Origin of the sequence: Thermopolyspora flexuosa, assembly GCF_006716785.1 — a bacterium.
GTDB lineage: Bacteria > Actinomycetota > Actinomycetes > Streptosporangiales > Streptosporangiaceae > Thermopolyspora > Thermopolyspora flexuosa.
On record NZ_VFPQ01000001.1, the window covers coordinates 3,100,343 to 3,215,685 of the forward strand.

Genomic DNA, 115,343 nt, shown 5'->3' on the forward strand with positions numbered 1-115,343 from the left:
CCGCTCGCGAATCTCACCACCGAGCAGGCGGAGGGGACACGTAAGCAGATCACCCGGGTGTTGCGTGAGATCTCCGGGGGATGCCGGAACGCAACGCTTCCCGTGTACAAGCAGGAGCTGAACGAACTCCTCTCACAGGTCGTCCCCGACGATACCGTCCGCGGTCTCGTGGTGGATCGCCTGATCCGCCGTGCCCACCTGGAGCCGCTCCGCCGCAAGCTGTCCGAGCTCTTCTACCACACGCCACACCTGGGCGCGATGGGCGCCGATGCCGCTGAGACGATCGCCGACGCGCTGGGCGGTTTCAAGCGATGGGAGGCGATGCCCGCCAGCCCGCTCGGCCGTCTGTTCTTCGCTTTCAAGGAGCGTTTCGACGCGGAGAAGCCGTCCGAAGCGGCGCTGTCGGTGGCCGCATTCGGTGGCGATCCGCACGGATATGTCCGATACCTCGGCGAGCTGACCGCGCGCGGCCACGCAGGTGTGCCCCGTTCCGTGCTCGGGCTCTCGGCCACAAGCCACTTCCCCCGTGCCCCGCACCATCACGTGTTCGGCGAGCCGACCTGGATCGTTCCGGACACCGACGACCGGGGCGTCACGATCCACGATGCCCGCGTCTTCGCCGACGACGCCGCGATCCGGATCTCCGGGGTTCAGGGTCGGCAGCGGGAGCTGAAGCTCTTCGACCTTGGCGAGCACCTGTACCGGCTCAAGCTCGCCCACCATCTAGGTGAGCTGGCCCGCCGACGTAACGAACGCGGCACACCCGGCCGGGACCGCATCCTTGTCGCCACGACCTCGTACACGAGTGTGTTACCCCTGGCCCAGGGCATGGTGCGCGGCGGTGCGGAGGAGAAACGCCTCTGCCTGCTCGCCCGGGAGGAGGAGAAGCCCGAGCTGGACCGTGGGGGCTGGCACGTACTGGCCTCGGACCAGGTGGAGCGCTTCCCCGCGACCGGAGCGGACATCCTGATCGCCCCGCTCGCCGTGGTGGAGCGCGGCGCCAATATTCTCGACGGAGAGATCTCGGCGCTCGGCGCCATCTACGTCGTGGTACGTCCGGTCCCCCTCATCGACGAACCCGCGGAGCTGCTCGCCCACATCAGCCACCGGCTGTGGCGCGAGACCTGGCAAGGGGCGACCCCGCCGAGGCGGCTCGACGAACGCATGAAAGCCGCTGGCAAGCACTTCGACGACATCGTTCGCTCGGCCCAGTACTTCCGCTCCCTGCCCGAATGGGTCCGGCTCGGCATCGTCGCCGAGATCATCGTCAGCCTGATCCAGCTCGTCGGACGCGCTCGGCGTGGTGGAACCCCGGGCGAGCTGTACCTGGTGGACGATGCCTTTTTCGACAACCGTGGCCAGTCGGATCTGCCGCGGTTAATCCTGCAGCTGCGCGACAAGTGGGACTCCGCCGGACAGCTTGAACGACTGCGCGAACTCTACGGCCCCACACTCGAGTCCTTTTTCATCTTCGCCACGCGGATGAGCCGCGTCATGTCAGGAGACGACGACCATGATGATCACTAGCGCGTTCCGTATTCCCCAGGACCTATACGGCACGGTCTCCGTCTATCCGCTCACGACGCAGATCATGACCGCCTTCGATCGGATCGCCGCGAAGTGGCGAGGACGCACCGGCAACGAGCACGCCACAGCACCGTACGCCTCGCTTGCGAACGCGCTTACCGCTGTCACAGCGCAACCCGTCATCATCCTTCCGAGACCGCGGAAGCGCACCGACCCGTACTGGCTCATCACCACCGACCCCATTGATCCCGAGACGCTCCACATGGCCACCCGGAGCTGGGAACGGCTCGCCGGCGGCCATGACACTCTGGGGCCCCTGATCGCCGAGCTCCGGCCGCGCACGATGAAGCTTGCCGACGACGTACAGCGTTCCGCCGGGCGCGTCTCGGCCGCCAACTGGGTCTACAAGGTAATGGCCTGGAACCTGGCCGCGACCTTCGCGAGCAGCCCCGTTGACTTCGACGGGCACCTGGTGACCTTCCGGCTCGACACCAAGGGAAACATGATCGCCTGGGATGACCCCATCCGCGACACCAGCCGCGATAGGGCCGCCGAAGGACTCATCAAGATCTCTTTCGAGATCGTCACGATCCCCGGGGAAAGTGAACTGGTGGCCATCCCCACCATCAGTTTCACCCGGCTGGTTAGCAACCTGCGCATGGTGAAGTGGGCGTGGATCGACCATGGGCGCCCCACGCTGCTACGTCTCCCGATTGCGCGGAAGGCCACGGACACCGGCTGGAGAAGTGTCTTCGCCGATTTCAGCGGCACCGTGGTCGAGGAGTGTGGGCTCTCTCCCCTGCCGTGGGGCGAGAACGTCCTGGTCGACGAGCCCGACCGGGTACGAGCCTCGCGAAGCGTCAACTGGAGCCACCGGTTGGGCGTCGGGGTCGGAGCCCGGTCCTATCGACGGTTCCTCGAACACGTGACCGCCATTTCGGGCGCCGAGCCGATCGCGTACGACGAGACGAAGATCAGGGTCCAAAGAGAGGTCGACACCGAACCCCTGTCATCGTTGGACGCCTCCGCACTGGCGGCCGGATACGACCGGATCCGGATCGTCCACCTCTCCGCTTCCTCCGCGAGCCGGGAGCGGGTACGGCTGGCGCTGCGCGCGTACCAGGCGGTGGAGGCTCCCGAGCTACCCGTAGCGACCGGTGTCGAGCATCCGGTCACCGATCGCGTCGGCTTCGTCGCCTACGACCTACCCGAGCTTCTTGCCCATGGTGACGTCGACCGCACGGCACTGCCTGTGGCCGCTCCCCTGCTCAAGGCCGACCCGTGTGCCCTCGTCCTCGCCATCGTAGACACCGAGTACAAGCCGGGGGATTCCATTACCGGCGACGCCAAGCCCGTACTACGCAGGATGCTGGCCCAACTCGGCGTGCCCAGCCAGTTCCTGAAGATTACGCCGGGCACTGACGGGCCGACCGACCCGGAGACGGAGGACTATCCCGCCAATGTCGCCGTGCGAGACCTCCTACGCGCAGCCGGCCTGACCGACGACCGACTGGCCCGGGCCGTGCGGATGTCCCCGTACCCGCTGGAGCGCGAGGTGTGGCTGGTCGGCCTACACGTACGTGTGCAGAACACCAAAGCAAACGGCCGCGCCAGGCACGATCGCCCGCTCCTGGTCACGACTCTGGTGGGGGTGCGCGCCCGCCCGTCCGGGCCCTGGGAGTTGTGCATGTACGTCCGGGGCCGCGGCTGGGTACCGCATGCCGAAGGCCTCACCGCCTTTCACCGCGACTCCATCGGTGATCGGATCGAGGAGCGGAAGGCGGCCTACGCCCGGCTGCGCGCCTACGTCGATAGCGCGCTCGCCGAACTCCCAGGCGATCTTCCGGTGGTGGTCATGGTCGATGCCGATGAGACCCGCCGCGTCTGGAGCGGTCTGAGCAATGGCCAGCTGCGCGAGGGAGTACTACCCGGCGACGGTCTGGCGCGGTCCGAGCGCGTCGCCGTGGTAAGGGTCGGCACGGGCGACAAGGCCGTGCCCCGCCCGATCCACTTCATCGACGGTCGTCCATCCCGTGATCCCGGCAAGCCCGGTAGCCCGCGCAAGCGCGTGTACCGGGGTGCCGACAGTTGGCTGCTCGGTTACTCCTCGCGGGTGTTCAACCAAGGCAGCAAAGGTCGGGTCGGCTCCGACTACACACGCTTCACGCTGCCCAGTGAACGGGCCAGAGAGCAGCGCGCCCCCTGGCACGCGTTCACCGCGACCGAGTTCGTTGTCGTGCGACCGGGGCCGTTCACCGACGAGGAGGTTGTGGCGCTCTCGGCGCGGTTGTGTGCCCAGCCGCTGTCGTGGGATGCCCACACACGGCGTCCCCTGCCGTTGCACCTCGCCGTAACCGCCGACCAGGACCACCCCGCCTACCGGAGCGAGGACCTCGACGGCGACGAGGAGTGATCCCAGCCTCACGCCGGTCTAGTGATACACGAGGGGCGCGGCCTTGAGGCCGAGGTGGAGGAGGAGGCGTTGCTCGCCGTCGGCGAGGTCGAGGCCGGTGAGGTGCTCGGCGCGGCCGAGGCGGTAGTAGAGGGTCTGGCGGTGGACGCCGAGGGCCTCGGCGGTCTCGCCGGCGTGGCCGCCGTGGTCGAGGTAGGTCTCGACGGTGCGGGCGAGCTCGCCGGACAGGCCGAGGGCGGGGGCGGCGAGCTCGAGCAGGTCGGTGCGGGGCAGGCGGGACAGGACGCGGTAGACGCCGAGGTCGGGCCAGGACGCGACCGGGCCGTGGCGGTCCACGGCCTCGGCGACGCGCAGGGCGTGCAGGGCCTCGCGCCAGCTCTGCCAGGCGTCGGCGATGTCGTCGCGGGGGCCGCCGATGCCGGCGGCCGTGCCGTACATGGCCTGGACCTTGCGGGCGACGTCGCGGGCCTGGGTGGCGGGGGCGAGCAGCGCGGTGAGCGGGTCGCCGGGGTCGGCGAGCACGCCGCGGGGCAGCGACCACAGCGAGGCCACCGCGTCCGGGGACGCGCGTACCGCGATCGCGCAGACCGGGGCCGGCACGTCCACCTCGAGGCCGGCCTCGGCGCGGACGTCGGGGTCGACGGAGAACAGGGCGCGCAGCGCGGCGCCCGCCTTCTGGCGGCTGCGGACCTCCTGGGCGAGGGCGGCCGCGGCCCGGCGGACGAGGGGCGCGGCGGCCGCGAGGCGGTCGTCGGTGATCGCGCCGGAGTCGAGCAGCCACAGGTAGCCGTAGGTGACGCCGCGGTACCGGAGCGGCACGCAGATCCGGGCGAGCACGCCGAGGCGCTGGTCGGCCGGGATGCGTACCGGCGCGGTCGCGGTGGCGATGCCGAAGCCCTCGAAGTAGGCGCGCACCCGGTCGCTGGCGCGGCGGCGCAGGATCGACTCCTCGCGCACCCGGTCGATGGCGCCGCTCTGCGCGCAGTAGGCGACGAGCCGGAAGGCCCGGTCCTCGATCGTCGCCGCGCCGCCGAGGACCTCCGCGATCTCGTCGACGATGCTCTGAAGGTCCACCCCGCCATTGTCCGTCATGTCGGAAAGTGCCCTCATACAGGTGTATGAAGGTGGCTTGACCGACCCGTTGCGGTTGTCCATAGGCCGCGCCGACCTGCCCTATCTAGCGTGGGGGCATGCTCGGTACGGTGCTCACGGCGGCGGCGCAGAGCCCGCTCGCCCGGCGTGTGGTGTCGGAGTTCCCGCTCACCAGGCGGGTCGTCGACCGGTTCGTGGCCGGGGAGGACGTGGCGGCCGCGCGGGCCACGGTGGAACGGCTCGCGGCGGACGGCTTCGCGGTCACGGTCGACCATCTCGGCGAGCACGTGCGCGACGCGGCGGTCGCCGCGGCCACGGTCAAGGCGTACCTGGCGCTGCTCGGCGAGCTGCGCGCGCTCGGCCTCGGCGACCGTGCCGAGGTGTCGGTGAAGCTGTCCGCGCTGGGGCAGGCGCTCGGCCCGGACGGCGAGCGGATCGCGCTCGACCACGCCCGGCAGATCTGCGCGGCGGCACGCGAGGCGGGCGTGCAGGTCACCCTCGACATGGAGGACCACACCACCACCGACTCCACGCTGGCGATCCTGCGCGAGCTGCGCGCCGACTTCCCCGGCACCGGGGTCGCGCTGCAGGCCTGCCTGCGCCGTACCGAGGCCGACTGCCGTGACCTGGCGGGCCCCGGCTCGCGGGTACGGCTCGTCAAGGGCGCCTACGCCGAGCCCGCCTCGGTCGCCTACCGGGACAAGCACCAGGTCGACCTGGCGTACGTGCGGTGTCTGCGGGTGCTCATGGCGGGCAGCGGGTATCCCATGGTGGCCACGCACGACGACCGCCTCATCACCATCGCCGAGTCGCTCGCCGCGCGGCACGGGCGCGGCCGGGACGGCTACGAGTTCCAGATGCTCTACGGGGTACGGCCCGGCAGGCAGCGGGAACTGGCCGCGTCGGGGCGGACGGTGCGGATCTACGTCCCGTACGGCACCGACTGGTACGGGTACTTCATGCGGCGGCTCGCCGAGCGGCCCGCGAACGTCGCCTTCTTCCTGCGCTCGCTCGCCTCCTGAGGCGACGGGAGTCCGGGACAGATCGCGGAGGGGAGTCATCGAGATGGACGCCATCAGCAACGTTCCCGAGCCGGTCAACGAGCCGGTGCTCGGCTACGCGCCGGCGAGCCCGGAGCGCGCCGCGCTGGAGAAGCGGATCAAGGAGCTGTCGGGGGCCGCCCTCGAGCTGACCATGACGGTGGGCGGCGAGCGGCGCATGGCCGGCGGCGAGCCGATCGACGTGGTGCAGCCGCACAACCACGCCGCGGTGCTGGGCCGTACCGCGGAGGCGACCGGCGACGACGTGCGGGCGGCGATCGACGCCGCGCTCGCCGCGGCCCCGGCCTGGCGGGCGCTGTCGTTCGACGACCGGGCGGCGATCTTCCTGCGGGCGGCCGAGCTGCTCGCCGGGCCGTGGCGGGCGACGCTCAACGCGGCCACCATCCTCGGCCAGTCGAAGTCGGTCTACCAAGCGGAGATCGACGCGGCCTGCGAGCTGATCGACTTCTTCCGGTTCAACGTGGCGTTCGCGCGGCGGCTGCTCGCCGAGCAGCCGATCTCGGCGCCCGGGGTGTGGAACCGCATGGAGTACCGGCCGCTGGAGGGCTTCGTCCTGGCGATCACGCCGTTCAACTTCACCTCGATCGCCGCGAACCTGCCGACCGCCCCGGCGCTGCTCGGCAACGTCGTGGTGTGGAAGCCGTCGCCGACCCAGCAGTTCGCCGCCGAGTTCACCATGCGGCTGCTGGAGGAGGCCGGGCTGCCGCCCGGCGTGATCAACATGGTGACCGGGCGCGGGCAGGCGATCTCCGAGGTGGCGCTCGCCCACCCCGAGCTCGCCGGCATCCACTTCACCGGCTCCACCGCGACCTTCCAGCACCTGTGGGCCACGGTGGGCGCGAACATCAGCCGGTACCGCGGCTACCCGCGGCTGGTCGGCGAGACCGGCGGCAAGGACTTCGTGGTGGCCCACCCGTCGGCCGACCCGGCGGTGCTCTCCACGGCGCTGATCCGGGGCGCGTTCGAGTACCAAGGCCAGAAGTGCTCGGCCGCCTCCCGCGCGTACCTGCCGCGGTCGCTGTGGTCGCGGATGCGGGACGACTTCGTCGCCACCGCCGAGTCGCTCACCGTGGGGGACGTCGCCACCGACCTGTCGTGCTTCATGGGGGCGGTGATCGACGAGCGGGCCTTCGCCAAGTGCAGGGCGGCGATCGACCGGGCCCGCGCGGTGGACTCGATCACCGTGCTCACCGGGTCGTACGACGACTCGGCCGGGTACTTCGTGCGGCCCACGGTGCTGGAGTGCACCGACCCCACGGACGAGGTGTTCGTCAAGGAGTACTTCGGGCCGATCCTCGCCGTGTACGTCTACGACGACGACCGGTTCGAGCAGGTGCTCGACCAGATGGAGGGCGTGGCGCCGTACGCGCTCACCGGGTCGATCATCGCGACCGACCGGCAGGCGATCGCGCTCGCCACCGAGCGGCTGCGGTTCGCCGCGGGCAACTTCTACGTCAACGACAAGCCGACCGGGGCGATCGTGGGCCAGCAGCCGTTCGGCGGGGCCCGCGCCTCGGGCACGAACGACAAGGCCGGGTCGATCCTCAACCTGCTCCGCTGGGTGAACGCCCGGGCGATCAAGGAGACGTTCGTCCCGCCGACCGACCACCGCTACCCGCACATGGGGTGAGGCCGCGCGGCTACTCGGCGACGCCGCGGTAGGCGTGCACCCGCTCCACGTGCAGCCGGACGAGGAGCTCGCCGGGTACGGCGTTGCGCATGCCGTACTCGGCGGCGCGCTCCCGGCCCATGTAGCGGGCCGCGATGCGGGACGCCCAGGCGCGCAGGTCGTCCAGGTCGGCCGACAGCGTCGTGGTGCCCTCGAGCAGCACGAACGAGTACGGCGGGGACTGGTCGTCGACGCACAGCGCGGCCCGCGGGTCGCGGTGCAGGTGCCTGCCCTTCACGCTCGACTCGCCGGTCTGGAACACCACGTCGTCGCCGTCGAGGAGGAACCAGACCGGCGTGACGTGCGGGCTGCCGTCGGCGCGGGTCACGGCGAGCTTGCCGGTGCGGGTGCCGGTGAGCACGAAGTCCCGCCACTCTCTGTCAGTCATCGGCTCCACGGCGTAGACGCTAGCCGCCGGCGGCCCGCCGCGCCCGGCACCCACGCGCGGCGTGTCCCGCGTGTCCCGGGAGCCGGCCGGGGGCGTGCCGCTCCTGCAGCCGCGGCGGCACGCCCCCGGCACAGCGATCAGTGGCCGCGGAACGCCTCCTCCAGCCACCACGCCCCGCGCTCCCGGGTCACCTTCGCGTCGACCAGCATCGGGCGGTCGCGCGGGCCCGTGACCCAGTCGGCGACGGCGGCGAGGTCGGCGGGCTCGCGCACGGTCACCGCCTCGAACCCGAAGCCCCGGCCGACCGCGGCGAGGTCGGCGGGCGGGAACTCGACCAGGTCGAGCGGGTGGCCGTCCGGCCCGAAGTGGTGGATCTCCGCGCCGTAGGCCTCGTCGTCGTACACCACGACCAGCATCGGCAGGCCGAGCCGTACCACGGTCTCCAGCTCGGAGGCGGCCATGAACGCGCCGCCGTCGCCGAGCGCGGCCACCGGAAGCCGGTGCGGCTGGGCGAGCGCGGCGCCGATCGCCGTGGCGAGGCCGAGGCCGACCGACTGGAACGCCTGGGTGAAGCAGAAGGCGTTCTCGTCCGGGACCGACAGGAACATCGACGGGTAGCCCATGAAGTTGCCGGAGTCGACCGCCACCACCCGCTCGGCGGGGAGCAGGTCGTCGAGCCGGATGGTGAGCGTGCGCGGGTCGATGCGGCCGCCGCCGGTCTCGTCCCGGTACGGCTCGGCCCGCCAGCGGATCCGGGCGGCGATGCGGCGGCCGACCTCGAGGGTGCGGTAGCGGCCGCCGGCGGGGGCGCCGAGGCGGTCGAGGGCGTCGGTGACCGCCCGCGCGACCGCGGCGACGTCGCCGGTGACGCCGAGGTCGACCGGCCGGTGCGCGCCGAGCGCCGCCGGGTCGTGGTCGACCTGGGCGACCTTCGCGCCCGGGCCGATGAGCCGGCCGTGCCGCATCGTCCACATGTTGAGCGCGCAGCCCCAGCCGACGATCAGGTCCGCGCCCGCGATCAGCTCGGCGGCGAGCGGCGAGGAGAACCCGCCGCTCACGTCGAGGTCCCATGGGCCGCCGCGGAACAGGCCCTTCGCCACGGCCGAGGTGGCGAGCAGCGCCCCGGCGCGCTCGCCGAGCGCCTCCAGCTCGTGCCGGGCGCCGCGGGCGCCGCGCCCGGCGACGAACACCGGGCGTTCGGCGGCGGCGAGCAGCCCGGCGAGCGCCTCCACCCCGGCCGGGTCCGGCTCGGCCGGGACGGGATCGGGCACCTCGGGCGTGCGGAACGTTCCGGGCAGCGCGCTCTCCTGCACCGGCAGCGGCAGGTTGAGCAGCACGGTCCGGCCGTCGCGGGCCGCCCGCCAGGCGCGGGCCACGTCGTCGAGCGCGGTCTCCGGGGAGCGCACCCGCTCGGCGGCCGCCCCGACCGCGGCGGCGAGCGCGTCCTGGTCGACGCGGAAGTTGGAGGTGGGCGAGGTCGCCTCCCCGGCGAGCACGAGCAGCGGGGTACGGCTCTTGGCCGCCTCGGCGAGCCCGGTGAGCGCGTTGGTGAGGCCCGGCCCCTGGTGCACGCTCACCACGCCGACCGTGCCGGTCAGCCGCGCGTAGGCGTCCGCCATGGTGATCGCGCCGCCCTCGTGCCGGGCGGCCACGTACGGCACGCCGTGCCGTACCAGGGCGTTGGTCACGTGGAAGTTGCCGCTGCCGACCACGCCGAAGGCGCGCGGCCCACCCGGCCCGGCCTTCGCCAGCTCGGCGACGGCCCGGCCCACCGCCTCGGCGACGTTCACCGCTCCACCAGGGCGATCACGCGGGCCGGGCTGCCGGAGCCGCCGAGGATCGGCAGCGGGCCGGCGATCACGACCGCGCCGGTGGGCGGCAGCCGGTCGAGGTTGCGCAGCTGGGTGAGGCCGTACTTGCCCGCGCCGAGCAGGTAGGCGTGGCAGGGGAAGGCCGGGTCGAAGCCGCCCGCGGCGCCCGCGTCGGTGCCGACCGTCTCCACGCCGATGCCCGCGATCGGGGTCTGCTCGGCGAGCCAGCGGGCGCACTCCACCGAGACGCCCGGGGTGTGGCCCTCGTTGAGGAACTCCTCCTCCGAGTCGCCGCGGGCGGCCCAGCCGGTGCGGTAGAGCAGCCAGCCGCCCTCCGGCAGCGGGCCGTGCCGCTCCTGCCAGGCGGTGACGTGCTCGACCTGGAGCAGGAAGTCGGGGTCGGCGGCGGCCTCGGCGGTGAAGTCGAGCACCACGGCCGGGGCGATCAGCCGGGAGACCGGCACCTGGGCGACGTCCTCGCCGTCCTTGCCGGTGATCCAGTGGATCGGCGCGTCGAAGTGGGTGCCGGTGTGCTCGCCGGTGGTGATGTTGTTCCAGTACCAGGCCGGGCCGCGGTCGTCGTACCGGCTGATCTCCTCCAGGCGGAACGGCACCGTGTTGCCGAACGGCTCCGGCAGCTTGAGGATCGGCGTCGTCTCCGACAGCGGCGCGGTGAGGTCGATCACCTCGATCGAGCCGTTGCCGATGCCCTCGAGCAGGCTGCGCAACACCGACATCGTCGCCTCCCAGGCGGTTATCCGGTCCGGGGCAGAACCCGGCATATCTGATGAGGAATGTCCAGATCCTCCTATATCGATAAGGATCATCGCCACCCCGGGTGCTTGCCGATGCCGGGAAGCGGAAAAGGGTCTCCACGAGGGGTGTCGTAACGGCACCGACGCAAGGACGGGGATCGCATCGTGAAGAAGCTCATCAACGACGCCGAGTCCGTGGTCGCCGACGCCCTGGCCGGGATGGCGGCGGCACACCCGTCGCTCCGCGTCGACGTGCGGAACCGCATCGTGCTGCGCGCCTCCGGCCCGCGCCCCGGCAAGGTCGCCGTGGTCTCCGGCGGCGGCTCCGGCCACGAGCCGCTGCACGCCGGATACGTCGGGTACGGCATGCTGGACGCGGCCTGTCCCGGGGAGATCTTCACCTCCCCGGTGCCCGACCAGATGCTCGAGGCGGGCCAGCGCATGCACGGCGGGGCCGGGGTGCTCTTCGTGGTGAAGAACTACACCGGCGACGTGCTCAACTTCGAGATGGCCGCCGAGGCGCTCGCCGAGGAGGGCATCGAGGTGGCGAGCGTGCTCGTCAACGACGACGTGGCGGTGCAGGACTCGGTGTACACCGCCGGGCGGCGCGGCACCGGGGCCACCGTGCTCGTCGAGAAGATCACCGGCGCGCTCGCCGAGACCGGCGCCCCGCTCGCCGAGATCGCGCTCACCGGCGAGGAGGTGAACGCCCGCAGCCGCTCCTTCGGCATCGCGCTCACCCCATGCGTCACCCCTGCGGCCGGCGAGCCGACGTTCGAGCTCGGCCCGAACGAGGTGGAGCTCGGCATCGGCATCCACGGGGAGCCGGGCCGTACCCGCACCGCGCTCGAGCCCGCCCGGGAGCTGGTGCGCATCGCGATGGACGCGATCAACGACGACCTGCCGCTCAGCGGCGACGTGCTCGTCATGGTCAACGGCATGGGCGGCACCCCGCTGATCGAGCTGTACGTGGTCTTCGCCGAGGTCGCCGCGTACCTGCGCCGCAAGGGGGCGAACGTCACCCGGCGGCTCGTGGGGAACTACATCACGAGCCTCGACATGCAGGGGTTCTCGGTGACCGTCTGCCGGCTGGACGAGCGGCTCACCCTCCTGTGGGACGCCCCGGTCGAGACCCCGGCGCTGCGGTGGGGCCGGTAGGCGAGGGACGGCGGACGGACGGCGGAAGGAGACAGCGGTGGACACTCGGTTCTTCGCCGCGTGGCTGGAGGAGTGCGCCAGGGTCGTGCACGAGCAGCGGGAGTACCTCACCCGGCTCGACGCGGCGATCGGCGACGCCGACCACGGCAACAACCTCGACCGCGGCTTCACCGGGATCCGCCAGGCCCTCGCCGAGAACGCGCCGAAGACCCCCGGCTCGCTGCTCGCCCTCGCGGGCACCACGCTGGTCCGCAAGGTCGGCGGAGCGTCCGGCCCGCTGTACGGCAGCGCCCTGCGGCAGATGGGCAAGGCGCTGGGCGACGCCGAGACGGTCGGCCTTGCGGAGCTGACCGGGGCGCTCGAGACCGGCCTGCAGACGGTGCGCCGGCTCGGCGGCGCCGAGGTCGGGGACAAGACCATGGTGGACGCGCTCGCCCCGGCCTGCGTCGCGCTGCGGCGGGCGGTGGAGGAGGGGGTCAAGCCGCAGGAGGCGCTGAGCCGCGCCGCGGACGCGGCCGACAAGGGGGCGAAGGACACCGTCTCGATGCAGGCGCGCAAGGGCCGGGCGAGCTATCTCGGGCCGCGCAGCATCGGTCACCAGGACCCGGGCGCCACCTCGACCGCGCTCATCCTCGCCGCGCTGCGCGACGTCGCGGTCTCCTGGGCGGAGCCCGGGGCGGCGGGGCCGTGAACCGGGCGGGCCCGCACGCCGCGCGCGCGGAAGGCGCGAACGGTCCGATCGGGAACGTGGGTGGGAGCCTGAATGGTGGGAATCGTGGTGGTCTCGCACAGTCCGGCGCTCGCCCGTGAGGTGGCCGCCCTGACCCGTGTCCTCGCCCCGGTCCCGGCGCCCATCGCTCCGGCGGGCGGGGCCGCGGACGGCTCGGCCGGCGCCGACATCGACCGGGTGCGCGACGCGGTCCGCTCGGTCGACCAGGGGGACGGCGTCGTCCTCCTAGCCGACCTCGGCAGCTCGGTGCTCACCGCGAGACTGCTGGTGGAGGAGCTCGGCGACCCCTCCGTGGTGCTCGCCGACGCGCCCCTGGTGGAGGGCGCGGTCGCCGCCTCGGTCATGGCGGGGGCCGGTGCCCCGCTCGCCGAGGTGCTCGCCGCCGCGGAAGGGGCCCGGGCCGGCAAGCTCTGACGGCCGCACGGCACCGATCCCGGGCGCGGCGCGCACCGGGAGTGCGGCCTGACGACGCGACGTGCTCAGCCGTGCAGGTAGCCGACGAGGTGGGCGTTCTCGGTCTCCAGCTCCTCGATCGCGCTCTTCACCACGTCGCCGATGCTCACGATCCCGGCGAGCCGACCGTTCTTCACCACCGGGATGTGCCGGATCCGGTGGTTGGTCATGGTACGGCGCAGCTCGTCGACGTTGGCGTCGGGACCGCAGGTGCGCACCTCGGTCGTCATGATCGACGAGACCGGGGCGTCGAGGATCTCCGCGCCCCGCTCGTGGAGCTTGCGGACGATGTCCCGCTCGGAGACGATGCCCGCGATGGTGGCGCCGTCGTCGGAGACGACCACGGCGCCGATGTTGAGGCCGGCGAGCACCGCCAGCAGCTCGCGCACGGTGGCGGACGGCCGGACCGTCGCCACGCTGGTTCCCTTGCGCTGGAGGATCGTGCCGATGAGCAAGCGCCACCACCTTTCGCACGGGCCGGCCGGACCGCCGGTGCGGACCCGTGCGCACCGCGCACGCCCGGGCACGGCGAAGGACCGTGTTACCCAGGCAACAGCTCGTCATCCGCGCTCGTCAAGGGCGATATCGGAGGTAACGGTAAAGAAACCGCGGCAGTAGGTCCCCCGGGGACGTGACCTCGGCCACGCCACCGGCACCGGCCGGGGATAGATTCACCTCATGACCGACGACGTCGAACCGCGCTGGCTCACCGGGGCCGAGCAACGGGCGTGGCGCGCCATCCTCGCCGCTCACAAACTCCTGGACCACCGGCTCGACCGTGAGCTGCACGAGTTCGGGCTCTCCCTCAACGACTACGAGATCCTCGTCCACCTCTCCGAGAGCCCCGAGCGCCGGATGCGGATGAGCGACCTGGCCGCCGCCACGATCCAGTCCCGCAGCCGGCTGTCCCACCAGATCTCCCGGATGGAGGCGGCGGGCCTGGTCGCGCGGGAGACCTGCCAGCACGACCGGCGGGGCACCTTCGCGGTGCTCACCGAGCACGGCTGGGCGACGATGCAGCGGGTCGCCCCCCACCACGTGGCGGGGGTGCGCCGCCACTTCCTCGACATGCTCAGCCCGGAGGACCTGGAGACGCTGGAGAAGGCGTACGCGCCGGTCATCGCCCACCTGCAGCGGATCCGCGCGGAGGAGGGCGACCGGTAGCGGGTGGCCGCCCGGAACCGGCGGCCCCCGCCCCGCGGTCAGCGGTGCTTGGCCGCCGGAGGCGCGCCGCGGCGCTCGCGGATCCGCATGCTGATGACGATCGGCGAGCCATCGAAGCCGTACGTCTCGCGGATGCGGCGCTCGATGAACCGGCGGTAGGTCTCCTCCAGGAAGCCGGTGGTGAACAGGATGAACCGCGGCGGCTCGACGTCGGCCTGCGTGGCGAAGAGGATCTTGGGCTGCTTGCCGCCGCGCACCGGCGGGGGCGTGGCCGCGACCAGCTCGCCGAGGAACTGGTTGAGCTTCGCCGTCGGCACCCGGTTCGACCAGGACTCGAGCGCGCGCTCGATCGCCGGGACGAGCTTCTCCACGTTGCGCCCGGTCTTGGCGGAGATGTTCACCCGCAGCGCCCAGGGGGTGCGGGTCATCCGCCGCTTGATCTCCCGCTCCAGGTCGTAGCGGCGCTCCTCGTCGAGCAGGTCCCACTTGTTGAACGCGATCACCATCGCCCGGCCCGCGTCCGCGACCATGCTCATGATCCGCAGGTCCTGCTCGCTGAGCGGCTGCGAGGCGTCGATCAGCACGACCGCGACCTCGGCCCGCTCCAGGGCGGCCTTGGTGCGCATGGTCGCGTAGAAGTCGGCGCCCTTCAGCTCCCGCTCGCGCCGCCGGATGCCCGCGGTGTCGATGAACCGCCAGGTCTTGCCGCCGAGCTCGATCAGCTCGTCCACCGGGTCCCGGGTGGTGCCCGCCATCGGGTCGACGAGCACCCGCTCCTCCCCGGCGAGCCGGTTGAGCAGCGACGACTTGCCCACGTTCGGCTTGCCGACGAGCGCGATCCGGCGCGGCCCGCGGTCGCCGCCGAACTGCTCGGGCGGCGCCTCGGGCAGCAGGTCGAGCACGGTGTCGAGCAGGTCGCCGCTGCCCCGGCCGTGCAGCGCCGACACCGGGCGGGGCTCGCCCAGGCCGAGCGACCACAGCACCGAGGACTCCAGCTCGAGCTGCGGGTTGTCCGCCTTGTTCGCGGCGAGGATGACCGGCTTGCCGGTACGGCGCAGCACCGCGCCGACCGCCTCGTCGGCGTCGGTGACCCCGACCGTGGCGTCCACCACGAACACGATCACGTCGGCGAGCTCGGCCGCGACCTGCGCCTGCTCGGCGATGCGCAGCCCCATGCCGGTCGCGTCGGGGTCCCACCCGCCGGTGTCGACCAGGGTGAACCGGCGTCCCCGCCAGGACGCCTCGTAGGTGACCCGGTCGCGGGTGACGCCGGGCACGTCCTCCACCACCGCCTCGCGGCGGCCGATGATCCGGTTGACCAGCGTGGACTTGCCGACGTTCGGGCGGCCCACGATCGCGACGACCGGCAGCGGACCGGCGGCGCCACCGCCTCCGCCCTGGTCCCGGTCGCCCTGCTCCAGGTCGGCGAACTCGGCCGCGATCAGGCCCTCGTCGCCATCGTAGTCCCCCGTCACGACGTTCTCTCCTTCGTCAGGCGCAGCACCTCGGCGATCACCTCGTCGAGGGTGAGCCCTGTGGTGTCCAGTTCGACGGCGTCGTCCGCCTTGGCCAGCGGGTTGACCGGCCGCGTCGAGTCGAGCTGATCCCGCCGGGCCATCGCCTCCCGCTGCGCCTCGAGGGTGGTGCCGGTCAGCTCCGCGGTACGGCGCCGCGCGCGCTCCTCGGCGCTCGCGGTGAGGAAGATCTTGACGGTGGCGTCCGGGGCGACCACCGTGCCGATGTCGCGGCCCTCGATCACGATGCCCGCGCCGTCCCGGCACGCCTCGTCCATGATCTCCCGCTGCCGGGCGACGAGGCGCCGCCGTACCTCGGGCACCGCGCTCACCGCGGACACCGCGCCCGTGACCTCGGGGCCGCGGATCGGCCCGGCCACGTCCACGCCGTCGACGGCGATCGCAGGCGCGTCCGGGTCGGTGCCGACCACGAGCTCGGGCTCGCCGGCACGGGCGGCGACCGCCGCCGCGTCGCCGACGTCCACGCCCTCGCGCAGCATCCACCAGGTGATCGCGCGGTACATCGCGCCCGTGTCGAGATAGCGCAGGCCGAGCTCGCGGGCGACCCCGCGGGACACGCTCGACTTGCCCGACCCCGAAGGACCGTCAATGGCGACGACCAGACCGGCCACGCTGTCTCCATTCCGTTCGAGTTGCCGCCCACGAGGTTACCGGGATCGGGCACCCGCCCGCGCACGCGCGGGCGGGCCTGTGGATATCCGTCAGGCGTCGGGGATCCAGCTCCCGTGGAAGCCGAGCGGGATGCGCGCGGGCAGGTGCACCACGGCGACCGGCTCGCCGGTGAAGTCCTGCGCGGAGAGGATGAGCAGGTCGGCCGCGCCACGCTCCGGGTCGTTCACGAACGCGAGCACGTAGCCGTCGTCCTCGGCGGCCGCGCCCTCGGCGGGGACGAACACCGGCTCGCCCGCGTAGGCGTCCCGGTGCAGGGTGCGGGCCTGCACGGTGCCGGTGCGCAGGTCGTGCTTGAGCAGCGCGTTGCCGAACGCCGCGTCGTCCAGGTCGTTGAGGTCGACGTAGCCGTCGCCGAGCCGCTCGGTGAGCTCGCCGGTGACCACGGCGTAGCCGTACCGGTACGGCCGGCCGACCCGGCGCTCGTCGACGCGGGGGAACTCCTGCGGCCGGTCGTCGAGCCGGGTCACCGTCACCGTGCCCGCCGCCGGGTCGATCGTCCACCGGTCGAGCGCGGGCAGGCCCCCGGCGAGCCGGCCGCCGTCGAACAGGCGGGGGTAGACGACGAGGTCGATCACCACCCGGTCGCCGTCGTCGTAGGCGTTGAGCGTGTGGAACACCCAGCACGGCTCGATCTCGAACCAGCGCACGTCCGCCGCGCCGCCGTCGCGCGGCAGCAGCCCGACGCGGGCGGGCCGCCCGTCGGTCCAGGAGTACGGGATGTCGGCCCCCTGCCGGGCGAGCTCCATGTCGAACGTGACCGGCAGGTCGTAGACGACCACGTACCGCTCGGTGAGCGCGCAGTCGTGCACCATCGGCTGGTCGGGGATCGGGATGTCGACGGTGCGGGTGACGAGCCCGTCCCGGCCGATTCGCACGTACTGGACGTGCGCCCGGCCCCAGTAGTAGGCGATCGCGTGCAGCTCCCCGGTGGCCGGGTCGAGCTTGGGGTGGGCGACGTACCCGCCGGGCAGCGTGCCGCCGAAGTCGCACACGCCGAGCGTGTCGAGCTCGTACCCCAGCTCGTACGGCCGCGGCCCGGACTCGACGAGCGCGAGCGTGCGCCCGGCGTGGCCGATCACGTGGGTGTTGGCGGCGAAGTCCATGCCGGCGTGCACCGGGCCGCCGGGCCACGGCTCGCCCAGCCGCTCGGCCACCCGTGCCGAGCGCACCCACCGGTTGCGGTACCACTCGGCCCGGCCGTCGCGCAGCCGTACCCCGTGCACCATGCCGTCGCCGGCGAACAGGTGCAGCCGGGGGTCGTCGAGGTTCATCGGGTTCGGCCCGTTGCGCAGGTAGCGGCCGTTGAGCTCGGCCGGGATGCGGCCGGTCACCGGCAGGTCGAAGGCGGTGATCTCCTCGGTGACCGGGGTGAAGCCGCCGCGGAAGGCGGGGTGCTCGCCGACGCGGGACTCGGTGAGGGACATGTGGGGCACCTCCTGACGGTGGCGGTTCCGGCGGCGCAGGGCCCGCCGCCGGGCGTGCGCCCGCGGACCGCTCAGCGGCCGGTCCGCAGGCCGTCGAGCAGGGTCGCCAGCAGCAGGCGGAACCGGTCGGCCGCCTGCGCGGGGTCCACCATCCGGGCCAGCTCCAGGCTCACCGCGCCGTGCAGCGCCATCCACAGCGCGTCGGCGACCGCGGCCGGATCCCCGTCGCGGAGGACCCCGGCCCGCATGCAGGCGGCCACGGCCCGCACCGCGTAGGCGAGCGTGGACTTGCTGTAGCTCACCGCCTCGCTGCTTGGCTCGAAGCCGGGGACTGCGTCCTGGAACATGACCCGGTAATACTCCGGCTCGGCGAGCGCGTACTCCCGGTACGCCCAGCCGAGCGCCTCCAGATATGCGGCCGGTTCCAGGTCCTCGGGCACCCGGGCGAGGTGCCGCCCCAGCCGGGCGAACCCCTCCAGCCAGAGCGCCTCGACGAGCCCGTCCTTGCCGCCGAACATCGTGTAGATGACCTTGGTCGAGCACCCCACCTCGGCGGCGATCCGCCGTACCGTGAGCGAGCCCGCCCCCTCGGCCACGAGCAGCCGCGTGGCGGTGTCGAGGATCGCCGTCCGCACCGCGCCCTGCCCTGCCTGCCGGGCCCGCTCGTACGCGCTCACCGTCATGGTTAGGGTAACACCGTTTCTTATCGGTAACGCTGTTACCGCATTTGTACGGCAAAGCCGGTCACCCGTCAAGACCCGCGACGGATGACCGGCTCGCGAAACCCTGGGGTACGGCTCAGCCGGGCACGTCCCAGCCCTGGGCGCGCAGCGCCGCGGCGAGCACCCCGGCGGCCTCGGGCTGGACGGAGAGCTCGGCCATGCCCAGCGGCAGGCCGGGGGCGTGCTCCAGGCGCACGTCCTCGATGTTGACGCCGACCTCCTCGGCGACCTGGAAGAGCCGGGCGAGCTCGCCGGGGCGGTCGCCGATGACGACCTGCACGACCGCGTACGCGCGGGCGGGGCCGCCGTGCTTGCCGGGGATGCGGCCGCGGCCGGTGACGCCGCGCCGCAGCAGGTCGGTGACCTCGGCCATCGCCGGCTCCCCCGCTCTCGCGGTACGGCGCAGCGCCGCCGCGGCGGCGGCCAGGTCGGCGGCGATCGCCTCGAGCACCGCGGCGACCGGCAGCGCGTTGCCGGAGAGGATGCCGGTCCACAGGTCCGGGTCCCCGGCGGCGATGCGGGTGACGTCCCGCACCCCCTGCCCGGCGAGGCTGAGCGCGGTCTCCGAGGCGCCCGCGAGGCGGGCCGCGACGGCCGCCGCGGTCACGTGCGGGGCGTGCGAGACGATCGCGACCGCCTCGTCGTGCTCGGCCGCGCCGACCCGCACCGGCTCGGCGCCGCACAGCTTGATCAGCGACAGCACGGCCTCCACCGCGTCGGGCGAGGTCTGCTCGGTGGGGCAGTACGCCCACGGGCGGCCGAGGAACAGGTCGGCGCGGGCGGCCGCCGGGCCGGAGCGCTCGCTGCCCGCGAGCGGGTGCCCGGCGAGGTAGCTCGACAGGTCGCAGCCGATGGCGGCGGCGCGCTCCAGCGGCAGCGCCTTCACGCTCGCCACGTCGGTGTAGCAGCGGGCCGCGCCCTCCCGCTGCAGCCGCAGCAGCTCGTCGGCGACGTACGGCGGGGGCACCGCGACCACCGCGAGGTCGACGGGCGCGATCTCGTCCCGCCCGCCCGGCGGCGGCCACTCCCGGCCGGCGCCCAGCTCCCGGGCGAGCCGTACCGCCCGGTCGTCACGGTCGGCGAGGTACACCTCCAGGCCGTGCTCGCGCAGCGCGAGCGCGACCGAGGTGCCGATCAGCCCGGTCCCGACGACGAGAACGCTCGAGATGCTCACCGGCGCCCCGTCCCGCAGGTGGTCGCGCAGGGCCGCCATGACGTGCTCACGTGCGGATCCACTGGTGGCTCACCGCGCCTACTGGGCGATGTCCAGCCGCAGCGCGACCGCGCCCCGCAGGTAGACGTGCTGGATCTGCTGCCGAGGCTTGTCGGTCTCCACATGGGCCATGAGCCGGACCACGCGCGGCAGCGCACCCGGGACGTCGATCTCGGTGGCACAGATCAGCGGCACGTCGTGGAAGCCGAGCTTGCGCGCGGCGAGCGCCGGGAACTCCGCGTTGAGGTCCGGGGTGGCTGTGAAGATGACGCTGATCACGTCGTCGGTGGTGAGCTCGTTGCGCGCCATCACCTCGGTCACCAGCTCGGTGACTCCGGCCAGGATCGCCTCACGCTCGTTGGCGTCGACCTGGATGGCTCCGCGGATCGCCCGCACCCCCATGATGTTCCCTTCGTACATGCCCTCGCGGGGCGGCCGGCCCGGCCGCCCCGGGAAAACGGCGGACTACAAACCGACGGCGGCGTACAGTTCACCTATTTCGGTCACCGTCAGGGAACGGATCGTACCCGGCTTCAGCCGTCCCAGCCTCACCGGCCCGAACTCGATGCGGGCCAGGTCGATGACCCGGTGGCCGACCTCCTCCATCATCCGCCGCACGATGTGCTTACGGCCCTCGTGCAGCGTGATCTCCACGAGCGCGAGGTCGCCGTGCACCTGGACCACCCTGAACTGGTCGGCCCTGGCGATGCCGTCCTCGAGCTCGACGCCCTGCAGGAGCCACCGGACCACCTTGCGCGGCACCGGGCCGGGCACCTTCGCCAGGTACTTCTTCCGCACCCCGTAGCGGGGGTGGGTGAGCCGGTGGGCGAGCTCGCCGTCGTTGGTGAGCAGGATCAGGCCCTCGGTCTCGGTGTCGAGGCGGCCCACGTGGAACAGCCGGTACGGCAGGTCGGCGACGTAGTCGGCGATCGTCGGCCGGCCCAGCGGGTCGGACATCGTGCTGATCACGCCGATCGGCTTGTTGAACGCGTAGTAGGCCAGCTCGGTGTTGGTCGGGATGCGCTTGCCGTCGACGTGGATCACCTGGCGGGCGGGGTCGACCCGGGCGCCGAAGCGGCGCACCACCTGGCCGTCGACGGTGACCCGGCCCTCGCCGATCAGCTGCTCGCAGGCGCGGCGGCTCGCCACGCCGGCCGCGGCGAGCACCTTCTGCAGCCGCACGCCGCCGGGCACCTCGGTGGTGTCCCGCTCCTCGGGCCGGTCCTCGGGGAAGTCATCGTCGTCGTCCGGCAGGTCGAGCTCGACCTCGATGTCGCGGCCGCGGTCCCGGTCCCGGTCGGCGGAGCGGCCGAACCGGGCACGCACGGTCGCCGGCCGGGCCGGGCGCGGCGCGCCGCCGCGCTCCCGGGAGCCGCCGCCGACCGTGGTCACCGCGTCGTCGCCGAAGCGGCCGCGGCGCCGGTCCGCGCCGCGGTCCCCGCGGGCCCGCGGGCCCCGGTCCCGCTCGTTCCGGTCGCCGCCGTACGGCCGCCGCGCGCGGTCGTCCGCCGCGGTCTCGCGGTCGCGGGAGCGGCCGTACCGGGCGCGCAGGCCGGTCGCGGGGCGGCCGGTCTCCCGGCCGCGGGCCTCCTCCCCGCGCGTGCGGCCCGTGCGCGCGTCGCCCCGGACGCCGCCCGGGCCGCCGCGGGTGCCGCGGCCGTCTGCTGTGCGGCGCGGGTCGCCGCCACGGCCGGTGCCGTGGCCTCGGGCGCGCCCGTCACCGCGTCCATCACCGGACGGGGTGCCACGCCTCTTGCTCACTGTCTCTGCTCCTCAAGGCTTTCGATGTCGTCGGGGAGGAACGGGGCGAGCTCGGGAAGCTCGTCCAGGCTGCGCAGGCCCAGCCGTTCCAGGAAGTAGTTGGTGGTGCGGTACAGCACGGCCCCGGTCTCCGGGTCGGTCCCGGCCTCCTCGACCAGGCCGCGCGCGACCAGCGTGCGCATCACGCCGTCGCTGTTCACCCCGCGGATCGCGGCCACCCGGGCCCGGCTCACGGGCTGGCGGTAGGCGACGACCGCGAGGGTCTCGAGCGCCGCCTGGGTGAGCCGTGCCGTACGGCCGTCCCGGACGAAACGTTCGACGTAGGGGGCGCATTCGGCCCGCGTGTAGAACCGCCAGCCGCCGGCGACCTCTCTGAGGTCGAAACCCCGGCCGGCCGCGGTGTATTCCGCCGACAGCTCGCGCAGCAGCGCGTCCACCTCGCCGGTGGGGCGCTCCAGCACCTGGGCGAGGGTCACCGTGTCCACCGGCTCGTCCACGACCATGAGGATCGCCTCGAGCGCGGCCCGCAGGCTCGGCTCGGGCCGCTCCACGGGGTCCGGAGCGCCGCCGGCGTCGGCCTCGCGGGCCGTGTCCGGTACGGCGTCGCCGGTCCGGCCGTCCGTGGCATCGGGCGCGCCGGCGCCCGGGGCGGGATCCGGATCAGTCATCGGTGGTCTCTCCGCCTTCCGCAACGGGGGTTCGCTCGCCGCCGGCGGGGCCCTCGTCGTAGTCGTCGGTCACCGCCACCTCGCCGTCGTCGCCGCCGGTCCAGATCACGTGCAGCTCCCCGAGCGGTTCGAGCTGTTCGAAGGCGACGGCCGCCTCACGGTACAGCTCCAGCACCGCGAGGAAGCGTGCGACGACCTCGTGGATGCCCGCGCAGTCGGAGATGAGGGCGCGGAAGGTGGCCTTGCGCACCCGCCTGAGCCGTTCCACCAGGATAGCCGCCTGCTCGCGGACGCTCGCCCGCGGTTGATAAATGTGCTCGGTGGAGACGGTGGGCGGCTTCTTCGGCGTGAACGCCCGCGCGGCGATCCGGGCGAGGCCCTCCGGGCCGACGCCGAGCACGAGCTCGGGCAGCAGCCCGGCGAAGTGCGGCTCCATCGGCACCTGCCGGGGATACCGCAGCGCCTCCTCGGCCATGCGGACGGCGAACACCTTGGCGACCTCCTTGTACGCCCGGTACTGCAGCAGCCGGGCGAACAGCAGGTCGCGGGCCTCGAGCAGGGCGAGGTCCTCCTCGTCCTCCACCTCGCCGCTCGGCAGCAGCCGCGCCGCCTTGAGGTCGAGCAGGGTGGCGGCGACGAGCAGGAAGTGGCTCGCCTGGTCCAGGTCCCAGTCCGGCCCGCGGGAGCGGATGTACGCGATGAACTCGTCGGTGACCTGGTGGAGGGAGACCTCGGTGATGTCGAGCTTGTGCTTGGAGATCAGGCTCAGCAGCAGGTCGAACGGCCCCTCGAAGACCTCCAGGTGAACCTGGAAACCCTCGGCCGTCTCCCGTGTGGTCTCCTGCTGCGCGGTCACCGCACCATTCTCCCGCACATCGCCGCGCGGCGGCGCCGCTCGCCGCGCGCGGCCACGGCGGTCACTCCCGCTTGGGCCAGCGGGCGAGCAGCTCCCGGGCGAGCTCGCGGTAGGCGGCCGCGCCCAGCGACGCCGGGTCGAACTGGGTGATCGGCTCGCCGGCGAGCGTGGCGTCCGGGAACCGCACGGTGCGGTTGATCACGGTGTGGAAGACCTTGTCGCCGAACCCCTGCATGATCGTCTGCAGCACCTCACGCGCGTGCAGCGTGCGCGGGTCGTACATGGTGGCGAGGAGGCCGTCGATCTCGAGGTTCTTGTTGAGCCGCTCCTTGACCTTGTTGATCGACTCCATCAGCAGCGCCACGCCGCGCAGCGCGAAGAACTCGCACTCCAGCGGGATGATCACGCTGTGCGCCGCGGTGAGCGCGTTGACCGTGAGCAGGCCGAGCGACGGCTGGCAGTCGATCAGGCAGATGTCGTAGTGCGGGATGAGCGGCTCCAGGGCCCGGGCCAGCGCGTACTCGCGGGCGACCTCGTTGACCAGCCGGATCTCCGCTCCGGAGAGGAAGATGTTGCTGGGCAACAGGTCCATGTTCTCCACGCTGGTCTGGAGCAGGACGTTGTCGGTGGTGACGTCCGCCTCCTCCATGATGAGGTCGTAGACCGTCACCTCCAGCGGGCGGGGGTCGATGCCCAGCCCCACCGACAGGGCGCCCTGCGGGTCGAAGTCGACCAGCAGCACCTTCTGCCCGACCTCGGCGAGCGCCGCGCCGAGGTTGATGGTGGTCGTCGTCTTGCCGACGCCGCCCTTCTGGTTGACCATGGCGACCACCCGGGCCGGGCCGTGGGTGGTCGGCGGCACCGGCTCCGGGAAGACCGGACGCGGCCGCCCCGTGGGCCCGAGCACCTGCCCGGAGGCGTCAGCCCAGGTTCCCTCGGGAGTGGCCCCCAGGGGAGTTTCGTGGGTCGTCGTCGTTGTCACCAGATGAACCTCCCTGACAGCCCCGAAACGGACCGTCCGGACGGACACTATGGGGTCAGCATGTATGCGGCAAGGCGACTCGCCCGGTAACGCCAAAGTTCGGTCCGGCGGGCGACGGCTCCGCGGCGCTCGAGAGCGTGAACGTCCCGGAACTAGTCGACCGAGACCAAAGTGTAGACCTGTGCCGTGCTTACCGAGGCGAGGCCGAGGAGTTCCCGGACAACTCTGACATCCGCGCCGCCGTCGATGAGCCGGGCGGCGAACGAGTGCCGCAGCATGTGCGGCGAGATGCCGCCGAGGCCGGCGCGCTCGGCCGCCGCCTGGAGCACCCCCCAGGCGCCCTGCCGGGTGAGCCGGCCGCCTCGGGCGTTGAGGAAGAGCGCGTGGGTGCCGCGGCCACGGCCGTGCGCGGCGATCGCCGGCCGCGCCCGGGTGAGGTAGGCGCGCAGGGCGTCGCGCGCGGACCGGCCGAGCGGCACCGCGCGGGTGCGGCCGCCCGCGCCGCGCAGCCGTACCCGCTCCACGCCGGTGGTGCGCCGCTCGCCCCCGTCCCCGGCGCCGTCGTCGCCGAGCTCCACGTCGTCGACGGCGAGCCCGACCACCTCGGAGATCCGCGCGCCGGTGCCGTACAGCACCTCGAGCAGCGCCCGGTTGCGCAGCGTGAGCGGCGCGTCCTCGGGGCCCAGCGCGGCGAGCAGCCGCTCGACCTCGCCCGCGCCGATCGCCCGCGGGGTACGGCGCGGCCGCCGCGGCGGTCGCACCCGCCCGGCCGGGTCGTGGGAGGCGAGCCCCTCGCGCACCGCGAACCGGTGCAGCCCGCGCACCGCCGACGCGGCCCGGGCCGCCGACCCGTCGCAGAGCGCGCGGTGCCGCTCGTCGCCCGCGCGCAGCGCGTCGAGGAACGCGGCCACGTCATCCTCGCTCACCTCGGCGAGGCTGCGCCGGCCCCGCTCCTCCAGGTACTCCAGGTAGCGCCGCAGGTCACGCCGGTAGGACGCGAGCGTGTTCGCGGCGAGGCCGCGTTCCGTGGCGAGATGGGTGAGGTACTCCGCCAGCACGGCGTCGGCGTCGGCGTGCGCGTCCAGGGCGTGACCTCCCGTCATGCCGATTCACCAGACTCGGGCCCCGGCACGGGGGACGCCCGGGGCGGGGGTGCGCCCCGCGCGTGCCGGCGCGCGGGGTCAGTCCTCCGGGGCGTCGGCGGGCCGCAGATCGGCGAAGCCGCCGGCCGAGGCAGCGTACGCGGCGAGGATACCCGCCACCGCCTGGGAATTGTGGATCTTTCCGGACAACGCCTTCGCGACGGCCTCCTCGAGCGGCACCCACACCACCGGCATGTCGATCTCCTCGTGCCGGCGCTCGTGCGCGAACTCCCCGTCGGGGATCGGCTCCACGTCCCGGGCGAGGAAGATGCGCATGCGCTCGTTCGCCATGCCGGGCGAGGTGAACAGGTCGACCAGGGTGTGCCAGGTGGCGGCGCGGTAGCCGGCCTCCTCGGCGAGCTCGCGCCGCGCGTTGTCGAGCAGCGACTCGCCCGCGACGTCGCGCAGCCCGGCCGGGATCTCCCACAGCAGCCGCCGTACCGGGTGGCGGTACTGCCGCAGCAGCAGCACCCGGCCCGCGTCGTCGAGCGCGACCACGGCGACCGAGCCGGGGTGCAGCACGTAGTCGCGCTCGGCGGGCTCGCCCTCGGGCATGGTCACGCTGTCGGTGCGGACCGAGATCACCCGGGCCTGGAACCGGTCCTTGGAGGCGACCACCTCCCAGGACTCGGGCACGTCGACGACGTCGTCCGGGGTGAGCTTCGGCGCGGAACCGGATCCGCGATCGCCGGGCCTGGCCGTCACCGCCCCTGCCCCGCCTTCACCGCGGCCTCGCGGCTCTGCGCGTACGCCAGGGCCGCGGTCACCAGCCCGCGGAACAGCGGGTGGGGACGGGTCGGCCGGGACCGGAACTCCGGATGGGCCTGGGTGCCGATGAAGAACGGGTGGATCTCCGGCGGCAGCTCGGCGTACTCGACGAGGCGGCCGTCCGGCGAGGTCCCGGAGAAGACCATGCCGACCTTCTCCAGCGTCTCCCGGTAGGCGTTGTTCACCTCGTAGCGGTGCCGGTGCCGCTCGGACACCTCGGCCTTGCCGTACAGCCGGCGGGCGAGGCTGCCCTCGGCGAGCTTGGCCGGGTAGAGGCCGAGCCGCATGGTGCCGCCCATGTCGCGCTGGCCGGCGACGACGTCCCGCTGGTCGGCCATGGTGGAGATGACCGGGTGCGGGGCGTCCGGGTCGAACTCGGTGCTGTTCGCGCCCTCGATGCCGGCGAGGTTGCGGGCCGCCTCGATCACCATGCACTGCATGCCGAGGCAGATGCCGAGCAGCGGGATGCCGTTCTCCCGGGCGTGCCGGACCGCGCCGACCTTGCCCTCGATGCCGCGCACCCCGAAGCCGCCGGGGATGAGCACGCCGTCGACGCCGTCGAGCTCGCGGGCCGCGCCCTCCGGGGTCTCGCAGTCGTCGCTCTTGACCCAGCGGATGTTCACCCGCGCGTCCACGGCGAACCCGCCCGCGCGCAGCGCCTCGGTGACCGACAGGTAGGCGTCGGGCAGGTCGATGTACTTGCCAACGAGCGCGATCGTCACCTCGTGGGCGGGCCGGTGCACCCGGCGCAGCAGGTCGTCCCACTCGGCCCAGTTCACGTCGCGGAACGGCAGGCCGAGGCGGCGCACCACGTAGGCGTCGAGGCCCTCGGCGTGCAGCACCTTGGGGATGTCGTAGATGCTCGCGGCGTCGACCGCGGAGACCACGGCCTCCTCGTCGACGTCGCACATGAGGCTGATCTTGCGCTTGAGGCTCTGCGGGATCGGGCGGTCCGAGCGGCACACGATCGCGTCGGGCTGGATGCCGATGCTGCGCAGCGCCGCGACCGAGTGCTGGGTGGGCTTGGTCTTCAGCTCCCCGCTCGGGCCGATGTACGGCAGCAGCGACACGTGGAGGAAGAACACGTTGTCGCGGCCCACCTCGTGGCGGACCTGCCGTACCGCCTCGAGGAACGGCAGCGACTCGATGTCCCCGACCGTGCCGCCGACCTCGGTGATGACCACGTCCACGTCGGGACCGGCCATCGCCCGGATGCGTTCCTTGATCTCGTTGGTGATGTGCGGGATCACCTGCACGGTGTCGCCCAGGTACTCCCCGCGCCGCTCCTTGGCGATCACGTTGGAGTACACCTGTCCGGTGGTGACGTTCGCCGACCCGTGCAGCTCGGTGTCGAGGAAGCGCTCGTAGTGGCCGATGTCGAGGTCGGTCTCGGCCCCGTCGTCGGTGACGAACACCTCCCCGTGCTGGAACGGGTTCATCGTGCCGGGGTCGACGTTGAGGTACGGGTCGAGCTTCTGCATCGTGACCCGCAGGCCGCGGAGCTTGAGCAGGCGGCCAAGGCTGGAGGCCGTCAGGCCCTTTCCGAGACTTGAGGCGACGCCGCCGGTGACGAACAGATGCTTGGTGTTTGCGGCGCTGCGCACATGGGCTCCCGTGGTCCGAAGTGTGGCGGCCGGTCTGACTGACTCAGCGCGCTGTCCACGGGCTCTCAGGATATCAAACCCCGCTCGCGAAGCGCCGGAACAGTAACCACGTATCCGACATACCGGACAGATTGGGTCATCTCGGGGCATGCGGCGGGCGGGAACGCCTGTGCGGGCGCGGGTTCCGGTGTCCGGCCGCCGGTGCCGCACGGGCGGAATCATGGTCTGGCGGGACCCAGCGTTCCCGACTTTACTGACCAAGCGGTAACTTTTCGCGATATGTCACTGCGTGCCGCTCTGCGCCGCGCCACCGGCCACCTGATCCACAAGGGGTGGGCCGCCGTCCGCGCGGCCGGGGCCATCAGCCCGGCCAACCCCGCCGGGTATCGCTTCCGCCGGCTCGGCGAGGGCGCCTGCATCGCCTTCCCGGTCGGTGCGATCTTCGGCGAGGAGTGGATCGAGATCGGCGACCACTCCCTCATCGGCGAGCGCGTCTCGCTGTCGGCCGGCATGACCCCGGGTCTCGACCTCGGCCCCGATCCGATCGTCCGGATCGGCGCGGGCTGCTCGATCGGGCGGGGCAGCCACATCGTCGGACACCAGTCGATCGAGATCGGCGACCACGTGTTCACCGGGCCGTACGTCTACATCACCGACCAGAACCACTCCTACGACGACCCCGAGCAGCCGATCGGCCGCCAGTGGCCGCGGAACAACCCGGTCTCCATCGGATCGGGCTCCTGGCTCGGCGCGGGCGCGATCATCCTGCCCGGCACCCGGATCGGCCGCCAGTCGGTGGTCGCGGGGGGCGCGGTCGTCCGCGGGCAGTTCCCCGACCACTGCGTGCTCGCGGGCGTCCCGGCCCGGGTGGTCCGCGTCTACACGCCGGGCGAGGGCTGGCACCGCCCCCCCGACAGGGCGTCCGGGCACCGGCCCGGCCTGGACGACCTCCCCCTTCCTCCCGGCGTCCTGGAGGAGCTCACCCGGCAGTGACCCCGGACGGCGGGCCCTTGTGATCGCACCCCGGTGTGCGGCCGCGCGCCCGGACACGGTGTGACCGAGCCCGCCGGATCGCGCCCGTAGCGGTCCGCCGCGGCAGGGCACCGCACCGGGCGAGATGACCGGGCGGCACTGTACGGCACCGCCGGGCGGTACGGCCCGGCGGTGCGGCCGTGACGCCGCCGCCGTGCCCGGCGAGCCCACACCGCGATCGCCCCTGCCCTGAGGCCGCGGCCGGAACGCCGGGATCGGACGCCGCGCCCGCCTCCGGAGGCCGCGGCGGCGCTCCCGCCGAGCGCCGCGGGCACCCGCGAGCGCGCGCCGTGCCCTGGGATCATCGCCGGGCGCCGCGACACGGTACCGCGACACGGCGCGGCGGCCGGCGCCGGAACCGGAGGCCGGGGCGGGCACCGGCCGGACACGAATCGGCCGCGATCCCCGCAATCCCGCACGCGGGGCGCCGGACACCGGCATCGTGGTCCCCACGGGCAAAACCGACCAGGAGGTGCGATGTTCGAGGCCCTGACCGGGCTCGGCCTGTCCACCGCGGCCGGCCTCAACGCCTACATTCCCGTGCTCGTCGTCGGCGTGCTCGCCCACTTCACCGACGCGATACGGCTGCCGCCCGAGTACGCCTGGCTGTCGAGCGGCTGGGCCCTGGGGGTCGTCGGGGTGCTGCTCCTCGCCGAGATCGTGCTCGACAAGGTGCCCGTGGTCGACCACGTCAACGACGTGATCCAGACCGCGGTGCGCCCGGCCGCGGGCGGCATGGTCTTCTCCGCCACCCAGGCGGCCGCCGAGCTGGACGGCTCGGCCTGGCTCGCCGAACGCCCGTGGCTCGGCTGGACCCTCGGCATCGTGGCCGCCCTCGCCGTGCACGCGCTCAAGGTCGCGGCGCGGCCGATCGTCAACGCCACCACCGGCGGGCTGGGCGCGCCCGTGGTGAGCACCGCCGAGGACGCCGGATCGCTCGGCATCAGCCTGCTCGCGATCTTCCTCCCGATCCTGATCCTGCTGGCCCTGGCGTTCTTCGCGGTCTTCGCCTGGTGGGCGATCCGGAAGATCCGCGCCCGCCGTGCCGCCCGCCGGGCGGCCGCCGCGGCCGCGTCCCCGGCCGAGGACCGGTCCTGACTCCCCGGGCCCGCCCCGCCGGCGGGCCCCTTCGCGGTCAGGACACCCCGGCTTCGCGGTCAGGACACCCCGGCCTCGCGCATGTCGCGCAGCTCCCGCTTGAGCTCCTTGATCTCGTCGCGCAGCCGGGCGGCGAGCTCGAACTGCAGGTCGGCCGCGGCCTGGTGCATCTGCTCGGTGAGATCCTTGATCAGCGACTCGAGCTGGGCGCGCGGCATCTCCCCCGCGATCGCCTTCGCGTGCCGGCCCGCCGCGGGCAGCCGTCCCGCCGCGCCCGGCACCGGGGCCTTGCCGCGGCTCTGCGTGCGGCCGCCGCCGAGCAGCCGCTCGGTGTCCGCGTCCTCGCGGGCGAGCTGGTCGAGGATGTCGGCGATGCGCTTGCGCAGCGGCTTGGGGTCGATGCCGTGCTCCTTGTTGTAGGCGATCTGCTTGGCGCGGCGCCGGTTGGTCTCGTCGATCGCCCGCTGCATCGCCGGGGTGATCGTGTCGGCGTACATGTGCACCTGGCCGGAGACGTGCCGGGCCGCGCGGCCGATCGTCTGGATGAGCGAGGTCTCCGAGCGCAGGAAGCCCTCCTTGTCCGCGTCGAGGATGCTCACCAGCGACACCTCGGGCAGGTCGAGGCCCTCCCGCAGCAGGTTGATGCCGACGAGCACGTCGTACTCGCCCATGCGCAGCTCGCGCAGCAGCTCCACCCGGCGCAGCGTGTCCACCTCGCTGTGCAGGTAGCGCACCCGGATGCCGAGCTCGAGCAGGTAGTCGGTGAGGTCCTCGGCCATCTTCTTGGTGAGCGTGGTGACGAGCACCCGCTCGTCCCGCTCGGCCCGCACCCGGATCTCGTGCACCAGGTCGTCGATCTGGCCCTTGGTCGGCTTCACCACGATCTCCGGGTCGACGAGCCCGGTGGGCCGGATCACCTGCTCGACCACGTCGCCGCCGACCCGCCCCAGCTCGTACGGCCCCGGGGTGGCCGACAGGTAGACCGTCTGGCCGATGCGCTCGAGGAACTCCTCCCACTTCAGCGGCCGGTTGTCGAGCGCGCTCGGCAGCCGGAAGCCGTGCTCGACGAGGGTGCGCTTGCGCGAGGCGTCGCCCTCGTACATCGCGCCGATCTGCGGCACGGTCTGGTGCGACTCGTCGATCACCAGGAGGAAGTCCTCGGGGAAGAAGTCGAGCAGCGTGTTCGGCGGGCTGCCGGGCGGGCGGCCGTCGATGTGCCGCGAGTAGTTCTCGATGCCCGCGCAGGTGCCGACCTGCCGCATCATCTCGATGTCGTAGGTGGTGCGCATGCGCAGCCGCTGCGCCTCGAGCAGCTTGCCCTGCCGTTCCAGCTCGGCGAGCCGCTCGGCGAGCTCGGCCTCGATGTCGCGGATCGCCCGCTCCATGCGCTCCGGGCTCGCCACGTAGTGCGAGGCCGGGAAGATGTAGATCTCCTCGTCCTCGCCGAGCACCTCGCCGGTGAGCGGGTGGAGCGTGACCAGCCGCTCGATCTCGTCGCCGAACATCTCGATGCGGACGGCGAGCTCCTCGTACTGCGGGATCACCTCGATCGTGTCGCCGCGCACCCGGAAGGTGCCCCGGGTGAACGACACGTCGTTGCGCGTGTACTGCATCTCGACCAGCCGCCGCAGCAGCGAGTCCCGCTCGATCTCCTCGCCGACGCGGAGCGCGAGCATCTGGTCGACGTACTCCTGCGGGGTGCCCAGGCCGTAGATGCACGAGACGGAGGCGACCACGACGACGTCGCGGCGGGTGAGCAGCGCGGTGGTGGCCGAGTGGCGCAGCCGGTCCACCTCGTCGTTGATCGACGAGTCCTTCTCGATGTAGGTGTCGGTCTGCGGGACGTACGCCTCCGGCTGGTAGTAGTCGTAGTAGGAGACGAAGTACTCCACCGCGTTGTGCGGGAGCATCTGCCGCAGCTCGTTCGCGAACTGCGCGGCGAGCGTCTTGTTCGGCTGCATCACCAGCACCGGGCGCTGCAGCCGCTCGATCAGCCAGGCGATCGTCGCGGTCTTGCCCGTGCCCGTGGCGCCGAGCAGCACGACGTCCTTCTCGCCCGCCTTGATGCGCCGCTCCAGCTCGTCGATCGCCGCCGGCTGGTCGCCGGACGGGGTCATGTCGGTGACGACCTGGAACGGCCGCACCTTCCGCTGCACATCGGTTACCGGCCTCACGTCTTTCAACCTACGCGCTCCGGCCGACAGTTCGTCCCCGGCACCGCCGCGCAGGCCCGCCCCGCGCCGGTCCGGTCCCGGCCCGCAAGCGCGGTGCGACCGAATTGTGAGCACCGGCCGGTACGGTACCAACCCCCTGACCGACGAAGTGAGGAAGCGATGACATCACCGCGACAGGGAGTCGCGCGCCGGGCCGCGGCCGCCGCCCAGCAGGTGGCGCAGGCGGTCGCCCAGGGCGCCGACCCCCGCCAGGCCGTGCTCGAGGCGGCCACCGGGCAGGCCGGGGGCGACGGCGGCGGCGCCGAGCCCGCGTTCCGGCTCGACCCCGGCGACTTCGCCGCGGCCCGCCAGCACGGGCTGTCGGCGGGCACCATGATCGAGGCGCGCACCGCGCCGCTCGGCGAGGCCGGGGAGGTGATCAACCGCGGGTACCAGACGCAGGGACCCGGCGGTGAGCCGATCCACGTCATCTCCCCCGTGGTCATCCCCAAGGGCGGGACGGCCCGCATCGTCCTGCCGCTCACCGTGCTCGCCGGCCTCGGCGTGGTCGGCCTGGCCGGGATCGGGCTGCCGGACGCGGTGCGCGTGCTGTTCGGCCCGCAGTACTGGGCCGTGCTCGTGCTCGCGGCCGCGTTCCTGTGGTGGCGGCGCAGCGTGGTGACGGTGCCCGACGGCTGCAAGGCGCTGATCACCCAGTTCGGCAAGCTCGTGCAGGTCGCCGAGCCGGGCCGGGTGACGCTGTTCAACCCGTGGAAGCGGGTCGCGTACATCGTCAACACCACCCGCGAGTTCCCGTTCAACGCCCCGATCCGGGAGGCCCCCACCCAGCAGGGCGTCAAGGCCTCGGTCGACCTGTTCCTGCAGTTCCGCATCGAGGACCCGGCCGAGTTCATCTTCGTGCTCGGCTCGGTGAGCGGTTTCCAGGCGAAGCTGCAGAACGCGGTGAGCGAGGTGACCCGCAGCCTCATCTACGCCCAGCGCGCCGAGGACATCTACGACCTGGTGGGCGAGAGCACCCAGGGCATGCTCGACAGCCTCAACCAGCAGTTCCTGCCCGCGGTACGGCTCACCGACGTGAACATCACCCACGCCGAGCCGTCCAGCCGCGAGTACCGCATGGACCTCGCCGCGCCCGAGATGATCCGGGTGGCGAAGGAGGCGTACACCTACGAGTACGAGCTGCAGCTCCGCAAGGAGCAGAACGAGGGTGACCTGAGCAAGGAGCTCGCCGGGCTGCAGGAGACGCTCTCGGCGATCCAGGCCGACATCGCCGGATACCAGGCGCAGATGGACACCGCGCTGGAGCGCGAGTCGAACAAGGCGAAGGCGCTCGCCGCCCAGCGCATGGTGGAGGCGGAGAGCACGGCGAAGGCGAACGCGGCGCTGCTCGAGGCGCAGGCGCTCGACATCCGGGCGCTGAGCGCGGCCGCCGCGCCGGAGATCCTCAACTACCGCTTCCAGCAGGACGTGCTCGACCGGCTGGAGAGCGTCGCCTCCCGGCTGCCGCAGGTGGTGCAGGTCGGCGACGAGGGCACGGTGAACTTCCTGGCGATCGCCCAGGAGCTGATCGGCGGCGCCGAGGCGGCGCTGTTCTCCGAGGCCGAGGCCTCCGCGATCCGCGCCCGGCTGGACGAGATCTCCCGGCGGGTCGCCGAGCGCCAGGCCGAGGTGGACCGGCTGCTGCGCGGCGGCGACGACGAGCCGGCGCCCGCCGCGGTCGCCGCGGGTTTCCCTGACGGCACCACCGACGGCGGAGTCACGGGTACGGCGGGCACGGCGGCCGCCGGGAACGAGGAGCGGGCATGAGCAAGGAGTTCTCCAGGATCAAGGAGGCGCTGGCCGGCTGGTCGGAGATCCGGCAGCTGCTGCGCGGCGGCGAGCAGGGCCGGCTCGTCCCGGTCGTGATCCCCAAGGACCGGCGGGGCTTCGCCTGGGTGGCGCCGCTGCTGCTCGCCGTCTACCTCGCGGGCACCGCGGTGCTCGCCGACGGCGTGATCTCCGGGGCGGCCGCCGCCGGCGCGGTCGTGCTGCTGCTCGCCACCGGCGTGTGGCTGTGGCGCAGCGCGATCATCGAGATCGAGGAGGGCACCACCGGGATCCGCAGCCGGTGGGGCGCGATCGTCGGCACCCTCTCCCCCGGCCGCCACTACCTGTGGCTCCCCTGGGACCGGGTGGACGCGGTCGTCGACACCTCCACCGAGATCCCGTACACCGCGCCGGTCACCTCCTGCCCGACCGCCGAGGACGTGCCGCTGAAGGCGATCGAGTTCTTCCTCAAGTTCCGCATCGTCGACCCGGTGGCGTTCGTGCGGACCATCGGCGCGAGCAACTTCGACATGGTGCTGTCGAGCGCGGTGCAGGACGCGATCCGGCAGCGCGCCCGCCAGGTCACCACCGAGCGCGCCCACGACCTGCGCGGCTCCGACGTCGGCGACATGCAGGAGGCGCTCAACCGGCGGCTCGGCCGGTACGGCGTGCGCATCACCGGCGCGAACATCCCCGACGTGCAGCTCCCCGACCAGTACCAGCAGCACCTGGCCACCCGGGAGAAGGTGGCCAAGGAGATGGCGGCGTACGAGCGGGAGTGGGAGCTGACCCGCAGGCGGCGCATCGACACCCTGCTGATGGAGATCGAGCGGGCGAAGAAGACCCGCGACGCGCGCATCGTCGAGGTGAAGGCCGCGCACAACACCGCGCGCAAGGACGTGGCGCGCATGCTCGAGGAGCAGGAGACCGAGGCGCAGCGGGTGCGCTGGGAGATCGAGGCGCGCGGCCGGGCCCAGCTCACCGCCGCGGAGAACGAGGCGAAGGCGCTGCGCCGGCTCGCCGAGGCCTACCGGGACAACCGCGCGGTGCTCCAGTACGAACTCGCCCGGCGGCGGCTCGACGTGGGCGCCAAACTCGCCGAGGCCGCGCCGCAGCCGGTGGTGGTGCGCACCTCGGGCGGCGACACCTCGGCCCTGTCCACCCTGCTGCTCGCCCAGTACCTGCCCCGGCTCACCGAGGCCGGCCGTACCGCGCGGGCGCAGGTGAACGGGGAGCACGCGCCCGCCTCGGGATGACCGGGGTGATCCGTCCGGCACGACCAGGACCGCCCCGCGACCCCGCAGGTCGCGGGGCGCGGCGTGCCGGGCTCAGCGGCCCGCCGCCCGGGCCCGCAGCTCGTCCCAGACCTCGTCGACGCGGGCCTGCAGCTCCTCGAGCGTGCCCTCGTTGACGATCACGATGTCGGCCACCCGCAGCCGGTCCTCGCGGGTGGCCTGGGCGGCGATGCGGGCCTTGGCGTCGGCCTCGGACATGCCGCGCAGCCGGGTGAGCCGGTCGACGCGAATCTCGTCGGCCGCGTCCACCACGACCACCACCTCGTACTGCCCGGCCAGGTCGTTCTCCACGAGCAGCGGCACGTCGTAGACGACGATGGCGTCGTCCGGGGCGGCGTCCTGCAGCTCGGCGGCGCGGGCGGCGACGAGCGGGTGCACGATCGCGTTGAGCGCGGCGAGGCGCTCGGGGTCTGCGAAGACGATCGAGCCGAGCCGTGGCCGGTCGAGCGAGCCGTCCTCGCGCAGCACCTCGGGGCCGAACTCCTCGACCACGCGGGCGAGGCCGGGGGTGCCCGGCTCGACCACCTCACGGGCGATCCGGTCGGCGTCGATCACGATCGCGCCGTGCGCGGCGAGGCGCTTGGAGACCTCGCTCTTGCCCGAGCCGATGCCGCCGGTGAGCCCGACCTTCAGCGCCGCCATCGGCACCTCCACTCTCCTCGGGGCGCTCCGTCCGGGGGCGGTGCGCCACCGGTACGGCACTGCCGGCCGCCGGCGGCGGGCCCGCCGTGGCCGCACCGCTACCGGGGCGCGGGCGTGCGTTCCTTGCGCAGGTGCACGAGGGTGAGGTGGTCGTGCACGCGCTCCCGATGGGTCTCCCGGTAGCCGAGACGCCGGTACAGGCGCAGGTTGCCCTCCGACTGGTGGCCGGTGAACAGGGCGAACGCCTCGACCTCGGGCGGGGCCTCGGCCTCCAGCCGGGTCATCAGGGCGGTGCCGATGCCGCGGCGCTGCATGTCCGGGGCGACCACGAGGCGACCGACCAGCAGGGTGCGGTCCTGCGTCCGGCCGCGTACCGCGCCGACGACGCGGGTGCCGTCGAGCGCCTTGAGCACGAGCGCGGACTCGATCGCCGCGCGGAGCTGCGCCTCCGACTCGACCAGCGGGGCGATGAACGCGTCGCCGTAGAGCTGCGCCTCGGTGACGTAGGCGGCCCGCTGCACGGTGAGGATCTCGCCCGCGTCGGCGGGCTCCGCCCGGGTGATCTGGATCACCGGGCCACTGTACCGGGCGTGATCAACGGGCGGGAAGCCGGGTCCGGACGGCCGGTCCGGCCCCGCCCCATCCACCGGTCACGGGCCGAGCGTCGCGGGCTCGGCCCGTGACCGGGAGGGACGTCAGCTCTGGCCGCCGGAGAGCTTCTCGCGCAGCGCGGCGAGCGCCTCGTCGGAGGCGAGGGCACCACCCTGCGACTCGCCGGAGTAGGCCTGGGCCTCGGCCTCGGCGGCCTGGCGGCGGGCCTCCTCGATCTGCCGCTTGTGGGCCTCGTACCGGGCCTGGGCCTCGGCGTACTGCCGCTCCCACTCCTCACGCTGCTTCTCGTAGCCCGGGAGCCACTCGCCGGTCTCGGGGTCGAAGCCCTCGGGGTACTTGTAGTTGCCGTGCTCGTCGTACTCGGCCGCCATGCCGTACAGCGTGGGGTCGAACTCGATCTCCGAGCCGACGGCACCCTCGTTCGCCTGCTTCAGGGAGAGCGAGATGCGGCGGCGCTCCAGGTCGATGTCGATGATCTTGACGAAGATCTCGTCGCCGACCTGCACGACCTGCTCGGGGATCTCCACGTGGCGCTCGGCCAGCTCGGAGATGTGGACGAGGCCCTCGATGCCCTCCTCGACGCGGACGAACGCGCCGAACGGCACCAGCTTGGTGACCCGGCCGGGCACGACCTGCCCGATCTGGTGGGTCCGGGCGAACTGCTGCCACGGGTCCTCCTGGGTCGCCTTGAGCGAGAGCGACACGCGCTCGCGCTCCATGTCGACGTCGAGGACCTCGACCGTGACCTCCTGGCCGACCTCGACGACCTCGGAGGGGTGGTCGATGTGCTTCCAGGACAGCTCGGACACGTGCACCAGACCGTCCACGCCGCCCAGGTCGACGAACGCGCCGAAGTTGACGATCGACGAGACGACGCCCTTGCGGACCTGGCCCTTCTGCAGCGTGTTGAGGAAGGTCTGCCGGACCTCCGACTGGGTCTGCTCCAGCCAGGCGCGGCGGGACAGAACCACGTTGTTGCGGTTCTTGTCCAGCTCGATGATCTTCGCCTCGAGCTCACGGCCGACGTACGGCTGCAGGTCGCGGACCCGGCGCATCTCGACCAGCGACGCCGGCAGGAAGCCCCGCAGGCCGATGTCGAGGATGAGGCCGCCCTTGACGACCTCGATCACGGTGCCGGTGACGATGCCGTCCTCTTCCTTGATCTTCTCGATCGTGCCCCAGGCGCGCTCGTACTGGGCGCGCTTCTTGGACAGGATCAGACGGCCTTCCTTGTCCTCCTTCTGGAGGACGAGGGCCTCGATATGATCGCCGACCTCAACGACCTCGGCCGGGTCGACATCGTGCTTGATCGAGAGTTCACGCGAGGGGATGACGCCCTCGGTCTTGTAGCCGATGTCGAGCAAGACCTCGTCTCGATCGACCTTGACGACCGTGCCCTCGACGATGTCGCCGTCGTTGAAGTACTTGATGGTCTCGTCGATCGCGGCGAGGAAGGCCTCCTCGGAACCGATGTCGTTGACCGCTACCTGCGGGGTGTTCGAGGTGGCCTCGGTGCTGCTCGTCATGTGTGGAAGTGCTCCGAACGCGGACAGGATGTCGATGGTGGACGAATGCGCGGCGGACCCTTTTTCAGCCGAGGAAAGGGATCTTTTTTGACCCTGATCTATCGACGACCGAGCGCGAACCCGCTCCGTCCGAGGCACGCGCGAGCCCACAGCGCAGCGATCAGCATATGAGACGATCCCGCGCCGGGTCAATTCGAGCTCCGGCCTGGAGCCCACCACCGCTCTAGTAGGCCAGAATCCTCTTGGTCCGCTTTTGAGCGATATTACCCTGTAGCCTCTTCGGTATCGAGACGTGATCAGGATCGCCGTCGGACGTGTACCGCTTCGAGGGGTGCCTGTCGAGCCACTCCAGCCAGTACGCCGAGCACCATCTGCGACACTCGCCCCCCTTGCCGTTGGCCTGGATCCGCGGGATCTGCTGCGGCCGGAAGTCCTTGGAGTGCGGGGACGGGGCCGGTTCGGCACCCGCCAGGAACACACCGGAGAAATCATAGCGCGTGCCATCCCACGAGCCACGGTGCGCTGCGCGCCGGTTCTTCCGGCCCGGCAGGTTCCCGTACGGCAGCGCGAACGTGGCCGACGGCGGCGCGCCGAGCCGCCTCAGCAGCCGCTCCTGCCGCACGATCTCCTTGGCGATCTTGCGGCGGGACAGCCGGCGCAGGTCCGCGTGACCGTAGGTGTGGTTCGCCACCTCGAAGCCGTTGCGCACCAGCCAGCCCACCGCCTTCGCCTGGGCCTCCGGATCCTTGAGGCCGAACGGGTCGCGGTTCACCCAGAACGTCGCCACCGGCCGGAACCCGGGGTGGCGGCGGGCCACGTCGAGCAGCACGCCGACGGCGGTGTCCGGGTGCGGCCGCCCGGAGGCGTCGAGCGCGAAGTGGCCGGGCGTGCCGTCGTCGAAGGTGAGCACGACCGGGTGCGCCCCGGCCGGGATGTCGATCCGGCCGCTCGCGTACTCGGCCGCGGTGACCGGCACGTAGCCCGCCCGGGCGAGCCGCTCCAGCTCCTTGCGCAGCTGCTTCGGCGTGCGGTCGAGCGACGAGGTGCGCTTCTTGACGATCCGGTGGTACATGAGCACCGGAACCAGGCCGAGCTCGTTCGCCTTCGCCTTGCGCGCCGACTCCACGGTGGCGGTGAACCGCTTCCGCGGCGGCGCGTCCGCCGGCCCCGTGGCCTCGGCGCCCGGCTCACCGGCGCCGCCGCGCACGTCCGCGGGCCGGGCCCGCCCCCGGCCCGTGGCCTCGGTACGGGTCTCGTCGCCGCCGCCGGGCAGGAGCACGAGCGACGCGATGATCATCACGAGCACGTTGGCGATCGCGACACCGCGCGACGGACTCGCGGAACTCCGCACCCCGCTCCTTCAGGTTGACCGTGCGATGACCAACCATAGACCGGATCTTCACCAAAGGGGGCCGAACGAAAAACCTTGTGAAAAGGGCCATAAACCCGGTGGGAGCGGGATTTTCGCGGCGCGGTGGATCAGTGCCCGGCGTCCTCCCAGGTACGCCCGACGCCGATCGAGACCTCCAGCGGCACCCGCAGCTTGTAGGCGCCGCCCATGCGGGCGATCACGATCTCGCGCAGCCGGTCGAGCTCGCCGGGGGCGACCTCGAACACCAGCTCGTCGTGGACCTGGAGCAGCATGCGCGAGCGCATGCCCTCCTCCCGCAGCGCCTCGGTCACGTGCAGCATGGCGATCTTGATGATGTCGGCCGCGGACCCCTGGATGGGCGCGTTGAGCGCCATGCGCTCGGCCATCTCCCGGCGCTGCCGGTTGTCGCTGGTGAGGTCGGGCAGGTAGCGGCGGCGGCCGAGGATCGTCTCGGTGTACCCGTCCTTGCGGGCCTGGGCGACCACCGCCTCCAGGTAGTCGCGCACGCCGCCGAACTCCTCGAAGTACTCCTCCTTCAGCGCGCGGGCCTCGGCCACCGGGATGTTGAGCTGCCCGGCGAGCCCGAAGTCCGACAGGCCGTAGGCGAGGCCGTAGTTCATCGCCTTGATCCGCGCCCGCAGCTCGCCGTCCACCTGCTCGGGCGGCAGGTCGAACACCCGGGCGGCGGTGGCCGCGTGGAAGTCGTGCCCGGACTCGAACGCGGCGATCAGCGACTCGTCGCCGGACAGGTGCGCCATGATGCGCAGCTCGATCTGGCTGTAGTCGGCGGTGAGCAGGGTCTCGTAGCCCTCGCCCACGGTGAAGCCCTGCCGGATGCGGCGGCCCTCCGCGGTGCGGATCGGGATGTTCTGCAGGTTGGGCTTCTCCGAGCTGAGCCGGCCGGTCGCGGCCCGGGTCTGGTTGAAGGTGGTGTGGATGCGGCCGTCGTCGCCGATCTCCTTGATCAGGCCCTCGACCGTGGTGCGCAGCTTGGTCTGGTCCCGGTGGCGCAGCAGGATCACCGGGAGCTCGTGGTCGGTCTGCGTGGCGAGCCAGGCGAGCGCGTCCGCGTCCGTGGTGTAGCCGGTCTTGATCTTCTTGGTCTTCGGCAGGCCGAGCCTGACGAAGAGGATCTCCTGGAGCTGCTTGGTGGAGCCGAGGTTGAACTGCTCGCCCACCACCCGGTGGGCCTCCTCGACCGCCTGCTTCACCGCCGCGGCGAACTCGGCCTCGAGCTTGACGAGGTAGTCCCGGTCCGCGGCGATGCCCGTGCGCTCCATCTCCGCGAGCACCCGCTGCAGCGGCAGCTCCACCTCGCGCAGCAGCCGGATGCCGCCGCGCGGCTCCAGGTACGCCTCGAGGGCGTCGGCGAGCTCGCGTACCGCCCGCGCCCGCACCGCGAGGTTCTCGGCCACGTCCTCGGCGGGGTCGTCGAACAGGGCGGCCTGGCCGTTGGTCTCGGCCGTGGCGCGCAGCTCGCGATGCAGGTACCGGAGCACGAGGTCCTCGAGCGGGAACGACGCCTGGCCGGGCAGCGCCAGGTAGGCGGCGAGCGCGGTGTCGCAGGTGAGGCCGCGCAGGTCGAGCCCGTGCGCCCACAGCGCGAGCAGCGGGCCCTTGGCGTCGTGCACCGCCTTGGGCCGGTTCTCGTCGGCCAGCCAGTCGTGCAGCGCCCGCTGGTCGGCCGGGGTGAGCGTGGTCATGTCGAGGTAGGCGGCGGCGTCGCCGGGGGTGGCGATCGCGAGCGCGTCGACGCGCCCGGTGCCGCTGCCCCACGACCCCTGTACGGCGAGGCCGGCCCGGCCCTCGGGCAGCTTCGCCAGCCAGTCCGCCACCTCGTCGGGCCCGAGCACGGTCAGCTCGACCTCGAAGCCCCCGTCGGCCGCGGGCTCGGCGTCGGGGGTGCCCAGCACCTTGAACAGCCGGTCGCGCAGCTCGCCGCGGAACTGCAGCGTGTCGAGCAGCTTGTGCACGCCCTCCCGGTCGAACGGGCCGCGCCTGAGGTCCTCGATCTCCACGTCGAGAGGCACGTCCCGGCGCAGCTCGGTGAGCTGCCGGTTCTGGATCACCTGGCCGAGGTGCTCGCGCAGCCGCTCGCCGGCCTTGCCCTTGACCTCGTCGACCCGCCTGACCAGCTCGTCCAGCGAGCCGAACTCCCGGATCCACTTGGCCGCGGTCTTCTCCCCCACCCCCGGGATGCTCGGCAGGTTGTCGCTGGGGTCGCCCCGCAGCGCGGCGAAGTCGGGGTACTGCGCCGGGGTCAGGCCGTACTTCGCCTCGACCTCCTCGGGGGTGAAGCGGGTCATGTCGCTGATGCCGCGCCGGGTCATCAGCACGGTCACCTTGTCGCTGACCAGCTGCAGGTTGTCCCGGTCGCCGCTGACGATCAACACGTCCATGCCCTGCGCGGCGGCGCGGGTGGCCAGCGTCGCGATCAGGTCGTCGGCCTCGTACCCGGCGACCGACAGGCGGGGGATGCGCAGCGTGTCGAGCATCTCGAAGATGAGGCTCATCTGGCCGCGGAAGTCCTCGGGGGTCTCCTGCCGGTTCGCCTTGTACGCCTCGTAGGACTCGTGCCGGAAGGTCGGCTCGGACCGGTCGAAGCACACCGCGACATTGCTCGGCCGCTCGTCGCGCAGCAGGTTCACCAGCATGGAGGTGAACCCGTACACCGCCTCGGTGTGCTGACCGTCGGTGGTGACGAGGTTCGCGTCCTTCAGCGCGTAGAACGCGCGGTAGGCCAGGGAGTGCCCGTCGAGCAGCATGAGGCAGTCGCGGGCGGGAGTCGCTTCGGTCTTCGGCACATGTGCAGCCTAGTCCGCCGGACCGACAGAAACGCCGAGGTCGGCGAAGCGGGACCCCCGGGGCGGGTACGGCACCGCCGTCACGGCGGCCCCGGCTCCCCCGCTTTCCCCACCGATATGCGGCGATCCCTATTTGTCACTGATATTGCATGCACAGCACGATGATCGGCGCCGCGGTGCGCCCGCACGCGAGGCGATCAACGAGCGGATCATTTCGATGCGGCGCGACCGCCGGCGATTCCCAGTGTGCTCCCTGCGGGCTCCCGGTGTGCGCTCGTCACGCGCCCGCGCCGCCGTTCCGTCCGCGGAGGCGCGGTCGCCGCTCTTGGCCGCGCATCCACGCAACGGAACACCGGCCAACGCGAGGTCCGGAGAGCGCATCCGACACACTGTCACATACATCATCAAACATCGCAATAGGTGCCGCATTCTCCGCGGCGAACGACGCCGCGATCACCACTCACCGGCCGCCGGGCCGTGCCACCGCCGGCGACCGCGGATCACGGTCCCGCCCCCGATCACGCCGTGGATCGCGCGCCACCGGCGCGCCGGCTCCGCCCGCCCCGGGATCCCGCCCGCCCGCCGTCCGCGCGGCCCGGGCACCGTTCATGACACTCTGTCGCGTTCCATGCCCGGACATGTAGCGCGGACCCCTCTGACCTGGATATTTTTTTGCTCACGCCCGAGAAACACCCTGGTCACCGATCGGTGACGACTGGTTCGAAATCGGGCGACGCGGCATTATGCTCCGCGACGTCATCGCATACTCGTGCGACGTGGCATGTTCCGGGGGCTCACCCCACCATGACCTAATGAGGGAGCACCATTGCGCAGAGCCGTGATCGCGTTCACGGCCTTCCTGGGTGGACTCATCTTCCTGCTCGCGTCCGGCACCCCTGCGGCGTGGGCCGAGGACGAGAGCCTGAGGGGCACACTCCAATACCAAGGCCGACCAGTCGACGGCGTGAAAATCAGCGTGGCGTCCGAGGATGGGCAACCCATCGGAGAGGCCACGACCGCAGCCGACGGCAAGTGGGAGATCCCGCTCCCCGGACCGGGGACGTACAAGGTCACCATCGACCAGTCGACGCTCCCTCCCGACCTTGAGCTGCGGTTCAAGGATCGGGCGACGCTGACGCTCTCCGTCTCCGAGGACCAGCAGCGCACCGCGCTGTTCGCGCTGGTCCCCAAGGGAGAGGCCGCTGATTCCGGGGGGCAGGCGGCCGCGGAACCCTCCATGTGGCAACGGGCGGCCCAGCTCGCCTTCGAGGGACTCAACCTGGGCCTCATCATCGCGCTCGCCGCGATGGGCCTGTCGCTCATCTTCGGCACCACCGGCCTCACCAACTTCGCCCACGGCGAGCTGCTCACCCTCGGCGCGTTGATCGCCTACTTCTTCAACGTGACGGTCGGGCTCCACCTCATCCCCGCCGCGATCATCGCGGTGATCCTGGGCGGGGTGCTCGGCTACGCACAGGACCGGTTCTTCTGGGGCAGGCTGCGCAAGCGCGGCACCAGCCTCATCGCCATGATGATCATCTCGATCGGACTGGCGCTGTTCCTCCGCAACCTGTTCCTGTTCCTGTTCGGCGGTGAGGGCGCGCCGTACGCCGACTACAACGCCCAGCAGGGCATCCAGATCGGGCCGATCTCGGCGACGCCGAAGAACCTGTGGGCCATGGCGATCGAGATCACGGTGCTGGTGATCGTGGCGCTCGCCCTGCTCAAGACCCGCACCGGCAAGGCGGCCCGGGCGGTGGCCGACAACCCGGCGCTCGCCGCCTCCTCCGGCATCAACGTGGACCGGGTGATCCGCACCATCTGGACGGTCGGCGGCGCCGTCGCCGCGCTCGCCGGGATCATGCTGGGGCTCTCCCAGAACCTCAACTACCAGATGGGCTTCCACATCCTGCTGCTCATCTTCGCCGGCGTCACGCTCGGCGGCCTGGGCACCGCGTTCGGCGCCCTGGTCGGCTCGCTCGTGGTGGGCCTGTTCATCCAGCTCTCCACGCTCTGGGTGCCCACCGAGCTGAAGACCGTCGGCGCCCTGCTGGTGCTCATCCTCGTCATGCTCTTCAGGCCGCAGGGCATCCTGGGCCGACGCGAGCGCATCGGCTGATCGGAGACGTCCGTGGACTGGAACACCATCCTCGTCACCACGGTGGAGGCCGCGGTCAACTGGGAGACCGTGGTCTACGCACTCGCCGCCATCGGGATCAACATCCAGTTCGGCTATGCCGGGCTGCTCAACTTCGGCCAGGCCGCCTTCCTCGGCGTCGCCGCGTACGGCATGGCGGTCACCGTCGCCACCTTCAACCTGCCGTTCTGGCTCGGCATCGTCATCGGCCTGGTGGCCACCGTGCTGCTCGCCCTCCTGCTGGGCATACCCACGCTGCGGCTGCGCGCGGACTACCTCGCCATCGCCACGATCGCGGCCGCCGAGATCATCCGGCTGATCTTCCGCTCGGTGACGTTCTCCGACATCTTCGGGGGCTCCGACGGCCGCCAGGGCTTCGCCGGCGAGTTCTTCGCGATGAACCCCTACCCCCGCGGTGAGTACGGCATCGGCCCGTTCGGGTTCAACGAGCGGGTGATGTGGGTGCTCACCGTCGGCTGGATCCTCGTCGCGCTCGCCCTCACCCTCGTCTATCTGCTGATGAAGAGCCCGTGGGGCCGCGTGCTCAAGGCGATCCGGGAGGACGAGGACGCGGTGCGGAGCCTCGGCAAGAACGTGTTCGCCTACAAGATGCAGGCCCTGATCCTCGGCGGCCTGATCGGCTGCTTCGGCGGGTTCATCTTCGCGCTCAGCCAGGCCTCGGTGCAGCCGGACCTGTTCGGCACCGAGCTCACCTTCTACGCCTACACGATCGTCATCCTCGGCGGCGCGGCCCGCGTGTTCAGCCCGGTCGTCGGCGCGATGATCTTCTGGGTCCTGCTGGTCTTCCTCGGCAACACGCTCAGCGAGATGGTGGGCGCCGGCATGATCCCGTTCATGAACGTGAACCAGGTCGGCCCGGTGCGGTTCATGCTGGTCGGCCTCGGTCTGATGCTGCTGCTCATCTTCCGGCCGCAGGGTATCTTCGGGGACAAGAGGGAGATCGCACTCAATGCACGCTGACCAGAAGGCGGGCGGCGAGGCCGCCGCGCTCACTCCCCGCAAGGCCGCGGCGCTGAAGGCGTTCGAAGGGCTGCCGCACGAGCCCGGTGTCCCCAAGCCCGACCCGATCCTCGTGGTCGACAAGGTGGTCCGCCGGTTCGGCGGTCTCACCGCGGTGAACGTCGACCACCTGGAGATCCAGCGCGGCTCGATCACCGCGCTGATCGGGCCCAACGGCGCCGGCAAGACCACGTTCTTCAACCAGCTCACCGGGTTCGACACCGCCGACTCGGGCACCTGGACGTTCAACGGCAAGCGGATGAACGGCCTGCCCGCCCACCGGGTGGCCCGGGCGGGCATGGTGCGCACCTTCCAGCTCACCAAGGCGCTGTCGAAGCTGACGGTGCTGGAGAACATGCGGCTCGGCGCCCAGGGGCAGCGCGGCGAGCGCTTCTTCCAGTCGCTCATCCCCGCGCTGTGGCGGCGCCAGGAGGAGGAGATCACCCGGCGCGCCGAGGAGCTGCTCGAGCGGTTCAAGCTCGCCGCCAAGCGCGACGACTTCGCCGGCTCGCTCTCCGGCGGTCAGCGCAAGCTGCTGGAGATGGCCCGGGCCCTCATGGTCGAGCCCGAGATGATCATGCTCGACGAGCCGATGGCCGGCGTGAACCCGGCGCTCACCCAGTCGCTGCTCGGCCACGTCAAGGACCTGCGCGAGCAGGGCATGACCGTGCTGTTCGTCGAGCACGACATGGACATGGTGCGCGACATCAGCGACTGGGTCGTCGTCATGGCGCAGGGCGCGGTCATCGCCGAGGGCCCGCCGGAGACGATCATGTCGGACGAGCGCGTCATCGACGCCTACCTGGGCGCCCACCACGACGCCCCGCTCTCGGTCGAGGAGGAAGAGGAGCAGCTCCACGAGGCCGAGGCCGAGCTGGAGGCCGAGGCGGGCGTCACCCACGAGGACGGCCCGGCGGCGAGCCCGGACCGGGCCGAGGAGAACGTGAAGGAGCGGGCCGAGTGAGCGAGGAGTCCACCATGACGCCTGAACCCGAGGCGCGGAACGCCGGCGCGGCCGCCACGGCGAAGTCCTCGGCCGCCGTCACCGACCGCTCCGAGCACCTGGCGGGGGCCGAGAACGCCCTGCTGCGCTGCGACGAGCTGTACGCGGGCTACCTGCCCGGCGTGAACATCCTCAACGGCGCCGACCTGTACGTGAAGCCGGGCGAGCTGATCGGCATCATCGGCCCCAACGGCGCCGGCAAGTCGACCCTGCTGAAGACGATCTTCGGGCTCGTCCCCGTCCGCAGCGGCACGGTCCGGCTCAAGGGCGAGGACATCACCAACCTCAAGGCGCACGACCTGGTGGCCCGGGGCGTGGGCTACGTCCCGCAGACGAACAACGTCTTCCCCAGCCTCACCATCGAGGAGAACCTGGAGATGGGCGCCTTCCAGGTGCCCAAGAAGTTCAAGGAGCGCTTCGAGTTCGTCTGCGAGATCTTCCCGGCGCTCGCCGAGCGGCGCAAGCAGCGGGCCGGCTCGCTCTCGGGCGGTGAGCGGCAGATGGTCGCCATGGCCCGGGCGCTGATGACCGAGCCGTCGGTGCTGCTGCTCGACGAGCCGTCGGCGGGCCTCTCGCCCAAGCTCCAGGACCTGGTGTTCATCCAGGCCCAGAAGATCAACCGCGCGGGCGTCACCGTGATCATGGTGGAGCAGAACGCCCGCCGCTGCCTGCAGATCTGTCACCGGGGCTACGTGCTCGACCAGGGCCGCAACGCCTACATGGCGAGCGGCCGCGAGCTGATCAACGACCCCAAGGTGATCGAGCTCTACCTCGGCACCCTCGCCAGGGTCTGAATTCGCACCACATCGCGAGAACGCCCCGCCCGCGCGGCGGGGCGTTCTCGTGTTCCGGCCTCCGCCGTACCGGCGCGTCCTGCCGGCCGTACGGCACGTCCTCTCGCTGACTCGGCGAGACATGCCGCCCCCGCCGAAGGCTCTCAGGCCGGCGCTGCGGCGCCGTGGCGCGGGGCGGGGCAGGAGAACCGGCCAGGAGCGACATACACGTCAGATGGCCGCAGAGAGCTTGATACATGCCAATTGCGGCGAACGGAGCATACCGGTCTCGCGTTCCGAGCCCGCCGTACCGGCGCGTCCTCGGCGGGTACGGCCGTGCCTCACCCTGCCCAGGGGAGGGCACGGGTGCTGCGGCGCCGTCACGCGGCGGTGCACAGCGGGTCCGGTGCGGCGGCCGAGGCCGATGCGTCCGCGGCGGGCCGACGTGCACAGGCCTCTCCCCTATCCCGGCCCCGGCCGTTCCGCCGGTCGTGCCTCCTCGCCGTTTCCCCTCAGCGTGTCCCCGCCGTGTCCCAACGCCGTCCCGACCGGCCCACCGCCATGTCTCCCACCCGGAGACCGCGTCGCCGGGCCGCCGGCTCCCCCACGGCATCGGGACGAGGCCCGCGACGGCCGCGCGGCCGAGACGACGACAGGGCCCCGACCCTTGCGGATCGGGGCCCGTCTCTGAGATCAGGGGGTTCGACGTACGACCGTCGGATCAGCCGTCGATCTTGCCGGTCTTGTAGTCGATGTTCTTGACCTCGTTGTTCTCGTCGTACTGGTAGATGCCGATCGTGGCCTCGGCCGGGTCACCGGCGGCGTTGAACTCGATCGGACCGCTCACGCCGTCGTAGTCGAAGTCCTTGCCCTGGTCGAGCAGCGCCTTGCAGGACTTGAAGTCGTTGCACTTCTCGCCGCCGGAGCTGACCTCCTGGAGCTTGGCCGCGATGTCCTTCGGCGCGTCGCTCTTGGCGAGCTCGGCCGCGAGGGCGATCAGGTTCGCCGCGTCGTAGGACTCAGGGCCGTAGTTCCAGTCCTTCAGCTTGGGGTCGACCGTGAGCATCCGCTTCCGGAACTCCTCCGGAGCCGCCGCGCCGGGCTGGGTGCCCTTGGCGCCCTTCAGCGTGCCCTTCGGGAACCCGTCGGGGCCGGTGCCGTAGTTCGACAGGTTGCCGTCGACGAAGTACCAGGCCACCTTGTCGGTGGTGAGGCCCTGCTTCACCAGCTCCGGCACGATCTTCTTGGTCTCGTCGAAGCCGATGAGCGCGATGGCCTTCGGGTTCGCCGCCTTGATCTTGGCGACGTCGGCGGAGTACTCGGCCGCCTTCGGGTCGTAGATGACCTTCTCGACGACCTGGCCGCCGCCGGCCTCGATCGTCTTCTGGGTGTTGTCGGCGAGACCCGTGCCGTAGGCGTCCTGGAGGGCGAGGATGCCGACGGTGTCGTGGCCGTCGGAGAGGATCAGGTCACCGAGGACGCGGCCCTGCAGGACGTCCGGCGGCGCGGTGCGGAAGTAGAGGCCGTTGTCGTTGTAGGTGGTGAACTGGTCCGAGGTGTTGGCCGGGGACATCTGGATGACGCCCGCGCCGGTGATCTTGTCGATCACCGTGAGCGACACCGAGGACGAGGCGGCGCCAATGATCGCGTCAACCTTCTGCTGCAGCAGCTTGTCGACCGACTGCGAGGCGATGTTCGTGGAGGTGTCGCCCGAGTCGGTGTCGATCAGCACGACCTCCTTGCCGAGCACACCGCCGGCCTCGTTGATCTCGTTGACCGCGAGCCTCACGCCGGCGAACTCGGGCGGACCGAGGAACGCAAGCGAACCGGTCGACGGCAGCAGGGTGCCAATGGTCAGGGTGCCGTCGCCCTGGGCCGCGGCAGGAGCGGAAGATGCCGGCGCGGACGACGCACCCGCCGCCGGCTCAGCGGCATCTTCGCCACCACCGCTACAGGCCGCCAGGGCAAGGCTTGCAGCCGCCGTTACGGCCAGCAAACGCCCAAAGGGGGCAATGCGGATCATGAAGTATCTCCTTCATCCAGGCCGGGGAATGCGTCAGCGCTGCCGACCCGTCCCGATCGAACGCTCGCAAGCTATAAAACCGGCCGGGCTTTCGGCCAGATCTGCACGCGAACTGTGGACGGTTGGATGCGGAGTCGTAATAAGGTCTCAACTTACCCAGCGCGACCCCTCTGACCTGGGAAGCTGTGGCGTTCCTGCGATCACTTCCGCGGGGCGTCCACGGCGTCCCCGCGGCCGGTCGCCCCGTCGATCACCATCTGCGCCACCTGCCGCATGCTGGTCCGCCGGTCCATCGACGCCTTCTGGATCCAGCGGAACGCCTGCGGCTCGGTCCACCCGTGCTCGGCCATGAGCAGGCCTTTCGCGCGTTCCACGAGCTTGCGGGTCTCCAGCCGCTCGGTGAGGGTGGTCACCTCCTTCTCCAGCGCGATGATCTCCTCGTGGCGGCTGATCGCCATCTCGATCGCGGGCACCAGGTCGGATTTGGTGAACGGCTTGACCAGGTAGGCCATGGCGCCGGCGTCCCGGGCCCGCTCGACCAGCTCACGCTGGGAGAAGGCGGTGAGGATGAGACAGGGGGCGATGCGCTCGGATACGATCCGCTCGGCGGCCGAGATACCGTCAAGGATCGGCATCTTGACGTCCAAAATCACCAAATCGGGGCGCAGCTCTTCGGCCAGCTTGACCGCGCTCTCACCGTCACCGGCCTCCCCGACGACGATGTATCCGTCCTCTTCCAGCATCTCTTTCAGGTCGAGGCGGATCAGCGCCTCATCTTCCGCGATCACTACTCGCCGTGGAGAACTCACGAGCCAAAGGGTACCGATGTCCGGTAGATTAGGTACACGTCGGTCCGGCCCAGGAAGCGTGGTGACCTGGTAGAGTCGTCAAGCGATCTTGGCCCGGCGGCGGTATTCGTCACAGCGGGTTATGGCCCCGGTATCCCAATTGGCAGAGGATGCGGATTCAAAACCCGTAAAGTGTGGGTTCGACTCCCACCCGGGGCACATTCGGCAAAGCCCGTCCGGTCACTTCCGGACGGGCTTTACGTTGCCCGGGCGGCTCAGCGGGCGTGCGACACGGCCGAACCGATGACGTGGACGCGCAGCGCGTTGGTCGAGCCGGGGTTGCCGGGCGGGGAGCCGGCCACGATGACGACCTTGTCACCTTTCTCACATCGGCCGAGCGAGAGCAGCGCGGACTCGACCTGGCGGACCATGTCGTCCGTGTGGTAGACGAACGGCACCTGGAAGGTCTCCACACCCCAGGTGAGCGCGAGCTGGCCGCGCACCTCCGGCGAGGAGGTGAAGGCGAGCAGCGGGATCGGCGAGCGGTAGCGGGCGAGCCGCCGCGCCGTCTCACCGGACATGGTGAACGCACACAGGGCCTTGGCCCCCACGATCGCCCCCACCTCGGCCGCGGCACGGGCGATCGCGCCGCCGGTGGTCTCCGGCATCCGGGTGATGGTGTGGGTGGACTGGAGCGTGGCCCGCTCGGCCTCGCGGGCGATCCGGTCCATGGTCTGCACCGCCTCGACCGGATAGTTGCCCACCGAGGTCTCGCCGGAGAGCATCACCGCGTCCGCGCCGTCGATCACCGCGTTCGCGACGTCGGACACCTCGGCGCGGGTGGGCCGGGGGGCGTGCATCATCGAGTCGAGCATCTGGGTCGCCACGATGACCGGGTGGGCCTTCTCCCGGCACAGCTCGATGGCACGCTTCTGCACGAGCGGCACCTGCTCCAGCGGCAGCTCGACGCCGAGATCGCCACGGGCCACCATGATGCCGTCGAAGGCGTCGACGATCTCCTCGAGCCGCTCCACCGCCTGCGGCTTCTCGATCTTCGCCAGGAGCGGTACCCGTACCGCCTCCTCGTCCATGATCGCGCGCACCAGGTCGGCGTCCTCCGGGCTGCGCACGAACGAGAGCGCGATCAAATCGAAGCCGGTGCGCAGCGCCCAGCGCAGGTCCTCCTCGTCCTTGGGCGTGAGGGCGGGCGCGCTCACCGCGACACCGGGCAGGTTGAGACCCTTGTTGTCGGAGATCATGCCGCCGACCAGCACGCGGGTGCGCACCCGGGGCCCGTCCACGTCGGTGACCTCGAGCGTCATGCGGCCGTCGTCGACGAGGATCCGGTCGCCGGGCTTGACGTCGTTGGGCAGCCCTTCGTACGTCGTGGAGACCTGCTCGCGGTCACCGGGCACGTCCTCGGTCGTGATCGTGAACACGTCTCCGTAGCCGAGGCGCACCGGCCCCTCGGCGAAGCGGCCCACGCGGATCTTCGGACCCTGCAGGTCGGCGAGCACGCCGACGGCACGGCCGTGCAGCTCGGCGGCCTTGCGAACCCGATCGTAGATCTCCTTGTGCTGCTCATGCGTGCCGTGGCTCAGGTTGAACCGGGCCACGTCCATGCCTGCAGCGACGAGCTCGTTCAGCCGCTCCTGCGAGGATGTGGCGGGGCCGAGTGTGCAGACGATTTTTGCGCGACGAGTCACGGAGTAAAGCCTAAATGGTCCAGACCACTAGGGTGACGCGCTCGGGCAAGCAGGCTGCCAAAATGTCATGACGTGCCCCTTCCCGCCACCCCGGTGACGATCTAGCCTGCCTACAGCGGCGGCGCTGACCGGCGGGTCGCGGCGCCCACCACCGTCTTCCCGGAGAGGCGCCCGGCATGCACCCGGTCAGGCACACCGTGCGGAAGCCCGCTCCGCACGTTCCCCGAACACCCCTCTGGCACGTCGTCCTGGCGTCCGTGGCCGCTCTCGCGCATTCGGTCGTGCACGCATGCACGAGAGCCCGCCCGCGCCCGCTCACGGCGGCGCTGGGAGCCGCCCGCGCCGCCTTCCGCGGCGTCGCACCGGCGATGCCCCGCACGATGCCCGGCACCGTGCTCCGCACGGTGTCCCAGTCCGTGCTCCGCACGGCATCCAAGTCCGTGCTCCGCACAGCATCCAAGTCCGTGCTCCGCACAGCATCCAAGTCCGTGCTCCGCACGGTGCTCACCGGGTCGCTCGTGGTCGCGGCCCTGGCCGCCTGCACCGGCCCCGCCGCCGAGCAGCCGGGCGAGGCGTCTCCGCCGCCCGGGCTGTCGGTGAGCCTGGCGCAGTGGCGCGCGGACGAGGCCGACCACCAGGTGTCGGTGGCGGTCCGCAACGACTCGGCCACGCCGGTCCACTTCGCCCGCGTCCGGCTCGTCACCGAGTCGTTCCGCACCCTCCCGCCGCACCCGGTCGGCACCACGCTCGGCCGTACCCCGCGCACCGACCTGCGCATCCCGTACGGCGAGGCCGTCTGCCCGTCCGACCGAATCCCGCCGGTACGGCCCGCCGCGATCGTCGCCGACCTGCGCGTCGGCGACGGCCCCGAGCGGCGCGTGCGCTTCCCCCTGCCGCATCCCGACCCGCTGCTGACACGCCTGGTGCGCGAGGAGTGCGGCGCCCAGCTCCTCCGGCGGAGGATCGACATCGCCTTCGGCGAGTCCTGGACCCGGGTGCGCACGTCCGGGCGGGACGCGCTGCGCGGCGTCCTGCGGATCGAGCGCCGGTCCGGGAACGAGGCGATCGAGATCGTCGAGCTCGGCGCGACCACGAACTTCGCGCTGCTGGCGGCCTCCGGGCGGTCCCGCCCGGTCGCGGTGCTGCCCGCGGGGACGCCCCGCCTGGAGCTGGCCGTCCTGGTCACCCCGGCCCGCTGCGACCCGCACGCCTTCGCCGAGGCGAAGAAGGCCCACCTGTTCCCGATCCGCGCCGCGGCGGGCGGCGGCGACCCGCTCTGGCTCGTCGCCTCGCCGCCGCCACACGTGCGGACGCTGTTCACCGAGCACGCGCGCCAGGCCTGCGGCCTGCCCGGCGCCTGACCCACGGGACGTCCCGGCGTCGGCCTAGCGGGCGACGGTCGCGGCCCGTTCCGCGTTCACCAGCCCGCGCCCGTAGAAGCCGTTGTGGTCCGGGCCGCCCTCGCACACCTGCACCGCGCCGTCGGGGAACCGTACGGCCGGCGGCGTCGGGCAGGGCGTCTTCGTCGCGGTGGCGTACAGCAGCCGCTCCACCTCGTCCGGGTCCAGGCCGAACCCCTCCTTGCCCGCACTGCCGAACCGGCTGATCAGGATCGCCGCGACCCCGGTCGCGTGCGGCGCGGCCATCGAGGTGCCCTCGAGGTACTGGTAGTAGGCGCAGGTCCCGCCGCGGCACTCCCGGACCACCGAGTCGTCCTTGGGCCGCCCGTCCGCGGTGAGCTTGCCGTTGGCGCGCAGCGCCCGCTCCGGCGCCGGGGCGAGCACGCCCCGGGCGTGGTCGACGCCGTCGTCGGAGTCCGGGTCGAAGGTGTCGCCGCCGGGGGCCGACAGGTCGGCCTGCTCGATGCCGTAGTCGGCGTACTGGGCCTTGCGGCCGCTCGGCCCGACCGAGGTCACCGAGATCACCCCGTCCGCCTCGGTGGGCATGGTGAGGCAGCTGTTGTCCACCTTCCGCCGCCGCTCGGAGTTCTTCGGGTAGTCGGGGCTGGTGTCGTCCGCGGTGATCTTGCCGAGGTCGGTGGCGCCGTTCCCGGTGGCGGAGATGAGCGTGACCCCGCGCTTGCGCGCGTAGTTGAGCGCGCGCTGCATGCCGACCACGATGCCCGCCTGTTCCAGCTGCTCGGCCCGGGTGCCGCCGACGCCGGGCCGGGTGCAGTTGAACAGCCACGGATCGATGTAGAAGCTCATGTTCACCACGTCGATGCCGTGGTCACCGGCGTAGGTGAGCGCGTCCATGCTGGGTTTGAGGAAGAAGAACCCCGAGTCCTGGCCGGCGCGCAGGTTGACGAGGGTCACGTTCGGGGCCACCCCGGCGATGCCCAGGCCGTTGATCGGGGCGGCGACGATGCCCGCCACGTGCGTGCCGTGGCCGTCGTCGTCGACGTCGACCGGGTCCCGGCAGGTGGACACCTCGCAGGGGCCGTCGACGGTCTCGCCGTTGGGGTCGGTGGGGATGTCGACGACGAAGTTGCGGCTGAGCTCGCGGTCGAAGTTCGGGGCGATGTCGGGGTGGTTGCCGTCGATCCCGGTGTCGATGATGCCGACGCGGACCCGCTTGTCGCCGGGGGCGATGGCGAGCGAGCCGGTGGCGGTGGCGCCGATCATCCGCATGTCCCACTGCCGCCCGGCGAGCGGCTCGGGCTCGACGGCCCCGCCGGTACGGCCGGCCCGGGCGGCCGCCGGCGCCGCGGCGCCGGACACGGCCGTCTCCGGGGCGGCCGCCGGGATGGGCGCGTACCGCGGGCCCCCGCCCGGGAGCGCGCGGGCACGGCGCAGCGCGGCCGCGGTGCCGCCGATGCGGCTGTTGGGGGTGACCCCGACCACGGCGTCGCTCTCCCCGGCCTTCTCCGGGAAGCCGGGCGGGGCGCCGCGGACCACCAGGTAGCCGAGCTTGTTGTTGTCCTCGCCCGGCTCACCGCCGGCCCGCCGTACCGCCTCGACCGCGTCGTCCCGCCTGCCCTCGGCGTAGAACACCAGGTAGTCCTCGGCGTGGGAGGAGGCCGAGCCGTTCGCCCGGCGCGCCTCCGGCGCGGGCGAGGCGGTCGCGGCGCGGTCGGCGACGCTCGGGCTGCCCGAGGCGGCGTCCCCGCCACCGGTCAGGTTCACCAGCAGGGCACCGCCGGCGATCACGCCGGCCGCGGTGGCCACCGCCAGTGCGGCCGTCAGCCCTCTGTTCCCCCGCATCGACCACCCTCCCTGACGGGCCCGCCCGGCGGCCCGGTCCGATCCTCCCCGTACTCCCAGAAATCCACCGATAGCGCATGCAGGTGTGAAACTTCCGGGCCTGACGATTGTGTCCCCGGAACGGGCAAGATCATGCTGGCCTGAACGATCACGCGGCCCCCGCATGGGGACCGCGTGACCGTGGCCGCCCGGCCATAAGACCGGGTTGACCGAGCCGTCGTGGCGGGCCCGTCAGACGGTGAGCGGGCGGGCGGTCGGCAGGATCGGGGCGGGCAGCACCGTCGAGCCGGTGAGGTAGGCGTCGACGTTCGCGGCGGCCGAGCGGCCCTCCGCGATCGCCCAGACGATCAGCGACTGGCCGCGGCCCATGTCCCCGGCGACGAAGACGCCGTCGACCGAGGTCATGAACGACCGGTCGCGCCGCACGTTGCCCCGCGCGTCGAAGAAGTTCTCCGGGTCCCCCGACATCTCCGCGAGGTCGGTGAGCAGGGGCCCCTTCTCCGGGCCGAGGAAGCCCATGGCGAGGGTGACGAGCTGGGCGGGGATCACCCGCTCGGTGCCGGGGATCGGCCGGAACCCGGTCTGCGGGCCCTCGACGTTCACCACGCGCAGCCCGCCGACACGGCCGGTGCCGTCGTCGACGAACTCGAGCGTGTTCACCCCGTAGACCCGCTCGCCGCCCAGGTCGGCGAGCTCCTCGTGGGCGCTCTCCATCTTGAACAGCATCGGGTAGGTCGGCCACGGCTGGGACGCCGGACGGCTCTCCGGCGGGCGCGGCATGATCTCGAGCTGGGTGATGGAGCGCGCGCCCTGGCGGACGGCGGTGCCGATGCAGTCGGCGCCGGTGTCGCCGCCGCCGATCACCACCACGTCCTTGCCCTCGGCGGTGATCGGCGAGACCGGGAAGTCGCCCTCCTGCACCCGGTTGGCGAGCGGCAGGTACTCCATCGCCTGGTGGATGCCGCGCAGCTCGCGCCCGGGCACCTTCAGGTCGCGCCACTGGGTCGCCCCGCCGGCGAGCACCACCGCGTCGAACCGCTCGCGCAGCTCGGCCGCGGTGATGTCCACGCCGACGTTCACCCCGGTGCGGAACTCGGTGCCCTCGGCGCGCATCTGCGCCAGCCGCCGGTCGAGGTGCCGCTTCTCCATCTTGAACTCGGGGATGCCGTAGCGCAGCAGGCCGCCGATGCGGTCGGCGCGCTCGAACACCGTCACCTCGTGCCCGGCGCGGGTGAGCTGCTGGGCGGCGGCGAGCCCGGCCGGGCCCGAGCCGACCACGGCCACCGACTTGCCGGTCCTGCTCGCCGCGGGCCGGGGCGTCACCCAGCCCTCGGCGAAGGCCCGGTCGATGATCTCGACCTCGACCCGCTTGATCGTCACCGGGTCGGAGTTGATGCCGAGCACGCACGCCGACTCGCACGGCGCCGGGCACAGCCGCCCGGTGAACTCCGGGAAGTTGTTCGTGGCGTGCAGCCGCTCGATCGCCTCCCGCCAGTCGTCGCGGTAGGCGAGGTCGTTCCACTCGGGGATGAGGTTCCCGAGCGGGCAGCCGTTGTGACAGAACGGGATGCCGCAGTCCATGCAGCGCGCCGCCTGCCGGGTGAGGGCCGGGCGCGGGAAGTCCTCGTAGACCTCGTGCCAGTCCCGGATCCGCACGTCGACCGGGCGGCGGGCGGGCAGCTCCCGCCGGTAGCTGAGAAACCCCTTCGGGTCGGCCATGAGAATTCTCCAGTCACTGCCTGTGGGCGGGCGGGTACGACGGGGTGCGCGACGGCGTGCCGCGCCTCACCCGTGGGCGGCGGCCATGATCGCCTCGTTGACGTCGCGCCCTTCCGCCTCGGCGGCGGCCCGGGCCTGAAGGACCCGCTTGTAGTCCAGCGGCATGATCTTGCTGAACCGCTTGAGCGCGGCGTCCCAGTCGGCGAGCAGCGCCTTGGCGACGGTGGAACCGGTCTCGGCGAGGTGCCGTTCGACGATCTCGCGGAGGAACTCGGCGTCCTGCTCGTCCGGCTCCTCCAGGTCGACCATCTCCCGGTTCACCCGCTCGGGCCGCAGGTCGAGCACGTAGGCGATGCCGCCCGACATGCCCGCGGCGAAGTTCCGCCCGGTCGGGCCGAGCACCACGACCCGGCCGCCGGTCATGTACTCGCAGCCGTGGTCGCCGACGCCCTCGACCACCGCGGTCGCGCCCGAGTTCCGCACCGCGAACCGCTCGCCGGCCAGGCCGCGCAGGAACGCCTCGCCCGAGGTCGCGCCGTACAGGGCGACGTTGCCCGCGATCACCTGGGTCTCGGCGGCGAACGGCGCGTCCGGGTGCGGCCGCACGATGATCCGGCCGCCCGACAGGCCCTTGCCGACGTAGTCGTTGACGTCACCGGTGAGCCGCAGCGTGACGCCCCGCGGCAGGAACGCGCCGAAGGAGTTGCCGGCCGAGCCGGTGAAGGCGATGTCGATCGTGTTGTCCGGCAGGCCCTCGCCGCCGTACCGCCTGGTCACCTCGTGGCCGAGCATGGTGCCGACCGTGCGGTTGACGTTGCGGATCGGCAGTTCGAGGGTGACCCGGTCGCCGTACTCGAGCGCGCCCTCGGCGAGCTGGATGAGCGTGTTGTCCAGCGCCTTGTCCAGCCCGTGGTCCTGCTCGACGACCTTGCGCAGCGGGGTGCCCTCGGGCAGCTCCGGCATGTGCAGGATCGGCGACAGGTCGAGTCCGGAGGCCTTCCAGTGCTCCACCGCCTCGCGGGTGTCGAGCATCTCGACGTGCCCGATCGCCTCGTCGAGGCTGCGGAAGCCGAGCCTGGCGAGGTACTCGCGCACCTCCTGGGCGATGAACTCGAAGAAGTTCACCACGAACTCGGGCTTGCCGGAGAACCGCTTGCGCAGCTCCGGGTTCTGGGTGGCGACGCCGACCGGGCAGGTGTCGAGGTGGCAGACCCGCATCATCACGCAGCCGGACACCACCAGCGGCGCGGTGGCGAAGCCGTACTCCTCGGCGCCGAGCAGCGCGGCGATGATCACGTCGCGGCCGGTCTTGAGCTGGCCGTCGACCTGCACCGTGATGCGGTCGCGCAGCCCGTTGAGCAGCAGGGTCTGCTGGGTCTCGGCGAGGCCGAGCTCCCACGGCGCGCCCGCGTGCTTGATCGAGGTGAGCGGGGAGGCGCCGGTGCCGCCGTCGTGCCCGGAGATGAGCACCACGTCGGCGTGCGCCTTCGACACGCCCGCCGCGACCGTGCCGACCCCGACCTCGGCCACGAGCTTGACGTGGATCCGGGCCTTGGGGTTGGCGTTCTTCAGGTCGTGGATGAGCTGGGCGAGGTCCTCGATCGAGTAGATGTCGTGGTGCGGCGGCGGCGAGATGAGGCCGACGCCCGGGGTGGAGTGCCGGGTCTTGGCGATCCACGGGTAGACCTTGTGGCCCGGCAGCTGGCCGCCCTCACCCGGCTTGGCGCCCTGCGCCATCTTGATCTGCAGGTCGTCGGCGTTCACCAGGTACTCGGAGGTGACGCCGAACCGGCCGGAGGCCACCTGCTTGATCGCGCTGCGCCGCTCCGGGTCGTACAGCCGCTCGGGGTCCTCGCCGCCCTCGCCGGTGTTCGACTTGCCGCCGAGCCGGTTCATCGCGATGGCGAGGGTCTCGTGCGCCTCGGCGGAGATCGAGCCGTACGACATCGCCCCGGTGGAGAACCGCTTGACGATGCTCTCCACCGGCTCGACCTCCTCGATCGGCACCGGCGGGCGCACGCCCTCCCGCAGCTTGAACAGGCCGCGCAGCGTCATGAGCCGCTCGGCCTGGGAGTCCACCAGGTCGGTGTACTCCTTGAAGATCTCGTACCGGCGGGTGCGGGTGGCGTGCTGGAGCTTGAAGACGGTCTCCGGGTTGAACAGGTGCGGCTCGCCCTCGCGCCGCCACTGGTACTCGCCGCCGACCTCGAGCCGCCGGTGCGGGTTCTCGGCCCGCGGGTAGGCGCGGCGGTGCCGGCGCGCGACCTCCTCGGCGATCTCGGCGAAGCCGATGCCGCCCAGGCGGGAGGTGGTGCCGGTGAAGCAGCGCTCGATCACCTCGGGGCCGAGGCCGAGCGCCTCGAAGATCTGGGCGCCGGTGTAGGAGGCGACGGTGGAGACGCCCATCTTCGACATGATCTTGAGGATGCCCTTGCCGTACGCCTTGATCATGTTGCGCACGGCCTTCTCCGGCTCGACGTCGAGCTTGCCGGCGGCGATCAGGTCGAGGACGGTCTCGATGGCGAGGTACGGGTTGATCGCGCTCGCGCCGTACCCGATGAGCAGCGCCATGTGGTGGCACTCGCGGGCCTCGCCGGTCTCCACCACCAGGCCGACCCGGGTGCGGGTCTTCTCCCGGATGAGGTGGTGGTGCACCGCGCCGGTGAGCAGCAGCGCCGGGATCGGGGCGTGCTGGGCGTCGGCGCCGCGGTCGGAGAGCACGATGATGCGCGCCCCGTCCTCGATCGCCCGCGACACCTCCTGGCAGATCTCCTCCAGGCGGTGGACGAGCGCCTCGCCGCCACCCGCCACCGGGTACAGGCCGCGCACCACGTGCGGCTGGAAGCCGGGCAGCGACCCCTCGTCGTTGATGTGGACGATCTTGGCCAGCTCATCGTTGTCGATCACCGGGTAGGGCAGCACGAGCCGGCGGCACGAGGCGGGCGTGGGCTCGAGCAGGTTGCCCTCGGGACCGATCGTGGTCTGCAGCGAGGTGACCAGCTCCTCCCGGATCGCGTCCAGGGGCGGGTTGGTCACCTGCGCGAACAGCTGGGTGAAGTAGTCGTACAGCAGCCGCGGCCGCTCCGACAGCACGGCGACCGGGGTGTCGGTGCCCATCGACCCGATCGGCTCGGCGCCGGTGCGGGCCATCGGCGCGAGGATGACGCGCAGCTCCTCCTCGGTGTAGCCGAAGGTCTGCTGCCGCTTGACGAGCGTCTCCCCCGCCGCGGGCGCCTCGTGGGTACGGCCGGGCAGCTCCTCGAACCGCACCAGCCCGGCGTGCAGCCACTCGGCGTACGGCTCGGCCGCGGCGAGCTCGGCCTTGATCTCGTCGTCCTCGATGATGCGGCCCTTGGAGGTGTCGACGAGGAACATGCGGCCCGGCTGCAGCCGGCCCTTGCGCACCACCTTGGCCGGGTCGATGTCGAGCACGCCGGCCTCGGAGGCGAGCACCACCAGGCCGTCGTCGGTGACCCAGAACCGGCCCGGCCGCAGGCCGTTGCGGTCGAGCACCGCGCCGACGAGCGTGCCGTCGGTGAAGGTGATCGACGCAGGGCCGTCCCAGGCCTCCATGAGCGTGGAGTGGAACTCGAAGAAGGCCCGGCGCGCCGGGTCCATCTCGGTGTGGTTCTCCCACGCCTCCGGGATCATCATGAGCACCGCGTGCGGCAGCGAGCGGCCGCCCAGGTGGAGCAGCTCCAGCACCTCGTCGAACGAGGCGGTGTCGGAGGCGTCGGGGGTGCAGATCGGGAAGAGCTGGGAGAGGTCGCCGGGGATGAGGTCGGAGGCGAGCATCGCCTCGCGGGCCCGCATCCAGTTGCGGTTGCCCCGGACCGTGTTGATCTCGCCGTTGTGCGCGATGTAGCGGTACGGGTGGGCGAGCGGCCACGACGGGAAGGTGTTGGTGGAGAACCGCGAGTGCACCAGGGCGATCGCGGTCTCGTACCGCTCGTCGGTGAGGTCCGGGAAGAACCGCTCGAGCTGCGGGGTGGTGAGCATCCCCTTGTAGACGATCGTCCGGCACGACAGAGACGGGAAGTACACGTCCGTCTCGTGCTCGGCGCGCTTGCGCAGGCGGAAGACGAGGCGGTCGAGGTCGATCCCCGTCTCGCCGCCCGGGGAGGAGACGAAGAGCTGCCGGAAGGCGGGCATCACCGAGCGGGCGGTCGGGCCGGGGACGTCGGCCCGGACCGGCAGGTCGCGCCAGCCGAGGACGGTGAGGTTCTCCTCGGCGGCGATCCGCTCGATCGCCTGCACCGCGGCCTCGCGTGCCTGCGGCTCCGTCGGGAGGAAGGCGATGCCCGCCGCGTACGCCCCCGCCTCCGGCAGGGTGAAGTCCACGACCTGCCGGAACAAGGTGTCGGGCATCTGGGTGAGAATGCCGGCTCCGTCTCCGGTGTCCGGTTCGCTGCCCTTGGCGCCTCGATGGTCGAGGTTGCACAGCGCGACCAGGGCCTTGCCGACGATGTCGTGACTACGTCGTCCGTGGACGTCGGCAACCATGGCCACCCCGCAGGCGTCGTGCTCGTAGGCGGGGTGGTAGAGACCCTGGGGCTGCGGAAGACCGAGGTGGGCAGCAGGCATGGGTTCCCTCCTGTCGTCTCGTCGCTGGTCTACCGGCAAGAGGGACGACGTTGGCCCTGCTGCAAGTGAGTGTCAGTGGAGGGTACCGCACCATGTCGGAATGGTCCCTCCAGGGGTTGGTACGCGAACTTTCGTGACGCGCACGCAACCGAATGGGAGCATATCTTCCGTTCCGAACGGTCCGGTACGCAACCCTATTCCCCGCTCGACCACACCTCACGCACGAGCGTGGCGATTTGTGGACGGCGGGCATGCGGGACGGCGCGCCGTACCGCGCCAAGGAAACCTTACGTGCCCGAGCCGGTGCTTTGCGCCACCGGCCGGCCCGGCAGCAGAGGTACGGCGGGCGGCGGCCGGCCGCCGCGGCCCGGGCGTCACTCGGCGTCGACGACGCGCTGGTTCAGCGCCTGTCCGAGGCCGTCGAGCGCGAGCTGCGGCCCGGTGAGGTCGGGCCGCTCGTCGCCGACCGGCCCCACCCAGCTCAGCGTCACGAAGTGGCCGAGGGCGCGGGCCTGCGCCCAGCTGCGCGCGGCGTCGAACGAGGCGGGCTGCTCGGGCGCGACCCGCACGAACCCGCGGTCCGCCTTCGGGTCGAGCGCCGCGACCAGGGCGTCGGCGGCCGCGGCGTCCGGCATGTTGAACACCAGGAACTGGCCGGAGACCGCGCCGTCCTCGCTCGCGTACACCGCGCGCAGCACCTGGGTGCACCCGGTGAGCGCCTCGGCCGCCGAGCCCCACACGACCGCCGCGCAGTCCTCCGACAGGCTCGCCGCGCGCCGTACCAGCACCGTGTCGTTCGCCGTGAGCCGCTCGGTGTCCGGGCCGAGGATCTCCTGCTCGGTGAGCGGCCGCGGGTCGGCCTTCCGGTTCGCGATCGGGGCGTAGATCGCCGTCGACCTCTCCATCCGGTAGGTGCCCGCCGTCGCCTGCGTGCCGTCGCGCAGCCACCACCAGGCGCCGGCGCCCCCGGCGACCAGCACCAGCACCGTCGCGACCACCGCGACCCGACCCCGCGTGTCACCCCAGATCCGGCCCAGCATGATCCTGACCTTACTTGGGCGACGCCTCCGGCTTGCCGCCGGCGGCCACCACCCGTGTGAACACCGCCTTCTCCACCGCGCGGACCGTCAGCGACAGGCCGACGAAGTCGTCCCGCGCCGTCGGCTCGCGGCCGTCGGCCCGCCCGAGCCACACCAGGCCGACCAGATGCCCCATCGCGTGCCCGCTCGCCTCGGTGTACCCGCCGGGGGCGAAGGCCGCCGCGGAGGACTCGAGCGGGCGCACCCAGCCGCCCCGGTGCAGCGTGGTGAGCGTCTTGACCAGGTCGTCGGCGGCGTCGACCGTCGCCAGGTTGAACAGCGTGTACTGCGCGACGTACCGTCCGTCGGCGCTGCGGTAGAGCCCGCGCACCGCCTGGTTGCAGCCGCCCGCGGCGAGCTTGGCGGCGAGCTGCTCCCCCCACACGACCGCGGAGCAGTCGCCGTCCTCCTTGCGCGCGACCAGCCGCAGCGTGATGCGGTCGCCCTTGAGGGTCCTGGTGGCGAAGAGCTCCTTGGCGGTGACCGGCTTCGGATCGTTCCTACGGTCGGCGATCGGTTTGAACTGCGGCAGCGAGGTCCAGCCCTGGTAGTCGTCCGGGCGGGCGAGGTCGACGCGCGAGCTCTCCCCGGCGGCCGCCCTGGGCGGCTCGGCCACCTCCGACAGCCGCCCGACCACCACGGTGAGCGCGATCGCGATGGCGAGCACGACGACGCCCCCGGCGACCGCGACGAGCACCGTCTGCTGCCGGTCGCTCAGCCCGCGCTCGCGCAGCGCCGGGAGGCTGAACGAGAACGGCGAGCGCCGCCGTTTGGTACGCCCGGGGCGCGGCGGCTCGGCCGGCCCGCCGGCCGGCGGTCCCATCGGTTCCGGGCCCTGCGGTGGGACCGGCGGCGGGAACGGTCCCGACGCCGGCGCGCCCGGCGCCTCGGCGGCCTGCCGGTCGGTGAACCAGCGCCCGGCCGTGTTCCGCATGCGGCCGGTCGACCGTACGGCGGGCCGGGCCGGGCCGGGCGGGAAGGCCGGGCGTCCGGGCGGGGCCTGCTCCGCCGGGCCCGGGAACGGTCCGCCCGGCCCCGGCGGATGCCCGGCCGGGCGGAACGCCTGCGGCCGGGGGGCGGGACCGGGGCGCGGCTGCGGAGGCTCCGGTCCCTGACCCGGCAGCGGCGGCCCGCCGGGATGGGGCCCCGGGTGGTGCCACGCCGTCTGCCCACCGGCCGCGGGCGGCCGGTCCGCGGGCCCACCCGGGGCCTCCCGCCTGCGGCGGCGTCCGGGGCGCCCGTCGCGCCCGCCTGCGCTCATCGGCGGCCGGCCTCCCGTTCCGGCACGGCGCCGCCGTCCCCGTCACCGCGGCCCTCGGCCGCGGCGGAGCGCACGGTGCCCGGCTCGCCGTCCGGCTCGTCCCGGCCGTCGCCGCCGTCGCTCTCCTCCCGGTCAGCCTCCGGCCCGGCCGGGCCGGTGGCGACGCCGAGCGACTCCTCGGCGGTGCTGCCGCGCCAGAGCCAGAAGTACACGAGCGCGCCCACGAAGATGACGATCGAGGTCCACTGGTTGAGCCGCAGGCCGAGGATCTCGTGGGCGGGGTCGACCCGCATGCCCTCGATCCAGAACCGGCCGGCGGTGTACCCGGCGACGTAGAGCGCGAACAGCCGGCCGTGCCGCAGGTCGAACCGCCTGCCCAGCCAGATCAGCGTGAACCCCACCGCGAAGTCCCACAGCATCTCGTACAGGAACGTCGGGTGGTAGGTGAGCACGCCGGGGACGGTGCCCGGCCGGCCGGGGTCGATCTCCAGGCCCCACGGCAGGTCGGTGGGCCCGCCGAACAGCTCCTGGTTGAAGTAGTTGCCCAGACGCCCGATGCCCTGCGCGATCACGATGCCGGGCGCGGCGGCGTCGGCGACCGCGGTGAGCGAGATGCCGCGCCGGCGGCAGCCGATCCACACGCCGACCCCGCCGAGCGCGATCGCCCCCCACACGCCCAGGCCGCCGTTCCAGATGAACAGCGCCTCGATCGGCTCGTTGGGCGCGTCCGGCCCGAAGTACAGCTGCCAGTCGGTGATGACGTGGTAGAGCCGGCCGCCGACGAGCCCGAAGGGCACGGCCCAGACGGCGAGGTCGGTGATCGTGCCCGGGTCGCCGCCACGGGCGCGCCAGCGGCGCTCCGTCAGGATGACGGCGACCACGACACCGAGCACGATGCAGAGGGCGTAGGCCCGGATGGGGATCGGCCCCAGGTACCAGACCCCCTGAGACGGGCTGGGAATCGAGGCAAGCGGCATGTCGGTGACGTTACCCTACTCCCGCAGCCCGCGCGTCCCGGCGATCCGTTTCCCTGGCGCCCGGCCTGCGTCACCGGGCGTGGATCACTTGGGCTGCGCCTCGAGGATCGCCTTCTCCAGCTCGCCGGGGAGGAACGCCGTGTACTCGAGATCCTTGCCGTCGAGCTTGACCGTCGGCGTGCCCTTGATGTTGGCGCTCTGCATGGTCCGCGACGAGTAGTTGAGCTGTTCCGAGGCGCCCTGCTGGCCGCGCACGCAGCTTTCGAAGTTGGCGTCGGTCACCCCGGCCTCCTTGCCCCAGGCGACCAGGTCGTCGATCTCGAAGCCGACGTCGCCCTCCCTCGGCTGCTCCTTGAAGAGCCGGTCGTGCAGCGCCATCCAGGGCCGGTCACCGGGCACGCAGCGCAGCGCGGTCGAGGCGCGGAGCGAGTTGCCCCGCAGCGGCTCCTGGGGGAAGAGCACGATGGGGTGGTAGACCACCTTCACCTTGCCCTCGGCGGCGAGGCGCTTGATCGTGTCGCCGCTCGTCTCCTCGAAGTTCTTGCAGGCGGGGCACTGGAAGTCCTCGTAGATGTCGAGGACCGGGGCGTTCACGCCGGGCCGCGCCATCACCACGTCGCCCTCGGCCGTGCGGCTGATCGGCGCGAGCTCGCCCGCGTACACCTCGGAGCGGTTGCGCGTCGACTGCCAGATCGCGACCATCGCCACGATCAGCACGACCACGCCCACCACGGACAGCGTGATGGTGACCTGGCGGCGGCGCTGTTCCCGCTTGCGCTCCTGCTCCCGCTGGAGGCGAATCTTCTCTCGGGTGGCCCTCCGGGCGGCGTTGCCCATCAATCGTCCTTTTCTCGGTTCCGTTCCTCGTCCGCTTCGGGATCGTCGTCTGCGTCGGAGTCGTCGCGGTAGGGGCTTTGGTCCCCGTCCGCGGCCGGCGCCAGGCCGAGCGCGGTGTCGAGGGCGAACCGCCCCGGGGGCTTGACCGCGACCCATGCGGCGAGGGCGAGGAAGCCCACGTCACGCAGGATCTCGGGCAGGTAGTTGGCCTTCTGGCCGGGCGGCAGCGCGCCACCGCCGCCGAAGCACCCGCAGTCGATGTTGAGCCCGCGGGCCCAGGCGGAGGCGATGCCGATGACGAACGCGAGCATCAGCACCGCGGTGGCGATCGCCGCCATCCGCGTGAGCAGCCCGATGACCAGCAGCAGCCCGATGACGATCTCCAGAATCGGCAGCACGTAGCCGACGATCTCCGCGACGGCCTCCGGCAGGAGCTCGTACGCCTTGACCGCCTGGATCGACAGCGCCGGGGCGCCCATCTTCGACCAACCGGCCACGATGAGGACCCCGGCCAAAACCAGCCGGGCGACCGTCGTCACCCAGGGTAGCGCGACCCGTGCCAAGGGCAACGGTGCCGTGGCTGAGCTCTGTGTTGTCACGGTTCTGCTCGTCTCCTCGTCCTTCCCCCGCCGGCGTGTGCCGGCGACCTCCGCCGGCACACGCGGAGCCCCGGCCCACTACAGCACACCCGCCGTAAACGCGGTGTAAGCGCACGCCTCTGCCGGCGTTCGTGCAGGGGCGTCTTCAGCCTACGACCGGCGCGGGCCGGTACGGGCGCGACGCGCCCGACATACCCAAAGACGGCGGGCGGGCCGGGCGACAGGAGATACGCGCGAGGCGCGGGGTAAGGACGGGCCGGACGGCCCCGGGATCAGGCGCGCACGCCCGCGGCGAGCTCCTCGGCGAGCGCGCGGACCGCGGCGAGCCCGGACGCCTCGTCCGGGGCGTCGAGCAGGCGGCGGATGAAGGCCGAGCCGACGATCACGCCGTCCGCGTACGCGGCCACCTCGGCGGCCTGGGCGCCGTTGCTCACGCCCAGGCCCACGCACACCGGCAGGGTGGTGTGCTCCCGGGTGCGCTTGACCAGGCCCTCGGCCGCGGCGCTCACCGTCTCCCGGGCGCCGGTGACGCCCATGAGCGACGCGGCGTACACGAACCCGGTGCAGCACCGCACCACCTTCTCGATGCGCGCGTCGGTGGAGCTGGGCGCGACGAGGAAGACGGTGTCGATGCCCGCGGCGGCGCTCGCCTCCAGCCACGGCCCGGCCTCCTCCGGGGTGAGGTCCGGGGTGATCGTGCCGGCCCCGCCCGCGGCGGCGAGGTCGCGGGCGAAGCGCTCGGCGCCGTAACGGTCCACCGGGTTCCAGTACGTCATGACGAGCGTGGCGGCGCCGGTGGCGGCGACGGCCTCCACGGTGCGCAGCACGTCGGCGATGCGGGTCCCGTTGACCAGGGCGCGGTGCACCGCGTCCTGGATGGTCGGGCCGTCCATGAGCGGGTCGGAGTACGGCAGGCCGATCTCGATCACGTCGCACCCGCCCTCGACCATCGTGGTGGCCGCGGCGATGGCGCCCCGCGCGGAGGGGAAGCCTGCGGGCAGGTAGCCGACCAGGGCGGCGCGCTTCTCGGCCCGCGCCTTCTCGAACACCGTCTGGAGAGTCGTCATCGTCACGTCCGTCTATGTCCGTCGTCCCGCCCGGTCGGTCCCGCGGACCCTGGCCGGTGCTGCTCGATCGTCAGAGGTTGAAGTACTTCATCGCGGTGGCCATGTCCTTGTCACCGCGTCCGGAGAGGTTCACCAGGATCGTCGCGCCGGGCCCGAGCTCGCGGCCGAGCTCGAGCGCCCCGGCGAGCGCGTGGCTCGACTCCAGCGCCGGGATGATGCCCTCGGTGCGGGCGAGCAGCGCGAACGCCTCCATCGCCGCCTCGTCGGTGACCCCGTGGTACACGGCCCGGCCGGAGTCCTTGAGCCAGGCGTGCTCGGGGCCGACCCCGGGGTAGTCGAGGCCCGCCGAGATGCTGTGCGACTCGATCGTCTGGCCCTCGTCGTCCTGGAGCACGTAGGTGCGCGCCCCGTGGAGCACGCCGACCGAGCCCGCGGTGAGGGTGAGCGCGTGCTCGCCGGACTCCAGGCCGTGCCCGGCCGCCTCGTAGCCGTGCAGCTGCACGTCCTTGTCGTCGAGGAAGGCGTGGAAGATGCCGATGGCGTTCGAGCCGCCGCCGACGCAGGCCGCGACCGCGTCGGGCAGGCGGCCGGTGAGCTCGATGACCTGGCGGCGCGCCTCCACGCCGATGATCCGGGCGAAGTCGCGCACGATCTCCGGGAAGGGGTGGGGCCCGGCGACCGTGCCGAAGATGTAGTGGGTGTGGTCGACGTTGGTGACCCAGTCGCGGAAGGCCTCGTTGATCGCGTCCTTGAGCGTCCTGCTGCCGGTGTGCACCGGCACGACCTTCGCGCCGAGCAGCTTCATCCGGGCGACGTTGAGCGCCTGGCGCTCGCAGTCGACCGCGCCCATGTAGATGACGCACTCCAGGCCGAGCAGCGCGGCCGCGGTCGCGGTGGCGACGCCGTGCTGGCCCGCGCCGGTCTCGGCGATCACCCGGGTCTTGCCGAGCCGCTTGGTGAGCAGCGCCTGCCCGAGCACGTTGTTGATCTTGTGGGCGCCGGTGTGGGTGAGGTCCTCCCGCTTGAGGAGGATGCGGGCGCCGCCGGCGTGCTCGGCGAACCGCGGCACCTCGGTGACCGGGGTCGGCCGGCCCGCGTAGGTGCGCAGCAGGTGGTCGAACTCGCGGACGAACTCCGGATCGTTCCGCGCCTCGTTGAAGACCTTCTCCACCTCGTCGAGCGCCGGGATGAGCGCCTCCGGCACGAACCTCCCGCCGAAGATGCCGAACCGTCCGTGCTCGTCCGGTCCCGGCCCGGCCAGGTCGGCCGCGCTCAACATGGTCGCCTCACTCACGCTTCCTCCTCAGCTGCGCCGCCGGGCGGCTCAGTGACGCCGTTCCTGCCCGGTGTCCTGGCGTGACGCCGGATGGGCGCCGGCGGTCACCAGATCGTGCACCGCGGCGCGCGGATCCCTCCCGGTGACCAGGCTCTCCCCCACCAGGACGGCGTCCGCGCCCGCCCGGGCGTAAGCGAGCAGGTCGTGCGGCCCGCGCACACCCGACTCGGCGATCTTGATGATACCGTCCGGGATTTTCGGCGCGAGCTTGGCGAACACCTCGCGGTCGACCTTTAGGGTCTTCAGATCCCGGGCGTTCACTCCGATGACCTTCGCGCCCGCGTCGAGCGCGCGGTCGAGCTCCTCCTCGGTGTGCACCTCCACCAGCGGGACGAGGCCGATCGACTCGGCCCGCTCGATCAGCGACACCAGGGCCTGCTGGTCCAGGGCCGCCACGATGAGCAGGGCGAGGTCCGCGCCGTACGCCCGCGCCTCCCACAGCTGGTAGGAGGTGACGATGAAGTCCTTCCGCAGCAGCGGCACGTCCACCCGCGCCCGCACGGCGGCCAGATCCTCGAGGCTGCCCGCGAACTTGCGCCGCTCGGTCAGCACGCTGATCACGTGCGCGCCGCCCGCCTCGTAGTCGCTCGCCAGAGCGGCCGGATCGGCGATCGCCGCCAGCGGCCCCTTGGAAGGACTGGACCGCTTGACCTCCGCGATCACCGAGACCCGGTCACCGCCGAGCACCGCGTACACGTCCCGCGGTGCGGGGGCCCGCTCGGCACGCCGCTTGAGTTCCTCGATCCCCACGGACCGCTGCCGCTCGGCGAGGTCGGCCCGCACCCCGTCCAGGATCTCGTCCAGCACACTCACACGGTCTCCTCGCCCGTCCAGTACTCGTTCTGCCGATGCTATAAGCCCGCGTCACCGCGACCCGACACCGGGGTTGTATCCCCCGTTGTTCCCCCGTGTCGCCCCTCGCCGCCACGGGATCCTCCCGCCGCCCCTATGGCGCGAGGAATTGCCCGAAAGGCAGATTTCTCACCACCCCATAGGAAATAAGGAGCGCGAGAAAGGCCCACACAATTGCGGGATGCGGTGCTTTTTCGGCGAAGGGCCTGCCCTGCCATGAGCGTACCGCCCACCGTACCCACAGCGCGGCCGCCATGGGGAGCAACACGACGAACAGCGCGTTCAGCCCCAGGGCGGCGCCGATGTCGCCGCGGGTGAGCGCGTGCAGCGCGCGCAGCGTCCCGCAGCCGGGACAGTACAGGCCGGTGAGCGCGAGCAGCGGGCAGGGCGGATAGTGGCCGGGCTCGTTGGGATCGACCACGGCCACGAGGGCGGTCCCCGCCGCCGCGACGGCCGCGACCGCCGCGGACGGCAGCGCCGAACACAGGCGGCGGCCGATCCCGGGCCCGGTCCCCTGACGGGACCCGCCACCGGGATCGCCCGTCGCCGTCATCCCCGGCCCCCGTCGCGCCGGCATCGCTCAGACCGGCGTCCGGATGTGACGACGCATCACAACGACGAGGTCGTCGTCGCGGTCCACCACGCCCCCCAGCCGAGGGTGAGGAAGGCGATCCAGTAGAGCAGCCACAGGCCGGTGAGGATCCAGCCGAGGATCACCCCGGTCAGCGCCATGCCGTGGCCCTGCTCACCGGTGCGCTTGACCTGCCCGAGCGCGACGTGCCCGAAGATCACCGCGAGCACCGAGGTGGCGCCGCAGGTGACGAAGCCGAGGATGCCGAGGATCATCGCGGTGACCGCCAGCCCGTTGGTGCCCGGCGCCTGGTAGGGGGCGTAGCCGGGCTGCTGGTAGCCGTAGGCCTGGTTGTAGTCGGTGTAGCCCGGCTGGGGCTGGGCGTACCCCGGGTTGGGCTGGCCGTACCCGGGATCGGGCTGCCCATAGCCCGGCTGCTGGCCGTAGCCGTACCCGCCGTGCGGGCCTCCGTACCCCCCGCCCTGGTTGTCTGGCGGATACCCGTAACTCATCGACGGCTCCTGGTGGACGAAACTGCGCAAGGTCGCGCCCGTAGCCTATCGGCAAGAACGGAAATTCTTGTCGTCCGGCGGAATTTTGTCGGCAAGTTGTGATGGGCTTACCGTGCGTGCTTACCGTGCGTGCCCGCCGCCGGAATCCGCGGTCGGATCCGCGCCGCTGTCGATCGCGTCCCACAGCTCGCGTTCCCGGTCGCGGCCCCGCTCGCGGGCCCGGTCCGCGCCGCCCGTCCGCGCGGCGGTGCCGTCCGGCCGCTCGTACCTCTGGGACATGCCCGGCCAGCGGGCCGCCCGCGCCACCGCGACGATGCCCCCGGCCACGAGGACGATCCCGCCCGCCACCGTCGCCGCGGGCCACGCCGCGGCCGTCTCCCAGGTGGCCGTCGCGGCCGCGGACAGCGCGCTGTGCCGCGCGGCCGCCTCCAGCACGGCGTCCTGCCGCAGCCCGGCGGCCACGCCGATCGCGGGGGCGGCGCCGCACAGCGCGACCACGGCGCCGATCAGCCGCCGCCACACGCCGCGGGCGGCGAGCACCGCCACCACCGCGGCGAGCGCGGCGAGCGCCGCCGGGCCCGCGTACGCCACGAGCTCGCCGCCGGTGAGCGCGACCTCGCCGAGCGCGGCGCCGCCGGAGTCGCCGTAGCGCACCACGGCCCACTCGCGTCCGGCGGCGAGCAGCACCAGGCCCGCCCCGAGGGCGCAGGCCACGGCCCAGGCCGCGAGCTCCCGCCGGGGCGCGGCGTTCGTCGCAGGGGTCATGAGGGGGTCCTGTTCACACGGTGGGTCAGGTCCGCCGGGCGGGCTCCGCCGCGCCGGCGGGGTCCGTGGTCAGCAGCACGTCCCGATCGAAGCAGGTGCGGGCGCCGGTGTGGCACGCGACCCCCACCTGGTCCACCTGGACGAGCAGCGTGTCGCCGTCGCAGTCGAGGGCGACGTGCTTGACCCACTGTACGTTCCCGGAGGTCTCCCCCTTCACCCAGTACTCGCGGCGGCTGCGCGACCAGTAGGTGGCCCGGCCGGTGGTGAGGGTGCGGTGCAGCGCCTCGTCGTCCATCCAGGCGAGCATCAGCACCTCTTTGGTGTCGTACTGCTGGACGATGGCGGGCACCAGCCCGTCGGGCGAGCGCTTGAGCCGTTCGGCGATCCGCGGGTCAAGGGACATGCGGCAATTCTGCCCCAGTCGCCCGGCGGCCCGCGCCACCGCCACCCCGGCGTACCGCCCCGCCGTACCGGGCCGGCTATCAGGAGCGGGTGCCGGAGGCCCAGGAGGCGTACAGGTCGGCGTAGACGCCGGGCTGCCTGATCAGCTCGGCGTGCGGGCCGCGCTGCACGATGCGGCCGCGGTCGAAGACGAGGATCTCGTCGGCGGCCTCCGCGGTGGACAGCCGGTGCGCGATCGACACCGCGGTACGGCCCCGCGTCACGCCCTCCAGCGCGCGGGCGAGACGGACCTCGGTGGCCGGGTCCACGGCCGAGGTGGCCTCGTCGAGCAGCAGCAGGTCGGGGTCGGCGAGGTAGGCGCGGGCGAGGGCGACGAGCTGCCGCTCCCCCGCCGACAGCGACTCGCCGCGCTGGCCCACCGGGGTGTCGAGCCCGGCGGGCAGCCCCGCCACCCAGTCCGCCAGGCCGAGCTCGGTGATCGCCAGCTCGATGTCCGCGTCGGTCGCGTCCGGCCTGCCGTACCGGATGTTCTCGGCGAGGGTGCCGTCGAAGAGGAAGCCGTCCTGCGGCACCATGACGACGCGCTCGCGCAGCGAGGAGAACCGGATCTCGCGCAGGTCGACGCCGTCGAGCAGCACCCGGCCCTCGACCGGGTCCATCAGCCGGGTGAGCAGCTTGGCGAACGTGGTCTTGCCCGACCCGGTCTCGCCGACCACGGCGACCTTGGTGCACGGGGGGATCTCCACGGTGATGTCGTGCAGCACCGGCGGTCCGCCCGGGTAGGCGAAGGTGACGTTCTCGAACCGCACGCTGATCGGGCCGCGCGGCAGCGTCCTGCCGTCCGGGCCGGGGTCGGCCACGTCCGGCGGGGTGTCGAGTACGGCGAGCACCCGCCGCCACCCGGAGATCGCGTTCTGCGCCTCGTTGAGCACCTCGGTCGCGGTCTGCAGCGGCGAGATGAACAGCGTGATGAGGAAAAGGAAGGCGACGAGCTCGCCGCGCGAGATCGAGCCGTCGACGCCGAGCCGTACCCCGGCGAGCACCACGGCGGCGACCGCCACCGCGGCCACCACCTCGGTGAGCGGGAAGGTGAGCGCGATGATCGTCTGGGCCCGGGCCTGGGCCGAGCGCTGGGCGTCCACCGCCTCGTCGATGCGGCGGGCGGTGCGGTCCTCGACCGCGTAGGCGCGGATCACCGCGCTGCCGACCACCGACTCGCTGATCGCCGCGAGCATGTCGCCGGTGCGCTCGCGCACCCGCAGGTAGGCGCGGGCGATCATGCGCTGGAAGCGCGGCAGCGCGAAGGTGAGCGGCAGGAACACCGCCCACACCAGCAGGGTGAGCTGCCAGGAGTAGGCCGCCATCAGCACGGTGGCGACCAGCAGCTGGCCGACCGAGACGACGATGACCAGGCCGCCCCACTGCATGAACTGGCTGATCTGGTCGACGTCGCTGGTCACCCGGGAGACGAGCGCGCCGCGGCGCTCGGAGTTCTGGGTGAGCACCGACAGGTCGTGCACGTGCCGGAAGCCCTTGCGGCGCAGCGTCGCCAGGCCCGACTCGGAGCTGCGGTAGAGCCGGACGTTCATCAGGTACGCGCACAGCGTGGTGAGCACCACGGCGAGCACGCAGGCGAGCACGGCGGCGCGCACGAAGCCGACGTCGGGCTCCGGCCCGGAGAGGCCGTTGTCGATCACCTGCTGCACCGCGATCGGGATGATCACCCGGCCGGCGGTGGCGAGCACGGCGAGCGCGAGCGTGCCCGCGAGCCCGCGGCGGAACTCCGGCGACAGCCGCAGGCCGCGTCGGAACGTCTCGAACGCGGACCGCTCGGCCACGTGCAGGCCGCTCATGCCGTCCTCCTCACCGTCACCTCACCTGTCAGGGGCGCGCCGTACGGCCCGGCCGTTCCGCTCATCGGCCCACGACCTCCTCCGGCTCGCCGAGCTCCGCGGCGTCATCCGGCGCGCCCTCCTGGGCGCGCAGCGCGGCGCGCTCGGCCTCCTCCCGCTCGTAGGCGGTGACGAGGTCGCGGTACCCGGGGCAGCGGTCGAGCAGCTCCTCGTGGGTGCCCCGGTCCACCACGCGGCCGTGCTCGAGGTAGACGACCTCGTCGGCGAGCGCGATCGTGGCCATCCGGTAGGCGATCACCACCACGGTCGCCTCCCCGCCCGCCTCGCGCAGGCCCTCGAGGATGCGCCGCTCCACCTGGGCGTCGACGCTGGAGGTGGCGTCGTCGAGGACGAGCAGCCGCGGCGCGCGGGCGATGGCGCGGGCGAGCGCGAGCCGCTGGCGCTGGCCGCCGGACAGGCCCGAGCCGCGCTCGCCGACCCGGGTGTCGAGGCCCTGGGGCAGCGCGCTGACGAACCCGTCGGCCTGGGCGAGCCGCAGCGCCGCCCAGACCCGCTCGTCGGTGATCCCGGGCAGCCCGAGGGTGACGTTGCCGCGCACGGTGTCGTCGAACAGGAACGTCTGCTGCGGCACGAGCGCCGCCACCGCGCTCACCCCGCCGCGTTCCACGTCGCGCAGGTCGACCCCGTCGATGCGCACCTCGCCGCGCTGCGGGTCGATCAGCCGGACCAGCAGCTGCGCGAGTGTGGACTTGCCGGACCCGGTCGGCCCGACGATCGCCACGGTACGGCCCGGCGGCGCCTCGAAGGTGACCCCGTCGAGCACCGGGGTGTCCGGGTCGTAGCCGTAGGTGAGGTCGCGCACCTCCAGGCGGGCCGGGCCGGTGCCGGTCAGGCGGGCCGTGCCGTACGTCATCGAGCCGGTGGCGTCGAGCACGTGCCGGATGCGGCTCCACCCGACGACGCTGCGCGGCAGCTCGCCGAGCACCCAGCCGAGCGCCCGGATCGGCCAGGCGAGCAGGGTGAACAGGTAGGCGACCTGGACCAGCTCGCCCGCGGTGATCCCGCCCGCCTCGAGCCGGAGCGTGCCGACGAGCAGTACGGCGAGCACGCCGAGCGTGGGCAGCGCGTCCAGCAGCGGGTCGAACAGGCCGCGCACCCGGCCGACCGCGATGTTCGCGTCGCGCAGCTCGTCGGCCTTGGCGGCGAACCGGGCGGCCTCGGCGTCCTCCCGGCCGAGGGTCTTCACCACGAGCGCGCCGTCGAAGCTCTCGTGGGCGATCTCGCTCACCTCGGCGCGCAGCTGCTGGGCGCGGGTGGCGAGCGGGGAGAGCCGGCGCTGGTAGACGACGTTGAGCAGGAAGATCGCCGGGAAGACGAGGAAGCCGACGAGGGCGAGCAGCGGGTCGGTGAGCACGATCGCCACCGCGGCGGTGACGAGCATGACGATCACGCCGAGCGCCATCGGCAGCGGGGCGAGCGGCGCCCAGGTCGCCTCGACGTCGGAGGAGGCGTTCGACAGCAGCTGGCCGGTCGGGTGCCGGTGGTGCCAGGCGAGCGGCAGCCGCAGGTACTGGCGGGTGACCTCGCGCCGCGAGCGGGCCTGCATGCGGTACTGCACGAACCCGGCGAACGCGCGCCGCCCGCCGATGCCCACCGCCTTGAGCAGGGCGGTGCCGACGATGAGCAGCACGCCGACGGCCACGGTGGCGGTGGCCACGTCGCCCTCGGCGAAGGCGGGGAAGACCACGTTTTCGGTCGCCCAGCCGAGGGCCCACGACGAGGCCACGGTCATCGTGCCGTACAGCGCGCTGGCGAGCACCGCGACGGTGAACATCAGCGGTTCGGAGCGGATCGCCACCCAGATGACCTGGACGCCCTTGCGCATGACGGCCGGATTGACCTTCGTCGCCACCCCGATGATTCCTCTCCAACTGGGTCGTTTCCGCTCCGTACTCCTTATCATCCGGGTCTGTCCATTTATTTCCTTGACCCCTCGGCGGGAGGGTGAGGGGTAGGCTGAGCGGATGACCCACGCACGGACCGAGCGGACCGCGCTCTGCGACCTGCTGGAGCAGGTCGGCCCCGACGCACCCACGTTGTGCGCGGGCTGGACGACCGCCGACCTCGCCGCCCACCTGGTGCTGCGGGAGCGCCGTTTCGACGCGGTGCCGGGCATCGGGTTCGCCCCGCTCGCCCCCTACACCGCGAAGGTGCAGCGGCGCATCCGGGACCGGCACTCCTGGCCGGAGCTGGTCGGCCTGGTACGGCAGGGGCCCCCGGTCTGGTCGCCGTACCGGCTGCCCGCGGCCGACGCGCTGGTGAACACGCTGGAGCTGTTCATCCACCACGAGGACGTACGGCGGGCCCGGGACGGCTGGGAGCCGCGCGAGCTGCCCGAGGCGCTGCAGGACCTGTTGTGGCGGCGGCTGCGCACGATGGCGCCGTTCATGCTGCGGAAGGCGCCGGTCGGGGTGGTGCTGCGCCGTCCCGACGGGGCGAGGACCGGCGGCAGGAAGGCCGAGCCGTACGTGGTGGTGACCGGGGAGCCGCAGGAGCTGCTGCTGTTCGCGTTCGGCCGCCAGGCGCACGCCCGGGTCACCTGCAGCGGGGACGAGAGGTCGGTCGAGCTGCTGCGCTCCGCCCCGCTGGGCGTCTGAGCGAACGATCCGCGGGCACGCGAAAGGCCGGTCACGGTGACCGGCACGCGTGGGCACCACTCTCGAGGAGCGGTGCTATCACTCTCCGTAATCAGGGTATCACCGATCGTGACCAGGGGTGGCCGCCGATCGGGCAGGCGGGCCGCCCGACGCGATCGGGGGGACCACATGACCGACACCACGGCCGTACCGGACCTTTCCCGCGAGTGCCTGAGACGGGCGGGGCGGGCCTCCCCGCGGGCCTGGGGACACGGTCCGCGCAGCGGATGGCACCGGCTGCCCGGCCGGCGTGACCCGGGCGGGCGGCCCGCCTGCGCGCGGGCCGGGCACCGTGCCGCGCCGGGCGCGGCGGCCGGATCGGGGTTCGGCGCCGCGGTCCGCGCGCGGATCGGCGCCCGGTTCGGCGCCGTGATGACCACCGCGGCCAGGGTCGCGAGGACCACCCTGCGGCGCCTGCCGGGCGGGCGGGGCACGGCGAGGGCCACGGCGCGGCACGCGCCGGGCGGGGCGGTACGGCACCGCCGGCCCGGCCGGAGACGGGCCTGCGCGGCGTCGCACCGGATCGCCGCCGAGCGGGTCGCGGCGCTGCGGGCGCTGCGCCCCGCGCGCTCCCCGGCGAGCGTGGTCGCCGCCCTCGTGCTCGTGGGCGCGGGCGCGGTCGCGGTGGCCGAGACGTTCCTCGTGGTGGCGGAGCGGGCGCCGCACCTGGTGGCCTTCGAGCCCGCGACGCTCTGGGCGCAGGACACGACGTGGCGCGACCCGGCCGCGCTCGGCACGGCCGGCGTGGTGACCGTGCTCGGCGTGGTGCTCGTGCTCGCCGCGGTCCTTCCCGGGCGGCCGCGGCTCGTGCCGCTGCGCACCGGCGACCCCGACCTCGTGCTCGGGGTGTCCCGGCCGATGCTCGCCGCGCTCATCGCCGGGGAGGTGGCACGGGTGACCGGGGTACGGCGGGTGCGGGTACGGCTGCGCCGGCGGCGCCTGCTCGTCACCGCGTGCACCGACGAGCGCGACGCCGAGGCGGTCGGCGACCGGGTGCGCGAGGCGGCCGAGCGGGAGCTGGCCCGGCTCGACCCGCTGATCTCGCTGACCGTGCGGTCCAAGGTCCGCCCGGTGGCGGCCGGGGAGCGTGCCGTGGCGGGTGCGCGGTGAGCCGGGGCCGCGCGGTGGCGAACCGGCTCGGGCTCGCCGTGACCGGTCTCGCGCTGCTCGTGCTCGGCGGCGGCGCGCTGCTGCGCGGCGCGGGCGCGTTCGGGCCGGAGGCGGCGGCGCGGCCGGTGGTCGGCGGCGACTTGGCGGAGTTCGCCCACGACCGGCCCTGGTTCTGGCCGTCGCTCGCGGCGGGCGGGTTCCTGCTCGCGGTCGCCGGGCTGTGGTGGCTGGTGAGCCGGCTGCGTCCGGGCCGCGTGCGGCGGGTCCGGCTGCGGGCCGGGAGCGGGGTGGTCGCGGTCGCGGGCGCGCCGGTGGCGCGGGCGGTCGCCGCCCGGCTGTGCGCGCACCCGCGGATCCGGCGGGCGCGCGCCGTGGTGCGCGGCCCGGCCCACCGGCCGTGGCTCGACCTGCGGCTGTCCGCCTGCGGCGGGGCCGGCCTGCGTGAGCTGCTCGCGCTCGTCGGCGACCGCGCGGTACCCGGACTGCGCGCCGCGCTCGCGGTCGACCGGCTGCCCGCGGTGGTGCGGCTGGGGTTCGTGCGGGAGCGGAGGCCGCTGGTGCGGACGTGGGCCACGTCACATGACGCCACGCGGCGAAGCCGCGGCGCACGCGCGATTCATACGGCACATTGAATGGTGTGCCGGGCTGAGAAGGGCGGAGGGGCGGTCGGTAGCATGATCAAAGCGCCATCGACGCCGCACAACCGAAAACGACAAAACGCCTAAAACGGGGTATTGAATACCAGGACTGATCCGCAGGAGGCCCCCCAATGAAGGTCAAGAAGGTGCTGACGTACCTGGGCATCGCGTTCGTCATCTTCTTCCTCTACACCCGTCCCGCGGAGGCGGCCGAAGCGGTGCGAGGCGTGTTCGACGGTGTGGCGGACGGGGCGAACTCGCTGGCGACATTCGTATCCCAGGTCTTCGCACGCTGACGCCCCGGCTCAGCCCGCATCCCGCCGGGCGACCGCGTTCCCCGGGCGGTCGCCGGAGACCGACCGGCACGGCGGGCCGGGTCGGCGCGTCCCGGCGTCGCCGCCCGGCGGCGTCCGGCGCCACCAAGGTGATCCCCTGCGGGCGGCGGCACGCGCAGGGGCCGTACACCTCACCGACGGGGCGCCGCGCCGAGAACGTGCAGCCGTGGCGACGCGCCCACCACCGGGCCGTCGCCGTAGCGGGGATTTCGCGTCCCTAGGGGGCGAACTCGCGACGTTTCACTCCTACAGACGGCGATCAGTCCATGCCCTCCGGCGCCGGACCGCCGGAGGGCGGCACAGACGTCTTTACTTGTACGTTTACTTGTACGGCTTGAGGCAGAGGACGTAACCCCTCCCCATCCGCTCGCCCTCCCAGTAGGCCTTCTCGGCCTCGCGGTGGTCGGAGCAGATGTTCATGCTCATCTGGAACTCGACCTGGGTCTTGTCCTCGAGCCTCGCCACCACCTGCCACTTCGCCGCGGCGTCGGTGCACTCGACGACCTTGGGCTTGTCACCCTCGATGGCCACGCAGTCGCCGGCCTTCGCCGTCACGGGAGCGCCGGTCAGGTTGTCCACAAGGAAGCCGCCCACGCCGATCACGACGGCGGCCACGGCGATGAAGATCAACCGCTTCACCACCGACTTGCCCGCCTTGCGGAGCGCCCCCGGCACGCCCGAGCCGCCGTTCTGCGGCGTCTGCGGCTGCTGCCCCTGCGGCGGGTACGGCCCCTGCTGCGGGGACCACCCGCCCTGCGGATGGGCCGGTCCGCCGGGCGCCTGGCCGGGCTGCTGCGGAGCGCCGGGGGCGGGGCCCTGCGGGCCGTACCCGGGCGCGCCCTGCCACGCCTGGCCGTATCCGGGCCCGTCGTGCCCGAATTGGCCCTGCGGCGGATATCCCTGGCCGGGCGGCACGCCCTGCCCCGGCCCCTGCGGAGGAAAGGGAGTTGACACGACAACCACACCTGGAAAACGCGACTGTCACACGAACGCGACAAAGCTAGCGGATCAGCAACGCCCGCGAGGCGAATATCGGACAAATACCTTTTCTGCCCCTGGATTAACAGGCGTCACACCACACGCCGACGGCGACAACAATCCAGGCGGCGTTATCCGCGTCCATCAGCAGGCCGGGGGCGGGTCGCGGGCGGATCAGCCGGCGGCGCGGGGTCCGGCCGGGGCCGCGGCGGCCGTGCGGTGCCGCAGGTACCGCAGTATTGCGGCCCCCGCGAAGTAGCCGAGCAGCCCCCAGGTGGACATGCCCGCCGGGCCGTGGTCGCCCGGACCGGCGACGGCGATGCCGAGCAGGCCGCCGATCACGCCGGCGACGCCCGCGATCGTGCCCGCGAGCGTCGGCCACCCGGACGCGGCGCCGGGGTCCGGCACCGGGCCGGACCGCCGCTCGACGCGGCCGAACACCGCCACGAGGGCCGCGAGGAAGAGCGCGAGCACGGCGAGCCAGGGCAGGCGCAGCGCCACCCAGGCCGCCGAGCCCGCGGGGACGCGCGGCAGCAGCCCGGCCGCGTGCAGGGTCAGCGCGCCGAGCACCACGGCCGTCATGTGCCACAGGAACATCGTCATGATCACCGAGTTGACCGCGACCACCGCGGTCCACGGCCGCGGGCGGCGCAGCCACCGGTTGCCCGCGCGGTGGCACAGCAGCGCCAGCCCGGTCTGCGTGACGGCGAGGGCGAGCAGCGCGAGCGTGGGCGGCGCGGTGTTCTGGATCTCCGTCCCCGCGGCCTGCACCATGCTCACCGGGTACGGCCCGGCCACGGTGAGCCCGACCAGCGCGGCGAACCCGAGCAGCGCCAGCGGCAGCGCCACGCCCCGCCGGTCGGGCAGCGCCCCCTCCCGCCAGGCGATGCCGAGCTGGTGCACGGCGAGCCAGGCGAGCAGGTAGTTCGCCTCCCCCACCCACGGCAGGCCGAGCCAGAGCCGGGCCAGGTCGCCCCCGCCGACCAGCGCGGCGAGCACCACCGGCACGGCGAGGCCGTACCGCCGGTGCAGGCCGTACGTGGCCGGGGTGAGCACCACCGCCGCGAGGTAGGCGACGAGGAACCACAGCGGGATGCCCGCGAGCCACACCCCGAGGCCGACCAGCCGCGCGTCCACCCCGGCCGCGCGGGCCGCGAGCGCGGCCGCGACGAGCACGGCCAGCAGCGTCGTGGTGGGCCGCACCAGCCGGTCGGTACGGCGCAGCGTCCAGCCCGCCGCACTCCCGCCGCGGCGCAGGTAGGAGGTGAGCGAGGCCGCGTTCGCGTAGCCGCCGACCAGGAAGAACAGCGGCATGACCTGGAACAGCCAGGTGAGCGGCCGGGTCCACGCGGCCACGTCGAGCACGCTGACCCCGGACAGCCCGCCGCCCTCGTCGGTGACGTGGACGACGAGCCAGTGGCCGGTCACCACCGCGGCGATCGCGACGGCCCGCAGCAGGTCGACGTACCGGTCGCGATGCGCGGGGGTGGCCTCGGCCGCCCGCCGCATCTCCCCTTCCCCTCCGGCGCCCTCGTTCCGGCCGCGGTGTGCCGCGGCGCTAGCGGACGGTGACGCCCGCCGCGCGCAGGGCGCCCTTGATGTCGCCGATCGTCAGCTCGCCGAAGTGCAGCACGCTCGCGGCGAGCACCGCGTCGGCCCCGGCCTCGACCGCCGGGGCGAAGTGCTCGAGCGCCCCCGCGCCGCCGCTGGCGATCACCGGGACGCTCACCGCGGCGCGCACCGCCCGGATCATCTCCAGGTCGTAGCCGTCCTTGGTGCCGTCGCCGTCCATCGAGTTGAGCAGGATCTCCCCGACCCCGAGCTCCTCGCCGCGGCGGGCCCACTCGACCGCGTCGATGCCGGTGCCGCGCCGCCCGCCGTGGGTGGTCACCTCGAAGCCCGAGGGGGTCGGCGGGCCGTCGACCACCCGGCGCGCGTCCACCGACAGCACGATGCACTGCGCGCCGAACCGCTCGGAGGCCTCGCGGAGCAGCTCGGGCCGGGCGACCGCCGCGGTGTTGATGCTCACCTTGTCCGCGCCGGCCCGCAGCAGCCGGTCCACGTCCTCCACCGAGCGCACCCCGCCGCCCACGGTGAGCGGGATGAACACCTGCTCGGCGGTGCGGCGGACCACGTCGTACATGGTCTCCCGGCCGCCGGAGGAGGCGGTGATGTCGAGAAAGGTCAGCTCGTCGGCGCCCTCGGCGTCGTAGCGCCGGGCGAGCTCGACCGGGTCACCCGCGTCCCGCAGGTTCTCGAAGTTGACGCCCTTCACCACCCGGCCGTTGTCCACGTCCAGGCAGGGGATCACACGTACCGCGACCGTCACCGCGCCCCTCGCACACCCGATGTCCGTGACGTACCCATCATGCCGCGCCGTACCGGGTCACTTGCCGGCGGCCACGGCCAGGGCCTCCTCCAGGGTGAACGCCCCGGCGTACAGCGCCTTGCCGACGATCGCGCCCTCCACGCCCAGCGGCACCAGCTCGGCGATCGCGCGCAGGTCGTCGAGCGAGGACACGCCGCCGCTGGCGATCACCGGGGCGTCGGTGCGGGCGCACACCTGGCGCAGCAGGTCGAGGTTCGGGCCCTTGAGCGTGCCGTCCTTGGTCACGTCGGTGACGACGTAGCGGGAGCAGCCGTCGGCCTCCAGCCGCTCGAGCACCTCCCACAGGTCGCCGCCCTCGCGGGTCCAGCCGCGGGCGGCGAGGCGGGTGCCGCGCACGTCGAGCCCGATCGCGACCCGGTCCCCGTACTCCTTGATGATCTTCGAGCACCACTCGGGGTTCTCCAGCGCGGCGGTGCCGATGTTCACCCGGCGGCAGCCGGTGGCGAGCGCGGCCTGCAGCGACTCGTCGTCGCGGATGCCGCCGGACAGCTCGACGTTGATGTCGAGCGTGCCCACGACCCGGGCGAGCAGCTCCCGGTTCGAACCCCGGCCGAAGGCGGCGTCGAGATCGACGAGGTGGATCCACTCGGCGCCGGCCTCCTGCCAGGCGAGGGCGGCGGCGAGCGGGTCGCCGTACGACGTCTCGGTGCCCGCCTCCCCTTGGACGAGGCGGACGGCCTGCCCGTCGGCGACGTCAACGGCGGGCAACAGCACCAGCGACATGGTCGAGGACCTCCGGTCAAGCAGAAGGGGCAAGCAGGAAGGGGAATCCCCGGGCACACCGCGCCCGGGCGGCGGACCGGCCGGGACGGGCGGTCACAGGGTGCCGAGCCAGTTGCGCAGCAGCACCGCGCCGGCGTCGCCGGACTTCTCCGGATGGAACTGGGTGGCCATGAGCGCGCCGTTCTCCACCGCGGCGACGAACGGCACGCCGTGCTCGGCCCAGGTGACGAGCGGCTCGGCGAACCCGGGACCGGCCTGCAGCTCCCACTTGCGCACCCCGTAGGAGTGCACGAAGTAGAAGCGGGTGTCCGGGTCGAGCCCGGCGAACAGCACCGAGCCCTCGGGGGCCTGCACGGTGTTCCACCCCATGTGCGGCAGCACCGGCGCGTCGAGGCGTTCGACCACGCCCGGCCACTCGCCGCAGCCGGCGGTCTCGATGCCGTGCTCCACGCCGCGCTCGAACAGGATCTGCATGCCGACGCAGATGCCGAGCACCGGGCGGCCGCCGGCGAGCCGCCGCTGGATGATCCGGTCCCCGTGCACCGCGCGCAGCCCGGCCATGCACGCGGCGAACGCGCCGACGCCGGGCACGACCAGGCCGTCGGCGTTCATCGCGGCGTTCTCGTCGGAGGTCACCGTGACGTCGGCGCCGACCCGGGCGAGGGCCCGCTCGGCCGAGCGCAGGTTCCCGGACCCGTAGTCGAGGATGACGACCTTCTTCACCACCACAGCACCCCCGCGGTGAGCGCGAGGGCCGCGCCGACGCCGAGCATCGCGGCGCCGAGCCTGAGCCCTTGCCTGACGAACGAGATGACGCCGCCGACGAGGAACAGGCCGACGAACACCATGGCGATCGCCGTCCAGTTCTCGGTCACAGCACCCCCTTGGTGCTGGGCACGCCGGTGGCCCGCGGGTCGGGCTCGCACGCCTCGCGCAGCGCCCGGGCGAGCGCCTTGAACTGGGCCTCGACGATGTGGTGGGCGTTGCGCCCGTACGGCACGTGCACGTGCAGGCAGACCGCGGCCTGGGCGACGAACGACTCGAGGATGTGCCGGGTCATCGTCGTGTCGTAGTCCGGGCCGATCATCGGCGCCATGCCCTCGGGCTCGGTGTGCACCAGGTACGGCCGGCCGGACAGGTCGACGGTGACCTGGGCGAGCGTCTCGTCGAGCGGGCAGGACGCGTGCCCGAACCGCCGGATGCCGGACTTGTCGCCAAGCGCCTCGCGGAACGCGGCCCCGAGCGCGAGCGAGGTGTCCTCGATCGTGTGGTGGGAGTCGATGTGCAGGTCGCCCTCGGTCTTCACGGTGAGGTCGAACAGGCCGTGCCGGGCGAGCTGGGAGAGCATGTGGTCGAAGAAGCCGACCCCGGTGGACACCTCGTACCGCCCGGTGCCGTCGAGGTCCACCTCGACGAGCACCGACGTCTCCCCGGTCACGCGCTCGACGCGCCCGATCCTGCTCATGCGCCCTCCCGTCGTGCGCCGTCCCGCGCCGGCACCCGGGTGAGCACCCGGGTGAGCGCCGCGCGGAACGCCGCCATCTCGTCCTCGGTGCCGATCGTCACCCGCAGCCACTGCGGCGGACCGACCTCCCGGATGAGCACGCCCTGCTCGAGCAGGCCCTCCCACACCGCGCGCCGGTCGGCGAACCGGCCGAACAGCACGAAGTTCGCGTCGGAGTCGGCCACCTCGAGGCCCTGGGCGCGCAGCCACTCCACGGTCGCGTCCCGCTCGGCGCGCAGCGCGTCCACGGTGCCGAGCAGCTCCTTGGCGTGCGCGAGCGCCACCCGCGCCGCCGCCTGCGTCAACGTGGACAGATGGTACGGCAGGCGGACGAGCTGGAGCGCCTCGACCACCGCCGGGTGGGCGGCGAGGTACCCGAGCCGGGTGCCGGCCATGGCGAACGCCTTCGACATGGTCCGGGAGACGATGAGCCGCGGGTGCTCCGGCAGCAACGTGAGCGCGCTCGGCGTGCCGGCCCGGGCGAACTCGAAGTACGCCTCGTCGACCACGACGATGCCGGGCGCGGCCTTGGCGACGCGCTCGACCGTCTCGAGCGGCAGCGCGGTCCCGGTCGGGTTGTTCGGCGAGGTGAGGAAGACCACGTCCGGCCGGTGCTCCTCGATCGCCGCGACCGCCGCGTCCGGGTCGATGCCGAAGTCCTCGTCGCGCGCGCCCGCGATCCACCGGGTGCCGGTGCCGACGGTGATGATCGGGTGCATCGAGTACGACGGCTCGAAGCCCAGCGCGCTGCGGCCCGCGCCGCCGAACACCTGCAGGATCTGCTGGAGGATCTCGTTGGACCCGTTCGCCGCCCACACGTGCTCGGGCCCGAGCCCGTGCCCGAGGTAGCGGGCGAGGTCCTCGCGCAGCGCGAGCGCGTCGCGGTCCGGGTAGCGGTTGAGGCTCAGCGCCTCGCGCCGCACCGCCTCGGCGAGGTCCTCGGCGAGCTCCGGCGAGGGCGGGTAGGGGTTCTCGTTGGTGTTGAGCCGCACCGGCACGTCGATCTGCGGCGCGCCGTACGGCGAGCGGCCCCGCAGGTCGTCGCGGATCGGCAGGTCGGCGAGGGTGACCGGCGCGAACGCCGGCTTCTCGGGGCGATTGCCGGGCAGGGTCATGAGGGGATCTCCCAGCCGAACCGGGCGCGGATCGCGGCGCCGTGCGCGGGCAGGTCCTCCGCGTCAGCGAGCGCGCACACGTGCGCGGCCGCGGCGGCGAGCGCCTCCCGGCTGTAGTCGACCACGTGGATGCCGCGCAGGAACGTCTGCACCGACAGGCCGCTGGAGTGGCAGGCGCAGCCGCCGGTGGGCAGCACGTGGTTCGACCCGGCGAGGTAGTCGCCGAGGGAGACCGGCGAGTACGGCCCGATGAAGATCGCCCCGGCGTTGCGCACCCGGGCGGCGACCGCGTGCGCGTCCGCGGTCTGGATCTCCAGGTGCTCGGCCGCGTAGGCGTTCACCACCTCGATCCCGTCGTCGATCGAGGAGACGAGCACGATGCCGGACTGGCGGCCGGAGAGCGCCTCGGTGATGCGCTCGCGGTGCCGGGTGGCGTTGACCTGCTCGGGCAGCTCCTTCTCCACCGCCTCGGCGAGGGCGAGCGAGTCGGTGACGAGCACGGCCGCGGCGATCACGTCGTGCTCGGCCTGGCTGATCAGGTCGGCGGCGACGTGCACCGGGTCGGCGGAGTCGTCGGCGAGGATCGCGATCTCGGTCGGGCCGGCCTCGGAGTCGATGCCGATCACGCCCTTGAGCAGCCGCTTGGCCGCGGCGACGTAGATGTTGCCGGGGCCGGTCACCATCGTGGCGCGCGGGCACTCCTCGGTGCCGTACGCGAACATCGCCACCGCCTGGGCGCCGCCCACGGCGTACACCTCCTCGACGCCGAGCAGCCCGCAGGCGGCGAGGATGAGCGGGTGCGGCAGCCCGCCGAACTCGGCCTGGGCGGGCGAGGTGACCGCGAGCGAGGGCACCCCCGCCTCCTGCGCGGGCACCACGTTCATCACCACGCTCGACGGGTACACGGCGCGGCCGCCCGGAACGTACAGCCCGACCCGCTCCACCGGCACCCACCGCTCGGTGACGGTGCCGCCCGGCACCACCCGGGTGGTGACGTCGGTGCGCCGCTGGTCGCGGTGGACGAGGCGGGCACGGCGGATCGACTCCTCCAGGGCCTCGCGCACCCGCGGATCGAGACCGTTCAGCGCGTCCTCGATCGCCGCGGCGGGCACCCGGGTCGACTCCAGCTCGACGCCGTCGAAGCGGGCGGTCAGCTCCCGTACGGCCGCCACCCCGCGATGGCGGACATCCTCACAGATCGGCCGTACCTTCTCCAGGGCGGCCTCGACGTCGAGCTCGGCACGGGGCAGCACGTCACGCAGGTCCCCCGGCAGGGACCCTCGCAGGTCGATACGGGAAATCACCACACCAGTCTACGGACGTCCGCGGCCCGGTACCGGCTCGTCCACCATGCGGAACGGGCGTGTCGCGGCCAGGCGCCTTTACAACGTAGATCATCCATATCCCGGGGCGTGATCGCCACCGCGCGACCCGCTACGCTGGCCGCCGTGGGCAAGGCGAAGGGCAAAGGCGCGCAGGGCACCCCGGCCACGGTCGCCCTGACCAAGGCGAAGGTGGAGTTCACCCTGCACCCCTACGAGCACGACCCGAACGCGCAGGCCTACGGCGAGGAGGCGGCCGACGCGCTCGGCGTGCCGTACGAGCGGATCTTCAAGACGCTCGTCGCCGAGGTGGAGAGCGGCCTCGCGGTCGCGGTGGTGCCGGTCGCCGGGCGGCTCGACCTGAAGGCGTTCGCGGCCGCGCTCGGCGGCAAGCGGGCGGCGCTCGCCGACGCCGCCAAGGTGGAGCGGGTCACCGGGTACGTCGTCGGCGGGATCAGCCCGCTCGGGCAGCGCAAGAAGCTCCCGACCGTGGTCGACGAGTCCGCGCTCGGCTTCCCGACCATCTACTTCTCCGCGGGCCGCCGCGGCCTGCAGATCGAGTGCGCCCCGGGCGAGCTGGTCCGGCTCACCGACGCGATCACCGCCCCGATCGCCAAGCCGCGCTGAGGCGCCGGCCCGCCCGCCGGCTCGGCAAGTCCGGCCGAGTTCCGGCCGCCGCGTGGTCGATCCTTGCCAAGGCAGCCCGCCGTACCGCGTTGGAACAATCGGCACTGCAGTAAGCAGCGGAATCGGCGCAGGCGGCCGTCCGGCGGAGGGCCGGCCGCGCCCGGAGGCCGGAGGAAGCAGGCGGGCACCATGACCCACGGCGAAGAGGATCTCGGCACCACCCCGCGCGAGCAGGACGGCGTGCCGCCCGGCGAGGAGCTGTGCGAGCTGACCGCCACCGAGATGCTCGCGCTGCTGCGGAAGGGGGAGATCGGCTCCGCCGAGCTCGTCGAGGCGCACCTGCGCCGCATCGAGCGGGTGAACGGCAAGGTCAACGCGATCGTCACGCTCGCCGCCGAGCAGGCGCTGCGGCAGGCGCGCGAGGCCGACGAGGACCGGGCGCGCGGCGGCTGGCGCGGCCCGCTGCACGGGCTGCCGGTGGCGCACAAGGACCTGATCGACACCGCGGGCATCCGCACCACGTACGGCTCGCGCGTGTACGCCGACCACGTGCCGGACCGAGACTCGCTGCTGGTGCGGCGCATGCGCGCGGCCGGGGCGATCACCATCGGGAAGACCAACACCCCCGAGTTCGGCACCGGGTCGCACACGGTGAACGCGGTGTTCGGCGCCACCCGCAACCCCTACGACCTCTCCCGCAGCGCGGGCGGCAGCAGCGGCGGGGCGGCCGCCGCGCTCGCCACCGGCATGGTGCCGCTCGCCGACGGCACCGACGTGGGCGGCTCGCTGCGCAACCCGGCGTCGTTCTGCAACGTGTTCGGGCTGCGGCCGACGCCGGGCCGTACCCCGCCGCCGTCGCACGACGCCGCGTGGTTCACCCTCGAGGTGTCCGGGCCGATGGCCCGCACCGCGCAGGACGCGGCGCTGCTGATGAGCGCGATCGCCGGGTTCGACCCGGGCTCGCCGTACTCGGTGCGGGAGGGCGGCGAGGTCTTCGCCGCGCCGCTGGAGACCGACCTGACCGGGGTGCGGATCGCGTTCAGCCCGGACCTCGGCGGGCTGCCGGTCGACCCGGACACCGCCGCGGTGACCGCCCGCGCCCCCGAGGTGCTCGCCGGGCTCGGCGCCACGGTGGAGCAGGTCGACCTCGACCTGTCCGACGCCGAGGACGCGTTCCGTACCTGGCGCGCCTGGTGGTACGCGCTGCGCTTCGGCGGGCTGCTGGAGCGGCACCGCGACGAGCTGCAGCCGAACGTGGTGTGGAACATCGAGGCGGGCCTGCGGCTCACCGGCGCGGACCTCGCCCGCGCGGAGCGGGCGCGCACCCGGCTGTTCGCCCGCATGGCCGCGTTCTTCGAGACCTACGACTTCCTCGTCGCGCCGGTGAGCCAGGTGCCGCCGTTCCCGGTCGAGCAGCCGTACGTCACCGAGATCGCCGGGCAGCGGATGCCCGACTACCTGGCCTGGATGCGCTCGGCGTACTGGATCAGCGTGCTGCACGCCCCGGCCGCGTCGGTCCCGTGCGGGTTCACTCCGCAGGGCCTGCCCGTCGGCGTCCAGGTGATCGGCCGTCCCTGGGCGGACATGGAGGTGCTCCGCCTCGCCCACGCGTTCGAGCGTGCCGCCCCACAGACCGCCAGGCCGGCCGTGCTCGCCGGCTGAGCCTGCGCGGCTCGGGCACCACCATGCCGTCGGACAGGTCGGCGATGCGGTGGCCGCGGACGGCGCGGCGGTACTCCGAGCCCAGGTACGCCGCGATCGCCTCGAGCAGGCCGAACGCGGCGACCGCGAACAGCGGCCAGGCGAGCAGCACGCCCTGCGCGGTCACCGCGAGGCGGCTGCCCTCCTGGAAGCCGCCGGCCTCCGCGGCCCGCAGCACCGTGGTGCCCGCGGATCCGCCGACCCGCTCCGCGATCAGCCCGGCGGCGACCCCGCCCGCGGCGAGCCCGAGCAGCACCGCGGGCCGCCGGGCGAAGGCGAACGCGAGGATGCCGCAGACCAGCCCGGCCCCCGCGGTGATCACGGCGAACAGGCCGTCCGCGGCGATCAGCGTCTGGGTGCTCGGGTCGGCGAGCCGCGGGCCGTCGGCCCCGACCACGTACCGGGTCGGGGGCGCCACCGCGGACCAGATCAGCCCGGCGCCGGCCCCCAGCAGCGCGAGGATGATCGCGGTGACGAGCACGTCCCGCACATGCCGCATCGCCCCACCCTTTTCCGGCCCGTCCCACCGGCGTGTCCCGCCGGGCGGAGGGCGCCCTGCGCCCGCCGCCCGCCGATGGTACCTACCCGGCCGCGACGCGGCGGCACTCCGGACCGTGCCGGCATGACCACGCATCCGGATCCCGGCCCTGATCGCGGCCGCCGGGCGGCACGAGCCCCGGCCGGTACGGCCGCCGCTCGGGACCCCGTTACTCTAGGCCGGTGAGCGAACAGGTTTGGAGAATCGAGCCGTCGGGACCGCTGCGCGGCGACGTCGAGGTACGGGGATCGAAGAACGCCGTTTCCAAGCACATGGTCGCCGCCATGCTCGGGGAGGGTCCCAGCACCCTGCACAACACGCCCGAGGTGGGTGAGGTCGGCATCACCGCCGCCATGCTCAGGGCCGTTGGGATCAACGTCGAGGTCAACGGGATGGAGATCACCCTCGAGCGCGGGAGCGAGATCCGTCCCCGCGTCCCCGAGGCGTTCACCGGCCTCAACCGCATCCCCATCCTGATGCTCGGCCCGCTCCTGCACCTCGCCGGCGAGGCCTTCGTGCCGTTCGTCGGCGGCGACCCGATCGGGCGCCGCCCGGTGAACTACCACGTCGACGCGCTCCGCGCGATGGGCGCGGAGGTCGAGGTGGGCGAGACGGGCATCAAGGCGAAGGCGAAGCGGCTGCGCGGGGCCCGGATCGAGCTGCCCTACCCGAGCGTCGGCGCCACCGAGACGATCCTGCTGTCGAGCGTGCTCGCCGAGGGCAAGACGGTGATCAAGGGGGCGGCGACCGAGCCGGAGGTGGTGGAGCTCGCCCTGTTCCTGCAGCGCATGGGGGCGCGCATCGAGCTGAGCCCGGACCGGCGCATCGTCATCGAGGGCGTCGACCGGCTGCGCGGCGCGTCCATGTGGCTCGCGGGCGACCGCATCGAGGCGTTCTCCTACCTGGTGGCCGGCCTCGTCACCGGTGGGGAGGTCCGGGTGCACGGCTGCCCGCAGGACCGCCTCGTCACCGCGATCACCACGCTCGCCCGGATGGGCGCCCAGTTCGAGATCACCGACGAGTGGCTGTGCGCCACCGCGCCGAACGGGCTGCGCGCCGCCGCGGTGCAGACCGACACCCACCCGGGCTTCATGACCGACTGGCAGACCCCGCTGATGGTGCTGTTCACCCAGGCCGAGGGCATGTCGGTGCTGCACGAGACGGTGTTCGAGAACCGGCTCGTCTACGTGCCCGCGCTGCAGAAAATGGGCTGCGAGATCGAGGTGTTCGACCAGTGCCTCGGCGGCCCCGCCTGCCGCTACCACGACACCAACGCCAAGCACTCGGCGGTGGTGCGCGGCGTGTCGAAGCTGCGCGGCGCGGACGTGACCCTGCCGGACATCCGGGCCGGGTTCTCCGCCGTGCTCGCCGCCGCGGTCGCCGAGGGCTCCTCGACGCTGCGCGGCGTCAACCACATCGAGCGCGGCTACCACCGCGTGTACGAGCAGTTCACCTCGCTCGGCCTGAAGATCACCCGGCTGACCGAGGAGGAGGCCCCGCCGCCCTCCGTGTGACGGCCTTCCGCCGACGTGGACGGGCCCGCGCCGCCGCGGCGCGGGCCCGTCTTCCGTCGTTCTCGTCGTTCCGGTACGGCCGGCCGGGTACGGCCTACGCGCCGAGGCATGCCGGGCCGAGCAGCTGCTTGAGGTCGCCCATGAGCGCCGGGGAGGGCGCCACGCGGAGCCGGTCGTCGAGCCGCACCACGGTGGTCTTCGACCCCCGGTGCACCTGCAGGTGCACCTCGGTGGTGCCGGGGTGGGTGGTGAGCACCTCCTTGAGCTGGGTGACCAGCGGCAGGGTGCAGCGGTTCTCGGCGATGCTCACCACGAGCGGCCCGCCGTTCTCCTGGGTGAGGTCGGGCTGGGTGACCTCCATCGCGATGAGCTTGGCGACCTCCTCGCGCTTGTCCAGCCGCCCCTTGACGAACACGATCGCGTCCTCGGCGAGGATCGTCGAGCACAGCTGGTAGGTCGAGGGGAAGATCATCACCTCGATCGCGCCCTCGAGGTCCTCCAGCGTGGCGAGCACCCAGGTGTCGCCCTTCTTGGTGATCTTGCGCTGGAGCCCGGTGAGGATGCCGCCGACGGTGACGATCTGCCCGTCGGGGCGCTCCTCGGCCTGCAGCGCGGCGATCGAGCAGTCGGCCCCGGCGGACAGGATGTGCTCCACGCCGAGCAGCGGGTGGTCCGAGACGTACAGGCCGAGCATCTCCCGCTCGAACTGCAGCAGCGTGGTCTTGTCCCACTCCCCCGGCGGGATCTGCACGTCGAAGGTGCTGTCCTCGACGCCCTCGACCGCACCGAACAGCGAGTCCTGCCCGATCGCCTCGTTCTTCTTGATGTCGATCACCGCGTCCACGGCCTGCTCGTGCACCATGACCAGGCCCTTGCGCTGGTGCCCGAGCGAGTCGAACGCGCCCGCCTTGATCAGCGACTCGATCACCCGCTTGTTGCACACCGCCGCGGGGACCTTGCGCAGGAAGTCGGCGAAGTCGGTGAACCGGCCCTTCTCGGTGCGCGCCTGGATGATCGCGTCCACCACGTTCGCGCCGACGTTGCGGATCGCCGACAGGCCGAACCGGATGTCGCCGCCGCGCGGGGTGAAGTCCGAGTCGGAGTCGTTGACGTCGGGCGGGAGCACCTTGATGCCCATGCGGCGGCACTCGTTGAGGTAGAGCGCGCTCTTGTCCTTGTCGTCCTTGACGCTGGTGAGCAGGGCCGCCATGTACTCGGCGGGGTGGTTCGCCTTGAGGTAGGCGGTCCAGTACGACACCAGGCCGTACCCGGCGGTGTGCGCCTTGTTGAACGCGTAGTCGGAGAACGGCACCAGGATGTCCCACAGCGCCTTGATCGCCTCGTCCGAGTAGCCGTTCTCCCGCATGCCGCGCTCGAAGAACTCGTACTGCTTGTCGAGCTCGGCCTTCTTCTTCTTGCCCATCGCCCGGCGCAGCAGGTCCGCGCCGCCGAGCGAGTACCCGGCGACCCGCTGCGCGATCGCCATGACCTGCTCCTGGTAGACGATGAGGCCGTAGGTGGTGGACAGGATGTCCCGCAGCGGCTCCTCGAGCTCGGGGTGGATCGGGACGATCTCCTGCTGGCCGTTCTTGCGCAGCGCGTAGTTGGTGTGCGAGTTCGCGCCCATCGGGCCGGGCCGGTAGAGCGCGAGCGCCGCGGAGATGTCCTCGAAGTTGTCCGGCCGCATCAGGCGGAGCAGCGACCGCATGCCGCCACCGTCGAGCTGGAAGATGCCGAGGGTGTCGCCCCGCGCCAGCAGCTCGTACGTCTTGGTGTCGTCGAGCGGCAGCTTGAGCAGGTCGATCTTCTCGCCCGTGTTCGCCTCGATCATCTTCAGGCAGTCGTCGATGATCGTGAGGTTCCGCAGGCCGAGGAAGTCCATCTTCAGCAGGCCGAGCGTCTCGCAGGTCGGGTAGTCGAACTGCGTGATGATCGCCCCGTCCGAGTCCCGCCGCATGATCGGGATGTGGTCGGTGAGCGGCTCGGCGGACATGATGACGCCCGCGGCGTGCACGCCGGTCTGCCGGATCAGGCCCTCCAGGCCCCGGGCGAGGTCGATGGTGGCCCGGACGTCGGCGTCCTCCTCGTACATCTTGCGCAGCTCGCCCGCCTCGGCGTAGCGGGGGTGCGACTCGTCGAAGATGCCGGCGAGCGGGATGTCCTTGCCCATCACCGCGGGCGGGAACGCCTTGGAGATGCGGTCGCCGAGCGCGTACGGGTAGCCGAGCACGCGGCCCGCGTCCTTGATCGCAGCCTTCGCCTTGATGGTGCCGAAGGTGCAGATCATCGCGACCTTGTCGGCGCCCCACTTCTCGGTCACGTAGCGGATGACGTCGGCCCGGCGACGTTCGTCGAAGTCGATGTCGATGTCGGGCATCGACACGCGTTCGGGGTTGAGGAACCGTTCGAAGATCAGGCCGTGCGGGATCGGGTCGAGGTCGGTGATGCCGAGGGCGTACGCCACCAGCGAGCCGGCCGCCGAGCCACGGCCGGGGCCCACCCGGATGCCGTTGTTCTTCGCCCACATGATGAAGTCGGCCACCACGAGGAAGTAGCTCGGGAAGCCCATCTGGACGATGACGTTGATCTCGTTCTCGACCCAGGCCCGGTGCTCCTCGTCGACCCCGTCCGGGAAGCGGCGCTCCATGCCCTTCCACACCTGCTGCCGGAAGTACTCCTCCTCGGTCATCCCGTCCGGGATGGGGAAGGTGGGCATGAGGTTCTTGTGGGCGAACATGCCCGTCGGGTCGACCTTCTCGGCGATGAGCAGGGTGTTGCGGCAGCCCTCGGCCCACAGCTCGGAGGTGTCGAGCGCCCGCATCTCGTCGGCGGACTTGATGTAGTAGCCGGTCCCGTCGAACCGGAACCGGTCCGGGTCGGAGAGCTGCTTGCCGGTCTGGACGCACAGCAGCGCGTCGTGGCTGGCGGCGTCGGACTCGTAGGTGTAGTGCGAGTCGTTGGTGACGACCGGCGGGATGCCGAGCTCCTTGCCGATCCGGACGAGCCCGTCGCGGACCCGGCGCTCGATGTCGAGGCCGTGGTCCATGAGCTCGAGGTAGTAGTTCTCCTTGCCGAAGATCTCCTGGTACTTCGCGGCCGCCTTGAGCGCCTCCTCGTACTGGCCGAGCCGCAGCCGGGTCTGCACCTCGCCGGACGGGCAGCCGGTGGTCGCCATCAGCCCCTCGGCGTGCTCGGCGATGAGCTCGGCGTCCATGCGCGGCCACTTGCGCACGAAGCCCTCGGTGTAGGCGCGGGAACTGAGCTTCATGAGGTTGTGCAGGCCGGTCTTGTTCCGCGCCCAGATCGTCATGTGGGTGTAGTAGCCGCCGGCGGACACGTCGTCGCCGCGCTGGTGCGGCTCGCCCCACAGCACCGGCTTCTTCTGGAACCGCGACTCCGGCGCGACGTACGCCTCGATGCCGATGATCGGCTTGATGTCCGCGGCCGTGGCCTGCTTGTAGAAGTCGTAGATGCCGTGCAGGTTGCCGTGGTCGGTGATCGCGACGGCGGGCATGCCCAGGTCGGTGACCTGCTTGAACATCTGCCCCAGTCGGGCCGCCCCGTCCAGCATCGAGTACTCGGTGTGGACGTGCAGATGGACAAACGATTCGGCCATGCGGTCCTGGTTCCTCTCGCTCGCACCTACCCGGCGGGGCAAGAGCCTACGCGCTTCGCGGCCGGTGTGACGCCCGGGACGCTCGCCCGAATCGGCGTGCCGTACGCGGCCCGCCGCGGGAGCGGCGCTACGCGGGATCGGCGCCCGCCGGGGCCGTCCGCTCCCGTCGTTCCTCTTCGGCGAGCCGGAGCCCGGCCTCGATCACCGCGTTCATGATCGGGGCGAGGTGGGCCTCGCCGAGACGCGGCGCGCGGCGGGCCATCGCGGCGACGAGGCGGCGTTCCCGCTCCGGATCCCGCCCGGCGAAGCCGCCGACCGGCTTGAGCCGCTGGATGATCCCGGCGAGCGCGGCGCGCCGCTCCAGCAGCACGGCGAGGGCCGCGTCCACCCGGTCGATCGCGGCGCGGGCGTCCGGGATCGTCGCGGGGCGCTCCCGCCGGACGAGGGCGGCGACGACCGTGGCGGCCTCCCGCGCGGCGGCGACGGCCTCCGGCGCGGCGTGCGGGGCGAGCAGCAGTCCGTCTGCCCCGGCGGCGACGGCCGCGGGGGCGAGCGCGGCGTCGTGCCCCAGGTAGGCGAGGACCGGGAGCCCCGACCGCTCCCGGGCGGCCTGGAGCAGCCCGAGGTCGAGCGGCGGGGCGGGCGGGCCCTCCAGGCCGTCCGTCCCGTCCCCGCCGGGCGCGGGCCGGTCGGCGCCCTCGCAGAGCACGACCCGGCCGTCGCCCTCGGTACGGCACGCCGCGGCGGCGGCGAGCCAGCGGGCGAGGTCCGTCCCGTCGCGCCGCAGCACCACGGGCAGGCCGAGGCGGGCCGCCGCGGGCGGCAGCGGCTCCCCGCAGTCCGGGCAGGCGTCCCCCGCCCCGAGCACGAGGCCGTCGGCGAGCCGGGCGGCCTCGGCGAGCGCGGCGTGGCCGGCGGGCGCGGCGAGCAGCGGGCCGTCCCACGCGCGGCGCAGCCGCTCGAGCTCCGCGGCGGCGGCGCCGGGGCGCGCGGGCAGGGCGATCCAGCGCGCGTCGGGGCGGGCCTCGCCCACCAGCCCGCCCAGCACCGGTACGGGGCCGTCGCCCAGGCGCAGCGCGGCCACGCGCACCACGTGCGGCTCCCGCCCGGTGGCCAGGGTCGTCTCGATGGTCGTGTCCACGGTCACGGCATGCCGGTCTTCCTGCTCGGTCGGCCCGCGGGCCGACGGCCGGTCAGGTCGAGGTGGGCGTTCGCGTGTCCCGCAGGCCGGTCGGCCGGGTCCGGCACGACGGCACGAGACAACACGAAAGGCAGAGACCCGACTGGTCTCTGCCTCCTGCCGGCTCCGGCGGTCGCTCTCCGCTACGGGTCAGAGGACCGGCCCACCCGGAGCCGGCCTGCTAAACCCACGTGCCCGATTCATACCGGTCAGGGTAGCAGTCGCGGCCGTATGTCCCGGCCGCCGACGCGCGCGTGACCGAGATAACACCGACAATTCACCATATAACAGACAGCGACCCTACTCGCCCGTACCGGAGCCGCCTCCGCCGGACCGACCCAAGGTCAATTTTTTGCCAAGCTATGGGAAGATTCACGGGTTCTGGGAGGGGGTACAGGCGGGTGATGACCGCAGCGGAGCCGGGACGTCGGGTGGCCGGGAGGTACCACCTGATCGAGCCCATCGGGCGGGGCGGCATGGGCATCGTGTGGCGCGCCCACGATGAGCTCCTCGACCGGCCCGTCGCGGTCAAGGAGGTCCGCTACAACGGCGCGGTCGGCGACGAGCTCGCCGACCTCAACCGGCGGACCATGCGCGAGGCCCGCGCCGCGGGGCGGCTCACCCACCCGAACGTGGTCGTCGTCCACGACGTGATCGAGGAGGACGGCCGCCCGTGGATCGTCATGCAGCTCGTGCCCTCCCGCTCGCTCGGCCAGGTGATCCGCGAGGAGGGGCCGCTGCCCCCGGAGCGGGTGGCGCACATCGGCCTGGAGGTGCTCAAGGCGCTGCGCAGCGCGCACGCGATGGGCGTGCTGCACCGGGACGTCAAGCCGGAGAACGTGCTGCTCGCCGACGACGGCCGGGTGGTGCTCACCGACTTCGGCATCGCGCGGGTGGAGACCGACAGCACGATGACCCGCACCGGGCTCGTGGGCACGCCCGCGTTCATGCCGCCCGAACGGCTGCGGGGCGCGCCCGCGCAGCGCGAGTCCGACCTGTGGTCGCTCGGCGCGACCCTGTACGCGGCCGTGGAGGGCCGCCCGCCGCACGACAAGGGCGCCCCGCTGCCGACGATGCACGCGGTGCTCATGGACGAGCCGGAGCCCGCGGTGCACGCCGGGCGGCTCGCCCCGCTGATCGAGGGCCTGCTGCGCAAGGACCCGGCCGAACGGCCGACCTACGACCAGATCGAGCGCATGCTGCGCCGGGCCCTGGAGCCCGAGCCCACGCCGCCGCCCGCCCCGCCACCGCCGCGGACCGGCTCCCGCGTCCCGCAGACCGGGGACGCCGCTCCCCCGCCCGCCGCGCCGGCGAAGCCGCGGCCCCGCGGCGGCCCGGCCGCGTCGCCGGGCGCCGCCGTACCGGAGACGGGCCTGTCGCTCGGCGCCGAGGCCGGCGCCCCGCCGCGGCCGGAGAGCCCGGCCGCCGGGAAGGCGGAGCGGGGCGCCGCCGCCCGGGACGAGGGGGCGGGCCGCTCCCGGCCGGGGGCCGCGAAGTCCGCCGCAGGAGCCGCCGCGCGCGGTAAGCCCGCCGGCAAGGCCTCCGCGGCGTCCGCCGCCGGTACGGCGTCCGGCGGCACGTCCGCGGCCGGCGAGGAGGCCGCCGGGCCGGACGACCCGACGCTGCCGAAGAACCAGGTGGCGCGGCCCGCCGCGGACGGGCCGGACGCGGCGGGGAAACCGGCGGCCGGGACGTCCGGATCGGCCCGGGCGAAGTCCACGGGCACGAAGTCCGGCGGGGCGAAGTCCGGTGCCGCGAAGGCCACGGAAGCCTCGGACCCCGACCCGGCCGACACCATCCGCACCCAGAAGATCGGCTCGTGGGCGCTCGAGACCCTCGGCGTCGGCCGCCTGTCCCGCGCCAAGGACGGTGACGACGCGGAGCCGGAGAAGGGCGAGGACGACGGCGGGAAGCCGGGGAAGGACGGGGGCGGAGAGGACGCCGGGGAGGCCGGTGGCCGCCGTCTGGGCGCGTTCGCCTCGGCGTCGTCCGGCACGCCCCGCACCCGGCTCGGCGCGTTCGCGTCCCGCACCGGCGAGGACGACGACGCCGATCGGACGGACGCCTCCGGCGAGGAGGGCGCGGACGCGGCGGCGTCCGGCCGGCCGCGGGACGAGGAGCGGCCGCCCGGCGAGCGCGCGGACTCCCCCGGCACGGCCGTACCGGAACGGGACGGGGACGACGCGGCGAAGAAGCCCGCCGCGAAGGGGAGCACGGGCGAGAAGCGCCCGGCCGCGACGGCGACGAAGGGCTCGGGCGGCACGTCCCCGGCGGCCTCCGCACGCGCCGCGCAGGAGGAGGACGCCCGCGCCGGGAAGAAGGCCGATCCGGAGGTGGAGGACCGCACCCGGCGGCTGCACGAGTGGCCCGTCCTCCCGGACGACGAACCGGCGGAGCCACGGGACGCCCAGGGGCCCGAGGACGAGGACACGGCCGCCCCGGCCGACGCGGAACCCGCGGCGAAGGCGGACTCCGCCGCCGGGAGGTCCGGTACGGCGTCCGCGACCGCGGGGCCGAAGGAGGGGACGGCCGCGGCCGGGCGGCCCGCGCGGCGGACCGTCCGGCGGATGTCCCCGTTCCCGGCCCCCTACTCCCGGCCGGATCCCGGGACGCGCGCCGGGATGACCGGGCGGCCGGCCGCGGAACGGCCCCGCAGGCCCCGGCCCACCATGGTGGTGCCCACCGCCTTGCAGCGGCGGATCACGTCCACGCGCCTCCCGGCGCGGATCTCCCCGCTGCTCGCGAATCCGACCGTGAGGATCGTCCTGGTCGCGGTGCCGGTGATCATCCTCGTGGCGATCGTCGCCGCCCTGCTCGGCATGCGCGACGCGCGGAACGAGGTCGCCCGGCAGTCGGGCGATCCGGCCGGCGCCCCGGCCACCACACAGCCGGGCCGTACCGGCGCGAACGCCTTCAACGGGTCCTCCGGGACCGCCCAGGCGAAGGCCGACGGCAAGGCGTCGGCGAGCCCGTCCGCGGGGGACGGCGCGGACGCCAAGACCGAGGAGGCGGCAGGGAAGCGTCCCGGGTCGGACGGCGTCCCGAAGGGCTGGCGGCGGTACACCGACCCCACCGGGTTCTCGCTCGCGCTGCCGAAGGGCTGGAAGGTGCAGCGGCGCGAGGGGTCGCGGGTCTTCTTCCGCGGCAACCTGCGCAGCACCTTCCTGCTGATCGACCAGACCAGGTCGCCCAAGCCGAACGCGAAGCGGGACTGGCTCGCCCAGGAGCGGGCGACCCGCCGCAACTTCCCCGGCTACAAGCGGGTGCGGATCAAGTCGGTCGACTACTTCAAGACCGCGGCCGACTGGGAGTGGACGTACTACTCCCGCGGGGCGAAGCTCCACGTGATCAACCGCGGCTTCGTCACGGGCAAGCGCCGCGGATACGCGATCTACTGGAGCACCCTGCACAAGAACTGGAAGAAGAACTACCGCTACTTCGAGGTCTTCGTCGACACCTTCCGGCCCGCCAAGTGACCCCGGCGGCAGGTCACGCCCCGGTACGGCGGGCCACAGCAGCACCCCGGTGAGGTAAAGCCCCCGTCACGGTGGCGTAACCTCACCTGCCATGGAAGACACAACAACGCGGCCCGATCAGGGCGTCTCCGCCGCGCGACGGGCCGGGATCGGGGTCGGCCTCGCGGTGGGATGCTCCGGGGTGGCGTTCGGCGCGGCGGCGGTCACCGCCGGGCTCGACGTCGTGCAGGCGTGCGTGCTGAGCCTGTTCGCGTTCACCGGGGCCTCCCAGTTCGCGCTGGCGGGCGCGGTCGCCGGCGGCGGTGACCTGGTCGCGGGCACCGCGGGCGCGCTGCTGCTCGGCGCGCGCAACACCCTCTACGGGCTGCGCCTGGCCGGCCCGCTCGGGGTGCGCGGGCTGCGGCGGCTCGGCGTCGCGCTCGGCGTGATCGACGAGACCACCGCGGTCGCCATGGCCCAGCTTGACAACGGGCGCGAGGCCCGGCCCGGCGCGGACGGCGCGGAGCCGGACGAGGCGGCGAACCGGCGGGCCCGCGCCGGGTTCTTCACCACCTTCCTCACCCTGTACCTGGCCTGGAACGTGTCAACGCTGATCGGGGCCGTGGGCACCGCGCAGATGGCCGACCCGGCGGTGCTGGGACTGGACGCGGTGGGCCCGGCCTGCTTCCTCGCCCTGCTGTGGCCGCGGCTGCGGTCGGGCGGCGCGACGCGGCTGCGCCTGGTCGCGGTCGCGGGCGCGGCGATCGCCCTGCTCACCACCCCCCTGCTGCCGCCGGGCATCCCGGTGCTGCTCGCCTCGGTGGCCGCGCTGCCCGCCCTGCTGGCGCCGAAGGAGGCGACGCGATGAGCGCGACCTGGTGGGCGGTGATCGCCACCTGCGTGGGGTGCTACCTGCTCAAGCTCGCCGGGCTCGCGGTGCCGCGGCGGGTGCTCGACCGGCCGGGGCTGCGGCGGTTCGCGGAGCTGGCGCCGGTGGCGCTGCTGTCCGCGCTGATCGCGGTGCAGATGTTCGCCTCCGGCCAGGAGCTGCATTTCGACGGGGCGCGCACCCTCGGGCTCGCCGCGGCCGTGGTGGCTCTGCTGCTGCGCGCGCCGTTCCTGCTCGTGCTCGCGATCACGGCGGCGGTCACCGCGCTCGCCCGGCTGGCGGGCCTGTGACCGCCCGGCCCGCCGTACGGCCCGGCCGTGCCGGCCCGGACGCGCTCAGGACTCGGCGCGCAGGATCTCCAGCGAGCGGGCGAGGTCCTCGGGGTAGTCGCTGGTGAAGGTGACGCGGTGCCCGGTGATCGGGTGGTCGAAGGAGAGCGAGACCGCGTGCAGCCACTGGCGCCTGACGCCGAGGCGGGCGGCGAGCGTGGGGTCGGCCCCGTACAGCATGTCGCCCACGCACGGGTGGCGCAGCGCGGACATGTGCACGCGGATCTGGTGGGTGCGCCCGGTCTCCAGGTCGATCTCGAGCAGCGACGCCGCCCGGAACGCCTCGATCGTGGTGTAGTGCGTGATCGACGGCTTGCCGCCCGCCACCACGGCGAACCTGCCGTTGCCCGACGGGTGCCGGTCGATCGGGGCGTCGACGGTGCCGCGCAGCGGGTCCGGATGGCCCTGCACCAGGGCGTGGTAGCGCTTCTCCACGTCGCGCTCCTTGAACGCCCGCTTCAGCCGCGAGTAGGCGGTCTCGCTCTTGGCGACCACCATCACCCCGGTGGTGTTCGCGTCGAGGCGGTGCACGATGCCCTGCCGCTCGGCCGCGCCGCTCGTCGCCACCCGGTGACCGGCGGCGAGCAGGCCGCCGAGCACGGTCGGGCCGGTCCAGCCGACCGTGGGGTGCGCGGCCACGCCGGTCGGCTTGTCGATGACGACGATGTCCTCGTCCTCGTAGAGGATGCGCATGCCGGGCACGGGCTCGGCGACCGGGGCCGGCGCGGTCGGCGGCGGCGGGATGCGCACCTGGAGCCACGCCCCGGCCCGCACCCGCTCCGACTTGGCCGGGGTGACCCCGTCGAGCAGCACGTCCCCGGCGGCGATCAGCTCCGCGGCCCGGGTACGGCTCAGCCCGAACATCCGGGACAACGCGGCGTCGATCCGCTCGCCCTCCAACCCGTCCGGTACGGGCAGGTTGCGCTGTTCGGTCATGCTCACCGGTTCCGCCTTCCCGCCGGCCTGCCGGCTGGGTCCTCCCGTTCGATCACCTGCAGGTCACCGTTCCGCGCCGGAGCGACCGGCGCGGACCGCGACGCCGCCCCTGCCGTGCCGTACCGGGCCCCCGTCGTGCGCACGGGGTCCCGCCGGTGCAGGGCGGGCGTCCCCGGCCTCGCGGCGCCCGCGCGCGTGCGGGCGCCACCCGGCCCCGGTCAGGTTACCAGCGCCCGCCGCCGGGAGGGTTCGGTCGGTCCCGGTCGGTGTCCCGCGCTAGCGCCGCTCCTCCCGCTGTTTGCATTCCATGCACAGGGTGGCCCGGGGGAAGGCGCGCAGCCGCTCCTTGCCGATCGGGCGCTGGCAGGACTCGCACACCCCGTAGGTGCCCGCGTCCACCCGGGCGATCGCCCGCTCGTTCTGCGCGAGCAGGTCACGGGCGTTCAGGCTGAGGGCGATCTCCCGCTCCCGCTCGTAGGTCTTGGCGCCGGCGTCCGCCTCGTCGTCGCCGTCGCGCTCGCTCGTCTCCGACGCCATCCGGGCCTCGGCCCGCTCGATGTCGGCCTTGAGCTCCTCGATCTCCTGGAGCAGGCGGGCCTTGACCTCGGCCAGCTCCTCGGGGGTCCAGGCGCCGTCGTCGACCCGGGCGCCCCCCTTCGCCGTGCCTTTCCCCGTTCGCGTCGTGCCAGCCATCGTGCCCTCCTCGGCGATCAACCACGTCAGCGGTCCGGGCGGCGCGCCCGCCGCCCGCGAACCGGGAGCCGACCCGCCGAGCGTCGTTCCCGGTCAGGGCCGATGACCTACCCACACCAGGGGGGCCTCACCCCTCACGGAGCGCTTCGGCGCGCCGGGCGAGCTCCTCCTCGTCGCCGACGATCTCGACCACCTTGTCGCGGCTGGTCGCGCCGGACACCAGCCGCACGTCCGCGCGCCGCACGCCGAACGCCTCCGCCACCGCGCGCAGCGCCGCCTCGGTGGCCTTGCCGTCCACCGCCCGCTCGTTCACCTTCACCACCACGGCGGAGTCGCCGTACCGGCCGCCGACCCCCGCCCGCGACGCCCCGGGCCGTACCCTGATCGCCAACCGCACGGTGAAACCTCCCTCACAACGCTGTCCACGCCCGGCCCCGCGGCCCCACCGGCCCCGTTCACCGGAGGGCCGCACCGCCGCGGGTGCGTTATCTTTTTAGTCTGCAAGGCTGCAAGGCGTTGATGGGGACGAGTACCTCCGACCCCTTCCGCGGGAGCGAGCCGGGGACGGTGCGAGCCCGGCGCGGAAGCCGGAGGGAAGATCACCCCGGAGCCGCCGGAAGAAAGGCCGGCCCTCCTTCGGCCCGGCCGAGTAGAACCGGCAGCAGCGATCAATGAGAGGGCCCTCCGCGTGTTCCGGGAGGGTCAAGGAGGGTGGTACCGCGGGGCCGTTCCGCCTCGTCCCTCCACGCCACGACGCCCGCACCCCAGACGCCAGCGTGGAGGTCCCGCTCACGATGACACACCGTTTCACCCCCCTTCCCGCACAGGTGAACCTGCCCAAGCTCGAGCACGAGGTGCTCCAGCGGTGGCGTGACGGGAAGGTGTTCGAGCGCTCGCTGGAGCAGAACGCCTCCGGCCCGCAGTGGACCTTCTACGAGGGGCCGCCGACCGCGAACGGCATGCCCGGCGTGCACCACGTGGAGGCCCGCGTCTTCAAGGACGTGTTCCCCCGCTACCGGTCGATGCGCGGCTACCACGTGCCGCGCAAGGCCGGCTGGGACTGCCACGGCCTGCCCGTCGAGGTGGCCGTGGAGAAGGAGCTCGGCCTGTCCGGCAAGCAGCAGATCGAGGCGTACGGCATCGCCGAGTTCAACGCCCGCTGCCGCGAGTCGGTGCTGCGGCACGTGGACGCGTTCGAGCGGCTCACCGAGCGCATGGGCTACTGGGTCGACATGTCCCAGGCGTACCGGACCATGGACCCCGACTACGTCGAGGCGGTCTGGTGGTCGCTCAAGACGATCTGGGACAAGGGCCTGCTCTTCCGCGACTACCGCATCACGCCGTACTGCCCGCGCTGCGGCACCGGCCTGTCCGACCACGAGCTCGGCCAGCCCGGCGGGTACGAGACCGTGGCGAGCCCGTCGGTGTACGTGCGCATGCCCGCCACCTCGGGGCGGCTCGCCGAGCTGGGCGCGAAGCTGCTGATCTGGACCACGACCCCGTGGACGCTCGTGTCGAACACGGCGATCGCGGTGCACCCCGAGGTGACCTACGTGGCCGCGCGCCCGGCCGGGTCCGACGAGGTGCTCGTGGTCGCCGAGCCGCTGCTCGCCACGGTGCTCGGCGAGGACGCCGAGGTGGTCGAGACCTTCACCGGCGCCGAGCTGGAGCGCACCACCTACACGCGGCCGTTCGACCTGGTCGACATCCCGGACGCGCACTACGTGGTGCTCGGCGACTACGTCACCGTCGAGGACGGTACCGGCCTGGTCCACCAGGCCCCGGCGTTCGGCGCGGACGACATGGCCACCTGCAAGCGGTACGGCCTGCCGGTGGTGAACCCGGTCGGCCCGGACGGCCGGTTCCTCGACGACGTGCCGTTCGTCGGTGGCGTGTTCTTCAAGGACGCCGACGCGCGGCTCATCGAGGACCTGCGCGCCCGTGGCCTGCTGCTGCGCGCCGAGACCTTCGAGCACAGCTACCCGCACTGCTGGCGGTGCCACACGCCGCTGCTGTACTACGCGCTGCCCGCGTGGTACATCCGCACCACCGCGATCAAGGAGCAGCTGCTCGCGGAGAACGAGAAGACCAACTGGTACCCCGAGACGATCAAGTGGGGCCGGTACGGCGAGTGGCTGCGCAACAACGTCGACTGGGCGCTGTCCCGGTCCCGGTACTGGGGCACCCCGCTGCCGCTGTGGGTGTGCACCGCCGACGAGTCGCACGTCACCTGCGTCGGCTCGCTGGAGGAGCTGGGCCGGTACGCCGGGCGCGACCTGTCCTCGCTCGACCCGCACCGGCCGTACGTGGACGAGGTCGTCTTCCCCTGCCCGACCTGCGGCGCCGAGGCGCGGCGGGTGCCGGACGTGATCGACGCCTGGTACGACTCGGGCGCGATGCCGTTCGCCCAGTGGGGCGCGCCGTACCGGAACAAGGAGGTCTTCGAGAACTCCTACCCGGCGCAGTACATCTGCGAGGCGATCGACCAGACCCGCGGCTGGTTCTACTCGCTCATGGCGGTCGGCACGCTCGTGTTCGGGCGGTCCTCGTACGAGAACGTGGTGTGCCTCGGGCACATCCTCGCCGAGGACGGCCGGAAGATGAGCAAGCACTTCGGCAACGTGCTGGAGCCGATCCCGCTCATGGACGAGCACGGCGCGGACGCGCTGCGCTGGTTCATGGCCTGCTCCGGCTCCCCGTGGGCGGCCCGGCGGGTGGGGCGCGCCGCGCTCGAGGAGATCGTCCGGAAGGTCCTGCTCACCTACTGGAACACGGTCGCGTTCTTCACCCTGTACGCCCACGCCGAGTCCTGGTCGCCGACGGCCGGCGACGCCCCGGCGTACGCGGACCGGCCGCTGATCGACCGGTGGGCGCTGTCCGAGCTGCACCGCACGGTGCGGGAGGTCGGCGACGCGCTCGACGTGTTCGACACCGCGCGGGCGGGGCGGCGGCTCACCGAGTTCCTCGACGACCTGTCGAACTGGTACGTGCGGCGCTGCCGCCGCCGGTTCTGGAACGGTGATGCGGCGGCGTTCGCCACGCTGTACGAGTGCCTGGAGACGGTCACCCGGCTGATGGCGCCGATCGTGCCGTTCATCACCGACTACGTGTGGGACGTGCTGCGCACGCCGGACGCGCCCACCTCGGTGCACCTCGCCCGGTGGCCGGAGGTGAAGGACGAGCTGATCGACCCCGAGCTCGCCGCGCGCATGGCGCTGGTGCGGCGGCTGGTGGAGCTGGGCCGGTCGGCCCGCGCCTCCAGCGGGGTGCGCACCCGGCAGCCGCTCGCCCGGGCCCTCGTCGGCGCCCCCGGCTGGGCGGAGCTGCCCGACGAGCTGCGCACGCTCATCGCCGAGGAGCTCAACGTGCAGCGGCTGGAGGACCTGTCCGGGTTCTCCGCGGACCTCGTCTCGTTCACGGTCAAGCCGAACTTCCGCGCGCTCGGCAAGCGGTTCGGCAAGCAGACCAAGCAGGTGGCGGCGGCGATCACCGCGGCCGACCCGGCGGAGATCGCCCGCGCGGTGCGCGGCGGCGGCACCGTCACCGTGACCGCCGAGGAGGTCGGCGCGGTCGAGCTTACCGCCGACGAGGTGATCGTCACCGAGCAGCCGAAGGCCGGCTGGGCGGTGGAGCGGGGCGCCGTGGAGACCGGGGCGGGCGAGACGATCGCGCTCGACCTCGAGGTCACCCCGGAGCTGCGCCGCGCCGGTCTGGTCCGCGAGGTGATCCGGCTGGTGCAGGAGGCCCGCAAGTCGAGCGGCCTCGCCATCACCGACCGCATCGAGCTGTGGTGGCGCACCACCGACGACGAGCTCGCCCAGGCGCTGCGCGAGCAGGGCGAGGCGGTCGCGGGCGAGGTGCTCGCCACCGCGATGACCGAGGGCTCCGAGCCGGAGCTGCGCGAGTTCACCGACGACGACCTCGCGCTCACCTTCCAGCTCCGCAAGGCCTGAACCGGTTACGTACGGCCCGGGCGAGCGGCCACCGCCCTCGCCCGGGCCGTCCCGTATCCGGGCACGGCCGCCGGGGCGGGACGACAGGGCGAGCCGGGCGATGAACCGTGATGATGGTGACCCGCGCACCCGGGAACGCGCGCGAGCGAGCGGGAGCCCCATGGACCCCGATCCCGGGGGACCTGGCAGGGACCGGGTTAAGGATCGGTCAAGGTCTCCGCCGGACGAACCCTCAACCACCCGAGCGGAAGCGACGACGAGTACGGCCATCCGGTTCGGCGCGCGACGAGCCGCGGGTACGCGCGAGGACATGGCGTGCTGTGCTCAGGCCGAGGCTTCGGAACGTACGGAAAACACGCCGTCGGTCAAGGTGCCTGTCCGGAGGCGACATGGTCGGTCGCGGGACCGGGGCGCGGCGATCGCGTGGCATGCCCGGAAGAGCGTTGGCGGGCTCAGTTCCCCGCTTCCCGGTCGGCCGAATCCGTGGCGGCGTCCTTCGGGGCCTCGTTGGGGGCGGGCCGCTCAGGTGCGGGTGCCTTGCCGGAATCCTCGCCCGGTTCGCGGCGGTCGGCGGGCTCGGGCGCCTGATCGCGGGTGGGTTCGGGTGCGGTGTCCCGCACCGGTTGGGGCGCGGGGGCGCCCACCGGCTCAGGCCCCCTCTCCCGCACCGGTTCGGGTGCCGGTTCCCACGCGGGTTCGGGCGTCCTCTCCCGGGGCGGTGCGTCGGGCGTGGAGGTCTGGTGCCCGGCGGGATCCATGGGACGGCGGGGCCGGAAGACGTCGGCGCCGGGATCGACGGGTGCGAAGTCTCCGGTACGGGGCGCACCGGAGGGCGCCGCGGAGCCTCGGAAGGGGTCGGGGGCCTCCTCACCCGGGCGTCGTGCCGCGGGCTCGCCCTGCGGGCCGCCGAACTCGGGGCGGCCGGGCTCCCGGACGGGGCCGGGCCGTGCGGAATCGGTTTCTTCGGTGCGGGGCCGCGGGGGCTCCTGAGGCGGTGCGGACATCCCGCCCGCCGGGGTGGAGCCGGACGCGGAGGCCGCGTCCTTCGACGAGGTGCCGAACCAGTCGATCGGCGAGGGCGTCGTGGCCCGCGACGCGCGGGGACGACGCATCGGCAGCGGGGTCGACGGAGGCGGAGTGGACGGTGGCTCGGTGCGTGCCGCCGGGGAACCGGCCGGCTCGGCTGCGGGGCCGGCGGGCCGTACGGCTCCCGGGGTCGGTTGCGTGGTGGGAGGGGTGGACGCCGCGGACGCGGGCGCGGCCGGGGGCGTCGATCCGGGACCGGGGAAGCCGAAGGGCGGCGTGCCGGAGGCAGCGGAACCGGAGGGGCCGGGGACCGTGGAGGCCGACGGCCGCATGGGTCCCGCCGCGGGGGCGGCGTGGTCGTCGGGCTCGGGGAAGGGGGTCTCCGAGGTGGTGCGTGCGGTGCCCTCGGGCAGGCATGTGGTGCACGCGGTGAAGCCTTCCTCGCGTGCCTCCTCGTAGGTGAGCTCCTCGCTGTCCCGCCCGGCGAGCTGGCGGCAGCCGGGACGATGGAACCTGCGGCGGCCCGGGATGACCTTCACGATCGTGTCGGGCGGCAGCAGGCCGGGCTCGGCGGAGCGCGATGAGGGTGCTGACGGGGGGTAGGGAGCACGAAGCCCGGCGCCTGGCGCGGACGGGGGCGCCTGGGCGTGCGAGGCCATGGCGGGCCCGGCGTGGGGGTGCGGCATGGCGGACGACACCATGCCGGACGTCGCCTGAGCCCCGGGGGCCGCCATGGGACCGGGAGTCGCCATCGGGGCGGGGGTGACGATGGGTCCGGGGGACGCCATCACCCCGGGAGCGGTGGCAACTCCGGGCGCCGCGGCCGAGGCCGGGGGGGCGAAAGCGCCCGGTGCCGTCGTCCCGCTCGGCGCGGCCGTACCTGCCGGGACACCCGGCATCGCCGGCGCCTGCGTGGACGCACCCATGCCCACCGTGGCCGCCGACCCCTGGTCGGGTGCCGGCGAGGAACCCGGGGACGGTCCGTCCGGAGAGGCCGCACCGCTCGGGAAGAGCTCGTGGCGGCGTACGAACGCGCCGATCAGCAGGCACACCGCGGACAGCAGGCTGACCACGATCGACCAGATGACCAGAAACGGTTTCGCGAGCACCACTCCCGCGATGAGCAGGATGATGGCCACGAGCACCAGCGCGGCGCTGATGAGAATCACCAGGGCATCTCCCAGTCGCGGACCTCCCGGCGTTCGCCGGACGTGATCCGTCATCCTAGCGGCGACGGATCACCGCCGTGGCCGTCGTGCCGCCTACCGCCGGTCGGGGTGCGGGCCGTCGGCTCCCTGGAACGCCCCCTGGTGTTGCGGGGCGTCGGGTGCGAACGGGTTCGGGGTGCTCGGAATCTGCGGCTGGCCGACGGGATGCGCCATGGTGTGTCCGCCGCCCATCTGGCCGGAGACGACGGGGAAGCCGCCGCTCGACTCGGCCGAGACGTTGAGCTCCGCGAGCTGGTTCTCCAGGTAGAGCTTGAGCCTGCTGCGGTACTCGCGCTCGAAGCTGCGCAGCTCCTCGACCTTGCGCTCCAGCTCGTCGCGGGTCTGCACGAGCGAGCCCATCGCCTGGCGGTGCCGCTCCTGCGCGTCGCGCTCGAGGGTCTCGGCCCGGGCGCGGGCGTCGGCGATGATCTGCTCGGCCTGCCGGCGCGACTTGGCGAGGATCTCGTCGGCCTCGCGGCGGGCCCGGTTCACCGTCTCCTCGGCCTCGCGGCGGGCGTCGGCGATCGCCTGGTCGGCGGTCTGCTGGGCGAGGGCGAGCACCCGCGCGGCCGTGTCCATGTTGTCCTCGGCCGGCGCCATGCCCATGCCGACGGGAACGGGCTCGGGGCGCACCGGCTCCGGCGGCTTGAGCGGCTCCGGCTGCGGGTTCATCATGTCCGGCTTGGGCTCGGCGGCCACCGGCGCGGCGGCCATGCCCATACCGCCCGGCACCTTGCCGCGGAGGCACTCGGCGAGCTTGGCCCGGAGCTCCTCGTTCTCCTGGATGAGGCGGTCGAGCTCGGCCTCCACCTCGTCAAGGAAGGCGTCTACCTCTTCCTCGTCGTAGCCCGGTCGCAGCCGGGTCGTACTGAACTGCTTGTTCCGCACATCAGCGGGCGTCAGCGGCATTTCGGTCTCCTTGGCGCGCTTTGCAGGTCCGGAGGGGCCGAACCCGGTCAGGCTAGCGCGGACACGACTTGGATCAAGAGCAAGACCACAATGAACAGCACTGTGAAGCTCAGGTCAAAGGCAACGGTACCCAACCGGAGCGGCGGAATGAAACGGCGCAGGAACTTGAGCGGCGGGTCGGTCGCGGTGTACGTGGCCTCCGCGAGCACCAGGACGACACCCTTCGGACGCCAGTAGCGCGCGAACGCCTGGATGGTCTCAAAGATCATTCGGCCGATCAGCAGGACCAGATACAGGGACAGGACCGTCACCACGACGTTCACGAACATGCCCACGACCTCGTCCCGCCTCCGTCCTGGTCTGCAGTCTCCGCGTGTGCACCGAGAGTACCGCGCGCACAAGAACTGTTCATGGTGGAACTCTAGCTCTGGTTGAAGAAGCCGCGTTCCGCGATTCGGGCCTTGTCCTCGGCGGTCACCTCTACGTTGGCTGGGGACAACAGGAACACCTTGTTGGTAACACGTTCGATGGTTCCGTGTAGCCCAAAAACGAGACCTGCCGCAAAGTCGACGAGGCGCTTGGCGTCGCTGTCAACCATTTCGGTCAGGTTCATGATGACCGGAGTCCCCTCCCGGAAGTGCTCCCCTATCGTACGCGCCTCGTTGTACGTGCGGGGGTGGAGCGTGGTGATGCGGGTCAGATCCGTCGTGCGGCGCTCCGGAGCGCCCGGAGCCTGCCTGGGCGGGGGCACGGTCCCCTCGGTCTCGTCCTCGGGGTCGTCGACGCCGGACTGCGAGCCGTGGGCGCCTGCGCGGCCTGCGACGACGCCGCGATCCACGGCGGCCCGGCGCGGCTCGTCGTAGTCGTCGTACTCCTCGTCGTCGTGGTAGGTGTCGTACCTGTCGTAGCGGTCGTCCTCCACAAGACCGAGGTAGACCGCCATCTTCCGCATCGCGCCGGCCATACTCGTCCTCCGTCGTTCCACCGGCTCGAGTCGCCGGCCCGCCACGCGACGGGATCGCCCCTCACCGTCCCGCCGCGCCCGGCCCGGCGTCCTCTCCCCGGCCTTGAGGGCCCATCACGCGGACACCAACGTCCACTTGGGGGACATTACCTGACGAAGGGCTTTCTGCGGCCGAGCAACGCCGTACCGACACGCACGTGTGTCGCCCCGTTTGCTATGGCCTGGTGCAGGTCCCCGCTCATCCCCGCGGAGATCACCCGGGCCTCGGGGTGATCCTTGCGTACGGCCTGCGCCACCTCGGCGAGCCGGGCGAACGCGGGGGCGGGGTCCTCCCCCAGCGGGGCGACCGCCATCACCCCGGCGAGCCGCAGCCCCTCGGTGGCGGCGATCGCGTCGGCGATCTCCGCCACGCCGGCCGGAGGCACCCCGCCGCGCGCCGGGTCCGGCTCCCGCTCCAGGGCCACCTGCACCAGGCAGTCGACCTCGCGGCCGGCCCGGACCGCGGCGGCGCCGAGCGCCCGGACCAGGCGCGGCCGGTCCACCGAGTGGACCATCGCCGCGTACCGGGCCACGGACCTGGCCTTGTTGGTCTGCAGCTGGCCGATGAAGTGCCAGGTGATCGGCAGGTCGGCGCAGGCCGCCGCCTTCGCCGACGCCTCCTGGTCGCGGTTCTCGCCGATGTGGGTGACCCCCAGCTCGACGAGGGTGCGGACGTCGGAGGCGGGGTAGGTCTTGGTCACCGCGATGAGGGTGACCTCGTCCCGGCTCCGCCCGGCCGCGGCGCACGCCTCGGCGATGCGCCGCTCCACCTCGGCGAGCCCGCGGGCGAGCTCCGCCCTGCGGGCCTCCGGATCCGCGGCCGGGCCGGCCGGATCCGGTCGTTCACGATCGTCCACTGTCCGGGTGCCGCTCACACGCCTCGTCGTGCCGTCACTTGAGGAAGTCCGGCACGTCGAGCTCCTCCTCCTGCTCCTCGAACACCACCGGGCGGCGCCGTACCGGCTCGGAGCTCCGGGACGTGATCGGCGTGGCCGCCGGGGGCTCGGTGGGCCGCGGGATGCTCACCGGCGGGGTCGGCGGGGTGTCGGCGTCCCGGGCCGAGCCCTGGTCCTGGGCGGCCGGGGTGATCGGGGTCACCGTCGCCGACGCCTCGGTCTCCGCCGGGACGGGCGCGCTGAGCGGCATGCTCGGCACCGCGGCGGGCGTGCCCTGGGTCGTGCCCTGGCCGCTCCCCGGGGCCGCGTGCGCCGCCGCGGGGCCGCCGTGGCCGGTCACCGACGTGCCGGACACGCCGCCTGACACCCCACCGGACACCCCACCGGACACGGTGCCCGCGTCACCGGGCGCGGTGCCCGGGGACGCCGGGGTGGACGGCGCGGCGGACACCGGAGCCGACCCGGGGGCGGACACGGCGGTCGACCCGGCCGGGGCGGTCCCGGACGACGCGGTGGGCCCGCCGTAGGTCCGCGCGGGCGGCTCGGGGCGGCGCTCCGGCCGCGGCTCCGGCTTCGGCGACGACAGGGTCACCGACGGCCGGGAGGGCGGCTCCGGCGTGGTGGTGCGGGACGGCTGCTGGCGGGTCGCGGCCGGCGAGGACGAGCTCCGCGGCGGCTCGTCGAAGCCGGCCGCGATCACGGTCACCCGCACCTCGTCGCCGAGCGAGTCGTCGATCACCGTGCCGAAGATGATGTTCGCGTCGGGGGCGGCGGCGTTGGCGACGAGCTGGGCCGCTTCGTTGATCTCGAACAGGCCGAGGTCGGACCCGCCGGCGATGGACAGCAGCACCCCGTGGGCGCCGTCGATGCTCGCCTCCAGCAGCGGGCTGGAGACCGCCATCTCCGCCGCGGCCACCGACCGGTCGTCGCCGCGGGCGTGACCGATGCCCATGAGCGCCGACCCGGCGCCGGACATGACCGACTTCACGTCGGCGAAGTCGAGGTTGATGAGACCCGGCGTGGTGATCAGGTCGGTGATGCCCTGCACACCGGAGAGCAGCACCTGGTCGGCGGCCTTGAAGGCGTCGAGCACACTCACCTGGCGATCGGAGATTGAAAGCAGGCGGTCGTTGGGAATGACAATGAGCGTGTCGACCTCGTCACGCAGCGTCTCGATGCCCGCCTCGGCCTGCATCGCCCGGCGCCTGCCCTCGAAGCTGAACGGCCGGGTCACCACGCCGATGGTGAGGGCGCCAAGGGAGCGTGCGATGTTCGCCACGACCGGGGCGCCGCCGGTGCCCGTCCCACCGCCCTCCCCCGCCGTCACGAACACCATGTCCGCGCCCTTGAGGACCTCCTCGATCTCCTCCCGGTGGTCCTCGGCGGCCTTCCGGCCGACTTCGGGGTTGGCGCCGGCGCCAAGGCCTCGCGTGAGCTCGCGGCCCACGTCGAGTTTCACGTCGGCGTCACTCATCAGCAGCGCCTGGGCGTCGGTGTTGATCGCGATGAACTCGACGCCCTTTAGTCCCTCTTCGATCATCCGGTTGACGGCGTTGACGCCGCCGCCACCGATCCCGACGACCTTGATGACCGCGAGGTAGTTCTGCGGTGCTGCCACGACGAGGGGCCTTTCCGCTCGTTTACTTGCATTTCATGGGATCCGGGCTACCGGATCGGCCTCTTCCAAACCCTCACCCTCAAGTTGAGATTTAGAGTTATGTCAACCTGAGGATTGATACGGACAGTAGGGTTGGTCCTCCCCCAGGGTCAACTAACCGCGCCGCAAGCGCGCCCGGCGTGTCGCGCACTGTCCCATTCGCACTCGCCGGCGCGGACCCCGATCGGCGTCCTCACCCCGCCGTTCCGTGATGCCGCGGAAAACCCGCGGCACTGATGATTATGATCTCACCTCCAGCGAGGTTCGCACGTACGCGGCGGCCTTCATCTGACCGTGGCGACGTCCGGGGAGCTCACGTCGTAGCTGCGGCCGGGATGGCGCAGCAGCGACACCAGGACCCGCGCCTTGAGGTCGCCGTGCTCGGCCCCGCCCCAGTTCACGGTGCGCCCGTCGGCGAGGCGCAGGGTCACCGAGGTCGCGCTCTGTGCCCGCACCTCGGCCACCCGGCGGGCGAGCCCGCCGGGCAGGGCGTGCACCGCGGCCAGCGCCGCCCGGGCCGCCGGATCGTCCGGGGCGACCCGCGCCACCCGGAGCCGGGGCAGGCCCTCCGGGGCGGTGTCGCGCAGGCTCACCACCACGCCGTACCGGTCCACGAGCGCCACCCGGCCGCCGGCCTCGGCCACCGCGATCGGGGTGCGCTCGCGCACCCGGATGCGCAGGGTGCGCGGCCAGCCGCGCTCCACCCGCGCCCACTCGATCGGCGGCAGGGCCGCGACCCGGGCCCGCACCGCCTCCAGGTCCACCGCGGCGAGCGGCTCGCCCGTGGCCACCCCGGCCGCACGGCGGATCACCTCGTCCGGGATGTCGGAGTTCCCGCGGACCTCGACCCGGTCCACGCCGAGCAGCGGCGAGAGGAACACCAGCCAGGTGGCCGCCGCGACGACCCCGGCGGCGAGCAGCGGCAGCAGCACCAGGGGCCGGGCACGGCGCCACCGGCCCCGCGGCGCGGGCTCGCCCGCCTCCGTCCCGGCGGGGGCCTCCGCCCCCGCCTCGAGATCCGGATCGCGCTCGGTCTCCGCTGCGCTCATGCCCCCTCGACCACGTCGCGGTCGCCTCACCGTCGAGCCCACCGTATACCGCGGACGCGGATCGGGCGGGCATCTCCGGGGAAGGGCACGCCGGGCGGGTCGTCAGGCGCCGCCCAGCTCGGCCACGATGCGCGGGCCGAGCTCGGTGACGTCGCCCGCGCCCATGGTGAGCACGATGTCCCCCGGCCGCGCCCGCTCGGCGACCAGGGCCGGGACCCGCGTGCGGTCCGGGACGTAGGCGACGCGCTCGGGCGGCAGCGGCACCTTGCGGGCGACCAGCGCGCCGGAGACGCCCGGCTCGGGGTCCTCCCGCGCGCCGTACACGTCGAGCACGATCGCCTCGTCGGCGAGGCCGAGCGCGGCGCCGAACTCGTCGGCGAAGAACCGGGTGCGCGAGTACAGGTGCGGCTGGAACACGGCGATCACCCGCCCGTTCCCGCCGGAGAACGAGGCGACCACGTCGCGCGCGGCGCGCAGGTCGGCCTGCAGCTCGGTCGGGTGGTGGGCGTAGCTGTCGAACACCGCCACGCCGCCCGCCTCGCCCTTGGCCTCGAAGCGCCGCTGGGTGCCGGTGAACGAGGCGAGCCCCTCCACCACCACGTCGGCGGGCAGGCCGAGCTCCACCGCGGCGGCGAGCGCGGCGGTGGCGTTGAGCGCGTTGTGCCGCCCCGGCACCCCGAGCCGTACCTGGCAGGGGCCGAGGCCCGGCCCCTCGACCTCGAAGGTGAGGCCGAGGCCGCGCGGGGTGACCGCCCGGACGCGGTAGTCGGCGTCCGCGGCCGTGCCGTACCGGAGCACCTTCAGGCCGCGGTCACGGGCGCCCGCGACGAGCGCGTCCGCGCCGGGGTCGTCGGCGCACACCACCAGGACGCGGCCGACCCGCTCGGTGAACCGGGCGAAGCCGTCCTGGACCGCCTGCGGGTGGCCGTAGTTGTCGAGGTGGTCGGCCTCGACGTTGGTGATCACCGCGATGTCGGGGGCGAGCATGAGGAACGACCCGTCGCTCTCGTCGGCCTCGGCGACGAACATCTCGCCGGTGCCCTCGTCGGCGCCGAGGCCCGTGGTGACGAGCCGGCCGCCGACGCAGTACGACGGGTCCGCCCCGGCCTTCTGCAGCGCCACGGTGAGCATCGAGGTCGTGGTGGTCTTGCCGTGCGTGCCGGCGATCGCCACCCCGGTCTTGCCCGCCATGACCGAGGCGAGCGCCGCGGCGCGCGGGATGATCCGCAGGCCCTGCCGCAGCGCCTCGCCGAGCTCGGGGTTGGAGTCCCGGATCGCGGTGGACACCACGACCGTGTCGACGTCCTTGACGTGCGAGGCGGCGTGCCCCACGTGCACCCGGGCGCCGAGGTCGCGCAGCTCGGTGAGGATGCCGGAGGCGCGGATGTCGCTGCCGGACACCTTCACGCCGCGCTTGAGCAGGATGCGCGCGATGCCGGACATGCCCGCCCCGCCGATGCCGATGAAGTGCACCCGGCCGAGGCGGTCCGCGGGCACCGGGTCGACCGGCTTGATCAGCCTCACCGGGCGCCCCCGGCGATGCGCAGCACGTGGTGGGCGAGGGTCTCGGCGGCGTCCTTGCGGCCGAGCCGGGAGGCGGCCTCGGACATGATCGCCACCCGCTCGGGGTCGAGCAGGATCGGCAGCAGGGTGCGCACGATCCACTCGCCCGACAGCTCGGAGTCGTGGACCATGATCCCGCCGCCGCCCTTGACGATCGGCTCGGCGTTGAGCGCCTGCTCGCCGTTGCCGTGCGGCAGCGGCACGTACGCCGCGGGCAGGCCGACCGCGGTGAGCTCGGCGCAGGTCATCGCGCCGGCCCGGCACAGCGCCACGTCCGCGGCGGCGTAGGCGAGGTCCATGCGGTCGATGTACGGCAGCACCACGTACTGCGGGTCGCCCGGCGGCGGCTCCTTCTCCACGGTGTTCTTCGGGCCGATCATGTGCAGCACCTGGATGCCGGCCGCGCGCAGCCGGGCGGCGGCGGCGAGCGCCGCCCGGTTGAGGGAGAGCGCCCCCTGGGAGCCGCCGAACACCAGCAGCGTCGGCCGGTCCTCCTCCAGCCCGAAGTACGACCGCGCCTTGTCGCCGACCGCGAACCGGTCGAGCTGGACGATGTCCCGCCGCAGCGGGATGCCCACGTACTGCGCGTTCGGCAGCGGGGTGTTGGGGTGGCCGGTGAACACGTGGTCGGTGAGTCGCGCGCCGAGCCGGTTGGCGAGGCCCGGGCGCGGGTTCGCCTCGTGCACGATCACCGGGATGCCGCGGCGGCGGGCCGCCAGGTAGGCGGGGGTGGCGACGTAGCCGCCGAAGCCCACCAGCACGTCGGCGCGCACCTCGTCGAGGATGGCGGTCGCG

95 protein-coding genes and 1 tRNA gene (2 of these 96 running past the window's edge) are annotated in these 115,343 nt (G+C 72.9%); 30 read left to right on the forward strand and 66 right to left on the reverse strand.

The window, feature by feature from the left end:
- Positions 1 to 1,527 carry the 3' portion of a DEAD/DEAH box helicase family protein gene (locus FHX40_RS13105; protein ID WP_142259866.1) on the forward strand. It extends 1,650 nt beyond the left edge of the window, so 1,527 of the gene's 3,177 nt are visible here — the last part of the coding sequence; its start codon lies beyond the left edge, outside the window; it ends in the stop codon at positions 1,525 to 1,527.
- Complete coding sequence (locus tag FHX40_RS13110) at positions 1,514 to 3,940, forward strand: RNaseH domain-containing protein (RefSeq protein ID WP_142259867.1); 2,427 nt, start codon at positions 1,514 to 1,516, stop codon at positions 3,938 to 3,940. The genes FHX40_RS13105 and FHX40_RS13110 overlap by 14 nt, the downstream gene beginning before the upstream one ends.
- Before the next feature lie 18 nt (positions 3,941 to 3,958).
- Here the strand turns inward: FHX40_RS13110 and FHX40_RS13115 are convergent, their stop codons facing one another.
- Positions 3,959 to 5,014, reverse strand: coding sequence for a PucR family transcriptional regulator (locus FHX40_RS13115; protein WP_229788289.1), 1,056 nt, complete (start codon positions 5,012 to 5,014; stop codon positions 3,959 to 3,961).
- A gap of 116 nt (positions 5,015 to 5,130) precedes the next feature.
- Here FHX40_RS13115 and FHX40_RS13120 point away from each other — a divergent pair, with 116 nt between their 5' ends.
- Both FHX40_RS13120 and pruA read left to right on the forward strand, forming a co-directional pair.
- On the forward strand, positions 5,131 to 6,054 hold the full coding sequence (locus tag FHX40_RS13120; protein WP_142259869.1) for a proline dehydrogenase family protein: 924 nt from the start codon (positions 5,131 to 5,133) through the stop codon (positions 6,052 to 6,054).
- A gap of 43 nt (positions 6,055 to 6,097) precedes the next feature.
- Positions 6,098 to 7,723, forward strand: a complete 1,626-nt coding sequence (pruA, locus tag FHX40_RS13125) for an L-glutamate gamma-semialdehyde dehydrogenase (protein ID WP_142259870.1) — start codon at positions 6,098 to 6,100, stop codon at positions 7,721 to 7,723.
- A 10-nt stretch (positions 7,724 to 7,733) separates the two neighbouring features.
- Here the strand turns inward: pruA and FHX40_RS13130 are convergent, their stop codons facing one another.
- The 3 genes from FHX40_RS13130 to FHX40_RS13140 form a co-directional block, all read right to left on the reverse strand.
- Entirely contained in the window at positions 7,734 to 8,150 is a 417-nt protein-coding gene (locus FHX40_RS13130) for a PPOX class F420-dependent oxidoreductase (RefSeq protein WP_142259871.1), read from the reverse strand.
- A 137-nt stretch (positions 8,151 to 8,287) separates the two neighbouring features.
- Entirely contained in the window at positions 8,288 to 9,940 is a 1,653-nt protein-coding gene (locus tag FHX40_RS13135) for a thiamine pyrophosphate-binding protein (protein WP_142259872.1), read from the reverse strand.
- Positions 9,937 to 10,698: a cyclase family protein gene (locus FHX40_RS13140; RefSeq protein ID WP_142259873.1), complete on the reverse strand. Its 762-nt coding sequence runs from the start codon at positions 10,696 to 10,698 to the stop codon at positions 9,937 to 9,939. Before FHX40_RS13140 ends, FHX40_RS13135 begins: the two co-directional genes overlap by 4 nt.
- A 183-nt stretch (positions 10,699 to 10,881) precedes the next feature.
- On the opposite strand from FHX40_RS13140, the gene dhaK reads away from it, so the two are divergent.
- The 3 genes from dhaK to dhaM all read left to right on the forward strand — a co-directional run bounded on the left by dhaK (position 10,882) and on the right by dhaM (position 13,018).
- A complete protein-coding gene (gene dhaK, locus FHX40_RS13145) occupies positions 10,882 to 11,874 on the forward strand; it encodes a dihydroxyacetone kinase subunit DhaK (protein ID WP_142259874.1) in 993 nt (330 codons plus the stop codon).
- Between the two features lie 37 nt (positions 11,875 to 11,911).
- On the forward strand, positions 11,912 to 12,565 hold the full coding sequence (dhaL, locus tag FHX40_RS13150) for a dihydroxyacetone kinase subunit DhaL (RefSeq protein WP_142259875.1): 654 nt from the start codon (positions 11,912 to 11,914) through the stop codon (positions 12,563 to 12,565).
- A 72-nt stretch (positions 12,566 to 12,637) separates the two neighbouring features.
- On the forward strand, positions 12,638 to 13,018 hold the full coding sequence (gene dhaM / locus FHX40_RS13155) for a dihydroxyacetone kinase phosphoryl donor subunit DhaM (protein ID WP_142259876.1): 381 nt from the start codon (positions 12,638 to 12,640) through the stop codon (positions 13,016 to 13,018).
- 65 nt (positions 13,019 to 13,083) lie between these two features.
- On the opposite strand, the gene FHX40_RS13160 is transcribed toward dhaM, so the two are convergent.
- On the reverse strand, positions 13,084 to 13,512 hold the full coding sequence (locus FHX40_RS13160; protein ID WP_142259877.1) for a CBS domain-containing protein: 429 nt from the start codon (positions 13,510 to 13,512) through the stop codon (positions 13,084 to 13,086).
- A 223-nt stretch (positions 13,513 to 13,735) separates the two neighbouring features.
- Between FHX40_RS13160 and FHX40_RS13165 the strand changes: the two genes are divergently transcribed.
- A complete protein-coding gene (locus FHX40_RS13165) occupies positions 13,736 to 14,221 on the forward strand; it encodes a MarR family winged helix-turn-helix transcriptional regulator (protein ID WP_142259878.1) in 486 nt (161 codons plus the stop codon).
- Between the two features lie 38 nt (positions 14,222 to 14,259).
- Here the strand turns inward: FHX40_RS13165 and der are convergent, their stop codons facing one another.
- The 13 genes from der to FHX40_RS13230 all read right to left on the reverse strand — a co-directional run bounded on the left by der (position 14,260) and on the right by FHX40_RS13230 (position 27,568).
- Positions 14,260 to 15,642: a ribosome biogenesis GTPase Der gene (gene der / locus FHX40_RS13170; protein WP_229788401.1), complete on the reverse strand. Its 1,383-nt coding sequence runs from the start codon at positions 15,640 to 15,642 to the stop codon at positions 14,260 to 14,262.
- Positions 15,643 to 15,692: 50 nt separating this feature from the next.
- Positions 15,693 to 16,367 (reverse strand): (d)CMP kinase, encoded by a 675-nt coding sequence (cmk, locus tag FHX40_RS13175; RefSeq protein ID WP_142259880.1) that lies wholly within the window; start codon positions 16,365 to 16,367, stop codon positions 15,693 to 15,695.
- Positions 16,368 to 16,457: 90 nt separating this feature from the next.
- The gene (locus FHX40_RS13180; RefSeq protein ID WP_142259881.1) at positions 16,458 to 17,852 is read right to left on the reverse strand and encodes a carotenoid oxygenase family protein; all 1,395 of its coding nucleotides are present in this window, start codon (positions 17,850 to 17,852) and stop codon (positions 16,458 to 16,460) included.
- Positions 17,853 to 17,923: 71 nt separating this feature from the next.
- Positions 17,924 to 18,535, reverse strand: a complete 612-nt coding sequence (locus tag FHX40_RS13185) for a TetR/AcrR family transcriptional regulator (RefSeq protein WP_142259882.1) — start codon at positions 18,533 to 18,535, stop codon at positions 17,924 to 17,926.
- 115 nt (positions 18,536 to 18,650) lie between these two features.
- Complete coding sequence (locus FHX40_RS13190; protein WP_142259883.1) at positions 18,651 to 19,787, reverse strand: prephenate dehydrogenase; 1,137 nt, start codon at positions 19,785 to 19,787, stop codon at positions 18,651 to 18,653.
- A gap of 39 nt (positions 19,788 to 19,826) precedes the next feature.
- Positions 19,827 to 20,189, reverse strand: coding sequence for a chorismate mutase (aroH, locus tag FHX40_RS13195; RefSeq protein WP_142261761.1), 363 nt, complete (start codon positions 20,187 to 20,189; stop codon positions 19,827 to 19,829).
- Between the two features lie 63 nt (positions 20,190 to 20,252).
- Complete coding sequence (locus FHX40_RS13200; protein WP_142259884.1) at positions 20,253 to 21,548, reverse strand: pseudouridine synthase; 1,296 nt, start codon at positions 21,546 to 21,548, stop codon at positions 20,253 to 20,255.
- The gene (gene scpB, locus FHX40_RS13205) at positions 21,545 to 22,216 is read right to left on the reverse strand and encodes an SMC-Scp complex subunit ScpB (RefSeq protein ID WP_142259885.1); all 672 of its coding nucleotides are present in this window, start codon (positions 22,214 to 22,216) and stop codon (positions 21,545 to 21,547) included. The genes FHX40_RS13200 and scpB overlap by 4 nt, the downstream gene beginning before the upstream one ends.
- The gene (locus FHX40_RS13210) at positions 22,209 to 23,072 is read right to left on the reverse strand and encodes a segregation and condensation protein A (protein ID WP_142259886.1); all 864 of its coding nucleotides are present in this window, start codon (positions 23,070 to 23,072) and stop codon (positions 22,209 to 22,211) included. The genes scpB and FHX40_RS13210 overlap by 8 nt, the downstream gene beginning before the upstream one ends.
- Before the next feature lie 61 nt (positions 23,073 to 23,133).
- On the reverse strand, positions 23,134 to 24,024 hold the full coding sequence (locus tag FHX40_RS13215) for a ParA family protein (RefSeq protein WP_373286870.1): 891 nt from the start codon (positions 24,022 to 24,024) through the stop codon (positions 23,134 to 23,136).
- 182 nt (positions 24,025 to 24,206) lie between these two features.
- Positions 24,207 to 25,157, reverse strand: a complete 951-nt coding sequence (locus FHX40_RS13220; protein WP_142259887.1) for a tyrosine recombinase — start codon at positions 25,155 to 25,157, stop codon at positions 24,207 to 24,209.
- Between the two features lie 78 nt (positions 25,158 to 25,235).
- Entirely contained in the window at positions 25,236 to 25,901 is a 666-nt protein-coding gene (locus tag FHX40_RS13225; protein ID WP_142259888.1) for an NUDIX domain-containing protein, read from the reverse strand.
- Complete coding sequence (locus FHX40_RS13230) at positions 25,898 to 27,568, reverse strand: CTP synthase (RefSeq protein WP_142259889.1); 1,671 nt, start codon at positions 27,566 to 27,568, stop codon at positions 25,898 to 25,900. Before FHX40_RS13230 ends, FHX40_RS13225 begins: the two co-directional genes overlap by 4 nt.
- A gap of 279 nt (positions 27,569 to 27,847) precedes the next feature.
- Here FHX40_RS13230 and FHX40_RS13235 point away from each other — a divergent pair, with 279 nt between their 5' ends.
- Together FHX40_RS13235 and FHX40_RS13240 are read left to right on the forward strand one after the other, a co-directional pair.
- A complete protein-coding gene (locus FHX40_RS13235; RefSeq protein WP_142259890.1) occupies positions 27,848 to 28,561 on the forward strand; it encodes an acyltransferase in 714 nt (237 codons plus the stop codon).
- Between the two features lie 516 nt (positions 28,562 to 29,077).
- Positions 29,078 to 29,698 carry a DUF4126 domain-containing protein gene (locus FHX40_RS13240; RefSeq protein ID WP_142259891.1) on the forward strand — a complete coding sequence of 207 codons (621 nt, stop codon included), beginning with the start codon at positions 29,078 to 29,080 and terminating at the stop codon, positions 29,696 to 29,698.
- Between the two features lie 59 nt (positions 29,699 to 29,757).
- Here FHX40_RS13240 and uvrB read toward each other — a convergent pair whose 3' ends face one another.
- Positions 29,758 to 31,872, reverse strand: coding sequence for an excinuclease ABC subunit UvrB (uvrB, locus tag FHX40_RS13245; protein ID WP_142259892.1), 2,115 nt, complete (start codon positions 31,870 to 31,872; stop codon positions 29,758 to 29,760).
- Positions 31,873 to 32,031: 159 nt separating this feature from the next.
- On the opposite strand from uvrB, the gene FHX40_RS13250 reads away from it, so the two are divergent.
- Positions 32,032 to 33,678, forward strand: coding sequence for an SPFH domain-containing protein (locus FHX40_RS13250; protein WP_142259893.1), 1,647 nt, complete (start codon positions 32,032 to 32,034; stop codon positions 33,676 to 33,678).
- On the forward strand, positions 33,675 to 34,934 hold the full coding sequence (locus FHX40_RS13255) for an SPFH domain-containing protein (RefSeq protein WP_142259894.1): 1,260 nt from the start codon (positions 33,675 to 33,677) through the stop codon (positions 34,932 to 34,934). Before FHX40_RS13250 ends, FHX40_RS13255 begins: the two co-directional genes overlap by 4 nt.
- A gap of 72 nt (positions 34,935 to 35,006) precedes the next feature.
- Here the strand turns inward: FHX40_RS13255 and coaE are convergent, their stop codons facing one another.
- The 5 genes from coaE to polA all read right to left on the reverse strand — a co-directional run bounded on the left by coaE (position 35,007) and on the right by polA (position 41,929).
- A complete protein-coding gene (gene coaE, locus FHX40_RS13260; protein WP_142259895.1) occupies positions 35,007 to 35,615 on the reverse strand; it encodes a dephospho-CoA kinase in 609 nt (202 codons plus the stop codon).
- Positions 35,616 to 35,713: 98 nt separating this feature from the next.
- Positions 35,714 to 36,187, reverse strand: a complete 474-nt coding sequence (locus tag FHX40_RS13265; protein ID WP_142259896.1) for a GNAT family N-acetyltransferase — start codon at positions 36,185 to 36,187, stop codon at positions 35,714 to 35,716.
- 123 nt (positions 36,188 to 36,310) lie between these two features.
- The gene (rpsA, locus tag FHX40_RS13270) at positions 36,311 to 37,753 is read right to left on the reverse strand and encodes a 30S ribosomal protein S1 (RefSeq protein ID WP_142259897.1); all 1,443 of its coding nucleotides are present in this window, start codon (positions 37,751 to 37,753) and stop codon (positions 36,311 to 36,313) included.
- Between the two features lie 223 nt (positions 37,754 to 37,976).
- Complete coding sequence (locus FHX40_RS13275) at positions 37,977 to 39,104, reverse strand: polysaccharide deacetylase family protein (RefSeq protein ID WP_229788293.1); 1,128 nt, start codon at positions 39,102 to 39,104, stop codon at positions 37,977 to 37,979.
- 128 nt (positions 39,105 to 39,232) lie between these two features.
- Positions 39,233 to 41,929, reverse strand: a complete 2,697-nt coding sequence (polA, locus tag FHX40_RS13280; protein WP_425329286.1) for a DNA polymerase I — start codon at positions 41,927 to 41,929, stop codon at positions 39,233 to 39,235.
- An 838-nt stretch (positions 41,930 to 42,767) separates the two neighbouring features.
- Here polA and FHX40_RS13285 point away from each other — a divergent pair.
- Genes FHX40_RS13285 through FHX40_RS13300 form a run of 4 tightly spaced genes read left to right on the forward strand, consistent with a single transcriptional unit; the run spans position 42,768 to position 46,883 of the window.
- Positions 42,768 to 44,048 (forward strand): branched-chain amino acid ABC transporter permease, encoded by a 1,281-nt coding sequence (locus FHX40_RS13285; RefSeq protein ID WP_142261764.1) that lies wholly within the window; start codon positions 42,768 to 42,770, stop codon positions 44,046 to 44,048.
- Positions 44,049 to 44,060: 12 nt separating this feature from the next.
- On the forward strand, positions 44,061 to 45,047 hold the full coding sequence (locus tag FHX40_RS13290) for a branched-chain amino acid ABC transporter permease (RefSeq protein ID WP_142259899.1): 987 nt from the start codon (positions 44,061 to 44,063) through the stop codon (positions 45,045 to 45,047).
- A complete protein-coding gene (locus FHX40_RS13295) occupies positions 45,037 to 46,050 on the forward strand; it encodes an ABC transporter ATP-binding protein (RefSeq protein WP_142259900.1) in 1,014 nt (337 codons plus the stop codon). The genes FHX40_RS13290 and FHX40_RS13295 overlap by 11 nt, the downstream gene beginning before the upstream one ends.
- A 14-nt stretch (positions 46,051 to 46,064) precedes the next feature.
- The gene (locus tag FHX40_RS13300) at positions 46,065 to 46,883 is read left to right on the forward strand and encodes an ABC transporter ATP-binding protein (protein WP_142259901.1); all 819 of its coding nucleotides are present in this window, start codon (positions 46,065 to 46,067) and stop codon (positions 46,881 to 46,883) included.
- Between the two features lie 700 nt (positions 46,884 to 47,583).
- Here FHX40_RS13300 and FHX40_RS13305 read toward each other — a convergent pair.
- Together FHX40_RS13305 and FHX40_RS13310 are read right to left on the reverse strand one after the other, a co-directional pair.
- Positions 47,584 to 48,885, reverse strand: a complete 1,302-nt coding sequence (locus FHX40_RS13305) for an ABC transporter substrate-binding protein (protein WP_142259902.1) — start codon at positions 48,883 to 48,885, stop codon at positions 47,584 to 47,586.
- Between the two features lie 200 nt (positions 48,886 to 49,085).
- Positions 49,086 to 49,694: an ANTAR domain-containing response regulator gene (locus FHX40_RS13310; RefSeq protein ID WP_142259903.1), complete on the reverse strand. Its 609-nt coding sequence runs from the start codon at positions 49,692 to 49,694 to the stop codon at positions 49,086 to 49,088.
- Positions 49,695 to 49,818: 124 nt separating this feature from the next.
- Here FHX40_RS13310 and FHX40_RS13315 point away from each other — a divergent pair.
- A tRNA-Leu gene (locus FHX40_RS13315) sits at positions 49,819 to 49,892 on the forward strand.
- 56 nt (positions 49,893 to 49,948) lie between these two features.
- On the opposite strand, the gene pyk is transcribed toward FHX40_RS13315, so the two are convergent.
- Positions 49,949 to 51,379 carry a pyruvate kinase gene (pyk, locus tag FHX40_RS13320; protein WP_142259904.1) on the reverse strand — a complete coding sequence of 477 codons (1,431 nt, stop codon included), beginning with the start codon at positions 51,377 to 51,379 and terminating at the stop codon, positions 49,949 to 49,951.
- A 368-nt stretch (positions 51,380 to 51,747) separates the two neighbouring features.
- Here pyk and FHX40_RS13325 point away from each other — a divergent pair, with 368 nt between their 5' ends.
- Complete coding sequence (locus FHX40_RS13325; protein ID WP_142259905.1) at positions 51,748 to 52,740, forward strand: hypothetical protein; 993 nt, start codon at positions 51,748 to 51,750, stop codon at positions 52,738 to 52,740.
- 24 nt (positions 52,741 to 52,764) lie between these two features.
- On the opposite strand, the gene FHX40_RS13330 is transcribed toward FHX40_RS13325, so the two are convergent.
- The 17 genes from FHX40_RS13330 to FHX40_RS13410 all read right to left on the reverse strand — a co-directional run bounded on the left by FHX40_RS13330 (position 52,765) and on the right by FHX40_RS13410 (position 74,881).
- Positions 52,765 to 54,582, reverse strand: coding sequence for a S8 family serine peptidase (locus FHX40_RS13330; protein ID WP_142259906.1), 1,818 nt, complete (start codon positions 54,580 to 54,582; stop codon positions 52,765 to 52,767).
- Between the two features lie 231 nt (positions 54,583 to 54,813).
- Positions 54,814 to 56,301 (reverse strand): glutamate synthase subunit beta, encoded by a 1,488-nt coding sequence (locus tag FHX40_RS13335; protein WP_142259907.1) that lies wholly within the window; start codon positions 56,299 to 56,301, stop codon positions 54,814 to 54,816.
- Positions 56,302 to 56,367: 66 nt separating this feature from the next.
- On the reverse strand, positions 56,368 to 60,885 hold the full coding sequence (gltB, locus tag FHX40_RS13340; RefSeq protein WP_142259908.1) for a glutamate synthase large subunit: 4,518 nt from the start codon (positions 60,883 to 60,885) through the stop codon (positions 56,368 to 56,370).
- A 374-nt stretch (positions 60,886 to 61,259) separates the two neighbouring features.
- Positions 61,260 to 61,925, reverse strand: a complete 666-nt coding sequence (locus FHX40_RS13345; RefSeq protein WP_142259909.1) for a hypothetical protein — start codon at positions 61,923 to 61,925, stop codon at positions 61,260 to 61,262.
- A gap of 10 nt (positions 61,926 to 61,935) precedes the next feature.
- Positions 61,936 to 62,898, reverse strand: coding sequence for a hypothetical protein (locus FHX40_RS13350; RefSeq protein ID WP_170198828.1), 963 nt, complete (start codon positions 62,896 to 62,898; stop codon positions 61,936 to 61,938).
- 323 nt (positions 62,899 to 63,221) lie between these two features.
- Positions 63,222 to 64,202, reverse strand: coding sequence for a prolipoprotein diacylglyceryl transferase (gene lgt, locus FHX40_RS13355; protein ID WP_142259911.1), 981 nt, complete (start codon positions 64,200 to 64,202; stop codon positions 63,222 to 63,224).
- Positions 64,203 to 64,286: 84 nt separating this feature from the next.
- The gene (locus FHX40_RS13360; RefSeq protein ID WP_142259912.1) at positions 64,287 to 65,039 is read right to left on the reverse strand and encodes a DsbA family protein; all 753 of its coding nucleotides are present in this window, start codon (positions 65,037 to 65,039) and stop codon (positions 64,287 to 64,289) included.
- Positions 65,039 to 65,578, reverse strand: coding sequence for a MauE/DoxX family redox-associated membrane protein (locus tag FHX40_RS13365; RefSeq protein ID WP_142259913.1), 540 nt, complete (start codon positions 65,576 to 65,578; stop codon positions 65,039 to 65,041). The genes FHX40_RS13360 and FHX40_RS13365 overlap by 1 nt, the downstream gene beginning before the upstream one ends.
- A gap of 332 nt (positions 65,579 to 65,910) precedes the next feature.
- Entirely contained in the window at positions 65,911 to 66,705 is a 795-nt protein-coding gene (gene trpA, locus FHX40_RS13370) for a tryptophan synthase subunit alpha (RefSeq protein WP_189136132.1), read from the reverse strand.
- 70 nt (positions 66,706 to 66,775) lie between these two features.
- Complete coding sequence (gene trpB, locus FHX40_RS13375) at positions 66,776 to 67,984, reverse strand: tryptophan synthase subunit beta (RefSeq protein WP_142261765.1); 1,209 nt, start codon at positions 67,982 to 67,984, stop codon at positions 66,776 to 66,778.
- Between the two features lie 45 nt (positions 67,985 to 68,029).
- Positions 68,030 to 68,854 carry an indole-3-glycerol phosphate synthase TrpC gene (trpC, locus tag FHX40_RS13380; protein WP_142259915.1) on the reverse strand — a complete coding sequence of 275 codons (825 nt, stop codon included), beginning with the start codon at positions 68,852 to 68,854 and terminating at the stop codon, positions 68,030 to 68,032.
- Positions 68,855 to 68,987: 133 nt separating this feature from the next.
- Positions 68,988 to 69,320, reverse strand: coding sequence for a DUF2752 domain-containing protein (locus FHX40_RS13385; protein ID WP_244941596.1), 333 nt, complete (start codon positions 69,318 to 69,320; stop codon positions 68,988 to 68,990).
- A 182-nt stretch (positions 69,321 to 69,502) separates the two neighbouring features.
- The gene (locus FHX40_RS13390) at positions 69,503 to 69,976 is read right to left on the reverse strand and encodes a DUF4190 domain-containing protein (RefSeq protein ID WP_142259917.1); all 474 of its coding nucleotides are present in this window, start codon (positions 69,974 to 69,976) and stop codon (positions 69,503 to 69,505) included.
- Between the two features lie 120 nt (positions 69,977 to 70,096).
- Positions 70,097 to 70,741: a TIGR02234 family membrane protein gene (locus tag FHX40_RS13395; protein ID WP_142259918.1), complete on the reverse strand. Its 645-nt coding sequence runs from the start codon at positions 70,739 to 70,741 to the stop codon at positions 70,097 to 70,099.
- A 25-nt stretch (positions 70,742 to 70,766) separates the two neighbouring features.
- Complete coding sequence (gene hisI / locus FHX40_RS13400) at positions 70,767 to 71,144, reverse strand: phosphoribosyl-AMP cyclohydrolase (RefSeq protein ID WP_142259919.1); 378 nt, start codon at positions 71,142 to 71,144, stop codon at positions 70,767 to 70,769.
- Positions 71,145 to 71,223: 79 nt separating this feature from the next.
- Entirely contained in the window at positions 71,224 to 72,996 is a 1,773-nt protein-coding gene (locus FHX40_RS13405) for an ABC transporter ATP-binding protein (protein ID WP_142259920.1), read from the reverse strand.
- 61 nt (positions 72,997 to 73,057) lie between these two features.
- On the reverse strand, positions 73,058 to 74,881 hold the full coding sequence (locus FHX40_RS13410) for an ABC transporter ATP-binding protein (protein WP_170198949.1): 1,824 nt from the start codon (positions 74,879 to 74,881) through the stop codon (positions 73,058 to 73,060).
- A 139-nt stretch (positions 74,882 to 75,020) separates the two neighbouring features.
- On the opposite strand from FHX40_RS13410, the gene FHX40_RS13415 reads away from it, so the two are divergent.
- From FHX40_RS13415 to FHX40_RS25090, 4 genes are all read left to right on the forward strand, one after another.
- Positions 75,021 to 75,653, forward strand: coding sequence for a TIGR03085 family metal-binding protein (locus FHX40_RS13415; RefSeq protein ID WP_142259922.1), 633 nt, complete (start codon positions 75,021 to 75,023; stop codon positions 75,651 to 75,653).
- A 168-nt stretch (positions 75,654 to 75,821) separates the two neighbouring features.
- A complete protein-coding gene (locus FHX40_RS13420) occupies positions 75,822 to 76,802 on the forward strand; it encodes a DUF6286 domain-containing protein (protein WP_142259923.1) in 981 nt (326 codons plus the stop codon).
- Entirely contained in the window at positions 76,799 to 77,434 is a 636-nt protein-coding gene (locus tag FHX40_RS13425; protein ID WP_142259924.1) for an alkaline shock response membrane anchor protein AmaP, read from the forward strand. The genes FHX40_RS13420 and FHX40_RS13425 overlap by 4 nt, the downstream gene beginning before the upstream one ends.
- Before the next feature lie 137 nt (positions 77,435 to 77,571).
- Positions 77,572 to 77,736: a hypothetical protein gene (locus FHX40_RS25090; protein WP_170198829.1), complete on the forward strand. Its 165-nt coding sequence runs from the start codon at positions 77,572 to 77,574 to the stop codon at positions 77,734 to 77,736.
- A gap of 360 nt (positions 77,737 to 78,096) precedes the next feature.
- Here the strand turns inward: FHX40_RS25090 and FHX40_RS13430 are convergent, their stop codons facing one another.
- From FHX40_RS13430 to hisD, 9 genes are all read right to left on the reverse strand, one after another.
- On the reverse strand, positions 78,097 to 78,729 hold the full coding sequence (locus tag FHX40_RS13430; RefSeq protein ID WP_142259925.1) for an LppU/SCO3897 family protein: 633 nt from the start codon (positions 78,727 to 78,729) through the stop codon (positions 78,097 to 78,099).
- Positions 78,730 to 78,927: 198 nt separating this feature from the next.
- Positions 78,928 to 80,262 carry an acyltransferase family protein gene (locus FHX40_RS13435; RefSeq protein ID WP_142259926.1) on the reverse strand — a complete coding sequence of 445 codons (1,335 nt, stop codon included), beginning with the start codon at positions 80,260 to 80,262 and terminating at the stop codon, positions 78,928 to 78,930.
- 49 nt (positions 80,263 to 80,311) lie between these two features.
- Positions 80,312 to 81,082: an imidazole glycerol phosphate synthase subunit HisF gene (gene hisF, locus FHX40_RS13440; RefSeq protein ID WP_142259927.1), complete on the reverse strand. Its 771-nt coding sequence runs from the start codon at positions 81,080 to 81,082 to the stop codon at positions 80,312 to 80,314.
- A 57-nt stretch (positions 81,083 to 81,139) separates the two neighbouring features.
- Positions 81,140 to 81,865, reverse strand: a complete 726-nt coding sequence (gene priA / locus FHX40_RS13445; RefSeq protein WP_142259928.1) for a bifunctional 1-(5-phosphoribosyl)-5-((5-phosphoribosylamino)methylideneamino)imidazole-4-carboxamide isomerase/phosphoribosylanthranilate isomerase PriA — start codon at positions 81,863 to 81,865, stop codon at positions 81,140 to 81,142.
- A gap of 93 nt (positions 81,866 to 81,958) precedes the next feature.
- Positions 81,959 to 82,591: an imidazole glycerol phosphate synthase subunit HisH gene (gene hisH / locus FHX40_RS13450; RefSeq protein WP_211350258.1), complete on the reverse strand. Its 633-nt coding sequence runs from the start codon at positions 82,589 to 82,591 to the stop codon at positions 81,959 to 81,961.
- On the reverse strand, positions 82,585 to 82,740 hold the full coding sequence (locus FHX40_RS25095) for a hypothetical protein (RefSeq protein ID WP_170198655.1): 156 nt from the start codon (positions 82,738 to 82,740) through the stop codon (positions 82,585 to 82,587). Before FHX40_RS25095 ends, hisH begins: the two co-directional genes overlap by 7 nt.
- The gene (hisB, locus tag FHX40_RS13455; RefSeq protein ID WP_142259930.1) at positions 82,737 to 83,330 is read right to left on the reverse strand and encodes an imidazoleglycerol-phosphate dehydratase HisB; all 594 of its coding nucleotides are present in this window, start codon (positions 83,328 to 83,330) and stop codon (positions 82,737 to 82,739) included. Before hisB ends, FHX40_RS25095 begins: the two co-directional genes overlap by 4 nt.
- Entirely contained in the window at positions 83,327 to 84,484 is a 1,158-nt protein-coding gene (locus FHX40_RS13460; protein WP_142259931.1) for a histidinol-phosphate transaminase, read from the reverse strand. Before FHX40_RS13460 ends, hisB begins: the two co-directional genes overlap by 4 nt.
- The gene (gene hisD / locus FHX40_RS13465; RefSeq protein ID WP_142259932.1) at positions 84,481 to 85,788 is read right to left on the reverse strand and encodes a histidinol dehydrogenase; all 1,308 of its coding nucleotides are present in this window, start codon (positions 85,786 to 85,788) and stop codon (positions 84,481 to 84,483) included. Before hisD ends, FHX40_RS13460 begins: the two co-directional genes overlap by 4 nt.
- 144 nt (positions 85,789 to 85,932) lie before the next feature.
- Here hisD and ybaK point away from each other — a divergent pair, with 144 nt between their 5' ends.
- From ybaK to murA, 3 genes are all read left to right on the forward strand, one after another.
- A complete protein-coding gene (ybaK, locus tag FHX40_RS13470; RefSeq protein ID WP_142259933.1) occupies positions 85,933 to 86,433 on the forward strand; it encodes a Cys-tRNA(Pro) deacylase in 501 nt (166 codons plus the stop codon).
- A 189-nt stretch (positions 86,434 to 86,622) separates the two neighbouring features.
- On the forward strand, positions 86,623 to 88,095 hold the full coding sequence (locus tag FHX40_RS13475) for an amidase (protein ID WP_142259934.1): 1,473 nt from the start codon (positions 86,623 to 86,625) through the stop codon (positions 88,093 to 88,095).
- A 759-nt stretch (positions 88,096 to 88,854) separates the two neighbouring features.
- Positions 88,855 to 90,186, forward strand: coding sequence for a UDP-N-acetylglucosamine 1-carboxyvinyltransferase (gene murA / locus FHX40_RS13480; RefSeq protein WP_142259935.1), 1,332 nt, complete (start codon positions 88,855 to 88,857; stop codon positions 90,184 to 90,186).
- A gap of 94 nt (positions 90,187 to 90,280) precedes the next feature.
- Here murA and dnaE read toward each other — a convergent pair whose 3' ends face one another.
- Both dnaE and FHX40_RS26280 read right to left on the reverse strand, forming a co-directional pair.
- The gene (dnaE, locus tag FHX40_RS13485; RefSeq protein ID WP_142259936.1) at positions 90,281 to 93,802 is read right to left on the reverse strand and encodes a DNA polymerase III subunit alpha; all 3,522 of its coding nucleotides are present in this window, start codon (positions 93,800 to 93,802) and stop codon (positions 90,281 to 90,283) included.
- 127 nt (positions 93,803 to 93,929) lie between these two features.
- Positions 93,930 to 94,949 (reverse strand): chorismate mutase, encoded by a 1,020-nt coding sequence (locus FHX40_RS26280; RefSeq protein ID WP_373286856.1) that lies wholly within the window; start codon positions 94,947 to 94,949, stop codon positions 93,930 to 93,932.
- Between the two features lie 464 nt (positions 94,950 to 95,413).
- Here FHX40_RS26280 and FHX40_RS13495 point away from each other — a divergent pair, with 464 nt between their 5' ends.
- The 3 genes from FHX40_RS13495 to FHX40_RS13505 all read left to right on the forward strand — a co-directional run bounded on the left by FHX40_RS13495 (position 95,414) and on the right by FHX40_RS13505 (position 99,616).
- Complete coding sequence (locus tag FHX40_RS13495; protein ID WP_170198830.1) at positions 95,414 to 98,458, forward strand: serine/threonine-protein kinase; 3,045 nt, start codon at positions 95,414 to 95,416, stop codon at positions 98,456 to 98,458.
- 91 nt (positions 98,459 to 98,549) lie between these two features.
- Complete coding sequence (locus tag FHX40_RS13500; RefSeq protein ID WP_142259938.1) at positions 98,550 to 99,305, forward strand: AzlC family ABC transporter permease; 756 nt, start codon at positions 98,550 to 98,552, stop codon at positions 99,303 to 99,305.
- Positions 99,302 to 99,616 (forward strand): AzlD domain-containing protein, encoded by a 315-nt coding sequence (locus tag FHX40_RS13505; RefSeq protein WP_142259939.1) that lies wholly within the window; start codon positions 99,302 to 99,304, stop codon positions 99,614 to 99,616. The genes FHX40_RS13500 and FHX40_RS13505 overlap by 4 nt, the downstream gene beginning before the upstream one ends.
- A gap of 45 nt (positions 99,617 to 99,661) precedes the next feature.
- Here FHX40_RS13505 and FHX40_RS13510 read toward each other — a convergent pair whose 3' ends face one another.
- From FHX40_RS13510 to FHX40_RS13520, 3 genes are all read right to left on the reverse strand, one after another.
- Positions 99,662 to 100,591 carry an RluA family pseudouridine synthase gene (locus FHX40_RS13510; protein WP_142261767.1) on the reverse strand — a complete coding sequence of 310 codons (930 nt, stop codon included), beginning with the start codon at positions 100,589 to 100,591 and terminating at the stop codon, positions 99,662 to 99,664.
- Positions 100,592 to 100,867: 276 nt separating this feature from the next.
- Entirely contained in the window at positions 100,868 to 101,284 is a 417-nt protein-coding gene (locus tag FHX40_RS13515) for a TraR/DksA family transcriptional regulator (RefSeq protein WP_142259940.1), read from the reverse strand.
- A gap of 127 nt (positions 101,285 to 101,411) precedes the next feature.
- Entirely contained in the window at positions 101,412 to 101,681 is a 270-nt protein-coding gene (locus FHX40_RS13520) for a DUF167 domain-containing protein (protein WP_142259941.1), read from the reverse strand.
- Positions 101,682 to 102,078: 397 nt separating this feature from the next.
- Between FHX40_RS13520 and ileS the strand changes: the two genes are divergently transcribed.
- Together ileS and FHX40_RS13530 are read left to right on the forward strand one after the other, a co-directional pair.
- Entirely contained in the window at positions 102,079 to 105,237 is a 3,159-nt protein-coding gene (ileS, locus tag FHX40_RS13525; RefSeq protein WP_142259942.1) for an isoleucine--tRNA ligase, read from the forward strand.
- Positions 105,238 to 106,254: 1,017 nt separating this feature from the next.
- Complete coding sequence (locus FHX40_RS13530) at positions 106,255 to 106,722, forward strand: hypothetical protein (protein WP_142259943.1); 468 nt, start codon at positions 106,255 to 106,257, stop codon at positions 106,720 to 106,722.
- 803 nt (positions 106,723 to 107,525) lie between these two features.
- Here FHX40_RS13530 and FHX40_RS13540 read toward each other — a convergent pair.
- The 8 genes from FHX40_RS13540 to murG all read right to left on the reverse strand — a co-directional run.
- On the reverse strand, positions 107,526 to 108,380 hold the full coding sequence (locus FHX40_RS13540) for a DivIVA domain-containing protein (RefSeq protein ID WP_142259945.1): 855 nt from the start codon (positions 108,378 to 108,380) through the stop codon (positions 107,526 to 107,528).
- A gap of 47 nt (positions 108,381 to 108,427) precedes the next feature.
- The gene (locus FHX40_RS13545) at positions 108,428 to 108,709 is read right to left on the reverse strand and encodes a YggT family protein (protein WP_142261768.1); all 282 of its coding nucleotides are present in this window, start codon (positions 108,707 to 108,709) and stop codon (positions 108,428 to 108,430) included.
- 92 nt (positions 108,710 to 108,801) lie between these two features.
- Complete coding sequence (locus FHX40_RS13550; RefSeq protein WP_142259946.1) at positions 108,802 to 109,344, reverse strand: cell division protein SepF; 543 nt, start codon at positions 109,342 to 109,344, stop codon at positions 108,802 to 108,804.
- A gap of 146 nt (positions 109,345 to 109,490) precedes the next feature.
- Entirely contained in the window at positions 109,491 to 110,240 is a 750-nt protein-coding gene (locus FHX40_RS13555) for a YggS family pyridoxal phosphate-dependent enzyme (protein WP_211350439.1), read from the reverse strand.
- A 34-nt stretch (positions 110,241 to 110,274) separates the two neighbouring features.
- Positions 110,275 to 111,897 (reverse strand): cell division protein FtsZ, encoded by a 1,623-nt coding sequence (gene ftsZ / locus FHX40_RS13560; RefSeq protein WP_142259948.1) that lies wholly within the window; start codon positions 111,895 to 111,897, stop codon positions 110,275 to 110,277.
- A 323-nt stretch (positions 111,898 to 112,220) separates the two neighbouring features.
- The gene (locus FHX40_RS13565) at positions 112,221 to 112,985 is read right to left on the reverse strand and encodes a cell division protein FtsQ/DivIB (protein WP_142259949.1); all 765 of its coding nucleotides are present in this window, start codon (positions 112,983 to 112,985) and stop codon (positions 112,221 to 112,223) included.
- A gap of 102 nt (positions 112,986 to 113,087) precedes the next feature.
- On the reverse strand, positions 113,088 to 114,509 hold the full coding sequence (gene murC / locus FHX40_RS13570; RefSeq protein ID WP_142259950.1) for a UDP-N-acetylmuramate--L-alanine ligase: 1,422 nt from the start codon (positions 114,507 to 114,509) through the stop codon (positions 113,088 to 113,090).
- Positions 114,506 to 115,343, reverse strand: partial view of an undecaprenyldiphospho-muramoylpentapeptide beta-N-acetylglucosaminyltransferase gene (murG, locus tag FHX40_RS13575; protein WP_142259951.1) — the 3' portion only. The gene runs 248 nt beyond the window's last position; the window shows 838 of its 1,086 coding nt (coding positions 249-1,086); the start codon falls outside the window, past its right edge — the gene reads right to left on this strand; the stop codon is at positions 114,506 to 114,508. The genes murC and murG overlap by 4 nt, the downstream gene beginning before the upstream one ends.

Coding starts and splice junctions, on each gene's coding strand:
- FHX40_RS13110 (WP_142259867.1), top strand. CDS start 1,514: ATGATGATCACTAGCGCGTTCCGTATTCCCCAGGACCTATACGGCACG.
- FHX40_RS13120 (WP_142259869.1), top strand. CDS start 5,131: ATGCTCGGTACGGTGCTCACGGCGGCGGCGCAGAGCCCGCTCGCCCGG.
- pruA (WP_142259870.1), top strand. CDS start 6,098: ATGGACGCCATCAGCAACGTTCCCGAGCCGGTCAACGAGCCGGTGCTC.
- FHX40_RS13130 (WP_142259871.1), bottom strand. CDS start 8,150: ATGACTGACAGAGAGTGGCGGGACTTCGTGCTCACCGGCACCCGCACC.
- FHX40_RS13140 (WP_142259873.1), bottom strand. CDS start 10,698: ATGTCGGTGTTGCGCAGCCTGCTCGAGGGCATCGGCAACGGCTCGATC.
- dhaM (WP_142259876.1), top strand. CDS start 12,638: ATGGTGGGAATCGTGGTGGTCTCGCACAGTCCGGCGCTCGCCCGTGAG.
- FHX40_RS13165 (WP_142259878.1), top strand. CDS start 13,736: ATGACCGACGACGTCGAACCGCGCTGGCTCACCGGGGCCGAGCAACGG.
- FHX40_RS13180 (WP_142259881.1), bottom strand. CDS start 17,852: ATGTCCCTCACCGAGTCCCGCGTCGGCGAGCACCCCGCCTTCCGCGGC.
- FHX40_RS13185 (WP_142259882.1), bottom strand. CDS start 18,535: ATGACGGTGAGCGCGTACGAGCGGGCCCGGCAGGCAGGGCAGGGCGCG.
- FHX40_RS13190 (WP_142259883.1), bottom strand. CDS start 19,787: ATGGCGGCCCTGCGCGACCACCTGCGGGACGGGGCGCCGGTGAGCATC.
- aroH (WP_142261761.1), bottom strand. CDS start 20,189: ATGGGGGTGCGGGCGATCCGCGGAGCCATCCAGGTCGACGCCAACGAG.
- scpB (WP_142259885.1), bottom strand. CDS start 22,216: ATGACTGATCCGGATCCCGCCCCGGGCGCCGGCGCGCCCGATGCCACG.
- FHX40_RS13220 (WP_142259887.1), bottom strand. CDS start 25,157: ATGACGGGAGGTCACGCCCTGGACGCGCACGCCGACGCCGACGCCGTG.
- FHX40_RS13235 (WP_142259890.1), top strand. CDS start 27,848: ATGTCACTGCGTGCCGCTCTGCGCCGCGCCACCGGCCACCTGATCCAC.
- FHX40_RS13240 (WP_142259891.1), top strand. CDS start 29,078: ATGTTCGAGGCCCTGACCGGGCTCGGCCTGTCCACCGCGGCCGGCCTC.
- FHX40_RS13250 (WP_142259893.1), top strand. CDS start 32,032: ATGACATCACCGCGACAGGGAGTCGCGCGCCGGGCCGCGGCCGCCGCC.
- FHX40_RS13255 (WP_142259894.1), top strand. CDS start 33,675: ATGAGCAAGGAGTTCTCCAGGATCAAGGAGGCGCTGGCCGGCTGGTCG.
- coaE (WP_142259895.1), bottom strand. CDS start 35,615: ATGGCGGCGCTGAAGGTCGGGCTCACCGGCGGCATCGGCTCGGGCAAG.
- rpsA (WP_142259897.1), bottom strand. CDS start 37,753: ATGACGAGCAGCACCGAGGCCACCTCGAACACCCCGCAGGTAGCGGTC.
- FHX40_RS13295 (WP_142259900.1), top strand. CDS start 45,037: ATGCACGCTGACCAGAAGGCGGGCGGCGAGGCCGCCGCGCTCACTCCC.
- FHX40_RS13300 (WP_142259901.1), top strand. CDS start 46,065: ATGACGCCTGAACCCGAGGCGCGGAACGCCGGCGCGGCCGCCACGGCG.
- FHX40_RS13305 (WP_142259902.1), bottom strand. CDS start 48,885: ATGATCCGCATTGCCCCCTTTGGGCGTTTGCTGGCCGTAACGGCGGCT.
- FHX40_RS13325 (WP_142259905.1), top strand. CDS start 51,748: ATGCCCCGCACGATGCCCGGCACCGTGCTCCGCACGGTGTCCCAGTCC.
- FHX40_RS13330 (WP_142259906.1), bottom strand. CDS start 54,582: ATGCGGGGGAACAGAGGGCTGACGGCCGCACTGGCGGTGGCCACCGCG.
- FHX40_RS13335 (WP_142259907.1), bottom strand. CDS start 56,301: ATGGCCGACCCGAAGGGGTTTCTCAGCTACCGGCGGGAGCTGCCCGCC.
- gltB (WP_142259908.1), bottom strand. CDS start 60,885: ATGCCTGCTGCCCACCTCGGTCTTCCGCAGCCCCAGGGTCTCTACCAC.
- FHX40_RS13345 (WP_142259909.1), bottom strand. CDS start 61,925: ATGCTGGGCCGGATCTGGGGTGACACGCGGGGTCGGGTCGCGGTGGTC.
- FHX40_RS13350 (WP_170198828.1), bottom strand. CDS start 62,898: ATGCGGAACACGGCCGGGCGCTGGTTCACCGACCGGCAGGCCGCCGAG.
- lgt (WP_142259911.1), bottom strand. CDS start 64,202: ATGCCGCTTGCCTCGATTCCCAGCCCGTCTCAGGGGGTCTGGTACCTG.
- FHX40_RS13360 (WP_142259912.1), bottom strand. CDS start 65,039: ATGGGCAACGCCGCCCGGAGGGCCACCCGAGAGAAGATTCGCCTCCAG.
- trpA (WP_189136132.1), bottom strand. CDS start 66,705: ATGACGACTCTCCAGACGGTGTTCGAGAAGGCGCGGGCCGAGAAGCGC.
- trpB (WP_142261765.1), bottom strand. CDS start 67,984: ATGTTGAGCGCGGCCGACCTGGCCGGGCCGGGACCGGACGAGCACGGA.
- FHX40_RS13390 (WP_142259917.1), bottom strand. CDS start 69,976: ATGAGTTACGGGTATCCGCCAGACAACCAGGGCGGGGGGTACGGAGGC.
- FHX40_RS13395 (WP_142259918.1), bottom strand. CDS start 70,741: ATGACCCCTGCGACGAACGCCGCGCCCCGGCGGGAGCTCGCGGCCTGG.
- hisI (WP_142259919.1), bottom strand. CDS start 71,144: ATGTCCCTTGACCCGCGGATCGCCGAACGGCTCAAGCGCTCGCCCGAC.
- FHX40_RS13405 (WP_142259920.1), bottom strand. CDS start 72,996: ATGAGCGGCCTGCACGTGGCCGAGCGGTCCGCGTTCGAGACGTTCCGA.
- FHX40_RS13410 (WP_170198949.1), bottom strand. CDS start 74,881: ATGCGCAAGGGCGTCCAGGTCATCTGGGTGGCGATCCGCTCCGAACCG.
- FHX40_RS13415 (WP_142259922.1), top strand. CDS start 75,021: ATGACCCACGCACGGACCGAGCGGACCGCGCTCTGCGACCTGCTGGAG.
- FHX40_RS13420 (WP_142259923.1), top strand. CDS start 75,822: ATGACCGACACCACGGCCGTACCGGACCTTTCCCGCGAGTGCCTGAGA.
- FHX40_RS25090 (WP_170198829.1), top strand. CDS start 77,572: ATGAAGGTCAAGAAGGTGCTGACGTACCTGGGCATCGCGTTCGTCATC.
- FHX40_RS13435 (WP_142259926.1), bottom strand. CDS start 80,262: ATGCGGCGGGCGGCCGAGGCCACCCCCGCGCATCGCGACCGGTACGTC.
- priA (WP_142259928.1), bottom strand. CDS start 81,865: ATGTCGCTGGTGCTGTTGCCCGCCGTTGACGTCGCCGACGGGCAGGCC.
- hisB (WP_142259930.1), bottom strand. CDS start 83,330: ATGAGCAGGATCGGGCGCGTCGAGCGCGTGACCGGGGAGACGTCGGTG.
- FHX40_RS13460 (WP_142259931.1), bottom strand. CDS start 84,484: ATGACCCTGCCCGGCAATCGCCCCGAGAAGCCGGCGTTCGCGCCGGTC.
- FHX40_RS13475 (WP_142259934.1), top strand. CDS start 86,623: ATGACCCACGGCGAAGAGGATCTCGGCACCACCCCGCGCGAGCAGGAC.
- dnaE (WP_142259936.1), bottom strand. CDS start 93,802: ATGGCCGAATCGTTTGTCCATCTGCACGTCCACACCGAGTACTCGATG.
- FHX40_RS13500 (WP_142259938.1), top strand. CDS start 98,550: ATGGAAGACACAACAACGCGGCCCGATCAGGGCGTCTCCGCCGCGCGA.
- FHX40_RS13505 (WP_142259939.1), top strand. CDS start 99,302: ATGAGCGCGACCTGGTGGGCGGTGATCGCCACCTGCGTGGGGTGCTAC.
- FHX40_RS13510 (WP_142261767.1), bottom strand. CDS start 100,591: ATGACCGAACAGCGCAACCTGCCCGTACCGGACGGGTTGGAGGGCGAG.
- FHX40_RS13515 (WP_142259940.1), bottom strand. CDS start 101,284: ATGGCTGGCACGACGCGAACGGGGAAAGGCACGGCGAAGGGGGGCGCC.
- ileS (WP_142259942.1), top strand. CDS start 102,079: ATGACACACCGTTTCACCCCCCTTCCCGCACAGGTGAACCTGCCCAAG.
- FHX40_RS13540 (WP_142259945.1), bottom strand. CDS start 108,380: ATGCCGCTGACGCCCGCTGATGTGCGGAACAAGCAGTTCAGTACGACC.
- FHX40_RS13545 (WP_142261768.1), bottom strand. CDS start 108,709: ATGTTCGTGAACGTCGTGGTGACGGTCCTGTCCCTGTATCTGGTCCTG.
- FHX40_RS13550 (WP_142259946.1), bottom strand. CDS start 109,344: ATGGCCGGCGCGATGCGGAAGATGGCGGTCTACCTCGGTCTTGTGGAG.
- FHX40_RS13565 (WP_142259949.1), bottom strand. CDS start 112,985: ATGAGCGCAGCGGAGACCGAGCGCGATCCGGATCTCGAGGCGGGGGCG.